This window comes from Actinobaculum massiliense, from assembly GCF_001457435.1.
Lineage (GTDB): Bacteria > Actinomycetota > Actinomycetes > Actinomycetales > Actinomycetaceae > Actinobaculum > Actinobaculum massiliense.
This window is the reverse complement of the sequence record NZ_LN881717.1, coordinates 173,015-288,357: the sequence shown is the minus strand read 5'-3', so window position 1 is coordinate 288,357 and position 115,343 is coordinate 173,015. Positions and strand designations below refer to the sequence as shown.

Here is a 115,343-nt window from a genome sequence, read left to right as displayed (position 1 = left end):
ACGAGTCATTCTCGACGCCGGAGGAGGTGCGCCAGCGCCATATCGACCGGGGCGAAAACCCCGAGCTCGGCTACGACGGCTTCGATCGTGACCTCACCGAAGAGCAGAAGGAAGCCTTCCGGGCCGAGGGGCGCAAGCCGTCCCTGCGAATTCGCATGCCCGATGAAGATCTGACCTTCGACGATTTGGTGCGAGGAGAAATCACCTACAAGGCCGGCACCGTCCCGGACTACGTGATTGTGCGCGGCAATGGCGATCCGCTTTACACGCTCACTAACCCGGTCGATGACGCGATGATGGGAATTACCCACGTACTTCGCGGCGAGGACATTCTTTCCTCCACCCCGCGCCAGCTGGTGCTCTACCGCGCGCTTGAGGAACTGGGCATCGCCAAGTTCACCCCGCGCTTCGGGCACCTGCCGTACGTGATGGGGGAGGGCAATAAGAAGCTTTCGAAGCGCGATCCGGAATCGAACCTGTTCCTGCATCGTGACCGCGGCATTATTCCCGAGGGCATGATCAATTACCTGGCGTTGCTGGGCTGGTCGCTTTCGGCCGACCGTGACGTGTTCAGCCGCGAGGAGCTGGTTGAGAACTTCGATATTGCCGATGTGAACGGCAACCCGGCGCGTTTCGACAATAAGAAGTGCACCGCGATCAACGCCGACCACATCCGCATGCTCGAGGTGGGGGATTTCACTCGGCGCATTGTTTCCTACGTGGACGCGCTCTCGGCGGATTCCTACGATGAGCTTTCCGATTCTGAGCGGGAGGTGCTGGCGGCGGCCGCTCCCTTGGCGCAGACCCGCATCCAGGTGCTCAGCGAGGCGAATGATCTGCTCCGCTTCCTCTTCATTGATGGCGAGCAAATTGAGTACGACGATAAGGCCGTCCGTAAGCTCAAGGACTCTGCGCCCGAGGTGCTACGCGGCGCGCGTGAGGTTCTTTCTTCGCTCGACGACGTCGCCTTCACGCCCGAGGAACTCAAGCCGGCGCTTGACGCCAAGCTGGTTGACGAGATGGAGATCAAGCCGCGGCTTGCCTACGGCCCGCTGTTTGTGGCCATGACCGGCACAAACGTTTCGATCCCGGTGATTGACTCGATTGGCATTCTGGGCAAGAGCGAGGCGCTGGCCCGCATTGACCAGTTGCTCGCCAAGCTGGAGGCATGCGCCGAGGCGTAGCCAGGGCAGGGCACGGCTCGAAGCATTGCTGGGCGAGTCGAAACTGAAATATCGCGGGGCGCTTCCTCTGGGAGGCGCCCCGCGGTGCAATGCCCGCATGGCGGACTGTCGTAACGTGCGCTCGGCCTTCCGGCAACGTGAGGTGTTCCACCTGCTCCGGGTTTGCGGGCAAGCCGGATTCGTACTAATATAGATGTTCGTCGCCGAGACAAGCATGCAAACGGCTTGATAGAGCGGCAAACCCATTGGGGTATGGTGTAATTGGCAACACAGGTGATTCTGGTTCATCCGTTCTAGGTTCGAGTCCTGGTACCCCAGCGAAGTATGACGAAAGCTTACGGCTTTGTCTGCTTGAGGCCCCGTTCGTCTAGCGGCCTAGGACGTCGCCCTCTCACGGCGGTAACACCGGTTCAAATCCGGTACGGGGTACAAACTCTTGACTCCTCAAGAGCGGAACAATATCGCAAGATTGCGTTCCATCCCGATTTTTCGCGCTTGCCGCGGCGGATCGGACCAATATAGGCCCCGTTCGTCTAGCGGCCTAGGACGTCGCCCTCTCACGGCGGTAACACCGGTTCAAATCCGGTACGGGGTACAAAAGCGGATCGCAAGATCCGCTTTTTTTCATGCTCGCGCAGTGCCGCCCGCCCGGCTGGCTGACGGGAGTTCCAAATATGCGATACTTCGAGGGTGCGTATCGCTTTAGTGTCAGATTGTTTCTTGCCGCGCCTGGGAGGCATCGAGGCGCAGGTGCATGACATCGCGCAGGTACTCCAGGGCCGAGGGCACTCCGTCGTCGTCGTAACGGCGACCCCCACGGAAACCGAGACGGGTTTCTCAAAATCGCGGGTCGGCGGCATTCCGGTGCTGCGGCTCGCCACGAGTTTCCTAGGGAATATCCCGGTCAATCCGCTCGCCGGGCCGCGCCTGCTGGCGGCGATGCGCGGCGCGGACGTGGTACATATCCATACCGGCCTGGTCTCGCCCTTCGCCTGGCATGGGCTGATGCTCGCGCGCCGGCACCGCCTGCCCACGGTTGTCACCTGGCATAGCGTGGTTCGCCCCACCGAGGCCGCCTTTATCCCATTTATTCGCCCGCTGACCAGCCCGGGCATCCGTCACAGCGCGCCGTCCACGCTGGTGGCCGGGCAGGTGCAAAAAATTATCGGCGATCACGGCTCGGTGGCCGTGATTCCCAATGGCGTGGAGCTATCGCAGTGGCGGCGCGTTGCGCGGTATCGCTCCGAGCATCCGCGCGCCAGCCGGCCAGCGGAAGAGCCGTTTCACATTGTGGCCGCCCGCCGCCTGGCTCCGCGCAAACGTACCCTGGAGATGCTGGAAGTAACCCGGCTCGCGCGCGAAATGTCCGGCGTTGAGGCGCGGTTGACCATCTACGGCGAAGGGCCGCAACGGGCGAAACTCGAGTCGTGGATCCGCGCTCACGATGCCGCGAGCTGGGCTTTCCTGCCCGGGCGTGCCAACCGCGAAGAGCTGATGGCCGCCTACGCCCACGCGGATATTTACCTCAGCACCTCGCGCTTGGAGTCCTTCGGCATCGCCACCCTCGAGGCGCGCGCCGCCGGCCTGCCGGTGGTCACCCCGCGCGGCACCGGCGCCGATGACTTCCTAGTAAACGGTGTTTCCGGGCTACTTGGAGAAACCGACCACGACGTCGCCGCCCAGCTAGCGCTGATTTTGGCTGACGACGGCCTGCGCGGGTATATATCTGAGCACAACGAGCAAGTTGAGCCGGCCGAAACTTGGGAGCGGGTGGCGCATCTGACGGAGAATGAGTATGCCGCCGCGATAAGCGAGGTGCGGTGCTAAGCCTGCTCCAGGCTTTCGGTAGTTTGTAGAACGTCCGTCAGGCGCTTGGCGCCGGCCACCACGGCATTGGCGTGCAGGCGGCCGGGCTGGCGGCTCATGCGTTCGATTGGGCCGGAGATGGAAACCGCGGCGATTACGCGCCCGCTCGGGCCGCGTACGGGCGCCGAAACCGAGGCGACGCCAGCTTCCCGCTCGCCGACGGATTGTGCCCAGCCACGGCGTCGTACCGCGGAAAGATTAGTGGCGGTAAAGGACGCGCCATGCAGGCCGCGGTGGAGGCGATCCGGCTCCTCCCAGGCCAGCAGAACCTGCGCCGCAGAGCCGGCCTTCATGGAAAGCACCGCGCCCACCGGAATCGAATCGCGCAGGCCCATCTCGCGTTCGGCCGCGGCAACGCAGACGCGCTGCTCGCCCTGGCGGCGGTAAAGCTGAACGGATTCGCCGGTATGGTCGCGTAGGGCAACCAGCACGGGGTGTGCCGCGGTGAGCAGGCGATCCTCGCCGGCGGCGGAGGAAAGCTCGGAGAGACGCGGGCCAAGTACGAACCGGCCCTGGCCATCGCGGGCCACAAAACGATGGAACTCCAAGGCCACGGCGAGGCGGTGCGCCGTCGGGCGAGCCAGGTGCGTCTGCGTGACGAGGTTGGCCAGCGTCTGCGGCCCGGCCTCTAGCGCATCGAGGACGGCGGTGACTTTGTCGAGTACCCCGACCCCGCTTCCTTCATGCTCGCGCGAATTTGAATCTTTCTTGGCGTCCATGCTGTGATATTTCCATCTCAAAGCTTGGGAAGCAAGGCAATGTGAGTAGATCGTGCCCCCGCGCAGTGCGTTGCCTCTCACTGTGGAATACGGCAGGGGCGGGGATAGTTTTCCCGAATATTGGTTATTGCGCGGGTGAGGTGGCGCGGTGCTCGGCCTGGGCGGCGCAGTGCCCGGCCGAGCGACGCGCCGGCGCAAGCCCCAGAGCGCTCAGCCTTCGCCCGGTAGACTAACGATTCGTAAGCTTCGCGCTGGCATTTGCCTTGCGATAGCAATTGCGGTGCGCTCAGCGCCTGAAGGGATGGTTATGGTTTCTCAGCTTCTTGTCCGCGGTGGTCAGCCCCTCAAGGGGGAGATCCACGTCCGTGGAGCGAAGAATTTTGTGTCGAAAGCGATGGTCGCGGCCCTCCTCACCAAGGAAACGTCCGTGTTGCGGAACGTGCCGCAAATTCGCGACGTCGAAGTGGTTTCAAACCTGCTGCGTTTGCACGGAGTGGACGTCGATTACAAAGCCGAAGAAGGCACCGTCACCATTACCCCGGGCCGCATTCACCTTCCCGAGGACCCGCTCGAGGTCAACGCCTTGGCCGGATCCTCGCGTATCCCCATCCTTTTCGCCGGTCCGCTCCTGCACGCGCTAGGGGAAGCCTTCATTCCCGACCTGGGCGGATGCCATATTGGCGCGCGCCCGGTGGATTTTCATCTCCACGTGCTAGAGGATTTCGGGGCCAAGCGCGTCCAGGAGCCGGCGGGCATGCACCTGGTGGCCCCGAAGGGACTCACTGCTAAGCCCGTCACCTTGCCCTACCCGTCGGTTGGCGCCACAGAGCAGACGCTACTGACGGCGGTAATGGCGGACGGCATCACGGTTCTTTCCAATGCGGCGGTGGAGCCGGAGATCGAGGACCTCATTAACGTCCTGCAGAAAATGGGCGCGGTGATTTCGCTCGATACGGACCGCACCATCCGGATTGAAGGCGTGAAGGAACTCCACGGCTTTCATCACACCGCTTTGCCCGACCGCATTGAGGCCGGTTCGTGGGCGTCGGCGGCGTTGGCCACCGGGGGCGATATTTTCGTGCGTGGTGCCCAGCAGCAGCCGATGGTTTCCTTCCTCAACACTTTCCGTAAGGCCGGCGGGCAGTTTGATGTGCTCGACGACGGAATTCGCTTCTGGCATGCGGGCGGGGAGCTCAATGCAATCGTGGTTGAGACCGATGTGCACCCCGGCTTTATGACGGACTGGCAACAACCGCTCGTCGTCGCCCTCACTCAGGCAACCGGGCTCTCGATTATCCACGAAACCGTGTACGAGAACCGCTTCGGCTTCACCCAGGCGCTACGCGAAATGGGCGCGAATATCCAGACTTATCGCGAATGCCTGGGCGGGCACGAATGCCGCTTTGGGCAGCGAAACTTCTATCACTCTGCGGTGATCCAGGGCCCCACCCAGCTCACCGGCGCGGATATTCACGTCCCGGATCTGCGCGGAGGGTTCTCCCATCTCATCGCGGCGCTGGCCGCGGAAGGGGAGTCCCGCGTGTCCGGCGTCGACGTGATTGACCGCGGCTACGAAAACTTTGTGGGCAAGCTCCAGGCCCTCGGTGCGAATATTGAGGTGCTCGAAGACTAGCTACTCGTTGGCGATATCGACCACCAACCGGGTGGGGTTCTGCAAAACCTGCACGCGGAAGGGGCGGTCTTTATCCGCGCCAATGTGTAGCATGTGCATCCCCTCAAAGGGGAAATCGACCTGCACCCCGGCCACGGCCTTCGCGCCTCCCAGGTTCGCGGGCTGAATCTCCGGCAGATCGGTGAGGTCCGTAGGAATATTGACGTTCGCAACGGTCACTTCGAGGAAGCGTTTGCCCGGCATGTCCACGGCCTCGCCGCGCCCGTCGGTGATCGCCTGGGCGTCCCACCCGGCGTGCCAGCCGAGGTTCCCGGCGCCCTTGTATTCCACAACCACCCGGTCAAAACCGTCGTGGGCGGCAACCCGGCTGGAGGCAATCTCCACCATCGTTCCGTCGAGCGCCGGGAAGCCCTCCGATTGACGCTCAGAAATATCGAAACCTTCCAGCTTTGCTTCGGCCGTAGGGGTAGCGGAAGTTGGTGTCGGCGCGGCCGTGGTGGGCGACGCCGTCGTCGCAGAAACGGTGGAGGGAGATTCCGAAGCGCTCTGCTGGGGTGACGGCGAGGAGCAACCGGCTAACCCGGCGGCGAGGATAACAACTGCGATGCGGCTTACATTCTTCATGAAGCTACTCTACCGGCGCCTCGCTGGTGTGCGCGCAAGGCCGCGCTACTGTGCGCGCAAGGCTACGCCCCGCAGTTGCGTAGAAAACACGCGTTAATGTAGCGGGGAGCTAGGCCTCGCGGGGTACTGTTAGAGGCAACTCAACCAGGGAAAGGTATCACTGTGGAAAAAATCCGTGTTGCTCTCGTCTACGGGGGAATGTCCGGGGAGCATTCGGTTTCGTGCCTCACGGCGGCGTCGGTTATGCGAGCGATTGACCGCGACTTATACGAGGTGGTGCCGATCGCGATTGCGAAGGACGGCACCTGGGTTCCGGGGATCGACGATCCGGAGGGGCTCGAGGCGAACGGGCCACACGGCGAAGTGCAGGTTGGCGAAGAAAAAATCATCGCTGGTTTCGGTCCGGGGGCGGAGTTCTGCGTGGTCAATGAGCGCAAGGAAATGCGCTCGCTGGGCCGCATTGATATCGTCTTTCCGCTTTTGCACGGGCCTTTCGGTGAAGACGGCACTATTCAGGGACTTTTCGAAATGATGGGGATCCCGTACGTCGGCTGCGGCGTGTTCGCCAGCGCCGCCGGAATGGACAAGCACTTCACGAAGGTCGTTTTGGAGGAGGCGGGCATCCCGTTCACCCCCTATGTTTTGGCCGACGCCCCCCGCTGGGCCAATGAGCCCGACGCCGTGCGGGAAGAAGCCTCGCGGCTGAAGTTCCCGCTCTACGTGAAGCCGGCTCGCGCCGGATCTAGCCTGGGAATCTCGCGCGTGGCGAACATGGAGGATTTGGATGCGGCCATAGAAGTGGCCCACAAGGTGGATTCCAAGGTGCTCATTGAGCAGGGCATTCCTGGTCGGGAAATTGAATGCGCGGTACTTGGCGGGCGCGAGGGGCGCGGGCCGCGCGCCTCGGTTTTGGGTGAAATTGTGCTGACATCTCAGTGGTACGACTTTGAGACAAAGTACGAGGATAACGGTGGGTTCCGCATGCAAATCCCGGCCAAGCTGCCGGAGGATTTGGCGGCGGAAATGCAGGAAATGGCCTGCCGGGTCTTCACGGCCTTTGATTGCGAAGGCCTGACCCGAGTCGATTTCTTCCTGACCGAAGAAGGGCCGAGCCGCGTCGTCGTCAACGAAATCAACACAATGCCCGGATTTACGAATGTTTCCATGTATCCGGCGCTGTGGGAGGCGACGGGCTTGCCTTACGCGGAGCTGATTAACGAGCTCTGCGCGCAGGCGGCTTCCCGGCCGGCCGGGCGGAGGTAATGCCTAGCCGGCCCGGCTGAGATTGCTTGTGCCTGGGCATGTGGTCCGATCAGCCCGGCGAAAAGCAAATGAATGTGGCCAGCCCGCCCGTAGTTGCATATTCAACTACATTTGATGTAAGCTGACGATGGAAGCGCAAATTACCCTCGAGGAGAATTCTTATGAAGATTGCGTACATGGTCGGTTCGGCCGCGAAGGACTCTATTAACCGCGGCTTGGTGAAGTTCTGGGAAAAGAACGCGCCGGAGGGCGTGGAGCTGGTTGACCTGAACGTCAACCACTTCGAGCTTTACAACCGCGACGTCGACTCCGAATACCCGGAGTGGGCCAAGGAATACAAGAAGGCGATCGAGGAGGCCGACGGCCTTCTCATCGTTACCCCGGAGCACAACCGCATGCCGGCGGCGTCGATTATGAACGCCATCGAGTGGGGCTCGCGCCCCTACGGCGAGGGTGTTTTCGGCGGCAAGCCGGTTTACGTGGCCGGTGTTTCCCCGTCGGGGATCGGCACCGCGGTGGCGCAGAATCACCTGCGCGCCTCGCTCGGCTTCTTCAACGCCAAGTTGCTTGGCCAGCCTGAGGCCTACATCAACAATAACCAGGCGGGAATCCAGCCGGACGGCACGGTTGACGCCGGCTCGGAAGAATTCCTCAAGAGCCTGTTGCAGGCTTTCGTCGACTTCATCAAGGCTTCGAAGTAACTCAATCTGACGCGGGGTGGCGAGCTTTATGCTCGCGCCTTCCGCGATAGGCGGGGCGGTGATGCGCGCAGGCGCTTGCCGCCCCGCTTTTTTGCTTTTAAATTCCGGCGGGCGTGCGGGGCCTGTCTCTTATACACATCGAGATGTGTATAAGAGACAGCGACAGGGCGGGCGGGAGGGGCGGGGCCACGCCGCCGCGCCGTCGAGCTGCCGCCTGCACGGCAGTAGCTCCGCGCGCGAAGCGCGGCACAAAATGGAATGATGAACTACGTGTTTGTAGAAGAAATGTCCGAAGATGAGCTTTTGGCCCGCTTTTTGCCGCTCCTCCCGCAAGCTTCTGGCGCGGTGGTGCCCAGCGGCGACGACTGCGCGGTGCTACCGATGAGCGATGGTCGGGTGGCCATTTCCACCGACATGCTGGTCGAGGGCGTTCACTTTCGACGCGACTGGTCCACCGGGCGCGACGTCGGCTGGCGCGCGGCCATGCAAAACATCGCCGACGCGGTGGCTATGGGAGCGCGCCCGGTGAGCCTGGTGATCGGCCTGGAGCTACCGGGCCGGCTCCCGGTGAGCTGGGTGGAGGACTTCGCGCGGGGCCTTGCCGATGCCTGCGCGCCGCTTGGTTGCGGGGTCGACGGCGGAGATCTCGTCTCGGGGGATCGCGTCACTATTGGGGTGACCGTCCTGGGAGACCTCGAGGGACGCGATCCGCTCCTGCGGCGATCGGCGCAACCGGGGGAGGCCCTCATCCACGTGGGTAATCTGGGGCGCTCGGCGGCGGGATATGAGCTTTTGCGCCGCGGATTTTCACCGCAAGTTGGCAATTACGCGAACCAAGAAACCCTGCTCATCGATGATTTTCGCCGCCCCAAGCCGCCGGTAATCCAAGCCCTTGGCGCGGCCCGTGCGGGTGAGCTCAGCGCCTTCATAGACGTTTCGGACGGCCTGGTGCGTGACGCAACCCGGCTGGCCAAGGCTTCAAAGGTATGGGTCGATATTGATACCGCGGTGCTCGAACCCGCCATGCACGCGCTATTGCCGGTGGCGCGCCATCTGGGAAGAAGCGATCCGGTGGACTGGGCCTATCGCTGCGTCCTCACCGGCGGAGAAGACCATGGCTTCCTCGGCACCCTCAATCGCCCGCACGTGCGGGCGTGGGGGATGCGCACCCCGGTTCTGCCCGAAGGCTTTACCCGTATTGGCACTATTCGGGAAGCGCATGCGGCCGGCCGCGTGACGCTCGATGGGAAAGACGTCGTAGGCTTGGGCGGCTGGGATCACTTCGCTCCGTCGGCCGGCGCGGATTAGCTTCGCCGCGGCGCCGACTTTCGGCTAGGTGAGAACGATTCTTATAGTGAGTGAGGCAACAGTGCTATGCGAAGATCGGGCCGTTTAGCCACTTCAAATTTCCGCAAATTTCGGAAAGATGGTGAGATGACGGCACCGCGTGGAGATCGCGTGGTGGCCGCGAGAGCCGATTCGCTAGAGCTCTTGCAGGTACGAAGACGTCACTATACGCAACCAAGGAGGCAATATGCGTGCAGCAGTAGTTCGTGAAAACAGTGATGGACACGTAGATTTCAAGGATGATTTCGAGCTTCGCCCGATCAAGGCCAATGAGGCAAAGGTCAAGGTTGAGTACTCTGGCCTGTGCCACACCGATATCCACGTCGCATCTGGCGACTTCGGCGAGGTCCCTGGCCGCGTTCTTGGTCACGAGGGCATCGGCATCGTCGAGGAAATTGGTGAGGACGTCACCTCCCTCAAGGTTGGCGACCGTGTTTCGATTGCCTGGTTCTTCGCTGGTTGCGGCCACTGTGAGTACTGCGTGACCGGCAATGAGACCCTGTGTCGCAACGTGGAGAACGCCGGCTATAACGTCGACGGCGCGATGGCCGAGTACTGCATCGTCAAGGCTGACTACGCGGTGAAGGTTCCGGAAGGCCTGGATCCGGTGGAAGCCTCGTCGATTACCTGCGCTGGCGTGACCACCTACAAGGCTCTCAAGGTTGGTGAGACCAAGCCGGGCCAGTGGGTTGCGATTTACGGTGCTGGCGGGCTTGGAAACCTGGCCATCCAGTACGCCAAGAACGTTTTCAAGGCGAAGGTCATCGCCGTCGATATCAACGACGAGAAGCTTGAGTCCGCCAAGAAGATTGGCGCGGACCTCGTGGTCAACTCCGGCAAGGTTGATTCCGGGGAGTGGATTCAGGAGAAGGTCGGCGGCGCTCACGTGGCCGTCGTAACCGCCGTGAACCCGGCAGCCTTCAACCAGGCCGTTGGTTGCGTTCGCGCCAACGGCAACGTGGTGTGCGTGGGCCTGCCCAACGGCGCCATCGATCTGCCGATCGTCAAGACCGTACTCGACGGCATCAAGGTGAAGGGCTCGCTGGTGGGCACCCGCCAGGATTTGGCCGAGGCGTTCCAGTTCGGTGCCGATGGCCTGGTCAAGCCGATCGTCAAGACCCGTCCGCTTTCCGATCTGAATGACATGATCGACGAAATGCTTGACGGCAAGATCGAAGGCCGCATGGTCGTCGACTTCTCGCTCTAAAGCGATAGCGGCTTAAACACTTGTGGCCGCTCCCTTCGGGGAGCGGCCACAAACGTAATGCTTAGATTCTAAGCGGCGCGCTGCACCTTTCCAGCCTTGAGGCAGGACGTACAAACATTAAGGCGCTTCGGGGCACCCTTGACCAGGGCGCGCACACGCTGGATGTTCGGGTTCCAGCGGCGGTTCGTCCGCACGTGAGAGTGCGAGACGCTCTTGCCGAAGCCCGGGCGCTTGCCACAGATATCGCAAACAGAAGCCACGGTTATCTCCTTCGGGTTTCCGGAGCCTCGTGCTCCAGATAAGAATTGCAACCCGTCTAGTGTAGCCTGTTGAGCCTGGCCGAACAAATAGCGGTGTCGTGGGATTGGGCACCTTCTGCGTCACAATCTCGGGTAACCTTGGTGGGGCAGGAGGCGGCGATGAAAGATGCAAAAGCGCAGGCAGATGTGCGCAATTCCGCCGTCGTCTCGGATAGTTGGACCGCACTAAGCACTCCGCTGTGGCGTTCCTTGGGCAAACGAACCGCCCAGCAATTGGAAAAAATCGGCTTGGAAACCGTGGCGGACCTCATCTATCACTTCCCGTTTAGGTACGCCACGCGCGGGCAATTGCTCCCTATTCGCGCCCTGCGTGACGGCGAGGCCGTCACCGTTATCGCTCGCGTTCTCGATACCAACTTGCGCCCCATGAATGCCCGCCGCGGCTTCATCTTGAATGTTCGCATTTCCGACGGCGAGCAAATCCTCGAACTCACCTTCTTCGGAAAGTCCGCACGCCCCCTGAAATACCACGAAAGTCGCCTTTTGCCTGGGACTGTGGCGATTTTTTCGGGCACGGTTTCTTCCTACCGCGGTCAGCTTCAGCTCACCCATCCCGATTACGAATTGACCGACGGCTACGTCGACCCTGAACGCATTACCCGGCCAATTCCCATTTACCATGCCTCGGTGAAAATGCCGTCCTGGAAAATTCAGCGCGCCGTGGCCACCGTGCTTCCTAGCCTCAGTGCCGGCGATCTTCTCGATCCGCTACCGCCGGCCTACCGCGCAGCGCACGGCCTTCCGGAGCTGTACGCCGCCATTCACCAGCTCCACGAACCTGCGAATGCGGGAGAGTGGGCACGCGCCCGCGAGCGCATGAAGCACGAGGAGGCTTTTGTGTTGCAGGCCGCGCTGGCTCAGCGAGCGGCGCGCATGCACCGGCAGGAAACCCGTCGATACCCGAAGATTTCGGGCGGAATTCTCGACGCCTTCGACGCGCGCCTGCCCTTTACGTTAACCGCCGGGCAACGCCAGGTGGGCGAAGAAATCGCTCGCGACCTCGCGGCTCCCAGCCCCATGCAACGCCTGCTTGAAGGAGACGTGGGGTCGGGAAAAACAATTGTGGCCCTGCGCGCGATGCTGCAGGTGATCGACGGCGGTGGCCAAGCCGCCTTGCTGGCGCCGACGGAAGTTTTAGCCCAGCAACATCTGCGTTCGATTCAATCTCTGCTGGGGGATTTAGATGCGGGCGGCCAGCTCGGGGCGCCCGAGCACGCAACGCGAGTGGAGCTGCTGACGGGGTCGATGACGGCTGGGGAACGGCGCAAAGCGTTGGCCCGGCTCGCCTCCGGCCAGGCGGGAATTGTGGTGGGCACCCACGCTCTGCTGTCCGACGATGTGCAGTTGCCGTTCCTCGGCCTGGCGGTGGTGGACGAACAGCACCGCTTTGGCGTGGATCAGCGCGAGCGACTAGCGCGGGGAATACATACGCTGGTGATGACGGCTACCCCAATCCCGCGCACGCTGGCCATGACGATCTTTGGCGACCTGGAGATTTCGACTTTGCGCGAATCGCCCGGCGGAAGAGCGGGGATTTCCACCACCCTGGTTCCGTCGCAAAACGGACCGTGGATGGCCCGGGCCTGGCAGCGTGCCCGCGAGGAAATCGATGCCGGCGGGCGAGTGTACGTTGTTTGCCCGCGCATTGGTGATGAGGCTGAAGGCCCGGCGCCCAGCGCGGAGCAAAGCACGGCGCCAAGCCCAGCGGACGGCGAGGCCTCCGAACTCGCCTCGGTGGAGGAGACTGCCGAGCGGCTGGCCGCGCTCCCGCAACTGGCCGGAGTGCAGATTGGCACCCTGCACGGGCGAATGGGAGCCGATGAAAAGCTGGAGCGAATGCGAGAGTTTGCTTCCGGAGCGGCGCCTCTTCTCGTCGCAACCACGGTGATTGAGGTGGGAGTGGACGTGCCGGAGGCGACCATGATGATTATTTTGGATGCCGATCGCTTCGGCCTATCCCAGCTCCACCAGCTTCGCGGGCGCATTGGGCGCGGCACGAAGCCGGGCGTGTGCTTAGCCGTTTCTGACGCGCCGGCCGGCTCGCTCGCCGCTCGCCGCTTGGAAGCCTTTGCGTCAACGACCGACGGTTTCGCGCTGGCCGAAAAAGATATGGAACTGCGCGATGAGGGTGATGTGCTGGGATCGCAGCAGGCCGGCGGGCATAGCCACCTGCGTTTCCTCTCGGTGGTGCGCGACTCCGATATAGCCACTCAGGCGCGCTTGGGTGCGCAGGCGGTTATCGCCGCGGACCCCGAGCTCTCCGAGCATGGCGCGCTGGCTCAGGCCATTGCGCGCCTTGATACCGAGCGAGCCGAGTACTTGGAAAGGGGATAGAGATGACGCGAATTGTAGCGGGATCCGCCAAGGGAAAAACCTTGCGAGTGCCAAAGTTCGGTACCCGGCCCACTTCCGAAAAGGTGCGTGAAGCAATGTTTTCGAGTCTGGAAAACCGCGGGTTTATTCGCGGATGCCAGATCGTTGATCTATTCAGTGGCTCGGGAGCGCTTGGCCTAGAGGCGAAGAGCCGCGGCGCTGAAAGCGTAGTGTGCGTGGAGGCCGCCCGCCCGGCGGCGGAGATTATTCGCGAAAACGCCCTCGCCGCGCGCCTGGATGTGAGCGTAGTGGCTATGAAAGCCGAAACCTGGGTGGCCCAGGAACGCGAGCGGATAGCAACAGCGCCCGGAGCGGGAACAAACACCGAGCCCGAGCAGGAGCAGATGGGCTACGACGTCGTCTTTATGGACCCGCCCTACATCTACGGCGAACCCAAACTCGCTCAGCTTTTAGTCGCGGTGGCGGAGATTCTAGCGCCGGACGGAATCGCCGTCGTCGAACGTGACCACAAATCACCCCAACCACTTTGGCCGGAGGGCTGGGAGCTCATTGGAAACAAAACATACGGCGATACCCGCGTGTGGACCGCGGGTCCGACCCTGGAAAACAGCTAGGCTAAAGCCATGAGTCTTGCCGTCTGTCCCGGTTCTTTCGATCCGGTCACCTACGGGCACCTCGATATTTTCGAGCGCGCCGCGCAAATGTTTGATCGCGTGATTATCGCGGTGGCCCATAACGCCAGCAAGAAGGCGCTATTTACCGCCGAAGAACGCATTGAATTCATTCGCCAATCCGTAGGAGCAGATCCGCGCATTGAGGTGCGCGGGGTCGAGGGGCTACTGGTCGATTTTTGTGCCGACGCCGGCGCCTCGGCGATTGTTAAGGGCCTGCGCAGTGGGATAGATTTGGATGCCGAGTACCCGATGGCCCTCATGAACAGGGAGCTATCGGGGATCGAAACGATTTTTGTGCTCGGCGATCCGGCCAAGGGTCATATAGCCTCATCATTGGTTAAAGACGTCGCCCTGCACGGCGGCGACGTCAGCAGTTTTGTTCCGGGATGCGTCGCCCGGGCATTGGAGGAGAGATACGCATGAGCGATAACACCCGCGCACGGTCCGTGATGGAGATTTTGGATGAACTCATCGCTATCGTCGACGAAGCCCGGTCCATTCCGATGTCCGCGTCGGTGATGGTCAACCGTTCGGAAATGCTTGATCTACTCACCGCGGCGCGCGATACCGTACCCGACCAAATGGTTCAGGCGGACGACGTCCTGGCCGATGTGGATCGGGTGCAGGCCCAGGCCCGTAGCGACGCGCAGAGCATCGTCGATTCGGCGCAAGAAGAAGGGGCGCGAATCGTTACCGAGGCACGCGCTCGCGCCGAGCGCCTGGTTTCCGAAGATGCCATCACGGTTGCCGCGCGGAGCGAGGCCCAGCGCATTGAAGACGAAGCCAAGATTAAGGCGGAACGGCTGAAGGAAGGCGCCAATAGCTATGCCGATTCCACTCTGGCGGAGCTGGAGGGCCGGGTAGCTGAGGTGGCGCGCTCGGTGGAAGAAATTGCGGCGACGGCGAACTCCGAAATTGATCACGCACTCTCCCAAATCTATGCGGGCCGCCAGGTGATCGCCTCGCGTAAGCAGGATTCCGAGCAGGCCTTTGCGGTCGCGGATTCGCGCGAGTACACCGAGGAGAGCGTTTTCAGCTCCCGCCAGGCCGATGCGGGTGCGCCATCCGGTGCCCACGCGCGCGAGGACGTCAGCGGAGACGAGTACCGCGAAGACTATCGCGAAGACGACTAACGTTCTTGGCGGGGGCGTCGCTCAGCAGTGCTTCACCGGCAAGGCTCACTGGCAGAGACAAGAACAACACCGACGAGAGTAAGAAAATCGAGGGCAAAGCTAGAAAGAATAATTGCGGCGAGAGCAATCGAACTGAAGACCGGGCATCGCGGTGACGCATAGCCAAGACCGAACGAGCAAGGACCTAAATAGCATGTCTGAACGGAATCAATTCGTCATCTCACTCGTTGACCTTCCGCATCAGGAGGGCAGCATTATTCATAGCGAGGAGACGTACACGGCTCCCGCTGATATGGGCCTAGAGCTAATAGCGGTGCCGGAAGGCTCGCCGCTCGAGACCTCGCTAGACATCACCTCCGTTTCAGAGGGCGTCTTTATTGGCGGAACCGTGAATTTTGAGGTGCGCGGTCAGTGCGCACGATGCCTGCGCGATATTTCCGATGAGCGCGAGCAGAAAATTGCCGATCTGGCCTACTATCCGGAGCGGCGCGACGCACTGATGGCGGAGGGTGACGAGGACGCCGAGGAGCACGCCGTCGTCGATCACGACGCCGTTGATATTGAATCGATTTTGCGGGATGCAATCGTCCTCAATCTTCCTTTCAAACCTCTCTGCTCGCCGGATTGCCGCGGGCTATGTTCGGGTTGCGGGCAGCGTTTGGACGATTTGCCCGCCGATCATCACCACCAGGCTCCGCCAATTCGCTCGGCGGCGCTCGACGCACTGGAGGCCCAGTTGCGTGCGGGAGGCGCCACGGACGAGAATTCGGCCGCATAGCGTAGTTTGGGCTGCCGCGCTGAGGTATAGCGCGGAGTGGCGGCCCGCAAAATCGCTTCGACTGGCGGCGCCCGGCATACCTCGCTTAGTGTGGCCGTGGTTAGCAAGGCGACGCAATAGGTAAAGGAGACAACCACGGGTTACAAAGAATTGATCGCGCAATGGGGTGTGGATATCTCGCGCCCGCTACTGCGGCGCGCGCTGACGCATCGTAGCTTCGCTTTTGAGAGGGATGAACCCCATAACGAGCGCCTGGAGTTCCTCGGCGATTCGGTGCTCGGCCTAATTATCGCTGAGCGCGTGTATCGGGAGTTCCCCGATGCCAGCGAAGGTGATATGTCGCGGATTAAGACCAACGCGGTTTCCGAGCGGGCCTTGGCCGACGTAGCGCGGCAAATTAATCTCGGCGAGCATCTGCGCCTCGGCGTCGGCGAAAACCGCTCCGGCGGGCGCGATAAGGATTCCATTCTCTCTGACACCGTCGAAGCGCTTATCGCGGCAACATATTTGGAACACGGCATGGAGACCACCCGAGGTATCGTGGAAAAGCTTCTCGAAGGCAAGGTGGAAGAAGCCTCCGCTTTGCCGCCCAACCTCGATTGGCAGACCAGCTTTGAAGAAGTCGCGCACGCCCAAGGGCTTGAGGGAACCATGAGCTTCGAGATTTCCTCCACCGGCCCCGACCACGCGCGAGTTTTCACGGCGGTGGCCTTTATGGGCGGAAAACGCTGGGGGACGGGCGAGGGCACCTCGCAGAAGGCGGCCCGCCACGCTGCGGCGGAAGCAAGCTATCGCCTCATTACTAAGGCGAGCAAGTAGCCCGGCGCGGCGGAGCAAAATGCCTGAACTACCCGAAGTCGAATCGGTGCGCAGGGGACTCGTCCAGCACGCGGCCGGCCAGCGAATCCACAGCGTTCAGACCTTCGGAAATCGAGTAATCCGTTACGCGCCGGCGGGTCTGCAATCGGTCATTGGTGCGCGTATCCGCGCGGTCGCGCGCCGCGGAAAGTTTCTCTGGTTTGAGCTCGATGACGCCGCTGGTAGCTGGGCGGGAAATGCGAGTAGCGCCGCCGGCGCGGCGGACGGGTGCGGCGGGCCTAGCCTCGCTCTCGTTGCTCATCTGGGAATGTCTGGGCAGTTTCGCGTGGACTCGGAACCGGAGCGCCACCTGCGGGCACGCTTGCTCTTCGAGAACGGGACGCGGCTGGATTTCATTGACCAGCGCACCTTTGGCTATTTGGCGCCGGCAGCCTTGGTGCCCACGCCGGATGGAGACCGGGGCGGCGAGGGGAGTACTGGTCCATACATTCCTGCGAACATCGTTCACATTGCTCGTGATGTGCTCGATCCGGCCCTCAATGTGCCGGAATTTGAGCGGGCATTGGGCGCAAAATGCACCGCCGTGAAGACCGCGCTACTGGATCAGACCTTGATTTCTGGAGTTGGAAATATCTACGCCGACGAGGCCTTGTTCCGAGCCGGTATCCATCCGCGTCAGCCCGCGTCCACTCTGAAAATGGTGGAAATAACCCGTCTTCTGGACGCGCTCGGGGAGGTGTTGCGGGAGGCACTGCGGGCCGGCGGTACTAGCTTCGATGCGCTATACGTCCACGTTAACGGCGAGTCGGGGTATTTCGAGCGCAGTCTTCGCGTCTACGGACGAGCTGGCAAACAGTGTTTACAATGCGGGGGCGTGGTAAAGCGGATTATGCAAGGTGGCCGCTCGGCGAGCTTTTGCCCGTGTTGCCAGCCCCTGCGCCGCCGCAAGTTGCGGTAACGCCGCCCGGCCGCGCCGCACGCGACACCTTGAATACCGCAGTGAGAGCGCCGCCACGTTCGAGGTGAGGAGGACGAAGTTTGCTCCGCTTCTCGATAGAATTTGGGCAGAGTAAGACGAGAAGAAGCACAGGAGGAAGAGTCACCGTGGCAGAAAATATTCGGGTCATGATCATTGACGATCACGAGGTGGTTCGGCGCGGAATCGCCGAGGTGGTCGATCGCTCCGACGGCCTGGAAGTTGTTGCCGAAGCGGGGAGCGTGCAGGAGGCGGTTCGCCGCGGCGAGCTGGTGCGCCCGGACGTTGCGCTGGTTGATTTGCGCCTGGCTGACGGCACCGGAATCGACATTATGGACCAGTTCCGCGAGGTCTCCCCGGATACCAAGTGCATTGTTCTCACTTCGTTCGACGATGACGATGCGCTGGCGGAGTCACTTGAGGCCGGGGCACGTGCCTACCTGCTGAAGTCTGTTCGCGGCGCGGAGATTTCTGACAATATCCGCGCGGTTGCCGCCGGGCGGGTGCTTTTGGATGAACGAACCGTCTCGCGCCGGCGCGCTGATCATGACGATCCGACCGCCGATTTGACTCCCTCGGAGCGCAATGTATTGGAGCTGATTGGCGACGGCCTTTCGAACCGCGAGATTGGCGAGAAGCTCGGGGTGGCGGAAAAGACGGTGAAGAACCACATCACCAGCTTGCTTTCCAAGATGGGATTGCAGCGGCGCACCCAGGTAGCGGCTTGGGTTGCTGGCCAGCGCGCCACCGGCTGGCGAAACCAGTAGCACCTACGAGATCGCGGCCGTCCAGCGTAGTCGCGTGCCCGAATCCGCGCGCGGACTAATCGAGAATGTGCCGTGATGGCGCTGAGCTCGGGCGGCCAAATTCGACAGCCCGCTTCGCCGCCCGGTTTCTTTAACGCCGACGCCGTCGTCCTCCACCGTGACGATGGCGCGGTGATTCGCTACCTCGACCCGCACCCAAATTGAATTGGGCTGCGCGTGACGAACGGCGTTGGAAAGCCCCTCGCGGACCACGGCCACAATATCGTCGGAAAGGTCGGCGCCGAGGGCATCGTCTAGCTCAGTGCTGAGGGAATCGGTGATGTTCTCGCCAAGGAGGAGAACCTCGAACGCCGGATCAAAGCCGAGTTGAGAGGTGACGGCAGATACCTCACGGCGCAGACGGTTCAGAATAGGCACGGTGGCGTCGGGGTCGCGTAGCGAGTAGATGATTTGGCGGATTTGCCCCACCGATTCGTCAATGGACGAGATGGCGTGGTCGAGGGTCTGCAAAACCTTGGGTGGCACCGTGGCTTCGCCGGAAAGATCCGCTTTGGCGGCAGAAAGCGCCATACCGGAGGCGAAAAGCTGCTGAATTGCGAAATCGTGCAAATCGCGGGAGATGCGCGAGCGGTCTTCTAATTGCGCAGCTTGCGCCTGTACGTGGCGGGCGGAGGCAAGCTCGAGGGCGAGGGTGGCCTGGCTTGCCACGTTCTCGGCCATTGACAAATCGGCTAAATCAAATTCCTGCGAGCCGGGAGTTCGGCCCAGCACAATTACGCCTTTTGATTCGCCGCGTGCAGCCATGGGCGCGTAGAGGACCGGTGCGAAACGCTTGAGCTTTTCGGAGATATGTTCAATGGCGGAGATATCTCCAATGACTCGCCCGCGTCCTTCGCGCGCCACCCGCAGAGCAAGGCCTTCGGGTGCGGCGAGGGTGCCGACCAAATCTTCGGTGCCCCGCCCATCGGCAATCTCGCACATCCACATATCGCCGACCGAGGGAAGAATAATCAGCGCGGCATCCGCCTGCGCCACCTTCCGCATCTCATTAGCAATGAGCCGCAGGGCGTCTTCTTCGTCGCTGCCCTTGAGGAGCTCGGAGGTGATGGCTCGGGAAGCCGCAATCCATCGGGCGCGCGAGTTTGACTCCTCGTAGAGTCGGGCGTTTTCGACCGCGATGGCCGCCGCGGAGACCAGTAGCTCAATGTTTTGGGTGTCGATTGCATCGAAGGCTGCTGGTTTATTGAAAATAAAGAGGTAGCCCACGGTTTTCCCCACCGAGGAAATGGCCGCGATGAGTTGCCGGTGGAGCCAGTCTTCTTCCGCTCCCGCCGCAGCGGTCACGCCCGCGCCTCTGCTGACACCTGGGGTGCTGGCGCTTGGGCTGGGCACGCTACCGCCTCGTCCGCAAGTTTCGGCCAACTGCTGGCGCAGGGCGGAGATACCATCATTGCCAATGACGATTCCCTGCGCTGGAAGAAGGTGAATAATGCTGGAAACAAAGCGGCGGGCGGCGGCTTCACTCGGGCCCTCTCCGGGCTTGCCGGCCAGAAGAATATTTGTTGGCTCACCGAGTGAGCTCACCAGGACGATCATGGCTGATTTGGCGCCGGTGGTGGCCAGTGCGCCTTCGGCGAGATTTTGTAAGACGGCGGTTTGATCGAGGCGGGACGTCAGTTGCAAAGCCCGCGAAATCATCGCCGTCAAATCTCTAGCCATTTACGCCTCCTGTGCACACGACCAAGCATATTGCGGAACTGAGGCAAGCAGTTCCTCATGGGTTCCCGAATGCGCCACCCGTACCTGTCCGTCGCCATCGCGCTCCAAGAGGAGAACGCGATCGGCCGCATCGAGGGGAGTGAGGCGGTGGGTTGCCAGGATAATCGTACGCGGATGGTCAGCCCGTTTACCGGCCCGCAGGAGATCACGAATGAGCGGATCAGCGGTTTCCGGATCCAGGTGTTCGCCGGGTTCATCGAGCAATAGGTAGTCCGCCGGCGATGCCAAGGCGCGGGCGAGCAAGAGTCGGCGTCGTTCACCACCGGAAATGGTGGCAGCGTCCTCACCCATAACGGTGTGGATACCCTCGGGTAACTGGCTCAGCCACTCACCCAGGCCAACCTCGATAAGCAACAGCACGGCTTCGCGCTCGGTCACCGAGGGGCGCGCCACGCGCAGATTCTCCAGCACGGTGGTCTCAAAAATATGCGCGTCTTCCGCGGTCAACGAGAGTTTTTCGGAAACTTCGGAGCGTTCCAGAGCGGAAACTTCGGCGCCGTCAAGCCGCATGCTACCGGCGTGGGGGCGAAGCATTCCCGCAATGGTGTAGAGGGTGGTCGATTTGCCAATTCCGGAAGGCCCCACGATTGCGATTGCTTCGTTTTGCTCGACGTGGAAATTGAACGGGCCGGCCACATCGGGGCCGCCCGGCCAACCCACCACCAAATCCTCAGCCATCAGGCCGTGCTCATTTTCGCGCGGGGTGGGGGCGTTGGTGGCCGTCTCGGTAGTTTCGGCGCGGTCCAGAAGATCCAGAATGCGCTCCGCCGCCTTGGCCGAACGGACAAGCTGAATTGCCGCCTCGCCCAGGCCGTTGGTTACCTCGAATGCGGCCAGCGGGGTCAAAACGCACACCGCGAGGGCAGTTTCGGAAAGCATTCCGTGCGCGAGCTGCCACGAACCAATAACAATGGCGAGCACAACCGTCAGACCCATCGCCAGGGTGTCAATTGCGATGGCCAGGGCCTGCGGGCGGGCCGCGGCGTCGCGATTACGGAAAATTTTGTGCTCGGTTTCCTCCTGCGCCGCCTCCATCGTGCGTAGCTGGCCGGAAATGCGCAGCTCATCGGCGGAGTCCATCATGGTCAGTGCCTGCGAGGAGATTTCACTCCGGTCGCGGACCTGGGTTTCCTCGGCGATTCGCCCGCCTTTGAGCGCGAAGTAGGGCGCGATGATTCCTGAACAGAGCAGTCCCAAAAGAAGCACCACCGCGATCGGCCAGGAGAGCACGCCAATAATAATGATGGAAAGAAGGGAGACGAGAACCGCCACACAAGCGGGTTGCACGGCCTTCACAATGACGTCGCCGATGGAGTCGACGTCGGTGTTCATTCGCGCCAGCAAGTCGCCGCGCCGCACCGAGGTGACGACGTCGGTGGAGGATTTGGCCAGCGTGCTATAAACCCGGGTGCGCAACGATGACATTCCATACAGGGCCACGCGGTGGGAGAAAAATCGATTGAAATAGCGCAGTACGGCTTTGGAGACGCCAAGGGCGCGCACCGCGGTGGCCGAAACGGCCAGCGCCATAACGGGCGGCATTTGCGAGGCGCGCGTAATCATCCATGCGGATACCGCCGAAAGACCAACGGATGAGCCGATACCTACCGAACCAGCAAGCACGGAAAGCAAGAAGTCGCGGCGGTTTACGCCGAGCAGCTCGATGCTTCGCTTGAGCGCAATTCTTTCGCTACGTGGTAGTGCCTTCACTTTGCGGCCTCCTGCTTTCCGGCGCGCTGTGCCTTCGCCTTTGTCCTTTTCTTTTTGGAGCCGCCCGAGCGTTCCATCGCGGCAATTGCGTTATCATTTCGACCGCCGGCCACCCGAATCTCATCCTCAGCCGGAGCGTGCGCGGCGAGAAATTCCGGGGTAGCGGTAGCGGAAACGACGTCGATAACGTGATCGGCGATTTGCACCAGCGCTTGCCGATGCGCAATGACCACCACGGTTCGGCCCTGCGCGCGAATAGCCTGTACCGCCCGGACCACGTGGTTTTCCGAGCGAGCATCCAAATGCGCCGAGGGCTCATCGAGGAGCACCAGCGGGGAATCTTCCAGCAGGGCGCGGGTGAGGGCGAGGCGCTGGCGCTGGCCCACCGAAAGTCCTACGCCGCCTTGGCCAATAACGGTTTGCCAGCCGTCAGGGAGGCTGTCAATTACCTCAATGAATCCGGCCAGCTCCGCCGCCTCACGCAGTTCCGGACTCAGCTCGGTGCCGAGATTCTCCAGGACGGTTCCGGGAGTGAGGACGGGCCGCTGCGGTACCCAGGTAATTTGCTGCCACAAACTTTCCCGCTCAATATCAGTAATCGGAACGCCGTCGACCTTCACCGTTCCCTCGGTGGGATTGACGAAGCGGGTCAGTACCGAGATCGAGGTGGATTTACCAGAGCCGGATTTGCCACGCAGGGCGGTGATCTCACCCGGCTCAATTCGGGCGCTGAGGCGATGCGGCGCAACCGTTTCGCGGCCCGGTGCGAGCACCGAAAGATTTTCAAAAACAATGGGGCTATCGGTCAGGGAGGGCGCGGGCAGGTCGCCGTCGGCGAGCGGTGCTTCAAGAATGTCGAGCGCCTGCTGGGAGGCGGCCACGCCGTTGGAGGAGGCGTGGAATTGCGTGCCGACCTCGCGAATCGGGTTGAAGACTTCCGGGGTGAGCATAATAATCGTCAGGCCCGCGAAAAGCCCGAGGTTGCCGGCGACCATGCGCAGACCGACCTCAACCGCTACCAGGGCAGTGGAGAGGGTGGTGAGAAACTCCAGCACGCCGCCGGAAAGGAAGGCGACGACGAGGGTCTGCATGGTCTTGCGCGCGTAATCATCACCGAGTTGCTTGACGCGCGCGGCCGGCTGCTTTTCGCGCCCCAGGCCCTTGAGCGTGGAAAGGCCACCCAACAGGTCGAGGAGTTGCTGGCCAAGGCGCTGCATGGAGGCAAGCCGCTCGCTGGCAAAAGCCGCCGTCATGCGCCCCACCAAGATCATAAAAGTCGGTACCAGGGGAATGCACAGCACAATAATCATGGCGCTTACCCAGTCGAGCACCAGCACGGTAATCAGCGCCACCGGCGTGGCGAGCACACACAGCACAAGTTGGGGGAGGAACTTGACGAAGTAAGGTTCCAAATCGTCGAGTCCCGAGGTGACGAGGGTGGTGGTCGACGACGAACGGCCTTCCGACAGCCAGCGCGGGCCCAAGTCACCCGCTTTGCGCAATACCCGAGCCCGCAACGCGGCAATGGTGCGCAGAGCCGCGCGGTGGCCGTAGGCTTCCCGGCCGTAGCGCAAGGCGGCCCGCAGGGCGAAGACCAGCGCGAGGGCAATGACCATCCCGTAAATTTCGTTGTAGGCCCGCACCCCGTCGATTACGGGGGAGATGGCGCCGGCGATCAGGAAGCACTGCGCCAAAATAAGGCAGGTTTCGATGGCTCCTAAACCGCCCAGGCCGATGATGTAACGGCGAGCGTGGCTCACATGGGCCATGAGCCGCGGATCAAAAGGTTTCACGTTGAGACTCTCCAAACATGTAATGCTCAACTAAGTTTAGCGAGGAAGTGGTGTAGGCCAGGAAAGGCCTACCCGCGCGCCCGCTTGTCATAGCGGGTGGGTGGCACCGGCCAAAGCGTGCCTGTCGCCTGCGAGCGAAAGTTTGGGGTGCGTATCGAACTGATACGCACCCCAAACGTGCTTTATGCAAGCTCAGCTAGTGCATGCAACCAAGCAGGCGACTAGGCGAGCGTTTCAAATTCGCGGATCTTCTTGGGATCCAAACCAACCGGCTCTTCGGGAATTTGGCCCGCGTCAATGCGCTTGCGGAACACCCAGTAAGCCCAGATGGTGTAGGCCAAGACCACCGGCACGAACAGGCACGCGGCGATCGTCATAACGATCTGCGTGGGGCCGGTTGCGGCGGCTTGGGCCAAGGTGAGCGAGTAGCCCTCGGCAATCGAAGACTTCATCGCGTAGGGGAAGAACATCGCGAAGATCATCACCACGGCCATTGCGATTCCGGCGAAGTGGAGGCCGAAGGCAACCGTCTCGCGACCCGCGTAGATCATCGCAACCGCGGCCAAGAGGAGCACGGCGCAGATAGCGAGCGGGATAATCGCGAGGGTCTGAGAGCTGTAAGCGAAGAAGCCCCACAGCGCCCACACCGCGGCCAAGCCGGTGGAAACCAGCGAGGACTTCTTGGTGATGTTCAGGTACTTTTCACGCAGATCGCCCGCGAGCTTGATGGAAAGCCAGAGCGCTCCGTGGGTGAAGAAGAGAGCCAGAACCACCAGCCCGGCCACCAGGGTGAACGGGGTGAAGAGCGAAAGGAATCCGCCCGTCAGGTAGTGGTGGTTATCGGCGAGGGCTTCCACGCCTACCGCATCAGCGGGGATTGCGTGGAAAGTGCCGCCGGCTTCGTCATAGCGGCCCACTTCAATTTGCATACCCTGCACGAAGTTTCCGAAAGCAACACCGAAGACAACCGGGGTCACCCAGCACACCACGGTATGCCCGATATCCCAGAAGTTACGCCAGGCGTAGGTGTTGATCATCTTGCGCCACTCCAGCGCGCAGATGCGGATGATCAGGCAGAGGAGGATGAGGACGAGGGCGATAAACATTCCCGAGAACCAGGTGGCATACCATTCGGGGAACGCCGCGAAGGTGGCGCCACCGGCGGTAAGAAGCCAAACTTCGTTGCCGTCCCAGTGCGGACCAATCGAGTTGATGAGCGCGCGGCGCTCACGTTCGTCCTTGGCCACCGTCTTGAGCATCATGCCGGTACCAAAGCCAAATCCCTCCAGGGATACGTAGCCGATCCAGCACACGGCAATAATGACGAACCAAAGGACCGTTAGCGGTGTCAATGTAAATTCCACTGGAGATCCTCCTTAGTACACGAACTGCGGAGTATCCACAGCGTCGTATTCGATGACCTTCTTATGCGTGTTGATGCCTTCCTTCAGGTAGCGACCAAGCAGCCAGATCCACACGCAACCCAGAGCGCTGTAGAGCACGGTGAAGGCGGTGAGGGAGAACGCAACCGAGGCGGCGGTGACGCCGTGGGAGACACCCATATTCGTCAAGAGCAAGACGCCGTCGATCTGGGAAGGATAAACAACCCAGGGCTGACGGCCCATTTCGGTAAGCATCCAGCCCGCCGAGTTGGCGAGGAAGGGAAGCGGAACCATCCAGAGCCAGAAGGTGCCCCACTTTTCGGAGCGGATCAGCTTGTCGCCGCGCAGAGCAAAGAGCGCTCCGCCGCAGATGAGGATGCTGAGCATTCCGATACCAACCATGACGCGGAAGGCATAGTAGGAAACTAGTACGTTCGGCGTTGCGGCGTCTGCGCCGTAAAGCTCGGTGTACTTGGCAACCAGCTCGTCATTGACATTTTCCATTTGCTGAACGCCTTCGAGGACCTGCGCGTTCGCTTCGTCAATCGACTGCAAACGCGACTCGGGGCCGGTGAAGTGGTTGGTCATCATGAACGATTCCAGACCCGGGATCGGGATGTAGATCTCGGTGGCGTTCTCGCAGTCGCTACCCCACATCACCAAGGAAAGCTTGGCGTTTTCTTCACCCTGGCATACGCCCATCATCGCGGCGGCCTTGGTGGGCTGAATCTGACCCAGGTGCTGGCCCATGAAGTGGCCCGAAAGAGCAGCCACAATCGCGGCGACCAGACCGACCCAAGCACCAATCTTGGCGGAGGGCTTCCAGTAGTCACGCGCTTCGACGTCGTTGCCGGTAAGCCGAATCGAGCGGGCCATCCACCAGATGGAGAAGCCTGCCACCAGGACACCGGCCAGCATCAGCGCTGCCGAAAGCATGTGAAGGTAGGTCAACTGCCAGGTGGTGCCAAACAGCTTAAGGAAGCCGCTGACGCCGTCGAGCTCGGCGCGCCCGGTCACCGGGTTGAACACCGCGCCCTGCGGGTTCTGCATGAAGGAGTTAGCGGCCAGAATGAAGGCCGCGGAAAGAACGGTGCCGATCGAGAAGCACCAAATCGCCAGGTTGTGCATCTTGGGGGAGAGACGTCCCTTGCCGAAGATCCACAGGCCCAGGAAGGTGGACTCCAGGAAGAATGCCAGCAGGGCCTCGAAGGCCAGCGGCGCACCGAAAATATCACCCACGAAACGTGAGTACTCGGACCAGTTCAAACCGAACTGGAACTCTTGCACGATGCCGGTGGCAACACCCAATGCAAAATTAATGAGAAGAATCTTGCCGAAGAAGTCGGTGATGCGCTGCCACTTGGGGTCGCCCGTTTTGCGGGCCTTGGTTTGCATATACGCGACAAGCAAGGACAGTCCGACCGTCAGGGGTACCTGCAAGAAGTGGTACACCGTGGTGACGCCAAACTGCCATCGCGCTAGGGTGAGAGGATCCACCTTTTCACCTTTCTGATGTTTTCACTACGTGGTTTGAATGCCGAAGAGGCGAGTAGGAAACTCACTATTCCGACAATTCTTAGGTTCAAACATTCGCGGGCCCGAAAGTCTGCGCACGATTCAACCTTTCGATTTGAGCTTAGTCTGGAACAGGTCAGATGAAGGTATTAACGCGTCAAAGGCTTCATGTTAATGGCGTGAAGTAATGGCGGGCTTGGAAGTTTTAGCGACACCTTTTCGAAATCCGGGACTAAAGTCCTTGCGCGGCATTTTTGCTGGCCGTGTCTCCGGTTTTGCGCCTGGGGAGAGAATCCCATCATGTTCCCTCCCGGTTTTGCGCCTCACTGTGTAATCTTTTGTCTGGATTTTCGGGTGGTGCCGCATCATCCCGAAACTCGACTTGCGTCGCAGTGCTGTTCCACCGCCAAACAGGCGAGATGTTGATCAAGGATTCTTGGCGCGCAATCGAGGTGAGAGCTTTTTCGCGAAGGATTTCGCGATATAGATCGGTAAGCGCGAATGCGGGGCGCGAGCCGTTAGGGAAGTGCAGGCGCATGGGTCTCAATGGCAAGGTCTCGGCCCCCGAAGGGGAGTCGAGCGCGGAAAATAATAATGAATCGGTGGTTACAACTTTCAGTAACCCCTTTGCCTCCGGCCTCCTTTTCCAGGAGCCGGACGAATCGAATGCCATTCGAGTTACTCGGGTGGTCGAGGACGATGAACTCGAAGACGAAGTAGACGAGCCGGCCCCCAAGCCGGCGAGGCGTAGCTCTAAAAAAGAGGAGTCGGGCAAGAATCGCCAATCGAAGAATTCTTCTGGTTCCGATAAGAATAAAGGCCGGAAGTCTAGCTCTGATTCTGCCGGAGACGACGAGGCGGACGGAAGCGATTCCCGGCCGCGGCGGCGGCGTCGTTCGCTCAGCAGCGACAACGAGGTAAGCGCCCCGCGCGGTTCCACTCGACTCGCCGCCAAGCGCCAGCGTCGCAAGGATTCGCGCGACGCCGGACGTCGCCGCCACGTGGTCACCGAAGTGGAATACCTCGCCCGCCGCGAAGCCGTCAAGCGCGAGATGCTGGTGCGCGAGGAAGATGGCCTCAACCAGATCGCCGTGCTTGAGGACGGCGTGCTGGTGGAACACTACGTGGCTCGGCATACGCAAGTTTCGATGGTTGGCAACGTTTACCTCGGGCGGGTGCAAAACGTCCTGCCCTCAATGGAAGCGGCCTTCGTGGATATCGGCAAGGGACGCAATGCAGTTCTGTACGCCGGCGAAGTGGATTGGGCCGCCGCCGGAGTGACCGGCAAGAACAAGCGTATCGAGCAGGCGCTCAAGAGTGGGGACACGGTTCTGGTGCAGGTCACCAAGAATCCGATAGGCCACAAGGGCGCGCGCCTGACCTCCCAGGTGACCCTCGCCGGGCGCCACCTGGTGTTGGTTCCGGGTGGGCAAATGACGGGTATTTCCCGCAAGCTTCCCGAGAAGGAGCGGCGGCGTCTGAAGAAGCTTCTGCGCGAGATTGTTCCCGAGGAGCACGGCGTCATTGTTCGCACGGCGGCCGAAGGCGCGACGGCGGAGCAACTGGCGGCGGATGTGGAGCGCCTTAGCGCAACCTGGAAAGAAATCAGCGAAAAGTCAAAGAACACAAAGGGTGCGCCGAAGGTTCTTAAGGAAGAACCCGAGCTGGCCGTTCGCGTAGTTCGCGATATCTTCAACGAGGATTTTGAGAGCCTGCGGGTGCAGGGAGACGATGCCTTCAACACCATCTCGCGTTACGTTAAAGAGATGTCTCCGGAGCTGACGGACCGGGTTTCGAAGTGGACCGAGCGTGGTGATATTTTTGCCGAAAACCGGGTAGACGAGCAGCTCGCCAAAGCATTTGACCGCAAGGTATGGCTCCCCAGCGGCGGCACGCTGATCATTGACCGTACCGAGGCAATGACGGTCATTGACGTCAACACGGGCAAGTTCACCGGTTCTGGCGGCTCGCTGGAAGAGACCGTGACCCGCAATAACCTCGAAGCGGCCGAGGAAATCGTGCGCCAGCTACGCCTGCGCGATATTGGTGGAATCATCGTTATTGACTTCATCGATATGGTGCTTGAATCTAATCAGGATCTGGTGCAACGCCGACTAGTGGAATGCCTGGGACGGGATCGCACTCGCCACCAGGTCTCCGAGGTGACGAGCTTGGGTCTGATTCAAATGACGCGTAAGCGCGTGGGCCAGGGGCTGGTCGAGGCATTCTCCACCCCGTGCGAGGCCTGCGATGGGCGCGGCTATATCATTCATGACCACGCCGTTGAGAAGGGTGAGCCCAGCGGTGGTTCCGCCAAGCGTAAGAAGCGGCGCGAGTCGCAGAATACGAAGGCAGCCAAGCGCAGATCGGAGGCGCAGCGTTCGGCTGCGGGAGCGGCTATGAACTCGATTGCCCAGGCGGGTCACGGCGAAAAGGATCCCGAGGGCGAGGCGCAGGCTGAGCACTCTGGCGCGGTTTCTAGCGGCGAAACGAGCGGCAACGGGCACGACCGGGGTGGCAACCGTAATGACCGGAGTGGTAACGGGCGCAACGGCGTCGACCGCAAGGACGTCGACCGCAAGGACGTCGACCGGGAGAGTAACAACGGGCGAGGCCCCGAAGAAGTGGGAACGGATTCGCCGTCGCGCGACCAAGCGGGCGAGGAAAAGGCGTCCGGTAGAAAGCAGCGCGGTGATTCGCGCCGCGAGCGAGGTGAGCGTTCCAAGCGTGCGGCCAGGACCGGCCGCAAACCGCTGGCAACATCCGGGCAGCAGTCCGAAGGAGCCGAGGCGCCGGCGGCAAAGTCCGCGAGCGGCGCGGCGAAGCATTCGGGACAAGCAGCAAAGCCTGCGGGAAGCTCGGCGAAGGCCGGCGCAGCGGATAAGCCTCGCGCTAAGCGGCGTGGGGTACTCTCCAGCGGGGTGGTGACGCCAAAGAAGACGAAGGCGGAAAGCGGCGGCGCCCAGCGCTTGATTACCGCGGCTCCCTCGGGTGGCTTGCAGATCACCTCCGGTGCATCGGCGCCGGTGCGCGGGGTACTCTCGAGCGGAACCATTTCTACCGGCACCAAGCAGCGGGGAACCATTACCCTGCGGCGCGGCGCGGAAGAAAATAAGTAGAAAATAAGTAAGTGTCGAAGACCATAGGGTTTTAGGTGGTTTTTTGGCCTCTGCGACTTGTGGTCAGGCCCTAAAAAACAGTAACCTAGATGGTCGGTGCTACGGCACTTAATCGTGAGGCTGGCTCATACGGGTCGGCGAAAGTAAGTATTTCAGGAGCAGAACGTGGTGTACGCGATCGTTAAGGCCGGCGGCCGTCAGGAGAAGGTGTCTGTCGGCTCCGTCGTCGTAATCGACAAGTTGGAAGGCGAGGCCGGGGATTCGGTCGAGCTCGAGCCCATCATGCTCGTTGACGGGGACAAGATCACCACGGCTGCCGATGGCATCAGCGCCAAGGTCAAGGCCGAGATTGTCCGCGCCGAGAAGGGCCCGAAGATTTCCATCGTGAAGTACAAGAACAAGACTGGCTACCGCAAGCGCATGGGTCACCGTCAGAAGCTGACCCGCGTGAAGGTTACCGAGATCGCCTAGGGCGATCCCGCAATAGCAAAGGGAAGGTGTAGAGATGGCTCATAAGAAGGGTGCGAGTTCTTCGACCAACGGCCGCGACTCCAACGCCAAGCGTCTCGGTGTGAAGCGCTTTGGCGGTCAGCTCGTCAACGCCGGTGAGATCCTCGTCCGCCAGCGCGGTACGAAGTACCACCCCGGCGACAACGTCGGGCGCGGCAAGGACGATACGCTTTTTGCCACCGCGGCCGGAACCGTTGAGTTCCGCACGCGTCGTGACCGCAAGACGGTCAACGTCGTCGCGGCTTAGGTTTTAGTAAGCAACGATTGGGGTGGAGGGCTTGGCCTTCCACCCTTTCGTGTGCTCAGGCAAGTTTGCTTGCTCGGGCAAAATCGTTTGCTCGGGCAGGTTCGTTAGCTTGGGCAAAATTGAGGAGGGCCTTCGTGGCATCATTCATCGATAAAGTAACGCTCCACCTTTCCGCGGGGAACGGTGGCAACGGCTGCGCGTCGGTGCGCCGCGAAAAGTTTAAGCCGCTGGGTGGGCCGGACGGCGCAAACGGTGGCCACGGCGGCTCGATTGTATTCGAAGCCGATTCACAAGAGTCCACCCTCATTGATTTCCACCATGCGCCCCATCAGAAGGCGGCCAATGGTCAGCCGGGCGGGGGAGACCTGCAACGCGGTAAGAACGGCGAGGACCTAGTGCTTTCGGTTCCGGCTGGAACCGTGATTCGCACCCCGGAAGGCGAGATTCTCGCGGACCTCGCCATTCCCGGCGATCGCTATGTAGCGGCGCGCGGCGGAGTGGGCGGCCTGGGAAACGCTGCCCTGGCTTCCCCCAAGCGCAAGGCTCCCGGCTTTGCGTTGCTGGGCGAAGAAGGCGAAGAGTGCGATGTAGTGCTTGAGCTAAAGTCCATTGCGGACGTGGCTCTGGTCGGATTCCCCAGCGCCGGCAAATCTTCCCTGATTTCGGTGCTTTCGGCGGCCCGGCCGAAAATTGCTGACTACCCCTTCACCACCCTGGTTCCTCATCTCGGGGTGGTGACCGCGGGGGAGATGCGCTACACCATCGCGGACGTTCCGGGTTTGATTCCGGGCGCCTCCGAGGGCAAGGGTCTGGGGCTGGAGTTTTTGCGCCATATTGAGCGTTGCTCGGTAATCGCGCACGTGATTGACTGCGCCACCCTGGAGCCCGGGCGCGATCCGCTCTCCGATCTGCACACGATTGAAGAAGAGCTTTCCGCCTTCGCTCAAGACATTGAGACCCTGGATGGTCAGGTGCCCCTAATGGAGCGGCCGCGCGTGGTGATCCTCAATAAAATTGATGTGCCCGAGGCCCACGAGCTAGCGGAATTCGTTACCCCAGATCTTGAAGCCGAGGGTTACCAGGTCTTCCATGTTTCTACCTCCGCCCATACCGGACTCGATGCTCTGAGCTACGCGCTGGGCACCATGGTGGAGGAAGCGCGCCGCAACGCGCCTGAGCCGGAGCTGCAGCGCCCGGTGCTTCGGCCGGTGGGCCCCGAATCTGACTCCAGCTTTACCATCGAAGCCGCCCACCGCGACGGCGAGGATTTCTGGGTCATTCGCGGGCGCAAGCCCGAGCGCTGGATTGCGCAAACTGATTTTGGCAACGACGAAGCGGTGGGCTTCCTCGCCGATCGCCTGGCCCGCCTGGGGATCGAAGAACGCCTGGCCAAACAGGGCGCGCTCCCGGGCGATACCGTGGTGATTGGCCCGGCAGAATCGGGTTACGTTTTCGATTGGGAGCCCACCATGGCAACCGGCGCGGAAATGCTTGGCCCGCGCGGAACCGATCAGCGCTTCGACGAGCCCTCGCGTCCTTCGCGTAAGGAACGTAAGGAAGCCTTCCACGATCGCATGGACGCGAAGGAAGAAGCTCGCCAGGAGCTACGGGAGGAACGTCAGTCCGGAGTGTGGACTGATCCGAGCGATAACTAGGAAATGGGAACAGTGGAAAACCGCGAGCCCGCGATCAAGAACGCGCAGAAGATCGTCGTCAAAATTGGCTCTTCCTCTCTAACGAGGCCAGACGGAACGCTCGACACCCAGATGCTGGACCGGCTAGTCAGCGTGCTAGCCGCGAAGCACGAAGAAGGTGCACAAGTTGTGCTCGTTTCTTCGGGCGCGGTAGCGGCTGGAGCCCCCGCGCTAAATATCGAACGGCCCAAGCTTCTGCGCGAAAAGCAGGCCGCGGCGATGATCGGGCAGTCCCGCCTGATGTCCGCTTACGAAAACGCCTTTGACGAGTTTGGAATAACCATCGGGCAGGTTCTGCTGACGGTCACCGACGTAATTAACCGCCGCCATTACGCGAACGTGCAAAACGCGTTAAGCACCCTGCTCTCCTTGGGAATCATCCCGATTGTTAACGAGAACGACGCCGTGGTTACCGACGAGTTGCGCTTTGGCGATAACGATCGTATAGCGGCGCTGGCCTCCCACCTGATTGGCGCCGATGCGCTGGTGCTTTTAACCGATGTGGACGGGCTCTATTCGGCTCCGCCTTCGCAACCCGATGCGCGCCTGATCGAGCGTGTTGACGGCCCGCAAGACGTGCAAGATTTCCTGATTACCGATCGGGGCAGCGTCGTCGGCACCGGTGGAATGCGCTCGAAAGTCGCGGCCGCGGAACTCGCCGCCTCCGGTGGGGTGGGCGTTTTGCTCACCTCAGCGGCGAAAGTGGGGGAGGCTTTGGCCGGCGAGATCACGGGAACGTGGTTCTCGCCGACGGGCAAGCGCGGTTCGGCGCGTAGCCTCTGGTTGGCGAATGCCGCGCAGGCGAAGGGCCGAGTTATTGTGGATGACGGTGCACGCGAAGCCGTTGTGCGCCATCGCGCCTCCCTGTTGGCGGTCGGAGTTATTGGCGTGGCCGGGCGTTTTGCGCGCGGTGACTTGGTGGAGGTTGCCGGCTCTGACGGAGTGGTTTTCGCCCGCGGGCTTTCCGGGTGGAGTTCAGATTCTCTAACGGCGATTGTTGGCGACGACGCCGTCCATGGCGCTCGTCCCGTCGTGCATGCAAACGACATCGTTCGCACCCGTCGCTCCTAACCGTCAAGGTGTCGTGAAACTTTCTTGACCATTCCTAGAGTGACCCTGGGCACTATTGGACACTGTCGTCTTGATTATTGGACTCATGGGCCCTACTTTGAATGAAACACATCGAGCGGGTAACTGCCACAAGCAGAAATAGCCGCTTTCGGTGCGGAACGGAGGAGGACACGCGGCGAGTCCACGCCCTATCCGGGTCGCCTCGCCTTAGGTGAGTCAGCGAAGTCTGCTCGCCGGTCTTCCACGGTTTTGTTGTGACCGAAAGTGAAGGTGAGCGCTATGACCATTCAGCTCCAGAGCCCAAGTGACGTGAACGAAGATATGCACGTATCGCGCGATGCGCGCCTGGGAATTGATCTCTCACGCCTCGGTGCGCCACGATGCGCCGAGCTTCCCGCGCTTCACGTCGATATGCGAAAGCTAGCGGGCTATATTCAAGCCGCTCGCCGCGGTGGGCTGGACTTTATTTCGCTTGGTAAATCGTTCCGCATCCGTTCCGATGAGGTAGAGGCAGGCCTCGACGCCGCGAAAACGGTAGCGACCTTTGGTAAGGCCGGCATGCAGGGTATGACGGCCGAGGTTCCGGCGCGGTCCCTCATGAATGCGGGAGATTTTGATCCGGGCAATACCGGAAACTCGGCAATTGAGATTGAAATCTCGCCCGCTACTGACCTGGCAGAGATCGCCGCTCAAGCTTCCGCGCTCGAAGAGGTGGGATTTGCGGTTATTCCGCGTGTTTGTGCCAGCGATGTGCAGAGCCTTGATTTGGAAAAGCTATGCGGATTTGCCTCGCTTATTCGTTTGCGTGCCGAAACTCCGCACGTGGCACGCGAGGCCCGCTATGCCCTTCGCTCGGCCGCGCGAGAGCAGGGAATCGACCTTCCGGTGCTGGTGGAAATGGGGATCGTGATTTCATCCACGCTCATGTGTGCCAAGGAGCGCGTGGCGCTTCTCCACGATATCCACGGCTACTGCGATTTTTCCGGAGTTTCCTGCGTGGTCGGCACCGTCTACGACGTGGCGGATGCCACCGAAAAGTGGATTGGCATGGGTGCGGCAGACGGAATTGTTTTCCTTCCCGCCTCGGTGGCAACCGATTTCGCTTCGGTTATAAAAGGCGTGGTACCGCTCCTTAACGGCCGCGCCGTTTAGGTAACGCGCGCCCGGCGCAAATCTGCAAATGCTCACGAAAGTTCCATAGACACTAAAACGCTTCCGCACCCTCGCAAAGTCTGCAAGGGTGCGGAAGCACTTAATTCCTAAAATCCGCGAGAGGTAACTTCTACTTCTCCTGCGGAGCGTCCTTTTCTGCCTCGTCGATCCGGGCGCGAACCTCATCCATATCTAAGCCTTCGACCTGCTTAATGAGGTCCTCCAGATGGGACTTGGGCAGCGCGCCGGCCTGAGAGAACACGCGAATACCATCGCGGAAAACCATAACCGTAGGAATGGCCTGAATACCGAAAGCCGCCGCCAGATCCTGGCTGGCCTCGGTATCAACCTTGCCGAAGGTCACATCGGGGTGATCCTCGGAGACGGCTTCGTAAATGGGGCCGAACTGGCGGCACGGGCCGCACCACGAAGCCCAGAAATCGAGGAGGGTAATCCCATCCTTAATGGTTTCGTTGAAGTTATCCGCAGTAATGCTGACGGTTGCCATACCTGTACCTTCCTGTAGTCCTGCGTAACCATTCGAACAAACGAGGGGGCGCGGCTCTTTATTCCAGCCAATGGCTTAGGCTTATCTCCATGCAAGAATCCGAAATTCGAAACGGCGTGGTGGCGGTAGCCCAGCGCGCCCGAGTGGCAGCGCGAGCGATGCGCCATGTGACGACGGCGCAGAAAGACGCTCTGCTCAACGCCATCGCTGCAATTTTGCGAGAAAACACGCCGGCGATTATCGCTGCCAATGAAATTGATATCGCGGCGGGCCGTGAGCGGGGTCTCGACGCGGGGCTTATTGACCGGCTAATGCTCGATCCGCAGCGAATTGACGGAATTGCCACCGCCACCGAAAAAGTGGCGAGCCTTCCCGATCCTATCGGGGAGGTGGTGCGTGGGCGGCGCCTGCCTAACGGGCTCACGCTTCGCCAAGTGCGAGTTCCCATGGGCGTGATTGGCATGATTTACGAGGCGCGGCCAAATGTGACCGTGGATGCCGCGGCCCTCACGCTCAAGGCCGGAAGCGCGGTGATCTTGCGCGGAGGTAGCGCGGCGTTTGAATCAAACCGGGTGATTGTTGAGCTTATGCGCAAGGCGGCCGAGCAGGTGGGCCTGCCCGCGGATGCTATTCAGAGCATCGATGAATTCGGTCGCGCCGGCGGGGTCGAACTCATGAAATTGCGCGGCCTGGTGGATGTGGTGATCCCGCGCGGAGGCGCCGGTTTGATCCAGACCGTCGTGCGCGAATCCGTGGTTCCGGTCATCGAAACCGGTACCGGAAACTGCCACGTCTACGTCGATCGCGCGGCGGATCTGGAAAAGGCCCTGGCAATCGCGGTCAACTCGAAAGTATCGCGCCCGTCGGTATGCAACGCCGCCGAGTCGATTCTGGTTCACGCGGACGTTGCCGAGCGGTTCGTGCCCCGGCTCCTGCGTGAACTAGCAAGTAAAGATGTGCGGCTACACGTAGATGAATCCGTACGGGGTCTGGCGGGAGACATCCAGGTGGAGCTCGCAACCGAAGAGGATTGGGCCACCGAGTACCTGGCTCTCGAGGTAGCTATTCGCGTGGTTCCAAGTCTTCAAGCGGCCATCGAGCACATTGAGAAGTACTCGACCGGGCACACCGAAGCCATTGTTTCGCAGGATCTGGAGGCAATTGAGACCTTCAAGGCGGGGATCGATAGCGCGGTGATTATGGTCAATGCCTCAACGCGTTTTACCGACGGCGGTGAGTTTGGTCTGGGAGCCGAAATTGGCATCTCTACCCAGAAGCTTCACGCTCGTGGCCCCATGGGCCTGGCGGAAATTACCACCACCACCTGGATTGCTGAAGGGCAAGGACACGTCCGCTAGGGCGCGGCGTAGAGTGCCCGAGGAGTAAAGAAAAATGGCACAAACCCTGAGCGAAGAGGGCAATATTCAGATTCCTTTCGATGCCGAGCGCAAGGGAAGGCGGCGTCGTATAGGGATTATGGGTGGAACTTTTGACCCCATACACCACGGCCACTTGGTGGCGGCCTCGGAGGTGCAACACCGCTACGGCCTGGACGAGGTGGTATTCGTTCCCACCGGAAACCCGGCCTTCAAGCAGGACAGGAACGTGACGCTGGCTGAGCATCGCTATTTGATGGCGGTTATTGCCACCGCCTCGAATACCCGTTTTACGGTGTCGCGAGTGGATATCGAGCGCGGCGGCCTGACCTATACCATCGATACCCTGCGTGATTTGCACAAGATCTACCCTGATGCAGACCTTTACTTTATTACCGGCGCCGACATCCTCCCGGAGATCCTCACCTGGAAGGACGCCGACGAACTCTGGAGCCTGGCGCGCTTCATTGGCGTGACGCGCCCTGGTCACCAGATTCGTAAGTCGACTCTGGAAAACACGAATTTTGAGGTGGTGGAAGTTCCCGCCCTGGCGATTTCTTCCACCGATGTGCGCGAGCGGGTGAAGTGTGGCGCGCCTATTTGGTATCTGGTGCCCGACGACGTTGTTCAGCACATTAGGAAATACGGCCTTTATGTGCAAGATAGCGGCCGAGCCGGGGGCGGACGGCAAAGCGACGCGCCGGAAAAATAGCCGCTTTGATACAGCTACACGGACGAATCACGGTAAGGTGGTGCGTGATGAAGATCGGGATGAAGGAGAACTAATGGGCGACGGTACACCTCGGCTGACACGCCGGCAGATGCGCGAACGAGGATTACTGGACGCAATCCCGCAAGAAGCAACTTCCCCGATTGAGCGGATTTCCCAAACGCAGGAGATTCCGCTTCATCGCCGCTCGCGCAAGGATATTTTAGCGGCCGAGCGCCAAAGCGAAGAGGCGCAACAGCGTGAGGCTGAAGCAAAGCAATGCGAGGCCGAGGCGCAGCGCCAAGCTGAAGAGCAACAGCGCCAGGCCGAGGAGCGGCAGCGCCAGACCGAAGCTGAAACCCGCGCGCAAGAGCCTGTTGTCGCCGATGAAGAGGCGGCGGAGAGCGGCGTCGTCGTCGAACCTGATCCCCCTGTGCCCGCCGTGGAAGCTGAACCTGAAACGGAAGCGAGCGACGAAATTTCGCGCGTATCGGTTTTTGATCGCTTTGAGTCGGATGAAGAGGCACAGTCGCCGCGCTACATTCACAGCGACGAATCAGTTGTGGTGCGCGAGGCGTTGCGGGCCCCCGAGACTTCCGCGCAGGCGGAGGAAGAGCTGACCGATGAGGCGAATCTGAGCCTCAGCGAGCAGTTGCGTAGCCGTACCATGGCGGACTCGCGTCTAAGCTCTCAGCCGAGCGAGGAGAGCGAGGTCGAGGAGGTCGGCGTCGAAGAGCCTGAGGAGAAGCGACGCGGAGGGGCGTCGTGGATTGTCACCATGCTTATTTTGGTGATTATCGGGCTCGTGCTGGGCGTGCTGATCGGCACGCTCTGGCTCAAATATGTGTCGATGGGAGCAGATCCCTCGACTTTGGGGAACGTCCCCAACGTTCTTATCGCTGATGCGAAGGAGATTTTGTGACGGCATCCGAACGTGCAGTTTCACTTGCCCGGGCTGGAGCGGCTGCGGCCGCCGAAGTCAAAGCCACCTCAATTGAAGCAATCGACGTTTCCGAGCGGCTTGTTATCTCAGATGTTTTCCTTATTATTTCCGCCGACTCGGAGCCACAAATGAACGCGGTTGTCAGCCGCGTGGAGAAGGCATTGCACGAGCGCGGAGCCAAGCCGAAGCGACGCGAAGGCCTGGGGTTTGATCCGCGGTGGGTGCTTTTGGACTACGGCGAGCTGATCGTCCATATTCAGCGTGAAGAGGACCTCGATGAATACGCGCTAGGTCGGCTCTGGGCGGATGCTCCAAAGATTGAGCTAAGGCTTGAAGATGCGCTAGCCGGCCCGCGGGCTGGCGTTGGCGCGGCAGCGGAGGAAATGTGAGCGCGGACGCGGTTGTCTTTTGGCGGCACGGCCAGACGAGCTACAACCTAGAGTGGCGAATCCAGGGCTCAACTGATATTCCTCTCAATGAGACCGGGCTGGGCCAAGCGAAGCTGGCGGCTACGCATATCGCTTCTTTCCGGCCCCGGCGCATTGTTGCCTCTCCGCTTACCCGGGCGTATCAGACCGCGCAGGCGGCGGCGGAGTTGCTGGGGATTGAGATTCAGACCGACCCGCGTTTGGTGGAGCGCCACTACGGGCTCTGGGAGGGTCTGAATCGCCGCGAGATTCAAGAACAGTACCCCGAGCAGGCCGCGGTGTGGATGAGCGGCGGGCAGCCGGAAGGGCTTCAGATTGAGTCGAAAACCGAGGTGGGGGAGCGCGTAGCCAGTGTGGTGCGCGAAAATTCCGCCGAAATGGGCGGCGGGACCCTCCTTATTGTGGCCCACGGTGCCGCGATTAGCTGCGGAGTGGCCGAACTGCTGGATATGGGTGGCGCCTGGGGTGGAATCGGCGGCCTTGATAACTGCCACTGGACCCTGCTTCGGCGCCAAACTAACCGCGAGCACGAGTGGCGGGTTGCGGCCCATAACCAGATTGTGGCGGAGGGGGAGGACCCCGTCCGCAACTTCAAGGCATAGGACGCACTCGGTGTAGAACGCATTCGCGCCCGATAGGTCAAACGGTTACAACGTGAAACCGTAGACGCTGGAAATGCTTGAGTACGGGCGGAAAAACCCTCGGGATCAGGACAACGTGACGTGATTCTCAGAAAAAGCGGCCGTTTGGATTTGCGCTCACCCTGGTTTTCGGACTAATGTTTATCAGGTCGCTCGGGGCTATGGCGCAGTTGGTAGCGCGCTTCCATGGCATGGAAGAGGTCAGGGGTTCGAATCCCCTTAGCTCCACGATTGGACGCTCACGTTGAAATAACGTGAGCGTTTTTCGCTTAAGTTTCGCTCGTGTGGGTCGGCCTGTGGAACGGTCCGCCGCCGGAACGGAGGTTCGCGGCTGGGTTGCGGGAGGAGCGGTGATTTCACGCCCGCCGGGTGGTGTAGCGAGCGTTGGGCGCTATGTCGGAAAAGTGGTTAGGCTGGTGGCGTGGCCGAAGAACTTGATTTTGAGAATCTTCCATTCGATGAAAAGCCGGAATGCTTTGTGTTTGACGTCGACGGGACGCTCACCGACGAAGAATCGAGGGTGGGGCCCGAAACTCTCGCCGCGTTGAAGAACGCCGATGATGCGGGGTTCCCTATTATTCTGGCAACCGGCCGCTTGCTCTTCGGCGGGACCAATATTTTGCGCCGCGCCGGTGTAAAGGGCTGGGTCATTGCGGGTGCTGGTGCAATCGTCTGGAACGGCGAGGAGGTAGTTCGCACCTACCCAATCGGTGAGGAGACCTTCCATCGCGTTGTTGATTTCGCTAAGAAATACCAACTAGTTCTCACCGGAACCACGGTCAACGATTTGCTGGTGCAAGCCTTCAACCCTTTGGCGGTCGAGCACGCGCCGCGAGGCATTATGGAGAACGCAAATGAGGGGCATCCCCTGCAAGAGGTTGATTTCGACGCCGTCGACCCCATGAGCATTGAAAAAATGGGTGTGGCGGCACCGGGGAAGGTGCTCGATGCCCTCGGGTCGCAGATTGAGGAGATGTTCCCGGGTGCGGTGCGCGGCCATGAAATGTTCTATGACATTCAGGCCCCCGGCGTCGATAAATGGAAGGGAATCAAGGAAGCCCTGGATGCACAAGGCTTAGATCCTGCTCGGGCACTCGGTGTGGGAGATTCCGATAATGACGTGCCGTGGATTTCCCGTGTGGGTTTTTCGGTCTCGGTTGCGGGCGGAAGCGTGGCTCTCAAGCAGGCGGTACGGTGGACCTTACCTCCTGCCGCCACGCCGGTGGCGAAACTAATAGACGCGGTTATTTCTGACTAAGGATTACCGAGCCCGCTCTCGCCCCCGTGGGGGCGGTGCTTGAGGATTAATAACCCCAACATTAACGCTATTAGCGAGAATGGTTTTGATATTGGAGTGAACTCTAGCTTTGGACTAAGTTAGGACACATGACTGATACATTCCGAAGCACCTCTTTGCCACACGTTGTGATCGTGGGCGGTGGGTTCGGCGGCGTTGCGGCAGCGAGGGCGTTGCGCAAGGCTCCCGTTCGCGTCACGCTTATCGATCGGAACGCATACCAAACCTTTAAGCCGCTGCTGTACCAGGTCGCGGCTGGCGCCCTGAATGCGGGCGATATTACCTTCTACTTGCGCTCCCTGCGTGCCAAGCAGAAGAATCTACGCTTTGTTTTGGGCGAATTCCAGCGGGTGGATACCCGGGAGAAGGTCATCTACCTCGATGACGACCGTACGATGAAGTACGACTACCTGATTATGGCCACCGGCGTCGGTGCGAATTACTTCGGCACCCCGGGCGCCGAGGAGCACACCCTCCCGATTTACGCGCGTGACGAGGCCCTGACTCTTCGCGACCGCCTGTTCGGATTGCTTGACGGACATGACTTCAACGAGGACGGGCGTCCCTTCCGTATTGTTGTGTGTGGCGGTGGCCCTACCGGCGTCGAAACCGCGGGCGCCTTCGCCGAGCTTCGCAAGTACGATTTCGGGGATCTCTTCCCGGCGGTTTCGCCTGATGCCCTCGAGATTACGCTGGTGGACATGGCTCCGACGATTCTCGGGCCGTTTGACGAGGATAGCCAGAAGGCCGCAAAGCGTGCGCTGGAAGACCGCGGCGTGAAGGTAATGCTGGGCGAAGCGGTGCGCGAAGTGGAAGCGGAGCGTATCAAGCTCGAGAACATGGACACCAAGGAAGAACACTGGATCGACGCCAACCTGATCGTGTGGTCTTCCGGTGTGGGCGTCCCGAAGGTCGCCAGCGAATGGGGCCTGCCGCAGGGCGCGCGCGGACGCCTTCAGGTTGATGAGAACCTGCGCGTTGAGGGCGCCGACGGCGTCTTTGCAATTGGCGACGTTGCCGTGATCGGGGAGAAGGGGTTGCCGCAGCTCGCGCAACCGGCCATCCAGGGCGGCAAGCACGTAGCGAAGGTTATTACCAATAGCCTGCAGGGCAAGAGCACCGAGAATTTCGAGTACAAGGATCTTGGCTCGATGGCAACGGTCGGGGCCGGGTTTGCGGTTGCGGAAATCGCGAAGTTGCCGAACCTTTCCGGTTTGCCGGCATGGCTCATTTGGAATTTGATTCACGTTATGCAACTGGAATCCGGGCGCGAACGCCTTGCCTCTGCGGTGAACCTGATGTCGAAGTACATCCTCTTCCCGCGCCGCCACGATCTGATTACGGGCGATATCAATCCGTTCTCGAAGCGTGCACGAGACGGACTTCTCTCCGCCTCCCAGGCGCTCGATGAAGGAAAGTTTGAAGAGGCCGAATAGGGACGGCCGCGTTGCGGTAAAAAGAATTGAATGAAGCGGGGCGGGCCCAACGGGCTTGCCCCGCTTTTGTGAATGCGCGAGTAGTGAGCTCTGCTTTTGCACGGATGGTGGGGCCCTGCGTTTGGTCCGGCGTTGGGCTCTGCGTCTGCGCGGACGGTGGGCTTCCTGCCGGCGCGGATGCAGATGGGAGTTTTCGTGTCGGACGGGTGCGCGATCGTGGTTCCATCGAGTCCAAGAGAGCGGAGGGCATGATGGACGGATATGAAGAGCAAAGGGTTGATATTGCCGCGGGAAAGAACTATCGAATCTCGGTGGTTCCGGGGCAGTATGTGCAGATCGCAATCGATATGCCAAACACCCCACCCGGGGTTATGCGCGCGACGGACGTCTACTGGGGGCGATTATTTCAGTTCGCCGTCGGTGGTTGCCCGAACAATAATTGATTGAGCCGCCGCGGCCGAGATGGTGAGAGTGCCGTTTGCGGTGCGAACCTCAAGCACTCCAGCTCCCGGAATTTGCTTGATATCGGTGAGAAGCGAGCCCACCGAAATACCGAAAGTTGCCAGGTATTTAAGAAGATCCGGGTTTTCATCCGAAACCCGTTCCACTCGCGCTGCAGACCCGGAGTGCACCTGGTCGAGCGTGAGCTGGACGGCGCGGGTTCGGCCAAGCGATGTGCCATCCTCGCGGGGGATGGGGTCCCCGTGGGGATCATGGTCGGGGTGGCCCAGAAGGCCATCGAGGCGCTCAATGAGGCGCTCCGAGACGGCGTGCTCGAGTTGCTCGGCCTCCTCGTGCACCTCATCCCAGGTGTAACCGAGGAAATCGACGAGCGCTGTCTCAATAATGCGATGCCCACGAACTAGCCGTTCAGCGTGCGCACGGCCGCTTTCGGTGAGGGAAACCGAACCGTAGGGCGCGTGAGTGACAAAACCGAGGTTCGCTAGGCGCGATACTCCCTCAGACACGCTGGAAGCGGAAAGATGTAGTTTTTTTGCCAGTTCGCTGGTGGAGGGAGCTTTGCCGTTCCATTCCTCTAATTTCCAAATGGCGGCGAGGTAATCCTCATTGGAGGTCGATAACTCCACGGTTCCTCCCGGTTAATCGCGTGCGCACGGGTGCTTTGGGTGACTGGCTACTCGGGGTGCCAAAGTGCACGTTGCCTAGGTTACCGAGAAATGTTTGCGTCCGTGCCATGAAAAAGACTGGAAAGAAGCAAGAATTTTGCTGCGATATGGGAAAAATATCCTTAGTTAGCTTTTAATTGGTATCTTGTACAGCGAAAGGCATGCCCGGGCGTTGCTCGGGAACGTTTCGAAAGGAATTGAAATGAGCGAAACGCAGAACGGCGAGCAGAACTTCCAGAACAACTTTTCGCAACCCGCGGGCGGGCAGGCGGTCGATCCGAACGCCGCGCAGTATCAGCAGGGCTTCCAGGAGCAGCAGGGCTACGGCCAGCAGTGGGCTCCTTCGGCATACTCGGCTCCGGCGCCGGGCCAGGGCCAGGCGCCCTACGGCTACCAGCAGCCGCCGGTGAACCCTTCGGCTTTTGGTTACCTCTTCAATCTTGACTTCAACAAGCGGGGCGGAAAGGGGCTGGCGAAGATTGCACAGATTCTTGCCATCGTTGCCGCCGGTATCCTCCTCATCTACGCTCTGTTCGCACTCATCGCGGTGCTGAGCTCGGGTTATAGCCTAACCGCGATGGACGTCATTTCGGCGCTCTTCGCATTCGCTCTGCAGGTTTCGATTGCGCTCCTCATTCCCGCGGCCACCCGGCTCTTGGGTGAAGCGGCCACAAAGAGCGACAGCGAGGCATAAATCCATCCGTGACGTCACAAATTCAGCTTTCTAACTACCAGTTGGTCGCTTTTGACCTGGATGACACGCTGGCACCGTCAAAGTCCCCGTTACCAGGGCGAATGGCAGTAGCTCTCTCGCGGCTCCTTGATCGCGTCGAGGTCTGTGTGATTTCCGGAGGTCAATTCGGACAATTTGAATCCCAGCTTTTAGCAGGGCTCGATGCCTCCGAACCAGAATTGGAGCGGCTCCACCTGATGCCGACCTGCGGCACGCGCTATATGGTGCGCAAAAGCGGAGAGTGGGAGAACGTCTACGTTCGCAACCTCACTGACGCCGAACGCGCTGAAGCGCTGGCAATCCTGGAAGAGGAGGCTCGCAGACTCGGCCTGTGGGAGGCTGAAACGTGGGGCGAGATTCTGGAAGATCGCGGATCACAAATTACGTTTTCCGCGCTCGGCCAGCAGGCTCCCTTGGAGGCAAAACGCGCCTGGGATCCCAACGGCGAAAAGAAGGAGACTCTACGGGCGGCGGTCGCCAAGCGTCTGCCAACGCTGGAGGTTCGTTCCGGTGGGTCGACGTCGGTGGACATCACCCGAAAGGGTGTGGATAAGGCGTACGGAATCGCCGAGCTTTCCAAGCAAACCGGCATCCCGATCAGCGCGATGCTCTTCGTTGGTGATCGTCTCGATCCGGGCGGGAACGACTTCCCGGTCACGTGCCTAGGGATCGATACCTTCGCGGTTCGCGATTGGGAACATACCGCGAGCTTCATTGAAGAGCTGGTGAGCAAGGCAAACTAAAGACGCAGAAAACGAGGCTTCGGCAAACTCTTGCCGAAGTCAAGTGAGGGGACGTGGCAATCGCCGCGTCCCCTCACTTCTTTTCGGCCGGCAAGGCCCATAAACCAGCCGAATCCGCCAACTGGCGAAAGCCGAGTGCTAACTCAAGGAATGCAAATCCTTAGGGACGAACTCGCCCCAGCCGCCAGCGATGAGCGCCTGGCGCAGCTTCTCGGCGTTCACGTCGAGCTCTTCGCCGGGCACATCCTTCTGGGCGTAGTCGAAGGAAATTAGTTTCTCATCCTCCGAGGGAATCACGTGCAGGTGGACGTGTGGAACGCCCAGGCCGGCAATCACCAGCATGGCGCGGTCCGGCTCAAACGCCTCAATTTGTGCCTGGCCGATGCGCTTGGCAACGACGAACAGATGCGCCGCGAGGTCATCGGGCACATCTGTGAACTTCTCGTAGGGCTCGCGCGGGATCACCAGCGTATGCCCTGGAGCGTGCGGTTCAATGTCCGCAATCGCTACAGTCGACTCATCTGCCCAAATAAAACGTCCGGGAATTTCGCCGTCGATAATTTTTGTGTAAACCGTCATAGCCCAATTGTACGTGCATAGGGTGGGACGATTCACGACGACGAGGTCGGGGGCGATAGACTGGCCCGCAGTGGAAATCTCGCAGTGGAATACTCGATAGAGGAGAAGAGAATTGAGCGTTGAACCCGGCACGTCGTATCGCTACACGGCGGAACTGGCAAACAATATCGAAGACCGCTGGCAAGAATATTGGAAGCAAGAAGGCACGTTCTACGCGGACAACCCGATAGGGGAGCTCGCCGGAGACGCGGCGAACAACCCGAAGTTCTATATCGCCGATATGTTCCCGTACCCGTCGGGGAAGGGCCTGCACGTGGGCCACCCGCTCGGATATATCGCAACTGATACCGTGGCTCGTTATCACCGCATGAAGGGTGAAAACGTCCTGTACACCATGGGTTATGACGCTTTCGGCCTTCCCGCCGAGCAGTATGCGGTGCAAACCGGGCAGCACCCGCGCATTACCACGGAGGAAAATATTGCGAATATGCACCGCCAGCTCGCCAAGCTCGGCCTCTCGCATGATTCGCGCCGTAGCTTTGCCACTACTGACATTGACTACGTGAAGTGGACGCAGTGGATTTTCCTGCAGGTTTTCAACTCGTGGTTCGATCCGCAGGCCGAGCGCCGCGATGGGCGCGGCAAGGGCGCGGCGCGGCCGATTAGCGAACTGGTTGCCAAGTTTGAAAACGGCGCACTGGCAACGGCGTCGGGAAAGAAGTGGACGCAACTGAGCGCCTCCGAACAGGAGAAGGAGATTTCCCGCTATCGCCTCGCCTATGTGGCGGAGGCGCCGGTGAACTGGTGCCCGGGCCTGGGGACCGTGCTCGCCAATGAAGAGGTGACCGCGGACGGTCGCTCCGAGCGTGGCAACTTCCCGGTGTTCAAGCGCAACCTAAGCCAATGGATGATGCGGATTACCGCCTATGCGGATCGGCTCCTCGATGATCTGGAGACCATCGACTGGCCGGAGAAAGTCCGCGCAATGCAGACCAACTGGATTGGGCGCTCGGAAGGCGCGACGGTTCGCTTCGAGGTTTCCGGCGGCGGCACGCTCAACATCCTCGATGTTTACACCACTCGCCCCGACACACTTTTCGGTTCCACCTTTATGGCCGTCGCTCCCGAACACGAACTGCTGGGCGGAACCTATCCCGGCGAGGCGGGCGATGGCGACGCACTGGCGGTCCCCGATGCCTGGCCGGAAGGGACTCGCGAGGATTGGACCGGAGGCTATGCCAGCCCGCGAGAAGCGGTGGCGCGCTACCGGGCGCAGGCGGCGGCGAAATCCGATACCGAACGAACCGCCGATGAACACGAGAAAACCGGTGTATTCTCCGGAATCTTTGGTATCAATCCCGTCACCGGCGGCAAGGTTCCGATTTTCGTGGCGGACTACGTTTTGACCGGATACGGCACCGGCGCAATTATGGCCGTGCCGGCGCACGATGATCGCGATTGGGAGTTCGCCCAGAAGTACAACCTGGACGTTATTCGCACGATCGGCCCGGCTGAGGATCCCTACGGGCCGGATCTGGAAGCGGGCGCCTACACCGGTGACGGTGTGGCGGTCGATTCTGCCAATGAGCAGATTTCCCTCAACGGCCTCGGCAAGGACGAGGCAAAGGCGAAGATGACGGCATGGCTAGAAGAGCGCGGAGCAGGCCGGGCAACCGTCAACTATCGCCTGCGCGATTGGCTGTTCTCGCGCCAGCGCTACTGGGGCGAGCCGTTCCCGATCCTGTGGGATGAAGAAGGCAATCCGCACGCGGTGCCGGAAGACCAGCTTCCGGTGGAGCTTCCGGAGATCTCGGACTACTCTCCGATCTCCTATGATCCGGAGGACGCCAACTCCAGCCCCACTCCGCCCTTGGAAAAGGACCAAGAATGGGTCAACGTTGAGCTCGACCTCGGCGACGGGCCGAGGAAGTACCGCCGCGAAACGAATACCATGCCGCAGTGGGCTGGCTCGTGCTGGTACGAGTTGCGCTATACCGATCCCACGAACAATGACGCTTTCAGCGCGCCGGAAAACGAGGCGTACTGGATGGGTCCGCGCCCGGAGCAGGGGAATACCGCCGGTGGCGTGGATCTGTATGTGGGCGGCGTCGAACACGCGGTCCTGCACCTGCTCTACGCCCGTTTCTGGCACAAGGTGCTGTTTGACCTCGGTTACGTCAGCTCCTCCGAGCCCTTCCACAAGCTCTTCAACCAGGGCTACATCCAGGCCTACGCCTACACCGATTCGCGCGGCCAGTACGTTCCGGCCGATGAGGTCGAGGAGCGCGAGGATGGCGCGGGCGGTACCGAGTACTTCTACAACGGAGCGAAGGTAAATCGCGAATACGGAAAGATGGGCAAATCCCTGAAGAACATCGTGACCCCGGACGCGATTTCCGAGCAGTACGGCACGGACACTTTCCGCGTGTACGAAATGTCGATGGGCCCGCTCGATGAGTCCCGGCCTTGGGAAACCCGCGCGATTATTGGCTCGCAGCGTTTCTTGCAGCGTTTGTGGCGCAATATCGTCAACGAGGAGGACGGGGCTGTGACGGTAACCGAGGAGGCCCCCGATACGACGACGGCGACTCTCTTGGCCCGCACCATCGCTGGCGTGACCGCTGACTACGAGACGATGCACACCAATACGGCCATCTCGAAGCTCATCGTGCTCAATAACCACCTCACTAGCCTGGAGCGGGTGTCCCGAGCGGCCGCTGAAGCGCTTGTGTTAATGGTTTCCCCGGTGGCACCGCATATTGCTGAAGAGCTGTGGAATCGCCTGGGCCATGAGCAGTCGTTGGCGCGTGAGCCGTTCCCGGTGGTTGAGGATGAATCCTTGCTCCAGGATGATTTGGTGACGTGCGTGGTGCAGGTGCGCGGAAAGGTGCGTGACCGCTTGGAGGTCCCGGCCGATATTTCGGAATCTGATCTGCAGGCGCTTGCGCTGAAGAGCGATCGAGTGCAAAAGTACCTGGAAGGCGAACCGCGCAAGGTGATCGTGCGTGCACCCAAGCTGGTGAACGTGGTTCCTTAATGTGTTATGAGGGGCGGGGCCGGCGCTAGGGCGTCGGCCTCCCAAAAAAGCAACCCGAGAACGTGAAGCGAACCTAAAACGGATACGCAACCTGGGACGAAGAGGAGTTGGAACGCGGAAGATGGTGAGGCTGTGGCTAGCAAACTGACGAGAATTTCGGCGGAGGAATTTGACGGGCTACCCGCCTGGAGGCTCACGGCGGCGGATGGTGCGAGCGCTCTGATTGCACAGCGCGGCGCCACGCTTATTTCGTGGCAACCCGCGCCGGGCGCGCCGAGCGTGATCGACGGCTACCAGAGCGCGGAGGAACTGCTTAACCGCACCGGAAATCGCAGCCTGGTGGAGGGGCCGTGGGTGGGCCCGATTGGCGCGGGCACCTATCGTTTCGCGGGTAAGGACCGGAAGGTCAAGGGCGACGGCGAGGGCGCGCTTATCGGTGACCTAGATTTCAAGCGCGTGCGCGCCGGAGATGCGCTGATGCTTTCCACCCGTTTTAAGGGCATCACGGCTTATCCCTGGAAACTCGAGATTGGCGTGGTGTTTGCTCTGGAGCAGGGAGCGGATTCTGGCCGGCATCTGTCGGTGACGATTCAGGCCGAAAATATTTCCGGAGCCAGCGTTCCGCTCGCCCTGGGATGGCGCCCGTATGTGCGTTTCCCAGGCATGGAGGGGATTTCCAACCTTTCGCTGTCCGTGCAGGCGCGTACCCGTATCGCCACGAATCAGCAGGGGATTCCGATCGCGGGTGATGCGGCGCTGACCGGGGTGGCCAGCCCAATTTTGCGTGAATACATTGGGAAAGAGTCTCTGGATGCGGTTTTCGGGGATCTCGTCCCGAATTCCGGTGGGGTGGTCGTCACCCAGCTTCGCGATCCGGTGCGCGGTAGCCTTTTGCAACTGACCCAAGAGCCGGCTGAATCGCCGTATGTTCGGGTTTCGACGGCGGACGACCTTTCGCGAGGCTCGCGCGGATCGTTGCTGCTTTCCCCGCGCACCGCCCTGGTGAATTCCTTCAACCGGCCCGATCAGGCTTCGTTGGTGCAACTCGCGGAAGGGGACGTTCGTTCGCTTACCGCGACGCTGAGTTACTGGCAGTAGGCGCGGCTGGCGGCAGGCGTTGCCGGCAGCGTTCCACAGAATGATTCGTGGGGGTATCTATCCACAGGATTGGTACCCCCACTTTTTTGATACCTCAACTCGCGCCAGCATGGCCGTATGACTCAGCCACCACCTCGATCAGGCCCGCCGCCGCGCACTATTAATCGGCACGAGATTGCCCGTGCCGCGGTAGATGCATCTCGCGCTGCGGACGACGCATTGCGCGGCGCAGAAGAAACATCTCGCGCCGCCCGTCGTGCCTTGAAAGCCGAACCCGCACCGGTAGCTACCCGAGCTTTCGACCCGCTGGCGGATTTAGGTGATGGCGAGGATTTCGGCACGCGGGATTTTGGTGCGCGGGAGGAACGCCGCGGGCGAAAAAACCGTGGAGGCGTAAAAGGCTCGCCGCGGCGCTTTGCCTCCTTGGCTCTGGCCTCAGGGACGGGTGAAGACGTTGCCGCGCTGGCCCCCGTGGCACCGCGCGGGCGCTGGGTCTGGGATAGCCGATCGCTTCGCGCATTCGCCGTGGCGGTTTTGTGCGGGGTATTTGCGGTCTTCTTGTGGTCACTTTCCCGGCCGGGCTCATCGGCCCACGGTGAGCCGGAGGTAGCACCGAGTGGTGAATACGCGGGCCTTGCCGCAACCGATGGCGATGAGGAGCCCGCGGCGGGGGATTCGCCAAGCCCGGAGTCAGGCGCTTCATCCCCCGCACAAGGAGGAGCTCCCACTCCGTCAGACAACGCCGCGGCTTCGCCGGGCGGCACGGTCACGGTTTATATATCAGGCGCGGTCAAAACCCCCGGGGTGTACACACTTGCCGGCTCTGCCCGGGTCGTTGATGCCGTGGCGGCGGCGGGAGGAACCACACCCGATGCGGATGGGGCCGCAATCAATCTTGCTGCGCCGCTAGAAGACGCTCAGCACATCCATATCCCGCGTCCCGGTGAGGCGCCGCCGAGCTCTGCCAATGCCTCCGGTGGGCAGGGCGCTGGTGGGAAGAGCGCCGCTGGTCAGGGCGGCGCTGGCGGGAGCAGCGCGACCTCGGGAACCGTAGGGAGTAGCGCGAGCGGGCTGATTAACCTCAATACGGCCAGCGCGCAGGAGCTTGACACGCTACCCGGGGTGGGCCCGGCCACCGCTAGCGACATTGTGGAATGGCGGGAGGCAAACGGCGGCTTTCGCGCGGTTGATGATCTACTAGCGGTACCGGGGATCGGGCCCAGCAAATTCGAAAAACTCGCGGATAAGGTTACGGTCTAGAGGCCCGAACCGTGACTTTACGTGTCGATCTGCGGCTATCCTTTCCCGCGCTTGCCGCTCTGGGGATGGCATGGGTAAACGTGTCGGGGCGAGCTCTGCTCGGACTCGGGCTCTTAGCCGGCGCGGGAGCCTTAGGCGCGGGGTACGCGGCGGTGCGCAAAGCGATATTCTGCCCACTACTGGCGGCGACGCTTCTTGCGGGGGCAGCAAGCCTGGCCTGCGGTTCTTTAGCGGTACACCAGGCGCGGCTAGAAATTACTGATGTTTCTCTTTCTGGTCGGCCGGCGGCGGCGACCTACAGCCCCGAGGTGCAGGTGGAGGCAACTGTGGTGAGCCGGCCCAAAATGCGCACCGCACCCTGGGGTGAAAGCTACTGCGAAGCACTACTGGCGCCACAGTCGGTCAATGAAGCCCGCGCGGCGAAGCAGGCGCGTGGAACCGATTCACACAGAAATATCGTTATCGGCCCAAGGGCCCGAATCCGAGTTGAGTTCGATTGCTCGGCACTTCCCGGCCAACACTTCAGCGCCCGTGGGCGCCTGGAGCCACAAACAGGAAGGCGCGAAGCGGCATTCTTGCGCGCCAGGCAGAGCCAGATTTCCGGTGAGGGAAGCGGCGTGACACGAATCGTCGCCCGCATTGGTGCGTCTCTCGATGCGGTTTTGGCCGATTTTTCGCCCCCAGCGCGCGGGCTCATACCCGGCGTCGCCCTGGGTAACGATTCCCAGGTACCGGATGAGCTCAACGCGGCAATGAAAATGACCAGCCTCACTCACCTGACCGCGGTTTCCGGCGGCCATGTGTCGATTATGACGGTGTTGGTGCTCCTCGTCGTTGGCAGGCGGAACAGGTACCTATCCGGCCTCGCGTGCTCGGTTGCACTCTTTGCGCTGGTTGCACTGGTGGGAACCGAGGCCTCAGTGCTCCGCGCGGTGCTTATGGGATCAGTCGTTCTCCTAGCTATGTTCCTGGGAAAGAACGCACACGCGTTTTCTGCCCTCGCCACCGCCTGCCTGCTCGCGAGCATTATCGATCCGTGGCTGGCCACCAGTTACGGATTCCTCCTCTCGGTGAGCGCGACGGCGGGAATTATTATTGCGGGCCGGCCGCTCGCCGACCATTTGAGCATGATCCTCCCGCCGGGCCTCGCCGATGCGTGCGCGGTGCCGTTGGTGGCACAAATTTCTTGCGCGCCCGTCCTCGCGTTGTTCTCAGATACGGGATCGGTGTGGGGCGTGCTCGCCAATGCTCTTGTTGCCCCGGTGGTTGCGCCGCTCACCCTGTTAGGGCTCGGCGCGGCCGTAGCCGCACCGCTGTGCACACCGCTCGCGACGCTCCTTGCCGGCGGGGCAAGCCTTTGTACGTGGTGGCTGGCGGCGGTCGCGCGTCATCTCGCCGCGTGGCCCGGTTCTGGAATCCCCCTCCTACTGGCAACCCTGGTGCAACTAGGTATGCTCGGGGCGGCAGCCCTACCTTGGCGGCGCTACTTTCCTCCCGGGGTGGTTGCCCGCATGCCCGCGCATCGCCGAGTTCTCAACTATCTGCGCGGCATCGGGGTTGCGGGCTGGTTGCTGTTGGCGTGCACCGTCGTAGCGGGCGGGGGAGCGCTCTGGTGGTACTTTTCTCCTGTCGCGTCAGCAATCCCGGAGGATTGGGAAGCGGTGCAGTGCGACGTCGGACAAGGGTCCGCCCTCATTGCCCGCAAGAACGGGAAAACGCTAATGATTGACCTGGGCCCACCGGGCGGCGGAGCCGCGCAATGCCTACGCGAGGCCGGCGTGACGCATCTAGACGTCCTTGTGCTTTCGCATTTCCACATGGATCACGTGGGTGATCTTCCCGCGGTTCTGGAAGCTGTGAGCGTTGGCGAAACCTGGATTTCCCCAAATTACGCACCGTTAGAAAACAGCGCCTGGGCGCTCGCGAAACTTGCTGCCGCGGGGATAAGGGTGCGAGAGGTAACTGCCGGTACGGAATTTACGGCCGGCGGGGCCGATTTCGCAAAAGTGGTGTGGCCGCGTGGGGCCGTGGATAGCGATAAGCGGGCCAACGCCGATTCGATCGTGGTGGAGATTGATGTGGCCGGGGGAGTGACGGTTCTCGCGGATACGGACCGCGAATCCCAGGAGCGGATGGCGCAAAGCCTTTCACCGGCTCGCACGGTCATCGTCGGTCACCACGGGAGCGCGGATCATTCGGTGCGCATCCCGCAACTCTTACGGCCCCGGTATGCCCTCGTTTCGGTAGGAGAAAACGACTACGGGCATCCCGCTCCGAGTATTTACCAATCGTTTGCGGGCTCAGAAATTTTCGAAACCCAGCGTTGCGGTGCGATCACGCTACGGGGAAGTGAGGCTCTATCGAGGTGCTCTCCGTAGCGGACCACGCTAGCCGGCTGTGGTAGCCAAGTGCGAAAACTCGACGCGATGGCTCGCCGCGCTGACCGTGCGCTAGCCGGCGGCGGTGGGGAGAGCGGAGGCGAGGGCGGTAGTGAACGTGGAATACTTAGCGCATGGCTCGATCGACGAAAAAACGCGGGGCGAAAGACTCGGCACTTAGCTTGGACCGGCTAAAGCTCGGGCCGATTGTTGTGGTGATCAGCGCGGAGCCGGTGCTGGCGGAGCGAACCGTGGAACGCCTGAGGCGGGCCGCGGTGGCAAACAATCCCACCACCGAGGTTGTAAAACTCGATGCCAGCTCCTACCAACCGGGTCACTTGGCGGTAGCTACCAGTCCCTCGCTTTTTGCTCAATCCCGGCTCGTCGTGGCCGAGAACGCCGAAAAGATGACGGATGCCTTCCTGGCAGAAACTCTCGATTATGTTGCGCATCCCCAGCCCGAAATCGCGCTAATTATCTGCCACGCTGGCGGTAACCGCGGCAAACGGCTTCTCGACGCCGTCGAAAAAGCCGGATTCCAAGTCGGCAAGCAGGAGAAAGTCAAGTACGACGACGATAAGGCGCGGCTCGTGCGAGTTGATGTGGCGGGCGCACGCCGGGAAATCACCGATGGGGCGGTGGCGGCTCTGGTCGATGCCCTCGGCTCAGATTTGCGCGAACTGCTTTCGGCAACCGCTCAGTTGTTAGAAGATTCCACAGGAACGATTGATGAAGCCGATGTGCGCGCAACCTATGCCGGGCGTAACGAGGTCACACCCTTTGAGGTGGCCGATGCGGCGATTGCCGGGCAAACCGGCCGGGCTCTGAGCCTGGCGCGCCACGCCTTTGCCACCCGAGTGAGCCCGGTCCCCATCGTTGCTGCGCTCGCCAGCAAACTACGCCAGCTAGCCCTGGTGCAGGTGGGCGGAAAACTTACGCGCAGCGAAGACAATATGGCGTCCTGGCAAAAGGACCGGGCGCGCCGCGAGCTACGGCATTGGACCGGCGACGGGCTCGCGCGCGCCATCCTCGCCACCGCCCAAGCCGATGCGCAGGTCAAGGGTGCCTCGCGAGATCCCGAATACGCGCTAGAGCGCGCCATTGTGGTGATCGGTCAGGCCCGCGGGCGCACACGCTAAGGCGCCCGCGTCGGCGGGGCGGGCGCGGGCGCACCGGCTAAAGCGGCAGGCATGGGCACGCGCTAGGCGGCGCCGCGCTTTAGATTCTGGGTGGCAAGTGGGAAACTAGGAGCATTGATAGAAATATCAAAGCGTTTGTGCACTTGCTTCTCGCTGGGAAGGCACCAAGGAGAAAAATATGCGAATAGGTATACCCAAGAATACGGGGGCCGATGACCCGCTGGTTGCGGGAACTCCCGAAACGGTTGCCCGGCTTACCGCGCTTGGCTACGGCGTCGTCGTCGAACGCGGTGCGGGGCTTGGATCCGCCATTCCCGATGCGGCTTACGAAGAAAAGGGCGCCACGCTCGGCTCTGTGGAAGAAGCCTGGGGCGCGGATGTGGTTTTGCAAACCGACTACCCGCCGACTCAGTACCTGGATCTTATGCACGAGGGAGCGGTTTTGCTCGCGCGCATGAATCCGGGCGGAAACGAGGAACGGATCCGGGAGCTCGCAAACCGGCGTATCACCGGCCTTGCCCTTGACGCTATTCCGCGCACCTCGCGAGCCCAGTCCATGGACGTGAAATCCTCCATGCAGAATATTTCCGGGTACCGCGCGGTTATCGAGGCGGCTGCCCGCTTCGGTCGCCAATTCACCGGGCAGGTCACCGCTGCTGGAAAGATGCCACCGGCCACCGTCTACGTGATTGGTGCGGGTGTAGCGGGCCTGGCGGCGATCGGCACCGCGAACTCAATGGGCGCAATTGTTAAGGCCACCGATGTGCGGCGCGAAGCCGCTGAGCAAGTGCAATCCATGGGCGCAGAATTCGTGGAGATTCCCGTCCAGCAAGAATCCACCACCGGCTATGCCAAGGCAATGAGCGATTCGGAAGCGCAGGCAGCCGGAGAGGTCTACGCGCGGGAAGCCTCGCGGGCCGATATCGTCATCACCACCGCGCAAATCCCCGGTAAACAGGCCCCGATTCTGCTCGACGACGCCGCGCTGGCTGCAATGCAACCGGGCAGGGTCGTCGTCGACCTGGCCGCCTCCACCGGTGGAAACACCACGCAGACGGTTGCCGGCAAGGCGATCACCACGGATAACGGCGTGACCATCATTGGCTACGAAGATCTGGCGCGGCGCCTGCCCGGGCAGGCCAGCCAACTTTTCGGTCAGAACCTGGTGAACTTCTTCAAGCTCGCCACCCCGAATAAAGACGGCGAGCTCACGCTCAATATGGATGATGAAATCGTCCGCACGATTACCGTCAACCTCGGCGAGCAGATCATGTGGCCGCCGCCGCCCATCCAGGTTTCGGCACAACCCGCGCGGCCCGCTCCGGCGCCCGCCGCGCAAGGTGCTCCCGGCCAGCCCGAAGCAGCCCAAGCCCCGGAACAGCAAGGCCGTTCCTGGAAGTTCTGGCTTTTCAGCGGCCTGGCCGCCGCGGTGGTGCTGTGGATTATGTTCACCGCGCCGGTCTCAATGCGCGGGCATTTCACGGTCTTTATGCTCGCTTGCGTGGTGGGCTTCTACGTGATTACCGCGGTAACCCACGCTCTGCATACCCCGCTGATGTCCGTAACCAACGCAATTTCAGGAATTATTGTGGTCGGGGCACTCGCGCAGATCGCCTACGGACCCGTACTGGTCATGATCCTTGCGTTTATCGCCATCGCGGTTGCCTCGATCAATATCTTCGGCGGGTTCCTGGTTACTGATCGTATGCTTTCGATGTTCAGGAGGAGCTAGCGATGCAAGAAGCAATTCTAGAAATCATGAGCACACCCTCGCTGGTTTTCCAGGGCGTCGCCTACCTGATTGCGGCCATCCTCTTCATTCTGGCCCTCGCCGGCCTATCCAAGCAGGAAACCGCCTCGCGCGGTAACCGGCTTGGCGTGATCGGCATGGCGGTTGCCCTCGTCGCCACGATCTGGGTATCCATCGACTTCTCCGCCCGCTTCGGAAGCGCCGGGAAAGGCTACGTGACCGGCATACTCATTTTGCTCGCGCTTGCGGTTGGCGCGGGAATTGGAATCTGGCGGGCGCGCACGGTCGAAATGACGCAGATGCCCGAGCTGATCGCCATGCTTCACTCGTTCGTGGGCCTAGCGGCGGTGATCGTAGGTTACAACTCGTTCTTCCTTCAGCCCGGTAGCGAAAGCTCCGAAAACGCTTTCCACATGGGCGAGGTAGGCCTGGCAGTCTTTATTGGTGCCGTCACCTTCACCGGCTCGATCGTCGCCTACCTCAAGCTCTCCGGGAAGATCTCCGGAAGCCCGCTTATACTCCCGGGGCGCAACCTTATCAACCTGGGTGCGATCATCGTTTCGGTGGTCCTTATTATCTGGTTCGCCTGGACGCGGAGCGTAGGAATTGGCCTCATCCCGCTTCTGTTGCTCACGCTCATCGCCCTTGCCCTTGGCGCGCACCTCGTGTTGGCGATCGGCGGCGGAGACATGCCGGTGGTCGTCTCCATGCTTAACTCATACTCCGGTTGGGCGGCCGCCGCGGCCGGCTTCACCCTCGGCAACGACCTCCTCATTATCACTGGCGCGCTGGTCGGCTCTTCGGGTGCCTACCTTTCCTACATCATGTGCAAGGCGATGAACCGCTCCTTCATTTCGGTGATTTTGGGTGGTTTCGGGTCCGACGGCGCAGCTCCGAGCGGTGCGGCCCCCGAGTACGGGGAGCACACCGAGGTGAGTACCGACGACGTCGCGAAAATGCTCACCTCCGCACAGTCGGTTGTGATTGTTCCGGGCTACGGAATGGCCGTGGCGCAGGCACAGTATCCGGTAGCGGCCCTGACCAAGAAACTGCGCGACCGCGGTATTAGGGTGCGGTTCGCCATTCACCCGGTTGCCGGGCGTCTGCCGGGGCATATGAATGTGCTGCTGGCCGAGGCGAAGGTTCCCTACGACATCGTGCTGGAGATGGACGAGATTAATGACGACCTGGCGAATGTGGACGTGTGCCTCGTCATCGGGGCGAACGACGTCGTAAATCCGTCGTCGGCGGAGCCGGGATCTCCAATTGCCGGAATGCCCGTGATCCACGTGTGGGACGCGAAGAAGGTTGTGGTCTTCAAGCGCTCTATGGGCAATGTGGGTTACGCCGGGGTGCAAAACCCGCTGTTCTTCAATGAGAACACGGATATGTGCCTGGGAGATGCGAAGGCATCTGTGGACGCAATCAACGCGGCTATTGAATAGCGAGCGGCTAAGTCCAAATAAGGTTTGGGGGCCAGGCAATGAGCCTGGCCCCCAAACCTTGAATATTGCGCTGACAAGCGTCGCGCGTTAGGCATCGCGCCGGATTTACTCGCCGAGCGCGTTGATCTGCTTCGCCAACTTCGACTTGCGGTTCGCAGCCTGGTTCTTGTGGATAACACCCTTCGAAACGGCCTTGTCGAGCTTGCGGCCCGCCGCGTTGAGCGCGGCCTGAGCGGTTTCGCGGTCACCCTCGGCAATCGCCTCGCGCGTCTTGCGCACGTAGGTACGGATCTCCGACTTGTAAGCCTGGTTGCGAAGACGACGCTTCTCGTTGGTCAGCACGCGCTTCTTCTGCTGCTTAATGTTTGCCACTGAAAATCTCTTTCAATCAATCGCTTTTTGGTCGGTGAGGGAAGCGTTTTCCGCTGGACTGTGGGCGTGGGGCACCCGTGGTTTTCCGGAAAACTAGGACCTACCACCCGACCGGTGAAAGTCCAACAAGAAACCCTACCAGATCACCGACTGTGGGTGGGAGGCTAAGCTGTGATCTTCCCCGTGATTTGGCGGCAAAAGCATTCCGCGCGGCGATGGGCTAGGCGCGGCGTAGCCCGGCTGGGCAAAGTGAAGCCCACTTTGCGCGTCGGCCAGTGCGGCGCGCTTTAGCGGAAGCGCTCCTGATTCTCCTCAATCTGCCGAGTGGCGAGCGCGGCGAATTCCTTCGCCCGCAAGATCCCCGGGAATTGAACCTCGCGCCCATCGCCGGTGACTAGGGCGAGCGTACCCGAGCCACTGCCGCTACCAGCAGCTTCGAGGGCGCGGACCGTGTGGATATTACTCAATGGAACATCGTGCCCGGTCTTCTTCACTAGCCCGTGGCGAGCGACGAAACGACGATCCGTGAGCGTATATGTTGTTTCCTTCCAACGCAGGAATGGAATGAGGATTACCGCGGCGAGGATCGCCAAGAGGACGATGCTAACGATCCATAGGGAGAGCGGCCGCCAGGAGGCGGGAAGGAAAATCAACATGGCCAGGCCGGTTATAAAAAACAGTACGGCCGCAAAGATATTTGGTAACAGGATGGTGGCAGAAGGGTGGATATCCAGAATCACCTTTTCGCCTGGTCCTAAAAGCCGCTTCGGAAAACTCATGGACTCTATCGTGCCACAGCCGGCGTTACCTAAAAACAACCCTGAAATTTCCTGAAAACTAGTGAAAATATTTCCAGGCAAGTTTAGAATGCTGTTACTCATATCTCAATGACGAGGTTAGGAAACACATGACTCAATTCAGATTCAGGAATAAGAATCGGGCGATGGTGGGGCTTTTCGCCGTTTTCGCATTGGTTATTTCCATCTGTGTGGCTGGCGTTTCCCCGCTGGCGCAGGCAGATTCCGCGGCGAAACTGGCTCAGGAATCCGCTAGTGCAACTACCCGAGTAGTTATTCACTACGCCCCGAAAGGCGAGGCGGATCAATCCCGCGGAGTCTATCTGTGGGGAACGGACCAGGACGGGAAGGATTTAGCAGGGAAGCACTACGCCTTTACCGGCGAAGATGCTTTCGGGAAGGTCCTCGATCTGAAGGTTCCCGGCGCCTACGCTCCCGGTAAGCTCGGGGCAATTATTACCACCGAGCAGTGGAATAAGGACGGCGGAGACCGGATGCTTGATGCATCCTCGGGAACGGCAGAGGTCTGGATCCAGGCCGGTAGCGAAGAGACGGCAACCCGGCCGCCCGAGCAGTTCGCGAAAATTCCGAAGGTCCTTGACGTAACGGTCCATTACCTGCGCCCGGCCGGCGATTATGAGGGCTGGGATCTATGGACCTGGGTCGACGACGGTCAGGGGAGCGCGGTTGCGTTTACAGGCCAGGATAGCTTCGGAAAGGTGGCAACTTACCAGCTGAAGTCGGAGAGCGGTATTCACACCCCGAAGTTCATCGTGCGTCAAGGCGGAGATGCCTGGAGCGCGAAGGATCCTGGAGATGGAGATCGGGTGATTCCGCAGTCGGCAATCACCATGAAAGACGATTCCGCGGCAAGCACGGAGATTTGGATTATGGCAAAGGACGCGCAGGTGTACACAAATCCGACCGTGGTTCCCACCAAGACGGGAATTATTGGCGCGGAGATTTCCGAGCTTTCTGCAATTACGGCAACGGTGCGGGGCAACGTCCCAGCTACTGCCTTCTCCAAGGAGTCCGTGAAGGTTGAGGGCGCCGAAGTAACCAGCGTTAAATTCACTGAGGGCAAACTGCGCATCGAGGTAGCCCAGCCACTCGATCTCAGCCGTGCCTACCAGGTAAAAGCGGGCGAATACGGCGGGGCAGTGGCGAGCGCGGGGAGCGTTGTGCGCACACCCGAGTTCGACGCCGCCTACGCCTACGAGGGGGAACTGGGCGCAAAGTATGCTCCGGAACAGACCGAACTGAAGCTGTGGGCGCCTACCGCCAGCGAGGTAAAGGTCAACGTTTACTCCAATGCCAACCCCACCGCCCCGCTTGACTCGAGCGTTGCTATGGAACGCGGCGAAAAGGGCGTTTGGAGCGCGGTTTTGCCCGGTGAACGGAACCTGACCGCTTACGATTTCAGCGTCAGCTTCGCCAACGGCACCACGAATGAATCTCCTGATCCTTACGCCAAGGCCGCGGTAGCCAACGGCAAACGGTCGGTTATTCTTTCGCCCGAAAGTTCGGCGTCGGGCGCTGCCGGCGAGCGTATGCCAGCCTTCGGCCCGGCCACGAATGCATCGATCGCGGAAATGAACGTGCGTGATTTTTCCATTGATCCCCACTCCGGCATCTCCCCGGAAAAGCGCGGAAAGTTTCTCGGCGTCGTCGAAGAAGGAACTCGCACCGAAAAAGGCGCGGTCTCCGGGCTTGAATATTTGAAGCAACTTGGCGTCACGCACGTGCAAATCATGCCGATGTACGACTACGGCTCGGTCGACGAGACCGCCAGCCTGGCCTACGGTGCCCAGCAAAACTGGGGCTACGATCCGGTGAACTACAACGTGCCGGAGGGCTCGTATTCCTCCGACCCGTATGATCCGGCGGCGCGCGTGGCGGAAGCCAAGCAGATGGTGGCCGGCCTGCACGGCGCAAACCTGCGCGTGATTATGGACGTCGTCTACAACCACGTGTACGACGCCGCCTCGCACGCCTTCAACCAGACGGTCCCAGGTTACTTCTTCCGTTACAACAGCGAAGGAAGCCTGGTCAATAACTCCGGAGTCGGCAATGATACCGCCTCGGAGCGGGCGATGATGCGCAAGTACGTCGTCGATTCGGTGACCTACTGGGCCAGCGAGTACAACCTCGACGGTTTCCGTTTTGACCTCATGGGTCTGCACGACATCGAAACGATGCGCCAGGTGCGTACCGCCCTCAACAAGATCGATCCGTCGATTATCTTGCTGGGCGAGGGTTGGGATATGAATACCACCCTTCCGAAGCGCGACATGATGATCCAGCCGAACGCCTACCGCGTGGCACCCCGCCTGGGAGACAATGGCCTGGCATTCTTCAATGACTCGATTCGTGACGGACTGAAGGGTTCGGTTTTCAACGAGTCGGATACCGGATTTGTTTCGGGCAAGCCGGGGCTGGAAACCTTGATCGCCAATAACCTGCTGGCCTGCCAGAACTCCGAGGGTTTGGCGCCGTGCACCAATGGTAATGACCAGACGCATTACGCCGGTCCGGGGCAAATCGTCAATTACGTGGAAATCCACGACAATCTGACGCTGTACGACAAGCTAAAGGCCTCCCGTCCAGAGGACTCTGAAGCCACGCGCTTGGCGCGGGCAAAGCTGGCTACCTCAGCCGTTTACCTGGCGCAGGGCATTCCGGCCCAGCAAATGGGCCAAGAATTCTTGCGCACCAAGGGTGGCGACGAAAATTCGTATCGTTCCGGCGACGCGGTCAACGCGATTGATTGGGATCGAACCGTGGAACAGGCGGATGCGGTGGCCTACACGCGCGGCCTTATCGAGCTTCGTAAGGCCACCCCGGCTTTGCGCAAGCCGACCAATGAAGCGATTTTCCGGACTGCTTCGGTTGTTCAGGCTCGCGACGGCGTCGTCGCCTACCGGGTGACCGACGGCGAAGATACCTACGTGGTGATTCTCAATGCCAACGAAGCGCCCGCAAAGGTCGCGGATATCGCCGCGGGTGACTACGAGGTGCTCGTTGCTGACGGCAAGGTCAGCGCGGAAAAGCCCGCGCGGGTAAGTGTTGGCACAGAGGGCTACGAGGCTTCCGCTCTTTCGGCAACGGTGTTGCGAACGGCCAAGGCCGAGCAGCCTGGCGGCGATCCGAGCGAGGAGCCCAGCCAAGAGCCGCAACCGAACCGCGGCATCTTCTACGCCGATGCGTGGGGTCAGCCGGCCGCTAACCGAGTGATCAACTACGGTAACCCGAGCGATGAGCTCCTCTTTGGTGATTGGAACGGCGACGGCGTCTCCACCCCAATGGTGCGCCGCGGCAACCACTTCCTCGGTACAAACGCCTTCACCGGCGTAGCCCGGTTTGAGTTCTGCTACGGCAACGCGGGCGACGAGGTGCTGGTTGGTGATTGGGACGGCGACGGAGTCGATACCCTCGCGGTTGTCCGCGGCAATCGGGTGCTAATGCGGCAGTCGCTGAGTAGCGGCGTCGCCGACCGGGAGATTAGCTACGGCAATCCCCCCGACCAGCTTATCGCCGGCAACTTCGACGCCGATGCGGCTTCTGAGCTCGCGGCGGTACGCGGAAACACTGTTTACCTGCAGGCTGACCTCTCCCAGACCAAGGCGCCCACCGTCTTACAGTACGGTACGACGGGAGATCGCGTGGTCGCCGGAGACTGGAATGGAGACGGCATCGACGGCATTGCGGTGATTCGCGGCAACGCCTTCCATTTGCGCAATGCGCTGGAGACGGGCGTGGCGCAAAGCGTTGTCTACTATGGTGATAGCACCGATTCGTCCTACGTGGGGGATTGGAACGGCGACGGCGTGGACACGCCGGCCGTTGATCGCCGCTGAGGCGGCTCGCTAGCCGAAGAGCGCATGCTCTAAGGTTTTGAAGCGGAGATTAGCCGCTCCCTGAAAGTTGGTTTAGCGCCTTCTTTCGGGGAGCGGTTCTATTTTCAATCGGAGCGTTTCTATATTATATAATCGCTATCTAAGCATTATTTAAGCTCCCGAAGACTCCTGTAGCCCAACTTCCGCGGGTCCGGCGGGTGCTGCAATGTGCGGATATGGGTGGGTGCAGGTGTGGAGCTGTGGGTTTAGCCTCGCGCGGATGTGAAGCCAAGCAAGGCCAGGGTGAAGGCCTGCGGAACAGACTACAATGGTGACGAAATTTGTCTGAAGGAGAACTGTGCCCACTTCGTCCCCGAAAGAAATCGCGGCTATTCAGCCCGGCCACACGCCGCCCGAGCTTATCCGGAATTTTTCCATCATCGCGCATATCGATCATGGAAAGTCCACCCTGGCTGACCGGATGCTCCAGCTCACCGGCGTCGTCGAGCAACGAGAAATGCGCGCGCAGTACTTGGACCGTATGGACATCGAGCGCGAACGCGGCATTACGATCAAAAGCCAGGCCGTGCGTATGCCCTGGACGGTTGATGGTCAGGCTTACGCGCTCAATATGATCGATACCCCCGGTCACGTCGACTTTTCTTATGAAGTCAATCGTTCCTTGGCGGCCTGCGAGGGCGCCCTTCTACTCGTCGATGCAACGCAGGGAATTGAAGCCCAGACCCTGGCGAATTTGTATATGGCTCTAGAAGCCGATCTCACGATTATTCCGGTGCTCAATAAGATCGACCTGCCTTCCGCCGACCCGGAGAAGTACGCCGGAGAAATCGCGAACTTGCTGGGCGTGGATACTAATGAATGCATTGCCGTCTCGGGCAAGACCGGCGAGGGCGTGGAGGCGTTGCTGGATCGGATCGTGGCGGAGGTGCCCGCTCCCGAGGGAGATCCGGCGGCTCCCGGGCGCGCGCTGATTTTCGATTCGGTGTATGACACGTACCGCGGCGTCGTCACCTACCTGAGGGTGGTCGACGGCGACTTTGACCCCAACGAAAAAGTAAAAACAATGGCGACCAACGCCATTCACGACGTGAGCGAAATAGGCGTTATTTCGCCGGAACCGGTGGCCACGAAGGGCCTGGGAGTGGGCGAGGTTGGCTACGTTATTACCGGCGTGAAAGAGGTGGGGCAGACCCGCGTGGGCGATACGCTCACCAGCGCGACCGCTCCGGCCACGGTGCCGCTGGCCGGCTACGAAGATCCGAAGTCTATGGTCTACTCCGGGCTGTATCCGGTGGATGGCTCAGACTTCCCGGTTTTGCGCGATGCGCTGGATAAACTCAAGCTCAACGACGCCTCGCTTTCGTATGTTCCGGAGACATCGGTGGCGCTGGGATTCGGATTCCGTTGCGGTTTCCTGGGTCTTTTGCACTTGGAGATTATCCGCGAGCGCCTGGAACGCGAATTCGATCTCGACATTATTGCGACCTCGCCCTCGGTGGTTTACCACGTGGTAGCCGAGGATGGAACGGAGCTCGAGGTAACTAACCCGAGCGAGTTCCCGGACGGGAAGATTCGCCAAATTCGCGAGCCGGTGGTAGCGGCAACGATTCTGACGCCCGCGGATTACGTGGGAACGATTATGGAGCTGTGCCAGGAGCGGCGCGGAACCATGAAGGGCATGGACTACCTATCGCCTGAGCGCGTGGAACTGCACTATCAACTCCCGCTGGCTGAAGTGGTGACCGATTTCTTCGATCAGCTCAAGTCGCGCACTAAGGGATACGCTTCGCTCGACTACAACATGGACGGTGAGCAAGAAGCCGATCTGGTAAAGGTTGATGTGCTGCTTAACCACGAAAAGGTAGACGCGTTCTCCTCAATTGTTCATCGCGATAAGGCCTACAACTACGGGAATTCCATGGCGCGTAAGCTCAAGGAGCTAATTCCGCGTCAGCAATTTGAGATTCCGGTGCAGGCTGCGGTGGGCAGCCGGGTGATTGCCCGCGAAACCATTAAGGCGTTGCGTAAGGATGTGCTTTCCAAGTGCTATGGCGGTGACGTTTCGCGTAAACGAAAGCTGCTCGAAAAGCAGAAGGAAGGTAAGAAGCGCATGAAGTCGATTGGCCGGGTGGAAGTTCCTAACGAAGCCTTTATCGCCGCGCTTACTTCCGATGCGCCCACCGGAAAGTAGAGGCTAGATTCATGCCTAATACTCCTACATCCGCCGAGATGGGCGGCGAGGTGGCCCCGCGCCGGCATTGGCGGATTCGCTCCTTTTCGATGCGTGGTTCCCGTTTGGGACGCGATAAGGAAAAGCTTTTCGCGGAGCATTCTGAGCTACTTCTCAAAATGGTTCCGGGCCCCCTGGAAACCACGGTTGATCCGGCCGCGCCGTGCAATATCTCCGAGCAGTTTGGCCGGGAGGCTCCGCTCGTAGTGGAGATTGGCCCCGGTTCGGGGGAACAAGGGGTTGGCTACGCGGTGCGAAATCCGCAGGTAAATATGCTTTTAGTGGAAGCCTGGGAGCCGGGTGCGGCGCGGTGCATTGCTACCGCGGTGCGCGAGAAGGTGAGCAATGTGCGCATTTTATGCGCCGATGCCGCGCAGGCACTGCCGGTGCTTTTCGGCCTTGAGGCGGCGGGGATTGACGATTCGGAAGCGATTATCCGTTGCGCCGATAGAATCAATCCCGATCATCCGAATGCCTCTAATCCGCGCGCGGCGGAGGTGTGGACGTTTTTCCCCGATCCGTGGCGCAAGAAGCGGCACCACAAGCGGCGCCTGGTAGCGCCACTTTTTGCCGGAATCGCGGCGGGAATGCTTGAAGATGAGGGCGTGTGGCGTATGGCAACGGACTGGGATAATTACGCCTGGCAGATGCGCGACGTCGTTGAAGAAAGCGAATTCTTCACCAACCCGCATCGGGGAGAAAACCCGGACCCGAACGACCCGGAGCCGGAGCGCGGGGGATTTGCGCCGCGCTGGGATAAGCGCGTGCTCACCCGTTTTGAGCAACGCGGAATCGATGCGGGGCGAACCGTGCATGACGTGGTGGCGCAGCGTCGGAATCGAGCCTAGGGTTTGCGCGCGCAATGTGCTGCAGAAGCCCTGAGCGCACAGGTAGTTGGCCTGCGCGACCCCGATGTGAGCTCGGGTTTTTCTGCCTACGTTCATATTCCGTTTTGCCGGGTGCGTTGCGGATACTGCGATTTCAACACCTACACGAAACTTGATTTCGGCGAAGGTGCCTCGGCGGCGAGGTTCCCGGAGGCGCTGGAAAAAGAGATCCGCCTGTCGCGCCGGGCGCTGGTTGGCAAGCAGGCGAATCTGCGGACGGTGTTCTTTGGCGGTGGAACGCCGACGATGCTCAATCCGGGCCAGCTCATCTCAGTGCTAGAGAACCTCGATCGCGAGTTCGGCTTGGCGCCGGAAGCCGAGGTCACGACCGAAGCGAACCCAGAAACCGTGACCGAGGAAATCCTTGATGAGCTCAGGGCCGGCGGGATTACACGTTTTTCCTTCGGGATGCAAAGCGCGGTGCCGGAAGTTCTGAAAGTCCTCGAGCGGCTCCACACCCCGGGCCAAGTGCGCCGCGTGGCGCGATGGGCGCGTGAGACGGGCGCGGAATTTTCGCTTGATCTGATTTATGGGGCGCCTTTCGAAACCCTTGAGCAGTGGGAACGCTCGCTTGACGCGGCGCTCGAACTCGAACCTGACCATATTTCGGCCTACGGTTTGATCGTTGAGCGCGGAACCAAAATGGGGCAGGCGATAAGGCGGGGAAAACTTCCCGCTCCTGACCCTGATCTGCAGGCCGATAAATACGAGTTAGCCGATGAAAAGCTCCGCGCGGCTGGCTACCGCTGGTACGAAATCTCCAATTGGGCCAAACCCGGAAAGGAATGCCGGCACAATATCCACTATTGGCGCAACGACAATTGGTGGGGATACGGACCGGGCGCACACAGCCATATCAACGGTGAGCGGTTCTGGAACGTCAAGCATCCCCTCGCCTACGTAAAGCGCCTAAATGAGGGGCTTTCGCCGGTGCAAGATAGTGAGAAGCTCAGCGCGGTTGAACGCGAGGAAGAGCATATTATGCTCGGAATTCGCACCCGCTGGGGGATTGATACACCGCCCGAGGTCGATCCGCTGGTAGTGGAGCAACTGCGAGCCGATGGGCTCATCGACGCCGCCGCGGCGGCCCGCAATCGCTTGATTCTTACCCGAAAAGGAAGGCTTTTGGGAGATGCGGTAACCCGGGAGCTGTGGGCTTAGCGAACGGTGTTTCGCACCAGGCGGCGGCGTTGCCGTACCGGGTGCAGGAGCCAACCGTAGCGTCGGTTGAGTTGGGCGGCGCGCTGGGGGATAACGTTCATGAGAACGACGGCGCTGAGCACGCAGGCAATACCCACCCACTGGTCGAGTCCAATGGATTCACCGACTACCAGGGTTCCGCCCGCGATTCCTACCAGCGGTTGGAAGAGCACCAAGGTGGCACCCACGCACGGAGAGATGAGCGGAAGCGCGGCTTGGATTCCCAACCAACCAACCACCTGGGTGGTGATCGCAATGGCGATCATCCAGCCCCATCCGGCCAGGTCGAGGTGGAAATTGGGGGCGCCGCCCGCGAGCGACGCCACCGGGGTTCCGGCCGCGCAGGTCACGGCGCAGACAATGACCATTTCGGTGGCGGTGTGCCCGGTCGGAGTGGCGCGGGTGAGGGTGACCATGTAGCAGGAGTAGAAAATCGAAGCGCCCGCCGCGAGGGTGATCCCAAGCAGGAAGGTGCTGGAGAACATTGCGCCGCTGGAGAGGCCAGAAATCAGGAAGATGCCCAGGATGGCTATGGGAGCCGCGAGGAAGAAAATCTTCGGGATGCGATTCCTAAACAAGAGCAGGCACATAACCGGGACGATAACTACCTGCATATTAGAAATAACGCTTGCCACGGCCGATCCGGCGTAAATTACCGCGGGGGTCCACATCCCGATGTCGACGGCGAAGAATAATCCAGCGAGAGCGTAGACCCCGGCTTGCCGAAGCGGGATAGCCCCAGCCCGGCGCCACTCGAAAATCGCAATCGGTATGAGGAGCACGCCGCCGATAACAAACCGATAGAACACAGCGGTCGAGGCATTTTCCCCGGAAAGGCTGATGAGCGGCGAGACCATGCCCACCATAATCGACGACACGATCAGTGTGACGCGCGGATTGACGGCGGTGACCTTCTCGATCAGGCTTTGTTGGCCAGCGTGGCTAGTGGTTTGCACGAGGCCTAGATTAGTTTCTTTCAGTTGAAGTTTTTGGCTTAAATTCGCCGTTTTCTGGCAGGTCTGGAAAGGGTAAACCGGGTTTGAAGACCCCGGGGTGAAGGCGTCACTGTTAAGAGAATTAATTAGATGAAAATTGCCCTTTGCGTTGAACAACCATGACGGTATTTACTTGAATGTTACCGATGTGCGGTTGAGCACAGTGCGCCGGTTCGGCGCGGCGAGCGAAGCGCTACCTTAGCGCCTACGCTTCGGTAACGAAATCGATAAGCTCTTCCATTCGTCCCAGCAAACTCGGCTCAATATCTTTGTAGCTTTTGACGCAGGAGAGGATACGGGACCAGCCGATTCCAATATCCGCGGGGGACTGTGCGGGCCAACCCAGGCGCCGCAGAGTTCCGGTTTTTATATCCTCTCCGCGCGGTACCTCCGGCCACCTCGGGATTCCCAGCGCTTTCGGCTTGATTGCCTGCCATACATCAATATAGGGGTGGCCGAGGATAAGAACTCCCGGGCGGGCCGCGCGCTGAGCTATACGCGATTCCTTTGAGTTGGCCACCAGGTGATCCACGAGCACGCCCGCGCGGCGGGTGTTCGACGGCGCAAAGTCGTCCAAGATCTGCTCCAGATTGTCCACCCCGAGCAGCTCCTCAACCACCACGCCCTCCAGCGCGAGGTCTTCTCCCCAGACCTTCTGAATTAGTTCGGCGTCGTGCTTGCCTTCCACCCAAATGCGCGATTCGCGCGCCGTGCGGGCGCGGGCCTTGACGTGAAATGAGCCCGAAGCGGTCACCGCGCGTTTCGCGGGCCGCTTAGCGGGAGTGGGCAGGCGCAGTTCAACCGGCTTGCCATCGATCCACCAGCCTCGCCCGAGGGGAAAATAGCGGCGCAGCCCGCGCGCGTCCTCGACCTCCATTTGCCAGATGCCACCGCGTTTTGCCACGCTCATGATTTCACCCACGAAGCCCGATTCCACGTCTTCGATGACTAGGCCGGGCCTGGCCTCAACCGGAACCGAGGCGGGTGTGATGGCGAAGTCGCCGTAGCGGTGCGGGTCGGAGGAGAGGACGTCACGCCCGTAGCGATCGGGCCATTGGTTGGAGAAGCTCACCGACATAGCGTATGGCCGAATCCTCCCGAGGGCGTAGAATTAGCACTCGGGCGCGTCGAGTGCTGGCGTGAGCGTGCCGGATATTGGCGCGGGCCCGAGGGAGCGAAGGAGGAATATGGCTACGAAAGATCGGCGCGAGCGCGTGCTCGAAGCAATCGTTCGCGACTACGTGACCAACCGCGAACCCATTGGCTCCAAAACGTTGGTCGAACGCTATCAGCTAGGGGTTTCGCCGGCGACCGTGCGCAATGATATGGCCGCTCTGGAAGAAGAGGGCCTGATCGCTCAACCGCATACCTCGGCGGGGCGAATTCCCACTGATGCCGGGTACCGGCATTTCGTTGATTCCATCGATAAACTCAAGCCGCTTTCCGCCGGCGAACGGCGTGCAATTGAGAAGCTCCTGGACGGCGCGGTGGATTTGGACGATGTTCTCAGCCGGGCCGCGCGCCTCCTTTCGCAAATCACGCGCCAGGTAGCGGTGGTGCAGTATCCTTCGCTCGAACGCGTGACCTTGCGCCACCTGGAGCTTGTGCCCAGCGGCCCCAACCTCGTTGTCCTCATTTTGATTACCAGCGCAGGCAGAGTCGAACAGCGGGTGCTACATCTGCCCGAGCCGGTTGAGGGCCAGGTCGTTGAGGATCTTTCGCGCGAACTGAACGCTATCGTGGTTGATCACCAGCTACAGCAAGCCGCGCAACTGATTGTGGACCAGGCGGCCAAGCTACAACATCCGCAGGCAAGCATAAGCTCGGCGGTGGCCGAAGCAATTGGGAGCGCATCCTTGGCGGATACCGAAGAGCGCCTGGCCTTGGCGGGAACGGCCAACCTTTCCCGGCACGCGGTGGATTTCGCTCATTCGATTACTCCGGTTCTCGACGCATTGGAAGAACAGGTGGTGATGCTACGGCTTTTGGCCGCGATGGACGCGGGCGTGGCGGTCTCGATTGGAATGGAAAACGAGCATCGCGACCTGGCGGAAGCCGCCGTCGTCGCCTCCACCTACGACGTTCGTGGAAGGGCGGTGGCGCGAGTGGGCGTGCTGGGCCCAACGCGCATGGATTACCCGGGGAATATGGTCGCGGTGCGAGCTGTTGCCAAGTACCTTTCGGATATTTTGAGCGATCAGTAAGCTTTTGCGCCGGTACCCGCCCGCCGCGCGAGGCGGATGAGAAACAAACGAAGAAAGTGCACGGAAACTAAGCAGTGGATTATTACGAAACTTTGGGCGTGAAGCGCGATGCAACGCAAGCGGAGATCCGCAAGGCGTACCTGCGGCTTTCCAAGGAATTGCATCCGGACCATGCCGGGCCGGAAAAGGCTGAGGAGTATAAGGCCGTCAATGAGGCCTACACGGTTCTCTCAAACGAAAAGTCGCGGCGCGAGTACGATGCTGGCGGCGCGCAGGGCGGATTTGGTTTCGACGTCGGCGATATTTTCAGCACCTTCTTCGGTGCTGGAATGGGCGGCGCAGCCAGTTCGCGTGGTCCAATTCCCCGCGGGGAGCGCGGCCAGGATTCGCTCTTGCAACTCTCGGTCGAGCTGAAAGACGTTGTTTTCGGTGCCGAACGCGATCTGCACTCGTCATTCTTCGTGCGTTGCCACAGCTGTGAGGGAGACGCCTGCGCTCCCGGCACCTCTCCGGTGCCCTGCTCGAGTTGCGGAGGAAGCGGAACGATCCAGCGGGTGGCAAACTCGCTTTTTGGGCAGATGGTAACCCAGGCTCCCTGCCCCGATTGCCAGGGTCACGGCACGATTATCACGACTCCGTGCCCGCAGTGCCACGGGGAAGGGCGCCTGCGCGAAGACAAAACGGTTCACGTGAAAATTCCGGCGGGAATGGAATCCGGGATGCAGTTGCGTTTCTCCAATGAGGGCGACGCCGGCCGCCAAGGTGGCGGTTATGGCGATCTTTACGTGGAAGTGACCGTCAAGCCGGATCCTATCTATCAGCGCTCCGGCTCGGATTTGCTGGCCGAGGTGCAAATTCCTATGACCAGCGCCGCCCTTGGCGCAACTATTACGATCCCCACCTTCGACGGCGAAAAAGAACTCGAAATCCCGGCCGGCACGGATTCGGGCACGGTTTTGACCATGAAGGGACTGGGCGTGGGGCGGATGCGCGGGAGCGGACGCGGAAACATCCGCATGACGATCGCCGTGAAAACCCCCACCGACCTGGATAAAGAGCAGCGCGAAGTGCTGGAGAACCTTGCCACGCTTCGCGGCGAGAGCTTCGCGGATGCGGAGCTGAGCTCGGAGGGTCAGTCCTTCTTCTCGAAACTCAAGGAAAGGCTTGCGGGACGGTGACGCTTCCTCTCTTCCTTTCTGCCGCGGTGACGCAGGCGAATGTAGGCCAGGCTATTTCGCTCGACGGCGAAGAAGGCCGCCACGCCGTGCAGGTGCGCCGAATCCGCGCGGGGGAGCGCATCTATATTTCGGACGGCGCCGGCAAGCGTGCCACCTGCCTGGTGACCGAGGTGCAAAAGCGCGAGCTGACGGGGCGGCTCGAGGCGCTGATCGAGATCCCTGAGCCGCCGTGCAAGGTGCGGCTCATTCAAGCGCTGGCCAAAGGCGGGCGCGATGATCAGGCCATCGAAACGGCTACAGAGTTCGGAGCCTGGGAGTTCGTGCCGTGGCAATCTGACCGCTCGGTAGTCAACTGGCGCGGCAAGGAAGCCAAAGGCCGCGAGCGCTGGGAAGCGGTGACCCGAGCCGCCTGTAAGCAATCCCGGCGCAGTTTCCTCCCGCGCGTTGCGCAGGTAATGACGAGTGCGCAATTGGCGCGGTGGCTAGCGGAGCAGAGCGAGACGCTCACGCTGATCTGCCACGAGTCAGCGCAAACGGGGCTGGAGTCTGTGCCGGCCAAAGCGCTTTCCGGAGTGGTGAACGTCGTCGTCGGACCCGAAGGGGGAATCAGCGCGGACGAGCTCGAGGCGCTCACCGCGGCCGGCGGCAGGGCGGTGCGGCTCACGGAGGATGTGCTACGCGCGGCGACGGCGGGTCCGTACGCGATTGCGGCTATTCGTGCGATTCGGCAGTACGCGGGGTTACGATAGGAGATAATGACAGACTCTGCAAAAATAAAGATTCGCCATATCGCCGTTCCCGAGCGAGTATCGATGATCAATTTGCTTGGCCATCGTGACGAAGTATTGCGTGTACTCGAAAAAGGCCTTGCGCCTACCGAAATCTATGCTTTGGGTCAGCGCATCGTTTTGCGCGGTGAGGATCCGGATCTGGATTTCGCTCAGTCCCTTATTGAAGAGCTTATTGGCGTGGTGGAGGACGGGGAGGTTCTTGCGCGCGACGCCGTTGAGCGGGCGGTGAGTATCGCCAAGGCCGGGGTGGAGAATCCCACCGCGCTTATTCAGACCGATATTCTTTCGGTGCGCGGGAAAACCATTCGTCCCAAGACGCTGGGTCAGAAAGCGTATGTGGATGCCATTGATGAAAACTCGATCACCTTTGGGATCGGGCCGGCCGGTACGGGAAAAACGTATTTGGCGATGGCGAAGGCCGTGGTGGCGCTAACCGAGAATCGGGTGAAGCGAATTATTCTTACCCGCCCGGCGGTAGAGGCGGGGGAGTCGTTGGGGTATCTGCCGGGATCGCTCAACGATAAAATTGATCCCTATCTGCGCCCGCTCTACGATGCCATGTACGAGATGCTTGATCCGGAGTCAATTCCCAAACTCATGGCTGCGGGCACCATTGAGGTGGCGCCGCTGGCCTATATGCGCGGGCGAACGCTCAATGACGCTTTCGTTATTCTCGATGAGGCGCAAAATACCACCCCGGAGCAGATGAAGATGTTCCTCACCCGGCTTGGATTCAACTCGAAGATGGTGGTGACCGGCGATATTACCCAGATCGATTTGGGTGGTTCGCATAAATCGGGCTTGTTGCAGGTGCGGCGGATTTTGCGTGATGTGCCCGGAATTCACTTTTCCGAGCTTTCCAGCGCGGATGTGGTGCGCCACCGACTGGTCGCTGAAATTATTGATGCCTACTCTCGCTGGGAGGCGCGCGACGCCGAGGGGGCGCGGCCGGCGCGGGACCGCTACAGGTATGAGCGTGACGGCGGCGGTGCTTGGCGGGAGCGCGACGGCGCGGAGGCTCGGCCCGCGCGCGACGACGATGCCGAGGCCAACCCGGCGTAGCACTAAACGCGAGCTACGCGTAGAAAGTAGATCTTGAGGATAACGACGAATGATTGATGTGAATGACGAATCGGGATTTGGCCCGGTGATGGACTTGGAGGAAATCTCCGAGCTGGCGCGCTTCGTATTTGACGAAATGCGCGTCCATCCGCTGGCCGACCTCAATGTGCTCCTGGTGGATGAAGAGACCATGGCGGAGGCGCATGTGCGCTGGATGGGCCTGGAGGGGCCCACGGACGTTATGAGCTTCCCGATGGATGAGCTTCGGCCGGCTCCTCCCGGGCAGGCTCCGCGCCCCGGAATGCTGGGCGATATCCTGGTCTGCCCACACGTTGCCAAGCAGCAGGCCATGCGTATGGGGCACTCCACCGCGGAGGAGATTCTGCTTTTGGTAACCCACGGGATTTTGCATTTGCTGGGTTATGACCACGCCACCCCGGAAACCAAGGAGCGGATGTTTGGCCTGCAGCGCCATCTCCTGCTCGTTTTCCTCGCCGAGCGCGGCGGGGGCGATCCGAAACCGACGGAGGTTTAGCGTGGTCGCTCTTCCTTCTGCTCCGTTCTATGTGGGAGCGGTCATTTGCCTCTTCTTGGGAATGTGGGCCACCGTGGTCAGCGCGGCGCTGGGCCGCATGACGCGCACCGAGGCAACTAACGCCTACGCGGATTCGCGCGAGAGCGCGGAAAAGGTTACTAAGATCCTTACCCTACGCCCGGCCGCATCCATGGGATTGGCGACTTTGCGGGCGCTGAGCATGAGCGGCTACGGCATTCTTTTCACCCTCGCGCTACTGTCTGATTTTGCCGAGCTCTGGCCGGTTCCGGTGATTTTCTTCGGGGTGACCCTGCTTGTCCTCTTTGGCTTTGCTTTCGTCAACCCGCTTGATTTCGGGGCGAGCCGGCACGTGAAAATCATTGCCCGCGCCCAGGGTTGGCTTTATGCTCTGGCCCGGCTGTTCTCGCTGGTGGTGCGCGAGAAGGAATTCACTCCGGAAGAATTCGAACAGCGCCAGGAAGACCAGCTTGCCATGATGGTGGAGCGAGTTTCCGAGTCCGCCGCGATTGAGGATTCGGAACGCGATATTTTGGAATCGCTGTTCGATATGTCGAACACGATGGTGCGCGATGTTATGGTGCCCCGTCCCGATATGATCACCATCAGCGCTGATCAATCTTTGGATAAAGCGGTCTCGCTCTTTACGCGTTCCGGCTTCTCCCGCGTTCCGGTTTACGACAAAACCATCGACAATATTGTGGGCGTGGCCTACATGAAAGACGTGGTTCGCCGCACCCACCACCGTCACGATGCCGAAGGCGTGACGATTGGAGATATTTGCCGCGATGCATTCTTCGTGCCAGAGATGAAAATTATCGATGCTCTGCTGCGCGAAATGCAGAACAACCAAGTGCATATTGCCCTGGTGGTCGACGAGTATGGGGGCATCGCCGGTCTGGTGACAATTGAGGATTTGGTGGAAGAGCTGGTGGGCGAGATTGAGGACGAACACGATCGCTCCACCCCGGATATCGAAGACCTCGGTGACGGTAGCTACCGAGTAGCCGCCCGCGCCTCAATTGATGATTTGGGTGATGTGTTCGACGTCGAGCTTTCCGATGACGATGTGAGCACGGTGGGCGGCCTCCTCACCAAGATTCTTGGCCGCGTGCCCATTCGCGAGTCCAGCGGCGAGATTGACGGCATCCACGTGTCCGCTGATCGGTTTGAGGGCCGACGCCGTCGCCTGTCTACGGTGATCGCTCGCCGAGTGGATGAGGAGCCGGAATCGGAGGAATCTTAGGCGAGCGGCACGCCCGCCTGAGGCGGGTATGAGTGCGACGTGCCAGCTAGACTGTGGAAAGTCTAAGCGGGCGGACGCGGGAAGTATGCTTTTTCGCGTTACAAAAGAAACGGAGAAGTTGAGATGCGGGAAATTCCGGCGGATTTCAGGGCGGGGTTTGTGGCAATTATTGGGCGGCCTAACGCCGGTAAGTCCACGCTCACCAACGCCCTCGTGGGCCGGAAAGTGGCGATTACCAGCGATCGGCCGGAAACAACCCGGCGCGTTATCCGCGCCATCGTTACGCGAGAAGACGGTCAAGCGATCCTGGTTGATACCCCGGGAATGCATCGGCCGCGTACGCTCCTCGGTGAGCGCCTGGGGGATATGGTGCGCGACTCCCTGGAGGATGTTGACGCCGTGGTCATGTGCCTGCCCGCGAACGAAAAGATTGGCCCGGGAGATCGCTATATTTTCGAGATGGCGAAGAAAACAAAGGCACCCGTGGTTGCGGCAATTACCAAAACCGATTTGGTAGCGCCCACCGAGGTAGCAACCAAAATTGCTGAGGTTTCCGAGGCCTATGACTTTGCGGAAATTGTTCCGGTGAGCGCCGTGGCCGGCAACCAAGTGGAGGACTTGGCCGGCGTCGTCGTCGCGCAACTTCCGCCTTCACCACCGCTCTACCCGCTGGACGCGGTCACCGATCAATCCGAGGAAGTGATGATCTCCGAGCTCATTCGCGAGGCCGGATTGGCTGATTTGCGCGAGGAGCTACCGCATTCCCTGGCGGTGACGATTGACGAAATGCAGGAAACCACCACCCGCGCCGGCGAGCCGCTTTTGCGCATTCACGCTTCCCTCCACGTGGAGCGAAACTCGCAAAAGGGCATTATTATCGGTAAAAAAGGCGCGCGCTTGAGCCAAATCGGCCGCGCGGCGCGCCAGAGCATTCAGCAACTGTTTGGATCGAAGGTATACCTGGACCTGCACGTGCGGGTGTCGAAGGATTGGCAACGCGATCCCAAGATGCTCAACCGGCTGGGATTCTAATGGCGGGTGCGGATCCGGTTACCGCGAAGGTCGCCCCCGCGGAGAAGGAAGAAACCCCACGGTCGCGCGGTCTGCGCGTGTGGCTACCGAAGCATCGGCGTTTTATTACGTGGATTGTGGTGGTATTGCTCCTCTCTTTGATTGGCACCATGCTGGGGCCGGGGTGGAATCCACAACCAATGGACGCGGTGATCCAGCCGGAAACTGCCGATACTCAGATCACCACCGCGGCTCCCACCGCGCAGGTGGGCACCTACGAGGTGACCACCAAGGTTCTCACCTTTACGCTCAGCGATGGTTCAACAAACGTTGCCAAGGTGATGCGGCCGGTGGGCTTAGAGGGCGAGCTTCCGGGCATGGTGTTTGTACACGGCACTGGAACTGACAGCATTGATTCCTTTAACGAGGAGGCGGAGCGAATTGCCTCCACCGGAATCGTCACCATGGTTCCGCAAAAGCGCGTCGCCAACTACACCACCACCCACCGCGATTATGTGGCTCTGGCGATCGACTATGAAGACGCGCTGGAGAAACTACGCCAGCAGCCGGGGGTAGCGCCCAACCAGGTGGGGCTGTACGCGGTCTCCGAAGGTTGCTTCGTGGCGCCCATTATCGCGGCGCGAAACCCTAACGTGGCCTACGTTGCTTTCGTCTCCGCGCCGGTACTTCCCATTCGCCAACAGGGCGGCTTTGCCGCCGATGCCTACCTGCGCGAAATTGGGGCACCCATTCAGGTCATCAACGCGATTCCGAAGCTACTCGGCAACGATTTTGGCGAGGAAGATTTCCGTTATATCGATTTTGACCCCGGTCCCTACGAAGCCCAAATCACCGCTCCGGTAATGATGCTGTACGGCACCGGCGATAACTCGATGCCGATTATCCAAGGTCCGCTTATTATGGCCGAGCATTTGCGCGAGGCGGGGAACCGGAACCTCACCCTGCGCTACTACCGGGACGCCGACCACGGGCTGCGAGTCGGTCCGCTGGGCGAGCGCCAACTGGTCCTCACCGCGATGCAGGATGTGGCTGACTGGGTGAACGGCATGCCCTACACCGCGAATTCGCTTCCCCAGGTGGCGGGGGCGCAACCGGTGCAGCAGTACCAGGCCGGAGCCGTCCACGCGGTTCCGAATTTCCTCAACGGAAACGTCATTCTCGGGGCCATGGGCCTGGCGGTGGCGCTGGCGCTCCTGGTGCTGATCTTGGAACTGGTGGGCCTGATTCGCATTCGCGGGCGGGCATTGGCGCAGTACGCCGGGTCGGGCAAGGCGCTGAATCTGTCCCTGCTGTGGATTATCGCCACCTGGATTCTCTATCTCTGGTACCTGCTGGTCATCGCGCGCATTGCCTTGAACTACGGGCAGGATCGCCTGGTGGTGCAGGGCGGGTATTTGGGCATCCAAATTTGCGCGCTGCTTGCTGCCTGGTGGTTTGTGCGCTGGATTTATCGGTGGTTCTACGGTCGACGCCGCGGCGCGCGAAGCGCGCCGGAGCCGGCGGCTACCCTAGCCGCGGACGGTGCGCCGGAGTGTCCAGCACGGATGAATGCGTACGGGCATGTGGTGAGCATTGTGGCGCTGGTGAGCCAGGTACTCTTCTTCGTGACCCTGGGATATTGGAACGCGTTCCCGGCGATTTTGTAGATTGGCACTAGATTGGCAACGGCAGAAAGAAGAGAAGTTCAGCGCCATGAAGACTGAAGGATGCGCGAATCGACAGCAACCCTCCGGAATGCCCTACCAGAAGTACCGGCATTTCTTGGATGCGCATCGGATCGCGCTCCCGGACCGCCAGTGGCCGAATAATCGCCTCACCCGCGCCCCGCGCTGGCTTTCTACCGACCTGCGCGATGGCAACCAGGCCCTGACCGAACCAATGAGCCCCTCGCGCAAGCGAAAAATGTTTGAGCAGCTGGTGCGCATTGGTTTTAAGGAAATCGAAATTGGCTTCCCCGCCGCCTCACACACGGAATGGGAATTCGTGCGCTCCTTGGCGCAAACAGGCGCGGTGCCCGAGGATGTGACGGTTTCCGTCCTCACCCAGGCCCGGCCGGATATGATCCACCGAACTATCGATGCGATCGCCGGCTTGCCGCGTGCCACCGTGCATCTGTACACTGCCACCGCACCGGCTTTCCGCCAGCTGGTGTTCAATACTGACCGGGCGGGCGTCAAAGCTCTGGCCGTGCAGGGAGCCCACGAGGTCACTTCCTATCTGGAGAAAACGGCGCTGGAGGGCGGCGTCGTCGGCTTTGAATACTCCCCGGAAATTTTCGTGGACACGGAACTGGACTACGCGCTGGAAATCTGCGAAGCGGTAATGGACGCGTGGCAACCCGGCCCCGAACGCGAAATGATTATCAACCTTCCCACCACGGTCGAGCGGTCAACCCCGAATGTCTACGCTGACCAGGTGGAATGGATGAGCCGAAACCTTTCGCGGCGAGAGTATATTTGCCTTTCTGCCCATAACCACAATGATCGAGGAACCGCGGTTGCCACCGCGGAACTAGCGATGCTCGCGGGCATCGAGCGGGTGGAAGGTTGCCTTTTTGGGCAGGGAGAGCGCACCGGCAACGTCGACCTCGTCACCCTCGCCATGAATCTTTACTCGCAGGGTATTGATCCGCAGCTGGATCTATCGAATATTGATCAGATTATTCGCACCTCGGAGTACTGCAATCAAATGGAGGTGCCTCCGCGCACGCCCTACGCCGGTGCGCTCGTGTACACCTCGTTCTCGGGGTCCCATCAGGACGCCATCAAAAAGGGTATGGAGGCGCGGGCGCTCAGGGTGGCGCAAGGCGGCGAAGCGGCCACCGTCTGGAATGTCCCCTACCTTCCAATTGATCCGCGCGATGTGGGCCGTACCTATGACGCCGTGGTGCGCGTGAATTCTCAATCCGGCAAGGGCGGGGTGGCGTATTTGCTCAAGACCTCCCACCGTATGGAATTGCCGCGGCGAATGCAGATGGAGTTCTCGCGTATCGTCAAAACCTTTACCGACCGGGCGGGAACCGCGATCTCTGCCAATCAGCTGTGGAGCATCTTCCAGGATGAGTATTTGCCTTCGGATGAAGCTGAACGGCGCTGGGGGCGTTACGCGCTGCGCGATATGAAATTCGTGCACCGCCAGGCCGGGGCTTCCGAGCTCAGCGCGGTCCTCGAGATCCAGGCGAGCGGGGAGCAACTGCGTTTAGATGCTGAGGGTAATGGCCCTATCGCCGCTTTCGTAACCGCGATGAACGGTATAGGCGAAGACGTCCATATCCTCGACTACCAGGAACACGCGCTGGGTGAGGGCAAGGACGCACCGGCGGCGGCCTACGTGGAATGCGATGTGAATGGCCAGGTCCTTTGGGGCTGCGGCATACATACCTCGACCACTCGGGCGGCGCTCAAAGCAATCGTCTCGGCGATGAACCGGGCGCATCGGGCGTAGCCGCGGGTTGTGCTAAGAGGGCGCGTTCGGCGCCGGCTCGCCGTGGGCGGGCTTACGGCAGGTAGCGCGCCGCGGTGAGATAATCACCGAGTGAGGCTTTACCGGGATAAGGCAGTTGTACTGCGCACGCAGGACCTGGGCGAGGCCGACCGCATTGTTACCCTCATGTCGAAAATGCACGGAATTATCCGCGCGGTGGCCAAGGGGGTGCGTCGCACCAAATCTCGTTTCGGTGCCAGGGTCGAGCCCTTCGCCGTCGTCGACGCGCAGTTTTACCGCGGCCGCGGGCTTCATACCGTTACTGAGGTGGCGACGATCGCCCCATTTGGGCGCGATGTCTCGCGCGACTACGAGCGCTACACGGCCGCCTGCACGATGGCGGAAATCGTCGAGAAAGTATGCGTGGAACAAGAGCGTGATACCGAGCAATATCTGCTGCTTTTCGGGGCGCTGAATTCGCTGGCGAGCGGCGCACATCGCCCGGAGGCGGTGCTTACCTCCTATATTCTGCGGGCTATGAGCATCGCGGGTTGGCGCCTGGCAACCCGCCAATGCGCGGTATGCGGGCGGCGCGGTGAGCTCGAAGCCTTCAACGTGCAATCCGGCGGCGTGGTGTGCGCGACGTGCGCCCCGCCCGGCTCGGCGCGCCCAGGGGAACACACCCGCCTGCTTTTGAGCGCTTTGCTCGACGGCGAATGGTCGGCGATTGATGCGGCCGCGCCGGGGAGTTTACGGCTGGCGGGCAAGTACGCCAGCGCCTACGCGCAGTGGCATCTGGAGCGGAAAATTCGTTCGCTCGATATGGTGCGCCCCGCTTAGCGCTGGAGCCGCGAGCATTGCCGCTAGCGCTACCTACGAAACGTCGTCGAGCGCCTGGACCACCAGCTCGGGAAGATCTTCCACCGCGGCCAGCGTTGCCACCAGTTGCGAGGCGGTGCGAGCTCCAATAATCGCCGCGGAAATCGGTTTGGAAAGAATCCAGCCGAGGGCCACATCGGTGGGCGTGCGTCCCAGCCCATCGGCTGCCTTCGCCACCGCTTCGACGATACGGCGCGGATGTTCTTCCAGGTAGGGATCCACAAATGAGGCCAAATGCTCCGACGCGGCGCGCGAGGTCGGGGGAATCGAATGGCGATACTTCCCGGTGAGCACACCGCGTCCGAGGGCCGAGGTGGCAAAGAATCCCAAGTCGAGGGCGCTGGCCATTGGGAAGAGCTCGGTTTCGGCTCCGCGCGCCAAAAGCGAATACTCGCCCTCCAGCGCGGTGAGAATCGGGAGTTTGCGTTCGCGCAGGATCTGGTAGATCCGGGCCGAGCGCCAGGCCGGGTAATCGGCCAGGCCAATGTATCGAGTGGCGCCGGAACTCACCAGCGAGGCCAGTGCGCAGGCGGTTTCTTCGTCGTCGGTCACGGCATCCGGGCCGCCGACGATTAGGACGTCAAAGTAATCCGTTCCCAGCCGCTGCAAAGAGCGCGTCACGGATTCGAATAACGGCCCGCGCCCGGAGCCGTACAGCTGGGTTTCGCCGCGCTGAATAAAGCCGCCACGGCCGCAGATCACCAGGTCAGAACGTTGCACGTCGGTGGCCATGAGCTCACCCAGCACCCGCTCGGCCGCCCCGGCGCCAAAACCGGGGGAGATGTCCACGAAGTTGCCGCCGGCGTCGACGAACGCGCGCAATTGGCCGCGCGCCTCCTCGGCGTCGGTATCGCGACCCCAGGTGAGAGTACCCAAACCGAGGGCCGAAACGGTGAGTCCCGAGCGCCCAACATAGCGAAGTTCCATGCGCACCAGCGTAGCGCAAGCGTGCGGTATACCTCGCCCGAGCCAGCCGTCCGGCGGGTTCCGCGGGGGCTATGCTGTGCCAGTGGGTTACTTCGAAGCTATTGTGCTGGGCCTAGTTCAGGGCCTCACTGAATTCCTTCCGATCTCTTCCTCGGCGCATCTGCGAATCGTGGGTGATTTGTTCGGCTGGGGTGATCCGGGCGCGGCCTTCACCGCCGTCGTACAACTCGGCACCGAATCAGCCGTGATCTTGTACTTCTGGAAAGACATCGTGCGAATCATCTCTAAATGGATGCGCGCCCTGCCGTTCAAAATTTGGAAGCAACCGGTAGCCCAAAGCGACCCCGATGTGCGAATGGGCTGGGTAGTTATCGTCGGTACCCTGCCAATTGGCATCCTTGGCCTGGTGTTCCAAGACTTCATTGAGACCCATTTGCGGAACCTCTATATCACCGCAACCGTGCTGATTATTTTCGCCCTTTTGTTGGCGGCCGCAGATAAGTACGGTCGGCGCGTCAAGGATCTCGACAGCATTAATTTGCGCGACGGCGTCTTGCTGGGCTTTGGCCAGGCCATGGCGCTGATCCCGGGAGTTTCGCGCTCCGGCGGCACCATTACCGTGGGCCGCGCGCTCGGCTACACCCGCGAGGCTGCCGCGCGGGTGTCCTTCCTGCTCGCCATTCCGGCGGTCGTGCTTTCCGGATTCTTTGAGCTGTTCAAGCACCTGGGCACCGACGCGATTGTGCTCGGCCCCACCATCGTGGGCACCCTCGTCGCCTTCGTTTCAGGCTTCGCTGTGATTGTGTGGTTCTTGCGCCTCATTTCCACTCACACCTATCTACCCTTCGTGGTGTACCGCGTGATTCTGGGTGTGCTCGTTTTCGCCGGCCTGGGGATGGGCACGCTGTCTGTTTTCTAGGGCTAGCCCTAGCGCTCGCGTTTTCTGGCGCGGGTGTTTCCTAACGCGCGCCGGTAGTTTTTTCACGACGCCGTCGCTCGAAAATACCAGTAAGCTGGCAAGTGATGAAAACTTGGACTGAACCTGATATTCCGTGTTTGGGCGAGCTTCCCGAACTCCGCCTTTTTGACTCCTCTACCGGCGAGATGGTGCGCATAGGCTCCGAGGTTCGGGCGAGCGGCGCCAACGCGGTTCCGCGCTTGTACACCTGCGGTATCACCCCATACGACGCGACGCACCTCGGCCACGCCTTTACCTACGTCTGCGCCGATACCCTCATGCGGTACTGGATTGCGGGCGGGAAGGCGCCACTTTATGCGCAAAACATCACCGATATCGACGATCCGCTGTTCGAGCGGGCCCGGGATACCGAAGTGAACTGGCGCGAGCTCGCCGATTCGCAAATCGAGCTGTTCCGCTCGGATATGGAGTTGCTGGAAGTTCAGCCTCCGCGCCACTGGGTGGCCGTCTCCGAGATCGTGGATGAGCTGGAAGCGGAGGTGCGCCAGCTGGAGGCGCGTGGAATGACGTATCGGCTTGGTAGCGCGGGCGGCTCGGAGGATATCTACCTGGATCTTGCCGGCGACCCGAAGTTTGCCTCGGCGCCGGTATTTGGAAAGCTTGACCTCGCGCGAGAATTCGACGAGCACGGCGGAGACTCAACTCGCCCCGGCAAGCGCCACCCGCTCGATCCAATGATTTGGAAGGGCGTGCGCGGCAATGATTTCCAGCCGGCGGGTCTTGAGCCGGGCGCCTGGCGCCCGGGATGGCATATCGAATGCGCCGTGATTGCCCGCGATCACCTCGGCGCGGACATTACCGTACAGGCCGGCGGCAGGGATCTACTTTTCCCACACCATGAAATGAGCGAATCACATTTGCGCGAGCTCACCGACGGCAAGGGGCGCGTTCAGCTCCACTTCCACGTGGGAATGGTGGCGTACGACGGCGAAAAGATGTCGAAATCTCTGGGTAATCTGGTGCGAGTCTCGCAACTGGTCGAGCGGGGAGTGGATCCGCAAGTGGTGCGCCTGGTACTTTTGGCTCACCACTACCGGGCGGATTGGGAATACACGGAGGCCGAGCTGAACGCGGCCGGCGAGCGCCTCGAGCTGTGGCGTGGTGCGGCAGCGGCTTTGCGTCAGCAAGAGCAAGCGCAGAGCGAGGCGGAGAGCCAGCCAGCGGAACCGCTGAGCGAGGCACAGAGCCAGCCAGCGCAGACGCGCGGCGGCGTGCAAGCGCTTGCGGAGCGGCTGGCTGATGATCTCGATACCCCCGGCACACTAAAGCTGGTCGACGAAATTGCTCGCGCCGGACGGCTCGATGCCGGACTTTTGCGGGCAATCAAGGCGTTGCTGGGTATCGACCTGCTTCGCTAGGGCTAGCCGGCGGTGCCTGCCGGCGCTAGCGCGCCGCGGCTGGGGACCTTCATTCGTTCATGTCGGAGCGGAGCATTACGGTAGAAATATGAGTCGAAACGCAGCACTATCTCCATCTCGCGCCAAGGATTTCAAGCAGTGCCCTCTGCTATTCCGCTTTCGTAGCGTCGATAGGCTTCCCGAGCAGCCTTCGACCGCTGCTTTACGGGGGACCCTGGTGCATTCGGTACTCGAGCATCTTTACGATGTGCCGGCCAAGCAACGCACCCGGGACTACGCGATCTCTCGCGTGGATCCGGAGTGGGCGGCGCTACTGGGCAAAGAACCAGAAAAGGCGGAGCTTTTTGCATCCGCCGAGGAGCTTGCGGATTGGCTCGACTCGGCGCGAAAGCTGGTGGGCAATTACTTCCAGATGGAAAACCCGCAGTTCCTTCAACCCAGCGGTCGGGAAATGTTCGTCAATGCTCGCCTGAATTCGGGCCTGGCGATTCGCGGCATTATCGATCGGCTCGATACGGCTCCCAATGGCGCTACGCGGGTGGTGGATTATAAAACCGGGAAATCTCCGCACCCGCGCTACCAGGACGGTGCGCTCTACCAAATGAGGTTTTACGCCCTGGCCTTGGTAGCGACGGGCGAAGCTATGCCCGCGCGAACGCAGCTCATTTACTTACGTGACGGCCGCACCCTTACGTATGATCCGGTCCCGGCGGATCTAGCGCGTATGGAAGATGACCTCAATGGCACCTGGGAAGCCATTGAGCGGCGCTTGGATTCGGGGGAGTTCGAGCCCACCACCTCTCGGCTGTGCGACTGGTGCTATTTCAAATCGATTTGCCCCGCCTTCGGTGGGAGCGCACCGGCGATTAGTGAAGAAGGAATTGCGCAGATGCGCACCGCTAAGGCGGCGTAAGGCGGACCGCCAAAGCTCCGGCTGAGCGCTAGGCCGCACCGCTGGCTGGGTGCGGGCGCGGCACATAAACTGTCCCTTATGCATAGAAGAGGTCCCTTTCGCCCCGGTGAGCGGGTGCAATTAACCGACTACAAAGGCCGCCACTACACAATTTCTCTTACGCGCGACGGATATTTCCAGTCCACTCGCGGCAATATTCGCCATGATGAGCTGATAGGTCTCCCCGAAGGGAGCACGATTGCATCCGAGTCGGGTCACAGGTTCCTAGCGCTGCGCCCGTTACTTTCCGATTACGTTCTTTCTATGCCTCGCGGAGCAACGGTGGTCTACCCCAAAGACGCCGGGCAGATTATCGAGGAAGCGGATATTTTCCCCGGCGCGCGGGTATTTGAAGCCGGCGCCGGCTCGGGGGCGCTCTCCATTTCGCTTCTGCAGGCGGCCGGCGCGCAAGGGCAGCTAATCTCCGCCGAACAGCGCGCCGATTTTGCGGAGATTGCCTGGGGCAATGTCACCTCCTGGTGGGGCGAGGAGCCGCCGAACTGGGATCTGCGCGTCGGAGACGCCAGCGAAGTACTCAATAGCTTCGAGCCGGGATGGTTCGACGTCGTAGTGCTCGATATGCTCGCGCCCTGGGATCACGTTGAGGCCATTGGCCGCGCGTTGCGCTCGGGCGGCGTCGTCGTCGTGTACGTCACCACCACCACTCAGCTCTCGCGGTACGCGGAAACCGTGAAAGATACCGGCGGCTTCACCGAGCCGATAAGCTCCGAAACCATGCGGCGAACCTGGCATACGGAGGGTCTGGCGGTGCGTCCGGATCACCGGATGATTGGGCACACCGGATTTCTCTGCCGGGCGCGGCGCTTGGCTCCGGGAACAGAGCCGCTGCGCGAATCGCGCCGGCCCGCCAAGGGGGCGTATGCCGAGCCGGTTCCGGGAGCGAGCTGGACATCTGAAGACTTTGGGGAGCGCGATATTGCGCCCAAAAAGCTCCGGAAAGTGCGTCGCGACGTCGCCCATCGGGCGGACGTGGAGGCAACGGGCAGCGATCTGCCCGGGCCGCGCGGCCGGAAAATTGCCGAGCGGCTGGAGGCCGAGGCCAACGAGCGGCTAGCTCGCCGCGACGCGGAGGCCAGCGAGCGGCAACGCGAACGCTAAGCGCCAGCGCAGCCGCAGGGCGGCTAGCGCGCCGCGGCGAAGCAAAACTGGAATAGGTAAAGATTGCCTTACCACAGCTCGCGGCAACTGCCCTACAATTGTCGGAGATTGAAAGAGGAAAGGCTTCCATGTCCGAAATTGACTCGCAAAAAGCGGCTGAGCTTGAGAGCGAATTGGCGTCGCTACGCGAAAAGAATGAGCGGCTGTCGCGCTCGCTGGTGGGGGCGCGTCAGCGTATTCAAGAGCTTGGCGATCAACTCGATTCGCTGTCCAAACCGCCGGCAAATTTTGCGACTTTCATTGGTGGGCACAGCGCGGACCATTCCGTCGATGTACTCATGGGATCGCGCAAAATGAACGTTGCCGCCTCGCCCTACGTGGCGATTGAGCAGCTTCGACCCGGTCAGGAGGTTCGCCTCAACCAGGAAATGGTGGTCATGGGCATTGGCGGGTACGAGGATACAGGCCAGATCGTCCATATTGAGCTGGTGCTGGATACGCAGCGCGTGCTGGCGAAAATCCACTCGGATGAAACGCGAATTTTGCGCGTGGGCGGGCGCGTCATGGGTACCGATATCCGGGTGGGGGATACCTACTTGGCCGATTTGCGTTCCGGGTTCATCCTTGAACGGGTGGAGCGCCCCGACGTCGAACACCTCATGCTGGAAGAAGTTCCGGACGTCAGCTACGAAGACATTGGCGGGCTGGGCCGGCAGATCGAAGAAATCCGCGACTCGGTGGAGCTGCCTTTCCAGCAACCCGAGCTTTACCGCGAACACGGACTGAAACCGCCCAAGGGAGTACTGCTCTACGGGCCTCCCGGAAACGGCAAAACCCTTATCGCGAAGGCGGTGGCAACCTCACTTTCGCATTTGGCCGGCGAACGTAATGGGGAGGGGGCCACGCGCTCGTACTTCCTCAATATCAAAGGCCCCCAACTGCTCGATAAGTACGTGGGTGAAACCGAGCGGCAAATTCGCGAGATTTTCTCACGCGCCCGCGACCGTGCCAGTCAGGGCATTCCGGTCATTATTTTCTTTGATGAGATGGAAGCGCTGTTCCGCACCCGCGGATCGGGAATTTCTTCTGACGTCGAAACCACGATTGTGCCCCAGCTTTTGGCGGAAATTGACGGTGTGGAGCAACTGGACAATGTGATCGTTATCGGCGCCTCCAACCGCGAAGACATGATTGATCCTGCGCTACTGCGCCCCGGACGCCTGGACGTGAAAATCCTGATTGACCGGCCTGATTACGCCGGATCGCTGGAGATCCTCTCGAAGTACCTCACCGCGGATCTGCCCTTTAGCGCGGCGGAAATTGCTGCCCACGGGACCGCCGACCAGGCGGCTCGGGCACTTCGCGCGCAACTGGCCGATGAGCTTTTCGCGCGCACGGATGAACTGCGCTACGTGGAGCTCACTTACAACTCGGGGCAGCGCGAAACGCTCTATATTAGCGATTTCGTTTCCGGCGCCATGCTGGCTGGGATCGTGGACCGGGTAAAGAAGCTGGCTATTAAGACGTTCCTGCAAAGCGGGGAGCGGGGGATCTCACGGGCGAATATTTCGGCTGCGGTGAGGGCCGAGGCACGCGAAAACTCGCAACTCGATCAGATCTCGGATCCGGAAGAATGGGCCAAGGTCAACGGGCGTACTCGCGGCGAAAAGATCGTCGCTATTCGGCCGCTGTAAGGCGAGAGCTACTCAGGGAGGAAGCTAAATGACCACTCGTAGGATCGTGGGTTTGGAAACCGAATTCGGGATTCTCGAACCTGCCGATACCGCCGCCAGCCCAATCGAACTCTCGGAGGCAATCGTCACCGCTTACGGGCGAGAGGGTAAAGCCTCTGGCGCTGGGCCGGCCGTACGCTGGGATTACACGGGGGAAGATCCGCTCAATGATGCACGCGGTTTTCGGCTAGACCGGGCCACGGCCGATCCGTCCATGCTCACCGATGATCCGGACCATCTGGCCCCGTCGGGCGGGCTCGATTTGCAGGCCATTCGGCGCCCGAGCACCGAGGAGCTGGCGGCGCCGCACGCCTCCAACGCGGTGCTGTCCAATGGAGGGCGGCTCTACGTGGATCATGCTCACCCGGAGTACTCCTCGCCGGAGGTTTCGAATCCGCGCGAGGCGGTGCTCTGGGATCGCGCCGGTGAGGAGATCGCGCGCGAAGCAATGGAGATTATGGCGCGCCAGGGCCGGGACGTGGTCGTATATAAGAACAATGTGGACGGGAAAGGCGCCGCCTACGGCTCCCACGAGAACTACCTGGTGGAGCGGAGTGTAGAGTTTTCCGAGATTATTCGCTACCTCACCCCTTTCTTCGTCACCCGCCCGATTTTGTGCGGGACCGGACGTGTGGGCCTGGGGCCAACCTCCAGCGCGCCGGGATTCCAGATCTCGCAGCGCGCTGACTATGTCGAAAACGATGTGGGGTTGGAGACGACGTTTAACCGGCCAATTATCAACACCCGCGACGAACCACACGCGCAGCCGAGCCGCTATCGCCGATTCCACGTGATCGGTGGCGACGCAAACCAATTCGACGTGTCGATTCTGCTGAAGGTGGGAACCACCGCGCTGGTCTTGTGGATGCTGGAACAAGACGAGGTCCCCCTCGAATTGGAAACCGCGCTGATTAACCAGCCGGTTCCCGCCAGCTGGGCGGTCTCCCGGGACCTGAGCCTGAAGCAAAAGATCGAAATGTTCTCCGGCCCGGATCGCACCGCCATCGACATTCAGCAGCAGTACCTGGATGTGATTGGCGATTTGGTGAACGCGCACGGCGGCCCGGATTGGGATACCGCGGAAATTCTCGACCTGTGGCAGGGCACGCTCGATAAGATCCGCACGGATATGTTCTCCGCCGCCGCCGAGGTGGAATGGATCGGCAAATATCAGTTGCTGCAACAAATGCGCGAGCGGCGCAACCTGGACTGGAGTAGCGATACGATCCGCGCCCTCGACCTGCAATGGCACGACCTGCGCCGCGAGCGCTCGATTGTGGGAATGCTTTCCGCCCGGGGCCAGGTGAGGCGTTTGTTTGACGACGCCGAAGTGAGCTGGGCCGCATACAACCCGCCGGAAGATACTCGGGCATATATGCGCGGGCAACTTATCCGGAAATTTACCGATCGGGTGATCTCCGCGAGCTGGACCTCCGCCGTCGTCGACCCGGGCGGTGAAGAGCTAATTCGCATACCGCTCCGCGATCCGCGTGGCGGGACCCGGGAAAAGGTGGAGGATTTGATTGCACGGTCTGAGACCATGAGCGACGTCATTGCGGGTCTCAAAGCCGAGTAGGGCTACCCGCCCGCGCGTAGCCCCGGTTATAGCCGGGGGATCACAAAACGGTTAGAACTGAAGAAGAGCAAAATCAAAGGAGAAGGCTATGTCGCAGCAAGAATTCGCGCAGCCGCGCCGCCACGCTGAGCAAACGCAAAGCGAAACGGAGACGGTGGAGCCCAAGGCGCAGGATTTTCAGATCGATGCGCTGCTGGACGATATTGACAGCGTGCTGGAAACGAACGCGTCCTCGTTCGTGCAGGGCTTCGTGCAGAAGGGCGGCCAGTGAGCGATTCGAGCGCCGCGCGCGGGACTAGCGCCACGAGCATGCTCCCGCGGCGGGTGATGGGGATCGAAACCGAGTACGGCCTCACGTGCGCTTCGACGCGGGGTGGGAACCCGCCTCTGGACCCGGAAGATGCAGCCCAGCTTTTATTTGAGCCGGTAATGCAGCGTAGCCGCTCCACTAATACATTTTTGGAAAACGGTGCGCGGCTTTACCTCGACGTCGGGGCACACCCCGAGTACGCCACCGCCGAATGCGATTCGATTTACGACCTGCTAGCCAATGACCGCGCCGGCGAGGCCTATTTTGCGCGCCTCATGGAAACGGCCAATAAAAAGCTGGCGAAGGCTGGCACCCCGGGCGTGATCCACTTGTTCAAGAACAATGTGGATGCGGCCGGCAACTCTTTCGGTTGCCACGAGAACTACATGCTCCATCGCCGCGCCGATTTCCGGGATCGGATCGCGCGGCTGGTGCCGTTCTTCGTCACCCGCCAGATCGTGACCGGCGCGGGCCTCCTTTTCCGCGGCGAAGACGGCCATGTTCGCTACGAGTTTTCCCAGCGTAGCCACCAAATGTGGGACGCTATCTCCTCTGCATCCACGCGGTCGCGGCCCATGATTAACACCCGCGATGAACCGCACGGCAATTCCGAGGAGTACCGCCGTATGCACGTTATCGTGGGGGATTCGAATGTGGCCGAACCAACCACCGGCCTGAAAGTTGCGATTACCGAAGCCTTGCTGGTGATGCTCGAAGAAGGCGCAATTTTGCCATCTCTAGAGCTCGCCGATCCCATGCATGCCATCCGCATCACCGCCTCGGATCTTTCCGGCCGCGCCAACCTGGAGCTGGCGGCAGGCGGTTATTCCGATCCGATCGCGATCCAAGAGCGTTTCCGGGACGCCGTCCTCAACCATTACGAGAAGAAGGGCTACACGCAGGCGCTCGACCCGGTGCGCCGCTACCTCTTCGAGCTATGGACTCGCGCTCTAGAAGCGGTGAAGGCCGGTGCGCCGGAGGCAATTAGCCAGGAAATCGACTGGGCCGCAAAGCTTATGCTGCTTCGCCGCTACGTGGAGCGCTCGGGGATCAAGATGGAAGATTCCCGCTTGGCGCGCCTGGACCTGGCCTATCACGATATTGGGCCGGAAGGATTGCGCCACCGCATGGAAGAAAGCGGCATGCTTAAACGCATTGTGGCTCCCGAAGATGTTAACGAGGCACTTCGCCGGCCCCCGCAAACCACCCGGGCGAAGATTCGCGGGGAATTTGTTGCCAAAGCCCACAAGGCGCGCCGGGATGTGGCGGTGGACTGGAGCACTCTGCGTTTGATGGAATCAGAAAGTAACTCCACCGTGGTGCTCGATGAGCCGCTGCAAACCGAAAGTGAAGTGGCGGCGCGGCTGATGGCGGAGCTCGGATGAGGCCTGGGCGCAAACTCGCCACGGCGTACTTCGCGTTGGCGGGGATACTTGCCGGTCTGCTGCCGCTAGCCGGTTGCTCTGCCGCGGGTGAGGAGTGGTCGCTCAAAATCGAGGGAGGATTCGGCGCTCCGGTTTCAATTACGACTACCGGCCAGGCCCGCCTTTCCGATACTCGGGTGAGCATTGAGTCATCCGGCGACGGGGTGGAAATTTCCTCGGGGAGCCCGATTCTATTCCGCGCCACCTCCTTCGATTCGCGCACTGACGCCCCTGTGCATGAATATGACACTGGGCAGGTACGGCTGGGCAAGGCTACCGCGGATTCGATTGGGGATATAGCCCAGTTCGTCACCGGCATGCGCGAGGGCACTCGCCTCATTATTGAGCGGCCGGGGCTTATCGCGGGTGACGCCAGCGCGGTTGAGATCGCGGTGGTGGACATTTTGTATACCAATGCCCGCGGGGAGCGCCTTCCCGTTCCCGAACCGGGCAACGGCATGCCGGGAATTGGTGAAGGCGAGGGTGCCGGCCCGGTGTTGACCCAGGGCGGCGGCCCGATTTCTGAGTTGCGGGTGGTACCGCTGGTAGCCGGTGAAGGAATCCAAGTAGGGGGCGACGACGCCGTTGCCCTGCAGTATGTACTCGCCAACACGGAAGGCCAGATCTACGAATCCACCTGGATGGACGGCGGGCCACGCGGGGTAGCGATGAGCGAGTTAATGGAGGGTTTACGCACCTCGATCCGCGACCAAAAAGTGGGGAGCCGGTTAGCGATTTTGATTCCCGCAGCCAAAGCCAACGGGGATCATGATCTAGTTGCGATTGTGGATGTGCTCGGCGTCTTGGGCAGTAGCTAGCTCTGCGCTAGGAAGTACAAAATCCGCCTGGGCGGGCGAATGATGCTGGGCTAGGAGTGCTTCTTCCTGGCGAGCCCACAGCTCCCACCATTCGCCCGGATCGCCTTCGCGCGCGGTCACCCGGGCCCGGCGCACAGCTTTCGGAGCTTCGATCCACACGCTTTCGCGCAGGTAGGGCGCGCAAGCCAACGAGGTGGATCCGCACCCAACGAGTAGCAGGATTTCGGCGCGGCCGCGGGCGGGATGACGGCGGGGAGGATTCCACCGCGAGGTGTACCAGTTCCAGCCGCGAGCGCTAAAGTAGCCGTTCGCTAGAAACGGCTCCAGAATGTCATCCGCGATGTTTTGAACGCCGTCCACCAGGCCGCTCCAGCCCGGGATATGGTTCTCGACCTCGATCAGAATCACTCGAACAGAAGGATTCGCCGCTTTTATCTGCTCGCGAATCTTGCGGGCGAGGGTTGACTTGCCGGCCCCCGAGCGTCCGTCAATGGCATAAATACGCGTCCCGCTGCCGTTGGCCCAGCGGCGAGCGATGGCCTCGCTGGAATCAAAAGTCACCCGTTGAGCTTAGCGGGTAGTCTGGGCGCACGTCTCGGTAAAGGTGGCGAAGGAGGCTAACCATGGTAGCGATACGAATCATTCCGTGCCTGGATGTGGCTGGTGGCCGAGTGGTCAAGGGCGTGAATTTCGAGGAGCAGCGCGACGCCGGCGATCCGGTGGAGCTAGCGCGCAAATACAGTGATGAAGGCGCCGATGAAATCGCTTTCCTCGATATCTCAGCAACCAATGAGGATCGCGGCACCATGTACGACGTCGTCGCTGCTACCGCCGATGAAGTGTTTGTACCGCTTACCGTGGGCGGGGGAGTGCGCAGCGTGGAGGACGCGCGCAGGTTGCTGGCTGCCGGTGCTGATAAGGTGGGCGTGAACTCGGCAGCTGTTGCCCGGCCCGAGCTTATTAGCGAGATCACCGCGGAATTTGGCAACCAGGTGCTGGTGGTGAGCATTGACGCGCGGCGCTCACAGGGCGCGCAGATGCGGTGGGAGATCACCACCCACGGCGGGAAAAAGCGGACCGGGATCGACGCGGTCGCCTGGGCGAAGGAGGTCACCGAGCGCGGGGCGGGGGAAATCCTGCTCACCTCCATGGACGCGGACGGAACCACCGACGGCTTCGATACAGCGCTGATTAGCGCGGTGCGCGAGGCGGTGGATATACCAATTATCGCCTCCGGTGGAGCCGGGAAGCTTGAGCATTTCAGCCAGGCGCTGGCGGCCGGTGCGAATGCGGTGCTGGCGGCCTCAGTTTTCCATTTTGGCACCTTCAGTATCGCCGAAGTGAAGCGGTTCCTCGCGCAGGAAGGCTACGAGGTTCATGGAGCCTGAAACCACAAGCGAAACGGAACTCGCGCAGCAACTGGAAGAGCGCCTGAAGTTCGATGCGCGCGGGCTTATACCGGCGATTATCCAAGACGCCTCCTCCCGCAAGGTTCTTATGCTGGGCTATATGGACGCGCTGGCACTTGCCCGCACCCTGAGCAGCGGCCGCGTTTGGTTTTGGTCGCGATCTAGGCAGGAATACTGGCGCAAAGGCGATACTTCCGGTCATATCCAGATTCCGCGCCGGGTGCGTTTTGACTGCGACGCCGATGCGCTTTTGATGGAAGTTGAACAGGTGGGGCCCGCCTGCCACACCGGCACCAGGTCGTGTTTCGAGGCGGGCGAGGAGTTGCGGCTCGCTCATCGGTGCTAAGTTTGCAGGGTTGAGAAAAGCTAACCGGGAGGGCCATGAACCCGCTATCTATTCCGTCGCCAAGCGATAACTCGCTGATTAGCATCGGAGCGTTCGATATTAAGTGGTACGCGATCTGCATCGTTACCGGCATTCTTGCCGCCTGGCTCATTGCTGACCGGCGTTACCGAGCCAAGGGCGGATCTTCGGATTCCTTCACCGTCATCGCCTTCTGGGCGGTTATTTTCGGAATTATCGGCGGGCGTCTCTACCACGTCATAACCGATTACCAGCTGTATTTCGGGCCCGGACGCAACCCCTGGGAGGCGTTCAACCTACGCGCGGGCGGCCTGGGGATCTGGGGTGCCATTGCCCTCGGGGCGGTCGGTGCCTGGATCGGGACCCGCCGCGAAGGCGTACGGCTTCTGCCGGTAGGGGACGCGCTGGCTCCCGCGCTTTTGGTAGCGCAGGCAATTGGGCGATTCGGTAACTGGTTCAACCAGGAGCTTTTTGGTGGCCCCACGGATTTGCCCTGGGGTCTAGAAATTGATGCCGCACATATGCCCGCGGGCTACGCTCCCGGCACCACCTTCCATCCCACCTTTGCCTATGAGGCGCTGTGGTGCCTGGCTGGTGCTGTGCTTCTGCTGTGGCTCGAGCGCCGCTTCAATCTGGTCGCGGGTCAGTGCTTCGCCGCCTACATTATGGTTTACACCGCCGGGCGCTTCTGGATTGAAATGCTCCGTATCGATCCGGCCAATACCATTTTGGGCCTGCGCCTGAACGTGTGGACGGCCATGCTCACCTTTGCGCTGGGGGCCACGCTCCTGGTGGCCTTGCGGCAGCGCTATCAAAAAGACCCAGAAGTGAATTCCATTTCACTACCCGGTGCCGTGGATGCCTCGACGGCGGAGAGCGGCGACGCCGTCGAAAATGACGAAGAAGAACAAAACCCCGAAGGTGGCGCGGAAAGCCTCGCCACGCTCAGCGCGAATAGCGCCGATACCGTAAATGAAAGTAACCTGTAAACGGGCTTGCAACAATCGTCACACAGGACGTATGTTGCACGGCCCAGCGCCACAGCTTCGATAGGATAAAAGCATGCGTAGAGCGAAAATTGTGTGTACTCTCGGCCCCGCCACTGATTCGGCGGAGCAAATTCTAGAACTAGCCAAGGCGGGTATGAATGTTGCCCGCATCAACGCCTCTCACGGCGTTTACAAGGAGCACGAGGCGCGGATTGATCGCGTGCGTGCGGCGGCCAAGCAGCTTGATCACCCGATTGCGGTGCTCGTGGACCTGCAGGGCCCGAAGATTCGACTTGAAACCTTCGAAGAAGGTCCCGTTCAGCTGAACGTTGGCGATATTTTCACTATCACCACCCGTGATGTGCCGGGTACCAAGGAAATCTGTGGTACGACTTTTAAGGGCCTGGCGGGCGACTGCCACCCCGGCGATATCCTCCTCATCGATGACGGCAAGGTCGCGATTCGAGTCAAGGAAGTCAAGGACGGCACCGACGTGGTGACCGAGGTTGTGGTTCCGGGTCCGGTTTCCGATCACAAGGGCATTAACCTCCCGGGCGTGGCGGTTTCGATTCCAGCCATGACCGAAAAGGACGAGGCGGACCTGCGATGGGGCCTGCGCTACGGCGCGGACCTGATCGCGCTCTCCTTCGTGCGTGACGCCAAGGACATCGATCGCGTCCACGAGATTATGGAAGAGGAAGGCATCTTCCTCCCGGTTATCGCCAAGATCGAAAAGCCGCAGGCGGTTGAGAACCTCGACGCCATTGTGCAGGCCTTCGACGGCATTATGGTTGCCCGTGGCGATCTGGGCGTGGAGCTCCCGCTCGAGCAGGTGCCGGTGGTGCAGAAGATGGCGATTTCGCTTGCCCGCAAGCGCGCCAAGCCGGTTATCCTCGCCACCCAGGTGCTTGAGTCCATGATTCAGAACCCGCGCCCCACCCGTGCGGAAGCCTCTGACTGCGCTAACGCGGTGCTCGACGGCGCCGACGCCGTGATGCTTTCTGGCGAGACTTCGGTTGGTCTGTATCCGATTGAGTGCGTGCGCACCATGGCCTCGATTATTTCCTACACCGAGGAGAACGGGCTGGATCAGATTCCGGAGCTTTCCTCGCTTCATCGCACCCGCAATGGCGTGATGACCCGCGCCGCGCTGGATATCGGCGAGGCCCTGGGTGTGCGGGCGGTCGTGGTCTTCACCGAGACCTCGCATACCGCACGCCGCGTCACCCGCAACCGCTCGCGCGTTCCCGTCATCTGCTTTACGCCTTCGGAAAAGGTGCGCAACCAGATGGCTCTGCTGTGGGGCGCCGAAACCTACATTGTGGACACGGTTTACTCCACTGACGGCATGGTTCAGCAGGTGGAAGATCGCCTGCAGGAGCTCGGTCTGGCTCAGCAGGGTGACCGCGTGGTGATTGTGGCCGGCATGCCCGCGGGCGTGGCTGGCTCCACCAACACCCTGCGTGTTCACAAGCTTGGTGAGGCAACCGGCGCGTAAGCGCGATCACTTTGGCGCTTAGCGTGCCCAATGGTACGCTATAGCGTCACCGGCCGTAATTCGGCCGGGTTCGCTTCGGTGGTGGAATTGGCAGACACACTGCACTCAAAATGCAGCGCCGAAAGGCATGAGGGTTCGAGTCCCTCCCGAAGCACCGTGGCCCCGCGCCGTATCGTCTAAGCTTAAATCATGCGTGAGAGGTAGCCGGTGTGTTGCCGCAGTTCTTAAAGCTTAAGGAGAGAAAATGGCGCACGAAGCCGAGAGCTCGAGCGAAGCTGGAGCACGTGTTCTGGTCGTTGAGGACGAATCGCTGATTCGCCTCGATATTGTTGAAACGCTTGAGGACGCCGGGTACGACGTCGTCGGTGAGGCGGACAACGGCGATGACGCCGTGCAGCTCGCTGATGAACTTGAGCCCGATCTCATTGTTATGGACGTGAAGATGCCGGGCAAAGACGGCATTACCGCGGCCACCGAAATCATGGAAAAGCGCCGCGTGGCGGTTGTGATGCTTACCGCATTTTCCCAGCGTGATCTGGTGGAACGCGCGCGCGATGCCGGTGCGATGGCGTACGTGGTCAAGCCCTTTACTCCGGCCGATCTGATTCCGGCGGTGGAGATTGCCGTATCGCGCAATGAGGAGATGCTGGCGCTGGAAAGCGAAGTTTCTTCGCTGGCCGAGCAGTTCGAAACCCGTAAGCGTGTTGACCGTGCCAAGGGTCTGCTGGAATCGCATATGGGCCTGACGGAGCCTGAGGCTTTCCGCTGGATCCAGAAGACGTCAATGGATCGGCGCCTAACCATGCGTGAAGTGGCAGACGCGGTTATTGAACAGGTGGGGAAATAGCCCTCGCTCGCATAGGTGGCGCGTTGCGACCGTCGCGTAGGCTAGGAGCGTGACTAATTCTCAACGCTTCCTTCTGATCGATGGCAACTCTATGGCATTTCGCGCGTTCTACGCGCTGAGAGCCGAGAATTTTCTGACCCGCGGCGGGCAGTACACGAACGCCGTTTACGGCTTTGTGTCGACGTTGCTCAAGGTCTGCTCCGATCATCAGCCGACGCATATTGCGGTGGCCTTTGACCTGCCGGGCGGTACTTTCCGCACCCGCGAATACGCCGACTATAAGGGCGGGCGCAAACCGACGCCGGAGGAATTCAAAGGTCAGATCGACGTCATCAAGAAGGTGCTGGACGTCCTGGGCATTGCCTGGCTGACGTATGAGGATTACGAAGCCGACGATATTGTGGCCACGCTTTCCCAGCGCGGCGAAGACGCCGGCATGCATAACTATATTGCCTCGGGAGACAAGGACGCCTTCCAGCTGGTCAGCGAACAAACCACGGTTCTTTATCCCATGCCGCGATCGGCTATGCAGGTGCTCGATCCGGCGGGCGTGGAGGAAAAAACCGGCGTGCCGCCCGAGCGCTATTCGGATATGGCGGCGCTGGTAGGCGAGGGCGCCGATAATATCCCCGGGGTGCCGGGAGTGGGTGCCAAAACCGCCCAAAAGTGGATTGCGAAATACGGCGATTTGGCGGGGATCCTCGATCACGCCGAGGAAATTAAGGGCAAAGTTGGGCAAGCTCTCCGCGATAACCTTGCGCAAGTGCGGCTAAATCGCCAGCTCAATCGGCTGGTGCGCGACCTGCCGATTGGCGAGGATCTCAGCGAGTTCCTACCGCGCGGCGTAGACAGGGAGGGCCTTCACGAGCTTTTCGACGCCCTGGAGTTCTCTCGTCTGCGCACCCGCGTGCTCGAAGAATTCAGCGTGCGCGGCGAAGGAAATGGCGCCCCGGAAGCCAGCGTGGGCGCAAGCGGCGAAGCGGCCCCGGAGTTCTCACTTTCGCGCCTCGCCGTGGCAACATCCGGCCTGGCGCAGTGGCTGGAGGGCCACACGGATGCCGAGAGGTTCGGTCTGTGGGTCACCGGCGCGACCAAGCCCGGCTACGGTGAGGCAGATTCCATTGCCGTGGCAGCGGGTGAAGATGCGGTGGTCATATCGCTGGCTGATTTAGACGAAGAAGAGTCGCGCGCCTTCGCCGCCTGGGCATCCGACGCCGAGGCTCAAAAAGCGGTGCACGGGGCAAAAGAGATATGGCATGCCCTGCACGGCTCCGGATACGAGCTGGCGGGTGTGGCTCAGGACACCCTTCTTTCGGCATATCTGCTTTACCCCGACCAGCGCACCTACGCGCTGGAAGACCTCGTGATGCGACATTTGGCGTTAGACCTGGCTGGAGCCGCGCCGGAGGGAACAATTCCGGGACTCGATGTTGACGGTAACGAGCAGGCAAACGCGCTGGCTTCGCGCGCGGCTGTGCTGGTTCCACTCGGCAAGGCCCTCTCGGCGCAGCTTGCCCAACGCGGGGAAGACGGCGCGCTTTTGGTGCTAGAGCTAGCGGTATCGCAAACTTTGGAGCGGATGGAAAGCGCGGGCATCGCCGTCGACGCTGATTACCTCGAAGAGCTTCGAAGTGCCTTCGACACTCGCGTGGAGGCGGCGGCGCGCTCGGCCTACGACGCAATTGGCCGGGAAGTGAACCTCTCTAGCCCGAAGCAGTTGCAGGGCGTGTTGTTTGAGGACCTTAATCTGCCGAAAACCCGCAAAACTAGCTCGGGCGGCTACACCACCAATGCGGAGGCGCTTTCGGAGTTGGCGGCAAAGATTGCGACGCGGGAAGATGCCGCGGCACTTGCCGGTCAGCAGTTCCTCGGCGCGCTACTCGAGCATCGTGACGCGATTAAGCTGCGCCAGTCGGTTGAGGGGCTGCAGCGTTCGGTACAGGCTGATGGGCGCGTACGCACGACTTATCAGCAGGCGGTGGCGGCAACCGGGCGGCTGTCGTCCACCGACCCGAATCTGCAGAATATTCACGCTCGTACTGAGGAGGGCCTGCAAATTCGGGCGGCTTTTGTAGCCGGCGAGGGCTACGAAGGCCTGCTCACCGCGGACTATTCGCAAATTGAAATGCGAATCATGGCCTCGCTTTCGGGCGACGAAGCGCTTATCGAGGCGTTCAACGAGGGCGAGGATCTGCACAGCTACGTAGCATCCCTGGTGTTCGGGATTCCGGAAAGCGTTGTCACGAGCCAGCAGCGTTCTCGAATTAAGGCGATGAGCTACGGCTTGGCTTACGGGCTTTCGGCTTACGGCTTGGCCAAGCAGTTGCGGATTGGGCCCGATGAAGCCAAAGCGCTTATGGAATCGTACTTCGCGCGTTTTGGGAAGGTGCGCCACTACCTGGATTCGCTGGTGGAGCGGGCCCGGCGGGACGGCTATACGGAGACGATTCTCGGGCGGCGGCGTTATTTGCCTGAGCTCCTCTCCACGAACCGACAACTGCGCGAGAGTGCGGAGCGCATGGCCCTCAACGCGCCAATCCAAGGCAGTGCGGCCGATATCATCAAAATCGCGATGGTCGCCGTCGACCGTGCTCTCCGCGAGGCAAAGCTGGGAAGCCGCGTGCTACTGCAGGTTCACGACGAACTGGTGCTGGAAATTGCGCCGGGGGAGCGGGAAGCGGCAGAAGAAATCGTGCGCCGCGAGATGGGTGGCGCCTACCATCTGCAGGTGCCGCTTTCGGTCGGCGTCGGCTACGGGGTGAACTGGCGATTGGCGGCTCATTAATACCACTGGCGTCGCAAATAAAAAACCCGTATGATTACTAGCTGGTGTGGCCGCCGGCCGCACTGCGTCCAGCCTAGGTGGGCGCTTGATACAACTATTAACCATCCGGAAGTTTTCTATTCACATGACAACAAACACCCCCGAGTCCTCGACTCTTTCCGAAATTGCCGTCAACGATATCGGCGATGAGGAAGCCCTGCTCGCCGCAGTAGACAAGACGATCAAGTACTTCAATGACGGCGACATCGTCGAAGGAACTATCGTCAAGGTCGACCACGATGAAGTTCTTCTTGACATTGGCTACAAGACCGAGGGTGTCATTCCCTCCAAGGAACTCTCGATTAAGCACGACGTCGATCCTGATGACGTCGTCGAGGTCGGCGACACCATCGAAGCCCTCGTTCTTCAGAAGGAAGATAAGGAAGGGCGCCTCCTGCTTTCCAAGAAGCGTGCACAGTACGAGCGCGCCTGGAAGCAGATCGAGAAGATCAAGGAAGAGGACGGCGTCGTCACCGGCTCCGTAATCGAGGTCGTCAAGGGTGGCCTCATCCTCGATATTGGTCTGCGTGGATTCTTGCCCGCTTCGCTCGTCGAGATGCGCCGCGTGCGCGATCTGCAGCCGTATGTCGGCCGCGAGCTTGAGGCGAAGGTTATCGAACTCGACAAGAACCGCAACAACGTTGTTCTTTCCCGCCGCGCTTGGCTGGAAGAGACCCAGTCGCAGGTGCGCGCGGACTTCCTCGCCGGCCTGCACAAGGGCCAGATCCGCGAGGGTGTTGTTTCCTCGATCGTCAACTTCGGTGCGTTCGTGGACCTGGGCGGCGTGGACGGCCTCGTTCACGTGTCCGAGCTTTCCTGGAAGCACATCGACCACCCATCCGAGGTTGTTACGGTTGGCCAGAAGGTCAACGTCGAGGTGCTGGATGTGGACCTGGACCGCGAGCGTGTTTCGCTCTCGCTCAAGGCCACCCAGGAAGATCCGTGGCAGTCCTTCGCTCGCACCCACGCCATTGGCCAGGTTGTGCCGGGCAAGGTCACCAAGATCGTTCCGTTCGGTGCGTTCGTCCGCGTTGAGGATGGCATCGAGGGCCTCGTTCACATTTCTGAGCTTGCCTCGCACCACGTTGACACCCCGGATGAGGTCGTCAAGGTTGGCGAAGACATTTTCGTGAAGGTCATCGATATCGATCTCGATCGTCGTCGTATCTCCCTCTCACTCAAGCAGGCGAACGAGGGCGTGGACCCGAACTCCGAGGACTTCGATCCGTCGCTCTACGGCATGGCCGCGGATTACGACGAAGAGGGCAACTACAAGTACCCCGAAGGCTTCGATCCGGAATCGAACGAGTGGCTCGAGGGCTACGAGGAGCAGCGCGAGGCTTGGGAGAACGACTACGCCCAGGCGCAGGCTCGTTGGGAAGCCCACAAGGCTCAGGCCGCCAAGGCGCAGGAGCGCGAGGCCGAACTCGCCGCTTCGCGTGGCGCTCAGGCCCCGCACTCGGCCGCCGAAGATGAGGCGCCGGCTTCCTATAGCTCCGCTACCGAAGCGCCGACCGCGCTCGACTCGGACGCTGACGAAGCGCTTGCCGCTCTCCGCGAGAAGCTGACAAACAACTAAGCATTTCGCTTTAACCGCCGCCGCTGGTCCGCCCGCGGCGGCGGTTTTGTATGCCGGGTAATCTTGTCCCATGCATGAAAAAATCCAGGTTGGGGGAGCCAGCGCGGTTTTGCTCCGGCCCTTCGCGCGTGCCGCCAGCGCCGCGAGCAAGGCTGGCGCTACGCTACGGCTGGCAGTTTCGGGCGGAATCGGCTCTGGCAAATCGACCGTGACCGCCGTTCTCGCCCGCCGCGGCGCCGTCGTGGCGGATGCGGACCAAATAGCGCGTGATCTGCAGGCTCCGGGCTCGCCGCTTCTCGGCGCTATCGCGAAGCGCTTTGGTCCGAGCGTGCTTACCCCGAGCCCTGCGCCGGCTGGCGCCGCGCTAGATGCGCCCGCCGCGCCAGATGCCGCCACGCTTGATCGCGCCGCTCTAGCGAGAATTGTTTTTAGCGATTCGGCGGCCAAAGCAGACCTCGACGCCATCATGCACCCAGCTATCTGGGAGCGCGCAGAAGCGATTCTCGCAAGCGCCCACCCTGGCCAGCTTGCGGTTTACGACGTTCCACTCCTCATCGAAACCCGCGCCGACCGACACGTCGACGCCGTGTTGATTGTCTCCGCCCCGCTCGAAGCGCGGCTCGATCGCCTCGAGCGCCGGGGTATTAGCCGCGCAGACGCCACAGCGCGCATCCAAGCTCAAACCACCGACGCCGCACGACGCGAGCTCGCGCATATCTGGCTCGATAACGCCGGCGCGAAAGCGGATCTCGAGCAGCTCACCGCGGCTGTGGCAGACGCGTGGCTTTAGCCGGCTCTCGCTAGCCGTGCCTAGCGAGAGCCGCGCTCATCCCGCTAGCCGTGCCTAGCGAGTGCGGTGCTCACCGCGGCAGCGCTGGCCACTTGCGCTCGCTCTAGCCGCTCTAGCTTTTCCAACGGTGCGTGCCGATTACGCCGAGCGCGTCATTTACGAAGAGCAGGCCGTTCTCATGTACGTGAATTCGGACGCGCTCCATATGAACGTAGCGGTGGTGGCGCCAGCAAAGGCACACGGCATTGTTTAGATCGCTTCTGCCTCCTTCACTCCATTCTTGGGCGTGATGGACATCGCAGGTTTGATAGGTATCTGTGCAACCTGGAAAAGCGCAGCCTCCGTCGCGGGCGATCACGGCGTGTTTTTGCGACTCAGAGTACAGCCGGGTCGCTCTTCCGGTGTCGAGGACAGTGCTGGGCCCGGAGAAAACCGTTCGGATAATCGCGGAATTGCAAAGGAGCGTCGCTAGCTCGGACGGCAACAGGGCAATGCCATCCCCAAGGACTGCAGGTTCACCTCCCGCATACGCTTCGGGAGGTGGGTCTTCAGGAATCGTGGCTACAGGCGCGCCCAATTCCGCGCTTGGAGGCGAGGTTTCACACGTCCCGGCCCGTGCCGCGGCGCCCACGAGATCTCCGCCGGTTCCGTCGCGTGCCGCCGGGCCGCCGGTATTTCCGCCGGTTCCGTCGTGTGCGTCCGTGCCTACCTGAGGTTTGCTCGCGTTCCCGCGCGTTGCATCACGTACGGAAGCAACGAGCCGAGCAGCTCGCTGTTGTTCTGGGGTGAAACCGGACGTCGTGCACTGACCATGCCAGCCGAGGCTTTAACCAGTGATGCGGCACTCGGAGCCCTCCGTCGCATTGAAACCAACAGTGCCGCCGGCCTCGCCCGCATTCGGAGTGCCAGCATCACAGAGTTCCGCGCAGATGTACTTGGCATCCAGCTCTTGGGCACGCTTTGCTTCGGCGTCGCGCCGGCGACTTGCGTTCGCGGCAGCTTGCACACAATAGGAGCATTGCGGTGACATGGCGAGCGGGTGCGAATCCCCGCAAGGCACGACCAGCTCGGATGCACCGCCACCTGCATCTTCCACTTTGCGGTAACCGGCTTCCAGGGAGCACATTTGCCGCTTGACGAAACTATTCCCTTTCAGGTTGCCTACCTGCGTTCCGCCAGATTGCGCGCCGCCCGCTTGCTCGGCCGAAATCCTCGCATAGCATTCGAGGGTAGCCATCGGTACTTTGACCATGATCACCGTAGTGAGGCGATTTCTCTCACGTACGCCTTCGTATGCCTCGTAACCTCCGCCGTCTCGAACCGCGCCGATGAAAGCCGCCGCCCGCCGCACCTCCAAGAAACGAGAGTTTCGCTATAGGGCGGGCGGACTCGTTGGCGCGCCAGGCACGGGTAGGATAGTGCCGTACGCCATATTTATTTGAGTCAAAGGAGAGATGAATGGCTGAACTTCCTTGGAAAGGCACGCCGGGCACGGGTGCACGCGCGGTTGAAAAGAACGGTCTGAAGGCAATTGAAATCCAGACGGACTACGCCACGGGTTTGGTTTACCTCATGGGTGCGCACGTCACTGACTGGGCGCCAGTGGGGGAGGAACCGGTGCTCTTCACCTCTGCGGCGTCGAATTTCGAGCTGGGCACGCCGATTCGCGGCGGCATCCCGGTGGTTGCGCCTTGGTTCGGTCCGTCGGATGAGGGCCTGCATGGCTGGGCCCGCACCCGCGAGTGGAACCTCGACGCGGTTTCGCAGGATGGTGGCGCGGTTGAGGTCGACCTCTCCCTCAAGGGTGAAGCGGAGTTTGGCACCGACGGCGCAGCGCTCGAACTGGCGGCGCATATTTACTTCGGCGAAACCTTCACTTTCGAGCTCACGGCAAAGAATGTTTCCGATGAGGACGTTACGCCCGAGCTCGCGTTGCATGCCTACTGGGCGGCGAACGCTGAGCAGCTCGAGGTCGGAGGCATTGAGGATGGCGGCGTCGATCGCCTCGCCGACAATGCGGAGATTGAAGGGCCGATGGAGAAGCTTGAGGGCCAGACGGTCGATCGCTTCTACACCTTCCCCGGCACGATCACGATTCACGATAACGGCGGCGGGCGCGACATCCTCGTCAGCTCGCCCGAGTCGGCGCAGGCAGTGGTTTGGAATCCCGGCACTTCCGGCTCCGAATCGAACGCGGACTTCGAGAACGACGATTGGAAGAAGTTCGTGTGCGTGGAGGCCACCCGCGTGCGTGATTTCGCGCCGATCATTAGGCCTGGTGAGGAGGCCAAGCTGACGTTGCAGGCGAAAGTGAAGAAGGCGTAGTAGCGCCGACTTTGCAAGCCGAAAAAGCAGAGAGAAAGGCGAGTGCGGGGTAGCCCGTGCTCGCCTTTCTGCGGGGCGCCTTTCTCCGCGTTTGCACGACGGCGGAGCGCGCGCCGAGTGCAAACCGGCCAGAGATGCGCCAGGCGTTACGCGGCCGCGCGAAGCGCACTCGGCTACGATGGGGCACATGGCTCTTGATGCTCAGATTGATCGCGCGGAAAAACCTTTTGAAGTCATTTCGGAATACACGCCCTCGGGCGACCAGCCGCAGGCGATCAAGGAACTCGCGGAGCGCATCAATAACGGGGAAAAAGACGTGGTGCTCCTGGGCGCCACCGGCACCGGTAAATCCGCCACCACCGCCTGGCTAGTCGAACAGGTGCAACGGCCCACCCTCATCATGGAGCCGAATAAGACCTTGGCCGCCCAAATGGCGGCCGAATTCCGCGAACTGCTACCAAATAACGCCGTCGAATATTTCGTTTCGTATTACGACTACTACCAGCCCGAAGCCTACGTGCCACAAACCGATACTTTTATAGAAAAAGATTCCTCCATTAACGATGAGGTGGAGCGGTTGCGCCATTCAGCCACCAATTCCCTGCTCACCCGGCGCGATACCGTCGTCGTTGCCTCCGTTTCTTGTATTTACGGACTCGGTACCCCGCAAGAATACGTGGATCGCATGGTGCAGTTGCGGGTGGGGGACCGCATTGACCGCGACGAACTGCTACGAGTGTTCGTCGGGATGCAATATGCCCGCAACGACATTGATTTTTCGCGGGGCACCTTCCGCGTGCGCGGGGACACGGTGGAGATCATTCCGGTGTACGAAGAGCTGGCGATTCGCATTGAGTTTTTCGGCGACGAGGTCGATTCGATCTCCACGCTCCACCCGCTCACCGGAAACGTTATCGGCCACACCGACACCGCGCATATTTTCCCTGCCTCGCACTACGTGGCTGGCCCGGAGCGCATGGAACGCGCCATTAAATCAATCGAGGCGGAGCTGGCGGAGCGCCTGGAGGAGCTCCGCTCGCAGAACAAGCTTTTGGAGGCGCAGCGCCTGGAAATGCGCACCTCCTACGACGTTGAAATGATGCGCAATATCGGCACCTGCTCCGGCATTGAAAACTATTCGCGCCATATTGATGGGCGCGGGCCGGGCACCCCGCCAAATACGCTTCTCGATTATTTCCCGGACGATTTCCTCCTCATCATTGACGAGTCGCACGTGACGGTCCCGCAAATTGGCGCCATGTACGAGGGCGATATGTCCCGCAAGCGCACCCTGGTCGAATACGGTTTCCGCCTGCCCTCCGCAATGGATAATCGCCCGCTGAAGTGGGAGGAATTCCAGGAGAGAATCGGCCAAACCGTGTATCTTTCCGCCACCCCGGGTAAGTACGAGCTGGAGCGCTCAGACGGTTTCGTGGAGCAGATTATTCGCCCCACCGGCCTGGTCGATCCGCTGATTCGGGTCAAGCCAACCGAGGGGCAAATCGATGATCTGCTGGAGGAAATTCGCGTGCGCGCCGATCGCGACGAGCGGGTGCTGGTAACCACTCTGACCAAGAAAATGGCCGAGGATCTCACCGATTACCTGGCCGAACGCGATGTGCGGGTGGAGTATCTGCATTCCGATGTGGATACCTTGCGCCGCGTGGAGCTGCTTCGCGAATTACGCATGGGCAAGTTCGATGTGCTGGTGGGTATCAACCTCTTGCGCGAGGGGCTCGACTTACCGGAGGTCTCCCTAGTGGCGATTCTCGACGCCGATAAGCAGGGCTTCCTTCGTTCGACGACGGCGCTCATTCAGACAATTGGCCGCGCCGCCCGAAACGTATCCGGCGAGGTGCACATGTACGCCGACTCCATTACCCCGAATATGCGTGAAGCAATTGATGAAACGAATCGCCGTCGGGAAAAGCAAATTGCCTACAACAAGGAAAACGGTATCGACCCGCAACCGCTCCGCAAGAAGATCGCGGACGTGACGGATATGCTGGCCCGCGAGGACGTGGACACGCAGGCGCTCCTGGAGGGCGGCTACCGCAGCGAACCCGAATACGCCAAGCGGCGCGCCTCCGAACGGGAAATTGCCCGCGCCGAGGGTGCCGGCGAACTGCGCAAGATGATTGACGAGCTCACCATGCAAATGCACGCCGCCGCCGAGCAACTGCAGTTCGAACTGGCCGGGCGCTACCGCGACGAAATTAAGGATCTCAAGTCCGAGCTGTGGCACGCCGAGCAAGCCCAGCGTTAGGCGCCACAAAAAGTGACCGAATAAAAGCGGTGACCCACGCCCGGTAGCTAGGACTTTCGGGTATATTTGAGCGCCGGGAGGGGAGTATTTCCACCGAACATCGGTTCGTCACCACGGCACACGCCCGGACCGAGGCCCGTAGCGCCAAGCGATTCTGCGGGTGGAAAGAGACCTCCGGTTTCTAACGCTCTACCGGAGGAATCATTGTGAATTCGTCTGTCCTAACCTTGACTTCGGCGCAAGCTGCACAAATGTCTGTTCACCCCTGGGAGTGGATTGTGCTCAGCGTCGTGGTGCTGGGGTTGCTGGCATTTGACCTCATTAGCCATATTCGCACCCCGCACGAACCGACCATGAAGGAAGCCGCCTTCTGGTTCTTCTTCTACGTCACGATGTCGCTCATTTTCGGCAGCTACCTGTGGTGGCAGCACGGCGGGCTATTCGGTCTTGAATACTTCTCTACTTACGCCCTCGAAGAGTCGCTTTCCATCGACAATATTTTCGTCTTCATTATTATTATGTCTTCCTTCGCGGTGCCCAGAATCCTGCAGCAAAAGGTACTGTTCTGGGGAATTATTATCGCGATGGTCCTGCGCCTGACCTTCATTCTTCTCGGCGCGGCAATCGTCTCGCGTTTCGCGTGGGTCTTCTTCCTCTTCGGTGCGTTCCTCATTTACACGGCCATCGGCCAAATCCGCGAGGGCGTGGAAACCGGCGAAGAAAAGGAATACAAGGAGAACGGCGTGGTGCGTTTCGCCCGCAAGCTGTTCCCCGTCGCCGACACCTATCACCGCGATCACTCCTTCGTAAAAATCGACGGCAAGCGCCATATGACGCCGTACTTCCTGTGCATTGTGGCCATTGGCGCCGCGGACTTCATGTTCGCCCTGGATTCAATCCCCGCCTCCTTCGGAATTACCAAGGAGCCCTACATTATTTTCGCGGCCAATGCCTTCTCGCTTATGGGCCTGCGGCAGATCTTCTTCCTGATCGACGGCTTGCTGGAGCGGCTCGCGTATCTGCATTACGGCCTAGCGGTAATCCTCGGCTTCATTGGCCTCAAGCTCTTTGTGGAAGCCTTCCACGCCTACGGCCTGCTCACCGCGATCCCCGCGGTGGGCCCGGCCACCTCGCTGATTGTCATTCTCGCGGTGCTTTTGGTCACCGTGGTCGCCTCGCTTCTGCGGGCGCGGCGGGTTGGTAACGACGACGCCGCAGCTGGCGAGGCCTAAGCTTCTCCACTCTGTGCGAGCCGGCGGGCGATAATCGCGCAAACGAAAATCTGCAACTGGTGGAAAACCACGATTGGCACCGAAAGCGGTGCCACGGTTGCGGGAGGAAAGAGCGCTTTGGCCATCGGGAGACCGGTGGCCAAAGACTTTTTTGAGCCACACATCAGCACCACGATGCGGTCCTCGCGATTCAAGCCGGCGAGTCCGGCCACCCACCAGGTGATACCCAACATCGCCGCGAGCATCATCGCGCACAGCCCAAGCAACGCAAAAATTGTGCCGAGGGTGACGGCGGCCCAGGCGCCTTCGGCGGTGGCGTTGAGAACTGAGGAAAAGACGATGAGGATAATCGAGGTGTTGTCCACGGTTCGCACCAGGCGAGGATGAGCGCGCCACCAGTTTCCCACCCAGGGCTGCAGACACTGGCCGAGAATAAAAGGAAGCAGGAGCTTGAGAAGCACCGAGGTAAAGCCGCCCCCCGAGGCGCCTTCGACGTGCAGGAATCCCAAAACCAATAGTGGGGTGAGGAACATTCCGAGCGTGTTGGAAATCGTGGCGGAAGTGACCGCGGCGGCCACGTTTCCGCGCGCGATGGACACCATGGTGACGGAGGATTGAATCGTGGACGGCAATAGCGAGAGATAAAGGAAACCGAGCGCAAAATCGCTCCCCAGGAGCGACGCGGTGATCTTTCCGAGTGCGAAGCCAACTACCGGGAATACGATGTAGGTAGCGGCTAAAACCAAGCCCTGTAGCTTCACATTGCGTAGCCCGCGAAGCACATCGGTGGTGCGCAGGCGCATTCCGTAAACAAAGAAGACCGTGGCGACGGCCAAATCCGCGCCGACCTCGAGAACCCGGCGGGGAGCCTCCGGGGCGTGAATTAGTAGCCCTGCAACCAGCGCCAGAAAAATTCCCGTCACCAGCGGGTCCGGGCGCCATGAAATTTTATTCCTCATAACGCAGGGAACACTACCAGCGATAGTCCCGCCGCGCGCTAGCTGGCGGCGAAAGTCCTTTCGAACACCTGTTCAAAACAGTAAACTTGCCCGAGTGAGTGACATTATCCAGGTGCGAGGCGCCCGCGAAAATAACCTAAAAAATATCTCTCTCGATATTCCTCGAGACAAGATGGTTGTATTCACCGGTCTTTCCGGGTCGGGCAAATCATCGCTCGCTTTCGATACGATTTTTGCCGAGGGCCAGCGCCGCTACGTGGAATCTCTGAGCTCATACGCCCGTATGTTCTTGGGCCAGATGGATAAGCCAGACGTCGATATGATCGAGGGCCTTTCGCCAGCCGTCGCGATCGACCAAAAATCCACTAATCGTAATCCGCGCTCCACCGTCGGCACGGTCACCGAGGTTTACGATTATTTGCGCTTGCTCTTTGCCCGCGCTGGGGTGCAACATTGCCCGGAGTGCGGAGCGCGGATCCAAGCGCAGAGCGCCGAGCAAATCGTCGATACCCTGCTCGAGTACGAGGAAGGCACCCGTTTTATGGTGCTGGCGCCGGTAGTGCGCGGGCGCAAGGGAGAATACTCGGATGTTTTCGCCGAGCTCGCCCAGGCCGGCTATACCCGCGCGCGGGTTGATTCGGAGGATATTCGCCTTGATAATCCCCCCAAGCTGGATAAAAAACTGCGCCACGACGTCGACGTCGTCGTCGATCGCCTGGTGGTGCGCGAAGGAATTCGCACCCGCCTCACGGACTCGGTAGAGCAGGCACTCGGCCTCGCGAAGGGAATCCTTCTGGTGGTGTTCGTGGACCTGGAGGATAGCGACCCGCACAAAACCCGCCGTTTTTCCGAAAAGCGCTCCTGCCCGAACGGCCACGAACTGGCACTGGAGGAAATCGAGCCGCGGACGTTTTCGTTCAACGCGCCCTACGGAGCCTGCCCCGAATGCGACGGCATCGGCTCGAAACTCCAGGTGGCGGAAGACCTCGTGGTGCCGGATACGGAAAAAACCCTCCGCGAGGGCGCCATTGCGCCGTGGACCAGCCACCAGGATTTCTTCACCCGGCAAATGGAGGCGCTGGGTGAGGACCTCGGCTTCGACGTCGATACGCCCTGGAAGGATTTGCTCAAAAAGGCGCGCAACGCGCTCCTCGACGGGGCGAACTTCAAGGTCCAGGTGCGCTACCGCAATCGCTGGGGTCGCATGCGCGAATACTCCACCGGCTTTGAAGGCGTGCGCCGCTACGTGATGCGTAAGCACGATGAAACCGAATCGGATTGGACCCGTAACCGTTACGAGGGATATATGCGGGAGGTGGCCTGCTCGGTTTGCCATGGCGCGCGCCTCAAGCCGGAAGTGCTGGCAGTGCGCATTGGCGAGCTAAATATTCACGAGCTCTGCTCGCTGGCAATTGACGATGCCAAGAACTACCTCGACCACGTGGAGCTTGATTCCTTCCAGGCCCAGATCGCCGCGCAGGTGTTACGCGAGGTTCAGTTGCGGCTGGGATTCCTGGTGGATGTGGGGCTTTCGTATCTCACCTTGGCGCGCGGGGCCTCTACGCTCTCGGGCGGCGAGGCGCAACGCATCCGGCTCGCCACGCAAATTGGTTCCGGGCTGGTGGGCGTGCTTTACGTGCTCGACGAGCCGTCAATTGGTCTGCATCAGAAGGATAACGATCGCCTGCTGGCAACGCTTAAAAAGCTGCGGGACCTCGGCAATACGCTGCTGGTGGTAGAACACGACGAAGATACAATCCGCGCCGCGGACTGGGTGGTGGATGTAGGGCCGGGTGCCGGAGAAAAGGGCGGAGAGATCGTTTATTCCGGTCCGGTGGCCGGGTTGCTGGAGGCAAAGAACTCCGTAACCGGCGATTACCTGGCCGGCCGGCGCGCCATTGCGGTGCCGGAAAAGCGCCGCAAGGTGCTCAAGAAAAACCAGATCGTCGTTAAGGGTGCGCGGGAGAACAACCTCAAGAACATTGAGGCTAAGTTCCCTATTGGCGTTCTTACCGCGGTGACCGGGGTTTCCGGCTCCGGAAAGTCCACCTTGGTCAATCAGATTCTCTACCAGTCGCTAGCGAACCAGCTCAATCGCGCGCATACCGTGGTGGGCCGGCACAGCTCGGTAACCGGCGCGGAGGAGCTGGAAAAAGTGGTGCACGTGGATCAGTCGCCAATTGGCCGCAGCCCGCGCTCCAATCCCGCTACCTATACCGGGGTGTGGGATAAGGTGCGTGAGCTTTTTGCCCAGACCCAGGAAGCCAAAGTGCGCGGATACACCGCGGGGCGCTTCTCCTTCAACGTCAAGGGCGGGCGTTGCGAAGCCTGCAAGGGCGACGGCACAATCAAGATTGAGATGAACTTCCTGCCCGATGTGTATGTGCCCTGCGAGGTCTGCCACGGAGCTCGCTATAACCGCGAAACCCTCGAGGTTCACTACAAGGGTAAAAATGTTTCGCAGGTCCTCGATATGACGATTAGCGAGGCGCTGGAGTTCTTCGATCCGATCCAGAAGATCACCCGCTACCTGGCAACTTTGGAGCGCGTGGGGCTGGGTTACGTGCGCCTGGGGCAAAGCGCTACCACGCTTTCGGGCGGGGAAGCCCAACGTGTGAAGCTCGCCTCGGAACTGCATCGACGCAATCGCGGTAAAAGCGTGTATATCCTTGACGAACCGACCACCGGACTGCATTTCGAAGATATTCGCAAACTGCTCCTGGTGCTGGAAGGCCTGGTGGATCAGGGCAATACCGTGATCGTGATTGAGCACAACCTCGACGTCATTAAGAGCGCGGATTGGGTGATTGACCTCGGGCCGGAGGGCGGTGCCGGAGGCGGTACCATCGTTGCCGAGGGCACGCCGGAGGACGTGGCTAAGGTGAAGGAATCGTATACCGGGCAATATTTAGCGCCCATTTTGCGTTCAGATTCTTAGGCTCGTGATGCACGACGGTGTCGCGCAACGGCGTCGTGCATCGCGCCGGCGGGGCGCCCCGCAATAACGCGCACAACGGAAAAGTGAGGAAGGAGACGCGTGGCTGATCCGCAAAGTTACCGGCCCAAAACGTCGGATATCCCCACCGACCCGGGGGTGTATAGATTCCTCGACCCGGAGGGGCGAGTGCTCTACGTGGGGAAGGCGAAGAACCTGCGAAACCGGCTACAGAACTATTTCCAGCCACCGGAAACGCTGATTCCGCGCATCCGGAAAATGGTGTTCACCGCGAACCGCGTGGTGTGGGTGGTGGTCGGCTCCGAAGTCGAGGCGCTGACGCTTGAATACACCTGGATTAAGCAGCTCGAGCCGCCTTTTAACGTGATGTTTCGGGATAATAAGTCTTATCCCTACCTCGCGGTTTCCATGCGCGAAGAATATCCGCGCGCATATATCACCCGCGAAAAGCATCGCAAAGGCAATGTGTACTTCGGGCCGTATACGAAGGTCTGGGCGATTCGTAAAACCCTCGATTCCTTGCTACCGATTTTCGGGATGCGCTCCTGCACGGATGCCGATTTTCGGCGCGGGCAACGCACCGGCAAGCCCTGTTTTAATACCCATATCGGTTTGTGCAACGGCGCCTGCGCAAATCTCGTGACGAAAAAAGAAAACCGCGCTGCGGCCGAAGAATTCATCCGCTTTATGGACTCGGATGGAAGTGCGCTAGTGCGGCAAAAAACCGCAGAAATGAAGCAGGCCTCCGCCGAGTTGGAATTTGAACGGGCGGCGCGCCTGCGCGATGAAATCAGTGCCCTGAAAACCGCGACCGAACGCAATGTGGTGGTTTTTGACGGCAATCTCAATGCGGACGTTATTGGCTTGGAAGCCGACGAAATCGACGCTTCGGTGCAGGTCTTTTATATCCGTGGCGGGCGCATTCGCGGTCAGCGAGGATGGGTTACCGAAACCGACGGCACCAATCCTTCCGACGTTATTAACCAGCTACTTTTGCAGGTATACGGCGACGCTGAATATGACGCCTACCGGGGCGTGGGGACCTTCGGTGATCGCCGGGTGGAGGCGCCGCACGCGGTAGACGACCGTGCGCACGTTCCGGCCGGAGCCATTCCCTCCGAAATCTGGGTGCCGGTGTTCCCCTCAGATCGAGCCGGTATTGAGCGCTGGCTAGCTGAGCGCCGGGGCGGGCCAGTACATCTGAAGAAACCGCAGCGGGGCCCGAAAGCCCAGCTTGCCGCTACCGTGCACGCCAACGCCAAACAGGCCTTTGACCGCAATAAGTTGGCGCGAGCGGCGGATATTACCGTGCGCTCGCAGGCGCTGGAGGAACTGCGCGAAGGTTTGGATCTGGAGCGCGCCCCGCTCCGCATTGAGGGCTACGACATTTCGCATACCCAGGGCAACCAGCAGGTTGGCTCCATGGTGGTTTTCGAAGATGGACTGAAGAAAACCTCCGATTACCGCCACTTTATTGTGCGCGGGCCGGATGGACACGGGGTTCCGGACGATACCGCGGCGATGGACGAGGTGCTGAGCCGCCGCTTGCGCCGCCTGGGAGAAGGCGCGCACGGAAACGATGCCGGAGGCGAGGAAGACGCGCAGATCGCGGCCGCGCGGGCGGTGGATGAAGACCTGACCGGCTCCGCGGCGCCGCAAAAGTTTGCTTATCGGCCAGATTTGCTGGTGGTGGATGGCGGCCTGCCGCAGGTCAATGCCGCCCAGCGCGTGGTCGACGAATCGGGCGCTAATGTGCAGGTGATTGGACTGGCGAAGCGCCTCGAAGAAGTGTGGGTGCCGGGGGAGGAGTACCCGGTTATTTTCCCGCGAAGCTCCGCCGCTCTGCGTTTGCTACAGCAGGTGCGCGATGAGTCCCACCGCTTCGCTATTACTTTCCACCGCAAGAAGCGCGGCCAGGCGATGACCCGCTCGGTGCTCGACAAAATCCCCGGACTGGGGCCGGCTAAACAAAAGATCCTGCTCAAGCAGATGGGTTCTGTGAGGCGGATCCGCGCCGCTAGCCTCGAGGAGCTACAGGAGGTCCCCGGCATTGGGCCGAAACTCGCGCAAGAGATTTTCAGCTTTTTGGCGCCAGCCGAGCGCGGCTCTAGCGCGGACCCGGCGCTGGCCGCGCAGGAGACTGGCGCGGGCGCGGCTCCCGCGGAGCGCTAACGGCGTCGGACCCGTGTGGCATGATGAATCTATGAGCGATATCAACGACACCTCGCGGATCCCCAAGGTCGTGCCGCAGGCGGATATAGAGGCCCAATTACCCCCGGCGAAAGTTCCGGAAATCATTGTGGTAACCGGTATGTCTGGCGCGGGTCGAACTCGGGCGGCCAATACGCTCGAGGATCTCGGGTGGTACGTGGTGGACAATCTTCCCCCGCGCCTGCTCAAACCCATGGTTGGGTTAATGTCGCCCGACGGCGGAGTGCAGCGCCTCGCCGTCGTCGTCGACGTGCGTTCCCGGGAGTTCTTCAAGGAACTCGTGGGCCAGCTAGATACGGTCCGCCAGGCGGGTATTGACTATCGCATTATTTTCCTCGATGCCTCTGATGATGAGCTCGTGCAGCGATTCGAGACCGTGCGTCGTCCACATCCCCTCGAACCACACGGACGCCTTATGGATGGCATTAGCAAGGAGCGCCAGCTACTGGCAGATCTGCGTAATCGCGCCGATTCGGTTATTGAAACCACCGGCCTTTCGGTGCATGACTTGGCGCGAAAAGTCCGGCGCCTGGTGGGCGATGGTACCCAGGATGACGTCCGCGTTACCGTCATGTCCTTCGGTTTTAAATACGGCCTGCCGCTGGATGCCGACAATGTGGCAGATGTTCGCTTCCTTCCCAATCCCTACTGGGTCTCCGAGCTACGCCACCTCACCGGCCACGATAAGCCGGTCTCCGACTTCGTGTTGGAGCAGGAGGGAGCGCGGGAATTCGTGAATAAATACTCGGAACTTATGGCGAGTATTCTCAGCGGGTATTCGCGTGAGCTCAAGCCTTTCACCACCATCGCAATTGGGTGCACCGGGGGTAAACACCGATCGGTGGCGATTGCGGAAGCTATTTCCGAGCGTCTGCGCCAGGCGGGGCAGTCGGTGCGCACAATACATAGAGATTTGGGGCGAGAATAATGAGTCTTCATCGCGGAAGCCGTGGGCCGCACGTCGCGGCTCTGGGCGGCGGTCACGGGCTTTTCGCAACCCTCTCCGCGCTACGCCTCATAACTCAGAACATCACCGCGATCGTCACCGTTGCCGACGACGGCGGTAGTTCGGGCCGCCTGCGGCAGGAATTCAATACCATTCCGCCCGGTGACTTGCGCATGGCCCTCTCCGCGCTGTGCGATGACGGGGAGTGGGGCCAAACCTGGCGTGATGTGCTGCAACATCGTTTTACCAGCGACGGGCCAATGAATGGGCACGCGCTGGGTAATCTCCTCATTGTCACTATGTGGGAGCAATTGGGAGACGTGGTCGCCGGCCTGGATTGGGTGGGCGATTTGCTACGAATTAAGGGCCGGGTAGTGCCAATGTCCCCAATTCCGCTGGAAATTGAAGCGGATGTGGAAGAAGATGGCACCCTGCGGAAGTACCGAGGGCAGGTGGCGGTGGCTACCGCGCGTGGCCGCGTCAAGCACGTGGAGCTCATTCCGGAAAATCCTCCTGCTCAACCCGAGGCGGTGGAGGCCATTCGCGATGCCGAATGGGTAGTTTTTGGCCCGGGCTCCTGGTATACCTCGGTGATCCCGCATCTTATGGTTCCGCAGTTGCACGAGGCTCTGGTGCAAACCAAGGCACGTAAAGTTATGGCGCTGAATCTTGGCACGGAGTGGGAAACCAAGGGGATGAGCCCGGCAGACCATGTTCGCTCTTTCCACGAGCACGCACCGGACGTAAGCCTGGACGTGATTATTGCCGATCCGGGTTCCATTGATGACCTGGACGGGATGGACTCTATTGCCAATGAGCTGGGAGCTGCCCTCATGCTCCGCCAGGTTAGAATGACCGAGAATCACGCGCTGCATGACGCTTTGCGGCTGGCCGCAGCCTATCGCGATGCTTTCGAAGGAACCGTCGGAGACGTTGAGTAAGCACGGCGTGTAAGTGCCGAGAGTACGCACTGTGCTCACGCGCCATATCGCGTGAGCACAGGAGAAAGTGAAGGTTGGAATTGCCCGCTCTGAGTTTGCCGGTTAAAGATGAACTTGCCAAAGTGAACCCGGCGTCCCGCTCCGCCGCTATCGCGGAACTGTCCGCGCTCTTCCGCTTTGGCGGGGGATTTGTGGCCCAGCATGGACAGCTCGGTATTTTATGCGAGCTCAGCCACGAGCCAACGGCGCGTCGGCTGTGCGCCCTGGCGGAGCAGCTTTTGGGGGCGGAGCCCGAGGTAACGCAGGTGTCATCGCAAATGAAGCAGGGCACCCACTACCGAATTATGATCGCTGATCCGCG

Annotated in this window: 96 protein-coding genes, 5 tRNA genes and 1 pseudogene (2 of these 102 running past the window's edge); 82 read left to right on the top strand and 20 right to left on the bottom strand. The window is 60.8% G+C overall.

Annotation, left to right across the window (positions count from 1 at the left end; genetic code table 11):
* From gltX to BN2664_RS03215, 5 genes are all read left to right on the top strand, one after another.
* A protein-coding gene (gltX, locus tag BN2664_RS03235) for a glutamate--tRNA ligase (protein WP_007001650.1) crosses the window boundary here: on the top strand, positions 1-1,184 show its 3' portion. It extends 334 nt beyond the left edge of the window; 1,184 of the gene's 1,518 nt are visible here — the last part of the coding sequence; its start codon lies beyond the left edge, outside the window; the stop codon is at positions 1,182-1,184.
* A 246-nt stretch (positions 1,185-1,430) separates the two neighbouring features.
* Positions 1,431-1,502: transfer RNA gene (locus BN2664_RS03230), tRNA-Gln, on the top strand.
* 38 nt (positions 1,503-1,540) lie between these two features.
* Positions 1,541-1,613 (top strand) — tRNA-Glu (locus BN2664_RS03225).
* 93 nt (positions 1,614-1,706) lie between these two features.
* Positions 1,707-1,779, top strand: a tRNA-Glu gene (locus BN2664_RS03220).
* Positions 1,780-1,889: 110 nt separating this feature from the next.
* Positions 1,890-3,011, top strand: a complete 1,122-nt coding sequence (locus BN2664_RS03215; protein WP_007001651.1) for a glycosyltransferase — start codon at positions 1,890-1,892, stop codon at positions 3,009-3,011.
* Here BN2664_RS03215 and BN2664_RS03210 read toward each other — a convergent pair.
* Positions 3,008-3,769, bottom strand: coding sequence for an IclR family transcriptional regulator (locus tag BN2664_RS03210; protein WP_007001652.1), 762 nt, complete (start codon positions 3,767-3,769; stop codon positions 3,008-3,010). The two genes, BN2664_RS03215 and BN2664_RS03210, sit on opposite strands and share 4 nt — an antisense overlap.
* 307 nt (positions 3,770-4,076) lie before the next feature.
* On the opposite strand from BN2664_RS03210, the gene murA reads away from it, so the two are divergent.
* Positions 4,077-5,402 (top strand): UDP-N-acetylglucosamine 1-carboxyvinyltransferase, encoded by a 1,326-nt coding sequence (gene murA / locus BN2664_RS03205; protein ID WP_040317389.1) that lies wholly within the window; start codon positions 4,077-4,079, stop codon positions 5,400-5,402.
* On the opposite strand, the gene BN2664_RS03200 is transcribed toward murA, so the two are convergent.
* The gene (locus BN2664_RS03200; protein WP_007001654.1) at positions 5,403-6,026 is read right to left on the bottom strand and encodes an AMIN-like domain-containing (lipo)protein; all 624 of its coding nucleotides are present in this window, start codon (positions 6,024-6,026) and stop codon (positions 5,403-5,405) included.
* A gap of 162 nt (positions 6,027-6,188) precedes the next feature.
* Here BN2664_RS03200 and BN2664_RS03195 point away from each other — a divergent pair, with 162 nt between their 5' ends.
* The 4 genes from BN2664_RS03195 (at position 6,189) to adhP (ending at position 10,544) form a co-directional block, all read left to right on the top strand.
* Positions 6,189-7,289 (top strand): D-alanine--D-alanine ligase family protein, encoded by a 1,101-nt coding sequence (locus tag BN2664_RS03195; protein ID WP_007001655.1) that lies wholly within the window; start codon positions 6,189-6,191, stop codon positions 7,287-7,289.
* A gap of 161 nt (positions 7,290-7,450) precedes the next feature.
* Complete coding sequence (locus tag BN2664_RS03190; RefSeq protein WP_007001656.1) at positions 7,451-7,990, top strand: NADPH-dependent FMN reductase; 540 nt, start codon at positions 7,451-7,453, stop codon at positions 7,988-7,990.
* Between the two features lie 261 nt (positions 7,991-8,251).
* Entirely contained in the window at positions 8,252-9,298 is a 1,047-nt protein-coding gene (thiL, locus tag BN2664_RS03185; protein ID WP_231723439.1) for a thiamine-phosphate kinase, read from the top strand.
* A 226-nt stretch (positions 9,299-9,524) separates the two neighbouring features.
* Positions 9,525-10,544 (top strand): alcohol dehydrogenase AdhP, encoded by a 1,020-nt coding sequence (adhP, locus tag BN2664_RS03180; RefSeq protein ID WP_007001658.1) that lies wholly within the window; start codon positions 9,525-9,527, stop codon positions 10,542-10,544.
* A 68-nt stretch (positions 10,545-10,612) separates the two neighbouring features.
* On the opposite strand, the gene rpmB is transcribed toward adhP, so the two are convergent.
* Positions 10,613-10,804, bottom strand: a complete 192-nt coding sequence (rpmB, locus tag BN2664_RS03175) for a 50S ribosomal protein L28 (protein ID WP_007001659.1) — start codon at positions 10,802-10,804, stop codon at positions 10,613-10,615.
* A 159-nt stretch (positions 10,805-10,963) separates the two neighbouring features.
* Here rpmB and BN2664_RS03170 point away from each other — a divergent pair, with 159 nt between their 5' ends.
* The 8 genes from BN2664_RS03170 to BN2664_RS03135 all read left to right on the top strand — a co-directional run bounded on the left by BN2664_RS03170 (position 10,964) and on the right by BN2664_RS03135 (position 18,345).
* Complete coding sequence (locus BN2664_RS03170) at positions 10,964-13,198, top strand: ATP-dependent DNA helicase RecG (protein ID WP_007001660.1); 2,235 nt, start codon at positions 10,964-10,966, stop codon at positions 13,196-13,198.
* Positions 13,199-13,200: 2 nt separating this feature from the next.
* Positions 13,201-13,812 carry a 16S rRNA (guanine(966)-N(2))-methyltransferase RsmD gene (rsmD, locus tag BN2664_RS03165; RefSeq protein WP_007001661.1) on the top strand — a complete coding sequence of 204 codons (612 nt, stop codon included), beginning with the start codon at positions 13,201-13,203 and terminating at the stop codon, positions 13,810-13,812.
* Positions 13,813-13,821: 9 nt separating this feature from the next.
* Entirely contained in the window at positions 13,822-14,295 is a 474-nt protein-coding gene (gene coaD / locus BN2664_RS03160; RefSeq protein ID WP_007001662.1) for a pantetheine-phosphate adenylyltransferase, read from the top strand.
* Positions 14,292-15,005 (top strand): hypothetical protein, encoded by a 714-nt coding sequence (locus BN2664_RS03155; protein ID WP_007001663.1) that lies wholly within the window; start codon positions 14,292-14,294, stop codon positions 15,003-15,005. The genes coaD and BN2664_RS03155 overlap by 4 nt, the downstream gene beginning before the upstream one ends.
* Positions 15,006-15,198: 193 nt before the next feature.
* A complete protein-coding gene (locus BN2664_RS03150) occupies positions 15,199-15,783 on the top strand; it encodes a YceD family protein (protein WP_007001664.1) in 585 nt (194 codons plus the stop codon).
* A gap of 150 nt (positions 15,784-15,933) precedes the next feature.
* On the top strand, positions 15,934-16,602 hold the full coding sequence (gene rnc / locus BN2664_RS03145) for a ribonuclease III (RefSeq protein WP_155856638.1): 669 nt from the start codon (positions 15,934-15,936) through the stop codon (positions 16,600-16,602).
* Between the two features lie 19 nt (positions 16,603-16,621).
* Complete coding sequence (gene mutM, locus BN2664_RS03140; protein ID WP_007001666.1) at positions 16,622-17,560, top strand: bifunctional DNA-formamidopyrimidine glycosylase/DNA-(apurinic or apyrimidinic site) lyase; 939 nt, start codon at positions 16,622-16,624, stop codon at positions 17,558-17,560.
* Between the two features lie 167 nt (positions 17,561-17,727).
* Entirely contained in the window at positions 17,728-18,345 is a 618-nt protein-coding gene (locus BN2664_RS03135; RefSeq protein ID WP_051014188.1) for a response regulator, read from the top strand.
* Positions 18,346-18,348: 3 nt separating this feature from the next.
* Here the strand turns inward: BN2664_RS03135 and BN2664_RS03130 are convergent, their stop codons facing one another.
* From BN2664_RS03130 to BN2664_RS03110, 5 genes are all read right to left on the bottom strand, one after another.
* Complete coding sequence (locus BN2664_RS03130) at positions 18,349-20,064, bottom strand: GAF domain-containing sensor histidine kinase (RefSeq protein WP_007001668.1); 1,716 nt, start codon at positions 20,062-20,064, stop codon at positions 18,349-18,351.
* Positions 20,065-21,834: a thiol reductant ABC exporter subunit CydC gene (cydC, locus tag BN2664_RS03125; RefSeq protein ID WP_007001669.1), complete on the bottom strand. Its 1,770-nt coding sequence runs from the start codon at positions 21,832-21,834 to the stop codon at positions 20,065-20,067.
* The gene (cydD, locus tag BN2664_RS03120; RefSeq protein ID WP_007001670.1) at positions 21,831-23,627 is read right to left on the bottom strand and encodes a thiol reductant ABC exporter subunit CydD; all 1,797 of its coding nucleotides are present in this window, start codon (positions 23,625-23,627) and stop codon (positions 21,831-21,833) included. Before cydD ends, cydC begins: the two co-directional genes overlap by 4 nt.
* Before the next feature lie 221 nt (positions 23,628-23,848).
* Positions 23,849-24,991 (bottom strand): cytochrome d ubiquinol oxidase subunit II, encoded by a 1,143-nt coding sequence (gene cydB / locus BN2664_RS03115; protein ID WP_007001671.1) that lies wholly within the window; start codon positions 24,989-24,991, stop codon positions 23,849-23,851.
* Between the two features lie 12 nt (positions 24,992-25,003).
* Positions 25,004-26,506: a cytochrome ubiquinol oxidase subunit I gene (locus tag BN2664_RS03110; RefSeq protein WP_007001672.1), complete on the bottom strand. Its 1,503-nt coding sequence runs from the start codon at positions 26,504-26,506 to the stop codon at positions 25,004-25,006.
* A 554-nt stretch (positions 26,507-27,060) separates the two neighbouring features.
* Here BN2664_RS03110 and BN2664_RS03105 point away from each other — a divergent pair.
* From BN2664_RS03105 to BN2664_RS03080, 6 genes are all read left to right on the top strand, one after another.
* Positions 27,061-29,643, top strand: coding sequence for an Rne/Rng family ribonuclease (locus tag BN2664_RS03105; protein WP_007001674.1), 2,583 nt, complete (start codon positions 27,061-27,063; stop codon positions 29,641-29,643).
* 165 nt (positions 29,644-29,808) lie between these two features.
* Positions 29,809-30,114: a 50S ribosomal protein L21 gene (rplU, locus tag BN2664_RS03100; protein ID WP_007001675.1), complete on the top strand. Its 306-nt coding sequence runs from the start codon at positions 29,809-29,811 to the stop codon at positions 30,112-30,114.
* Between the two features lie 34 nt (positions 30,115-30,148).
* Entirely contained in the window at positions 30,149-30,400 is a 252-nt protein-coding gene (gene rpmA, locus BN2664_RS03095; protein ID WP_007001676.1) for a 50S ribosomal protein L27, read from the top strand.
* 134 nt (positions 30,401-30,534) lie between these two features.
* Entirely contained in the window at positions 30,535-32,055 is a 1,521-nt protein-coding gene (gene obgE, locus BN2664_RS03090; RefSeq protein ID WP_007001677.1) for a GTPase ObgE, read from the top strand.
* 12 nt (positions 32,056-32,067) lie between these two features.
* Entirely contained in the window at positions 32,068-33,165 is a 1,098-nt protein-coding gene (gene proB / locus BN2664_RS03085; RefSeq protein WP_007001678.1) for a glutamate 5-kinase, read from the top strand.
* Between the two features lie 279 nt (positions 33,166-33,444).
* Complete coding sequence (locus BN2664_RS03080; protein ID WP_007001679.1) at positions 33,445-34,317, top strand: hypothetical protein; 873 nt, start codon at positions 33,445-33,447, stop codon at positions 34,315-34,317.
* 130 nt (positions 34,318-34,447) lie between these two features.
* Here BN2664_RS03080 and trxA read toward each other — a convergent pair whose 3' ends face one another.
* Positions 34,448-34,825: a thioredoxin gene (gene trxA, locus BN2664_RS03075; RefSeq protein ID WP_007001680.1), complete on the bottom strand. Its 378-nt coding sequence runs from the start codon at positions 34,823-34,825 to the stop codon at positions 34,448-34,450.
* Positions 34,826-34,914: 89 nt separating this feature from the next.
* Between trxA and BN2664_RS03070 the strand changes: the two genes are divergently transcribed.
* The 8 genes from BN2664_RS03070 to BN2664_RS03035 all read left to right on the top strand — a co-directional run bounded on the left by BN2664_RS03070 (position 34,915) and on the right by BN2664_RS03035 (position 41,655).
* Positions 34,915-36,183 carry a glutamate-5-semialdehyde dehydrogenase gene (locus BN2664_RS03070; RefSeq protein ID WP_007001681.1) on the top strand — a complete coding sequence of 423 codons (1,269 nt, stop codon included), beginning with the start codon at positions 34,915-34,917 and terminating at the stop codon, positions 36,181-36,183.
* A 34-nt stretch (positions 36,184-36,217) separates the two neighbouring features.
* Positions 36,218-36,913, top strand: coding sequence for a nicotinate-nucleotide adenylyltransferase (gene nadD / locus BN2664_RS03065; RefSeq protein ID WP_007001682.1), 696 nt, complete (start codon positions 36,218-36,220; stop codon positions 36,911-36,913).
* 73 nt (positions 36,914-36,986) lie between these two features.
* The gene (locus BN2664_RS03060) at positions 36,987-37,832 is read left to right on the top strand and encodes a hypothetical protein (protein ID WP_007001683.1); all 846 of its coding nucleotides are present in this window, start codon (positions 36,987-36,989) and stop codon (positions 37,830-37,832) included.
* Complete coding sequence (gene rsfS / locus BN2664_RS03055) at positions 37,829-38,242, top strand: ribosome silencing factor (protein WP_007001684.1); 414 nt, start codon at positions 37,829-37,831, stop codon at positions 38,240-38,242. Before BN2664_RS03060 ends, rsfS begins: the two co-directional genes overlap by 4 nt.
* Entirely contained in the window at positions 38,239-38,883 is a 645-nt protein-coding gene (locus BN2664_RS03050; protein WP_007001685.1) for a histidine phosphatase family protein, read from the top strand. The genes rsfS and BN2664_RS03050 overlap by 4 nt, the downstream gene beginning before the upstream one ends.
* A gap of 194 nt (positions 38,884-39,077) precedes the next feature.
* A tRNA-Ala gene (locus BN2664_RS03045) sits at positions 39,078-39,150 on the top strand.
* A 193-nt stretch (positions 39,151-39,343) separates the two neighbouring features.
* Complete coding sequence (locus tag BN2664_RS03040; protein ID WP_007001686.1) at positions 39,344-40,180, top strand: HAD-IIB family hydrolase; 837 nt, start codon at positions 39,344-39,346, stop codon at positions 40,178-40,180.
* Positions 40,181-40,308: 128 nt separating this feature from the next.
* Positions 40,309-41,655 carry an NAD(P)/FAD-dependent oxidoreductase gene (locus BN2664_RS03035; RefSeq protein WP_007001687.1) on the top strand — a complete coding sequence of 449 codons (1,347 nt, stop codon included), beginning with the start codon at positions 40,309-40,311 and terminating at the stop codon, positions 41,653-41,655.
* A gap of 401 nt (positions 41,656-42,056) precedes the next feature.
* Here the strand turns inward: BN2664_RS03035 and BN2664_RS03030 are convergent, their stop codons facing one another.
* A complete protein-coding gene (locus BN2664_RS03030) occupies positions 42,057-42,743 on the bottom strand; it encodes a metal-dependent transcriptional regulator (protein ID WP_007001689.1) in 687 nt (228 codons plus the stop codon).
* Between the two features lie 241 nt (positions 42,744-42,984).
* On the opposite strand from BN2664_RS03030, the gene BN2664_RS03025 reads away from it, so the two are divergent.
* Both BN2664_RS03025 and BN2664_RS03020 read left to right on the top strand, forming a co-directional pair.
* Positions 42,985-43,476, top strand: a complete 492-nt coding sequence (locus tag BN2664_RS03025) for a hypothetical protein (RefSeq protein ID WP_007001690.1) — start codon at positions 42,985-42,987, stop codon at positions 43,474-43,476.
* 8 nt (positions 43,477-43,484) lie between these two features.
* Positions 43,485-44,258, top strand: coding sequence for an HAD-IIB family hydrolase (locus BN2664_RS03020; RefSeq protein WP_007001691.1), 774 nt, complete (start codon positions 43,485-43,487; stop codon positions 44,256-44,258).
* Positions 44,259-44,396: 138 nt separating this feature from the next.
* On the opposite strand, the gene BN2664_RS03015 is transcribed toward BN2664_RS03020, so the two are convergent.
* Positions 44,397-44,837, bottom strand: a complete 441-nt coding sequence (locus BN2664_RS03015; protein ID WP_007001692.1) for an HIT family protein — start codon at positions 44,835-44,837, stop codon at positions 44,397-44,399.
* Between the two features lie 112 nt (positions 44,838-44,949).
* Between BN2664_RS03015 and leuS the strand changes: the two genes are divergently transcribed.
* From leuS to pntB, 7 genes are all read left to right on the top strand, one after another.
* Entirely contained in the window at positions 44,950-47,874 is a 2,925-nt protein-coding gene (leuS, locus tag BN2664_RS03010; RefSeq protein WP_007001693.1) for a leucine--tRNA ligase, read from the top strand.
* Between the two features lie 132 nt (positions 47,875-48,006).
* Positions 48,007-48,972, top strand: a complete 966-nt coding sequence (locus tag BN2664_RS03005) for an aldose 1-epimerase (RefSeq protein ID WP_007001694.1) — start codon at positions 48,007-48,009, stop codon at positions 48,970-48,972.
* Positions 48,973-49,089: 117 nt separating this feature from the next.
* A complete protein-coding gene (locus BN2664_RS03000) occupies positions 49,090-50,232 on the top strand; it encodes a ComEA family DNA-binding protein (protein ID WP_081586582.1) in 1,143 nt (380 codons plus the stop codon).
* An 11-nt stretch (positions 50,233-50,243) separates the two neighbouring features.
* Complete coding sequence (locus BN2664_RS02995; RefSeq protein ID WP_007001696.1) at positions 50,244-52,610, top strand: ComEC/Rec2 family competence protein; 2,367 nt, start codon at positions 50,244-50,246, stop codon at positions 52,608-52,610.
* Between the two features lie 134 nt (positions 52,611-52,744).
* A complete protein-coding gene (gene holA, locus BN2664_RS02990) occupies positions 52,745-53,749 on the top strand; it encodes a DNA polymerase III subunit delta (protein WP_007001697.1) in 1,005 nt (334 codons plus the stop codon).
* A 178-nt stretch (positions 53,750-53,927) separates the two neighbouring features.
* The gene (locus BN2664_RS02985) at positions 53,928-55,481 is read left to right on the top strand and encodes a Re/Si-specific NAD(P)(+) transhydrogenase subunit alpha (RefSeq protein ID WP_007001698.1); all 1,554 of its coding nucleotides are present in this window, start codon (positions 53,928-53,930) and stop codon (positions 55,479-55,481) included.
* Between the two features lie 2 nt (positions 55,482-55,483).
* Positions 55,484-56,944 (top strand): Re/Si-specific NAD(P)(+) transhydrogenase subunit beta, encoded by a 1,461-nt coding sequence (gene pntB, locus BN2664_RS02980; RefSeq protein ID WP_007001699.1) that lies wholly within the window; start codon positions 55,484-55,486, stop codon positions 56,942-56,944.
* A 105-nt stretch (positions 56,945-57,049) separates the two neighbouring features.
* On the opposite strand, the gene rpsT is transcribed toward pntB, so the two are convergent.
* Complete coding sequence (gene rpsT / locus BN2664_RS02975; protein ID WP_007001700.1) at positions 57,050-57,316, bottom strand: 30S ribosomal protein S20; 267 nt, start codon at positions 57,314-57,316, stop codon at positions 57,050-57,052.
* Positions 57,317-57,603: 287 nt separating this feature from the next.
* Positions 57,604-58,095, bottom strand: coding sequence for a PH domain-containing protein (locus tag BN2664_RS02970; protein WP_162137581.1), 492 nt, complete (start codon positions 58,093-58,095; stop codon positions 57,604-57,606).
* Positions 58,096-58,223: 128 nt separating this feature from the next.
* Here BN2664_RS02970 and pulA point away from each other — a divergent pair, with 128 nt between their 5' ends.
* The 4 genes from pulA to hemW all read left to right on the top strand — a co-directional run bounded on the left by pulA (position 58,224) and on the right by hemW (position 66,248).
* Positions 58,224-61,970, top strand: coding sequence for a type I pullulanase (pulA, locus tag BN2664_RS02965; protein ID WP_007001702.1), 3,747 nt, complete (start codon positions 58,224-58,226; stop codon positions 61,968-61,970).
* A gap of 337 nt (positions 61,971-62,307) precedes the next feature.
* Positions 62,308-64,161 carry a translation elongation factor 4 gene (gene lepA, locus BN2664_RS02960; RefSeq protein ID WP_007001703.1) on the top strand — a complete coding sequence of 618 codons (1,854 nt, stop codon included), beginning with the start codon at positions 62,308-62,310 and terminating at the stop codon, positions 64,159-64,161.
* An 11-nt stretch (positions 64,162-64,172) separates the two neighbouring features.
* Positions 64,173-65,048, top strand: coding sequence for a tRNA (guanine(46)-N(7))-methyltransferase TrmB (gene trmB / locus BN2664_RS02955; RefSeq protein WP_007001704.1), 876 nt, complete (start codon positions 64,173-64,175; stop codon positions 65,046-65,048).
* 3 nt (positions 65,049-65,051) lie between these two features.
* Positions 65,052-66,248: a radical SAM family heme chaperone HemW gene (gene hemW / locus BN2664_RS02950; protein ID WP_007001705.1), complete on the top strand. Its 1,197-nt coding sequence runs from the start codon at positions 65,052-65,054 to the stop codon at positions 66,246-66,248.
* Here hemW and BN2664_RS02945 read toward each other — a convergent pair.
* Entirely contained in the window at positions 66,245-67,243 is a 999-nt protein-coding gene (locus BN2664_RS02945) for a DMT family transporter (protein WP_040317371.1), read from the bottom strand. The genes hemW and BN2664_RS02945 overlap by 4 nt on opposite strands.
* Before the next feature lie 244 nt (positions 67,244-67,487).
* Entirely contained in the window at positions 67,488-68,360 is an 873-nt protein-coding gene (locus tag BN2664_RS02940; RefSeq protein ID WP_007001707.1) for a DUF3097 family protein, read from the bottom strand.
* A 109-nt stretch (positions 68,361-68,469) separates the two neighbouring features.
* Between BN2664_RS02940 and hrcA the strand changes: the two genes are divergently transcribed.
* The 10 genes from hrcA to recO all read left to right on the top strand — a co-directional run bounded on the left by hrcA (position 68,470) and on the right by recO (position 79,611).
* Positions 68,470-69,486: a heat-inducible transcriptional repressor HrcA gene (gene hrcA, locus BN2664_RS02935; protein ID WP_007001708.1), complete on the top strand. Its 1,017-nt coding sequence runs from the start codon at positions 68,470-68,472 to the stop codon at positions 69,484-69,486.
* Positions 69,487-69,560: 74 nt separating this feature from the next.
* Entirely contained in the window at positions 69,561-70,664 is a 1,104-nt protein-coding gene (dnaJ, locus tag BN2664_RS02930; RefSeq protein ID WP_007001709.1) for a molecular chaperone DnaJ, read from the top strand.
* A complete protein-coding gene (locus tag BN2664_RS02925) occupies positions 70,661-71,413 on the top strand; it encodes a 16S rRNA (uracil(1498)-N(3))-methyltransferase (protein WP_007001710.1) in 753 nt (250 codons plus the stop codon). Before dnaJ ends, BN2664_RS02925 begins: the two co-directional genes overlap by 4 nt.
* Positions 71,414-71,419: 6 nt before the next feature.
* Positions 71,420-72,517: a PhoH family protein gene (locus BN2664_RS02920; RefSeq protein WP_007001711.1), complete on the top strand. Its 1,098-nt coding sequence runs from the start codon at positions 71,420-71,422 to the stop codon at positions 72,515-72,517.
* A gap of 49 nt (positions 72,518-72,566) precedes the next feature.
* The gene (gene ybeY, locus BN2664_RS02915; RefSeq protein ID WP_007001712.1) at positions 72,567-73,052 is read left to right on the top strand and encodes an rRNA maturation RNase YbeY; all 486 of its coding nucleotides are present in this window, start codon (positions 72,567-72,569) and stop codon (positions 73,050-73,052) included.
* A gap of 1 nt (position 73,053) precedes the next feature.
* On the top strand, positions 73,054-74,316 hold the full coding sequence (locus tag BN2664_RS02910; protein WP_007001713.1) for a hemolysin family protein: 1,263 nt from the start codon (positions 73,054-73,056) through the stop codon (positions 74,314-74,316).
* 123 nt (positions 74,317-74,439) lie between these two features.
* Positions 74,440-75,348, top strand: coding sequence for a GTPase Era (gene era, locus BN2664_RS02905; RefSeq protein WP_007001714.1), 909 nt, complete (start codon positions 74,440-74,442; stop codon positions 75,346-75,348).
* A complete protein-coding gene (locus BN2664_RS02900) occupies positions 75,306-76,994 on the top strand; it encodes an alpha/beta hydrolase family protein (protein WP_155856644.1) in 1,689 nt (562 codons plus the stop codon). Before era ends, BN2664_RS02900 begins: the two co-directional genes overlap by 43 nt.
* A gap of 46 nt (positions 76,995-77,040) precedes the next feature.
* A complete protein-coding gene (gene leuA, locus BN2664_RS02895; RefSeq protein WP_007001716.1) occupies positions 77,041-78,792 on the top strand; it encodes a 2-isopropylmalate synthase in 1,752 nt (583 codons plus the stop codon).
* Positions 78,793-78,882: 90 nt separating this feature from the next.
* Positions 78,883-79,611 (top strand): DNA repair protein RecO, encoded by a 729-nt coding sequence (gene recO / locus BN2664_RS02890; RefSeq protein WP_007001717.1) that lies wholly within the window; start codon positions 78,883-78,885, stop codon positions 79,609-79,611.
* A 33-nt stretch (positions 79,612-79,644) separates the two neighbouring features.
* Here the strand turns inward: recO and BN2664_RS02885 are convergent, their stop codons facing one another.
* On the bottom strand, positions 79,645-80,577 hold the full coding sequence (locus BN2664_RS02885) for an aldo/keto reductase (RefSeq protein WP_007001718.1): 933 nt from the start codon (positions 80,575-80,577) through the stop codon (positions 79,645-79,647).
* A gap of 82 nt (positions 80,578-80,659) precedes the next feature.
* On the opposite strand from BN2664_RS02885, the gene BN2664_RS02880 reads away from it, so the two are divergent.
* From BN2664_RS02880 to BN2664_RS02840, 9 genes are all read left to right on the top strand, one after another.
* On the top strand, positions 80,660-81,496 hold the full coding sequence (locus BN2664_RS02880) for an undecaprenyl-diphosphate phosphatase (protein ID WP_040317372.1): 837 nt from the start codon (positions 80,660-80,662) through the stop codon (positions 81,494-81,496).
* Between the two features lie 104 nt (positions 81,497-81,600).
* Positions 81,601-82,914, top strand: coding sequence for a class I tRNA ligase family protein (locus tag BN2664_RS02875; RefSeq protein WP_007001720.1), 1,314 nt, complete (start codon positions 81,601-81,603; stop codon positions 82,912-82,914).
* Between the two features lie 88 nt (positions 82,915-83,002).
* On the top strand, positions 83,003-83,827 hold the full coding sequence (locus BN2664_RS02870; protein WP_007001721.1) for a RecB family exonuclease: 825 nt from the start codon (positions 83,003-83,005) through the stop codon (positions 83,825-83,827).
* A 78-nt stretch (positions 83,828-83,905) separates the two neighbouring features.
* A complete protein-coding gene (locus tag BN2664_RS02865; RefSeq protein WP_007001722.1) occupies positions 83,906-84,985 on the top strand; it encodes a tRNA (adenine-N1)-methyltransferase in 1,080 nt (359 codons plus the stop codon).
* 128 nt (positions 84,986-85,113) lie between these two features.
* Positions 85,114-86,679, top strand: coding sequence for a proteasome ATPase (gene arc / locus BN2664_RS02860; protein ID WP_007001723.1), 1,566 nt, complete (start codon positions 85,114-85,116; stop codon positions 86,677-86,679).
* A 28-nt stretch (positions 86,680-86,707) separates the two neighbouring features.
* Positions 86,708-88,294, top strand: a complete 1,587-nt coding sequence (gene dop, locus BN2664_RS02855) for a depupylase/deamidase Dop (RefSeq protein WP_007001724.1) — start codon at positions 86,708-86,710, stop codon at positions 88,292-88,294.
* An 88-nt stretch (positions 88,295-88,382) separates the two neighbouring features.
* Positions 88,383-88,565, top strand: coding sequence for a ubiquitin-like protein Pup (locus BN2664_RS02850; RefSeq protein WP_007001725.1), 183 nt, complete (start codon positions 88,383-88,385; stop codon positions 88,563-88,565).
* Positions 88,562-89,989 carry a Pup--protein ligase gene (gene pafA, locus BN2664_RS02845; RefSeq protein WP_007001726.1) on the top strand — a complete coding sequence of 476 codons (1,428 nt, stop codon included), beginning with the start codon at positions 88,562-88,564 and terminating at the stop codon, positions 89,987-89,989. The genes BN2664_RS02850 and pafA overlap by 4 nt, the downstream gene beginning before the upstream one ends.
* Positions 89,986-90,846, top strand: coding sequence for an FKBP-type peptidyl-prolyl cis-trans isomerase (locus BN2664_RS02840; protein ID WP_007001727.1), 861 nt, complete (start codon positions 89,986-89,988; stop codon positions 90,844-90,846). Before pafA ends, BN2664_RS02840 begins: the two co-directional genes overlap by 4 nt.
* Here the strand turns inward: BN2664_RS02840 and BN2664_RS02835 are convergent.
* Complete coding sequence (locus BN2664_RS02835; protein WP_007001728.1) at positions 90,802-91,407, bottom strand: nucleoside/nucleotide kinase family protein; 606 nt, start codon at positions 91,405-91,407, stop codon at positions 90,802-90,804. The genes BN2664_RS02840 and BN2664_RS02835 overlap by 45 nt on opposite strands.
* A gap of 62 nt (positions 91,408-91,469) precedes the next feature.
* Between BN2664_RS02835 and hisF the strand changes: the two genes are divergently transcribed.
* The 10 genes from hisF (at position 91,470) to BN2664_RS09425 (ending at position 101,399) form a co-directional block, all read left to right on the top strand.
* The gene (gene hisF, locus BN2664_RS02830) at positions 91,470-92,234 is read left to right on the top strand and encodes an imidazole glycerol phosphate synthase subunit HisF (protein ID WP_007001729.1); all 765 of its coding nucleotides are present in this window, start codon (positions 91,470-91,472) and stop codon (positions 92,232-92,234) included.
* The gene (gene hisI, locus BN2664_RS02825) at positions 92,224-92,601 is read left to right on the top strand and encodes a phosphoribosyl-AMP cyclohydrolase (protein WP_007001730.1); all 378 of its coding nucleotides are present in this window, start codon (positions 92,224-92,226) and stop codon (positions 92,599-92,601) included. Before hisF ends, hisI begins: the two co-directional genes overlap by 11 nt.
* Positions 92,602-92,636: 35 nt before the next feature.
* A complete protein-coding gene (lgt, locus tag BN2664_RS02820) occupies positions 92,637-93,608 on the top strand; it encodes a prolipoprotein diacylglyceryl transferase (RefSeq protein ID WP_007001731.1) in 972 nt (323 codons plus the stop codon).
* A 73-nt stretch (positions 93,609-93,681) separates the two neighbouring features.
* On the top strand, positions 93,682-95,106 hold the full coding sequence (gene pyk, locus BN2664_RS02815; protein WP_007001732.1) for a pyruvate kinase: 1,425 nt from the start codon (positions 93,682-93,684) through the stop codon (positions 95,104-95,106).
* Between the two features lie 72 nt (positions 95,107-95,178).
* A tRNA-Leu gene (locus BN2664_RS02810) sits at positions 95,179-95,260 on the top strand.
* A 90-nt stretch (positions 95,261-95,350) separates the two neighbouring features.
* Complete coding sequence (locus BN2664_RS02805; protein WP_007001733.1) at positions 95,351-95,953, top strand: ANTAR domain-containing response regulator; 603 nt, start codon at positions 95,351-95,353, stop codon at positions 95,951-95,953.
* A 49-nt stretch (positions 95,954-96,002) separates the two neighbouring features.
* Positions 96,003-98,738 carry a DNA polymerase I gene (polA, locus tag BN2664_RS02800; RefSeq protein WP_007001734.1) on the top strand — a complete coding sequence of 912 codons (2,736 nt, stop codon included), beginning with the start codon at positions 96,003-96,005 and terminating at the stop codon, positions 98,736-98,738.
* Between the two features lie 124 nt (positions 98,739-98,862).
* Positions 98,863-100,356 (top strand): 30S ribosomal protein S1, encoded by a 1,494-nt coding sequence (gene rpsA, locus BN2664_RS02795; RefSeq protein WP_007001735.1) that lies wholly within the window; start codon positions 98,863-98,865, stop codon positions 100,354-100,356.
* A 70-nt stretch (positions 100,357-100,426) separates the two neighbouring features.
* Positions 100,427-101,146 (top strand): dephospho-CoA kinase, encoded by a 720-nt coding sequence (coaE, locus tag BN2664_RS02790; protein ID WP_007001736.1) that lies wholly within the window; start codon positions 100,427-100,429, stop codon positions 101,144-101,146.
* 127 nt (positions 101,147-101,273) lie between these two features.
* Positions 101,274-101,399, top strand: a complete 126-nt coding sequence (locus BN2664_RS09425) for a hypothetical protein (protein WP_269431464.1) — start codon at positions 101,274-101,276, stop codon at positions 101,397-101,399.
* 6 nt (positions 101,400-101,405) lie between these two features.
* Here BN2664_RS09425 and BN2664_RS09460 read toward each other — a convergent pair.
* Together BN2664_RS09460 and BN2664_RS02780 are read right to left on the bottom strand one after the other, a co-directional pair.
* A pseudogene (locus tag BN2664_RS09460) lies at positions 101,406-101,504 on the bottom strand (HNH endonuclease signature motif containing protein); the annotation flags it as partial.
* A 468-nt stretch (positions 101,505-101,972) separates the two neighbouring features.
* Entirely contained in the window at positions 101,973-102,503 is a 531-nt protein-coding gene (locus BN2664_RS02780; protein WP_040317374.1) for a hypothetical protein, read from the bottom strand.
* 101 nt (positions 102,504-102,604) lie between these two features.
* Between BN2664_RS02780 and BN2664_RS02775 the strand changes: the two genes are divergently transcribed.
* The 3 genes from BN2664_RS02775 to BN2664_RS02765 all read left to right on the top strand — a co-directional run bounded on the left by BN2664_RS02775 (position 102,605) and on the right by BN2664_RS02765 (position 106,969).
* Positions 102,605-103,471 carry an aldose epimerase family protein gene (locus tag BN2664_RS02775; RefSeq protein WP_007001739.1) on the top strand — a complete coding sequence of 289 codons (867 nt, stop codon included), beginning with the start codon at positions 102,605-102,607 and terminating at the stop codon, positions 103,469-103,471.
* 187 nt (positions 103,472-103,658) lie between these two features.
* Complete coding sequence (gene uvrB, locus BN2664_RS02770; RefSeq protein ID WP_040317375.1) at positions 103,659-105,737, top strand: excinuclease ABC subunit UvrB; 2,079 nt, start codon at positions 103,659-103,661, stop codon at positions 105,735-105,737.
* Positions 105,738-105,943: 206 nt separating this feature from the next.
* Positions 105,944-106,969, top strand: a complete 1,026-nt coding sequence (locus BN2664_RS02765) for a TerC family protein (RefSeq protein ID WP_007001741.1) — start codon at positions 105,944-105,946, stop codon at positions 106,967-106,969.
* Here the strand turns inward: BN2664_RS02765 and BN2664_RS02760 are convergent.
* Positions 106,966-107,928 (bottom strand): bile acid:sodium symporter family protein, encoded by a 963-nt coding sequence (locus BN2664_RS02760; protein ID WP_007001742.1) that lies wholly within the window; start codon positions 107,926-107,928, stop codon positions 106,966-106,968. The two genes, BN2664_RS02765 and BN2664_RS02760, sit on opposite strands and share 4 nt — an antisense overlap.
* Before the next feature lie 94 nt (positions 107,929-108,022).
* Here BN2664_RS02760 and uvrA point away from each other — a divergent pair, with 94 nt between their 5' ends.
* The 5 genes from uvrA to whiA form a co-directional block, all read left to right on the top strand.
* Complete coding sequence (gene uvrA / locus BN2664_RS02755; protein WP_007001743.1) at positions 108,023-110,866, top strand: excinuclease ABC subunit UvrA; 2,844 nt, start codon at positions 108,023-108,025, stop codon at positions 110,864-110,866.
* A 99-nt stretch (positions 110,867-110,965) separates the two neighbouring features.
* Complete coding sequence (uvrC, locus tag BN2664_RS02750) at positions 110,966-113,056, top strand: excinuclease ABC subunit UvrC (protein WP_007001744.1); 2,091 nt, start codon at positions 110,966-110,968, stop codon at positions 113,054-113,056.
* A 31-nt stretch (positions 113,057-113,087) separates the two neighbouring features.
* A complete protein-coding gene (rapZ, locus tag BN2664_RS02745) occupies positions 113,088-114,023 on the top strand; it encodes an RNase adapter RapZ (RefSeq protein WP_007001745.1) in 936 nt (311 codons plus the stop codon).
* Positions 114,023-114,982: a gluconeogenesis factor YvcK family protein gene (locus tag BN2664_RS02740; RefSeq protein ID WP_007001746.1), complete on the top strand. Its 960-nt coding sequence runs from the start codon at positions 114,023-114,025 to the stop codon at positions 114,980-114,982. Before rapZ ends, BN2664_RS02740 begins: the two co-directional genes overlap by 1 nt.
* A 74-nt stretch (positions 114,983-115,056) precedes the next feature.
* Positions 115,057-115,343 carry the 5' portion of a DNA-binding protein WhiA gene (gene whiA, locus BN2664_RS02735; protein ID WP_007001747.1) on the top strand. The gene runs 694 nt beyond the window's last position, so the window shows 287 of its 981 coding nt (coding positions 1-287); it begins with the start codon at positions 115,057-115,059; its stop codon lies beyond the right edge, outside the window.

Coding starts and splice junctions, on each gene's coding strand:
- BN2664_RS02940 (WP_007001707.1), bottom strand. CDS start 68,360: ATGTCGGTGAGCTTCTCCAACCAATGGCCCGATCGCTACGGGCGTGAC.
- coaE (WP_007001736.1), top strand. CDS start 100,427: ATGCATGAAAAAATCCAGGTTGGGGGAGCCAGCGCGGTTTTGCTCCGG.
- lgt (WP_007001731.1), top strand. CDS start 92,637: ATGAACCCGCTATCTATTCCGTCGCCAAGCGATAACTCGCTGATTAGC.
- ybeY (WP_007001712.1), top strand. CDS start 72,567: ATGATTGATGTGAATGACGAATCGGGATTTGGCCCGGTGATGGACTTG.
- BN2664_RS03170 (WP_007001660.1), top strand. CDS start 10,964: ATGAAAGATGCAAAAGCGCAGGCAGATGTGCGCAATTCCGCCGTCGTC.
- mutM (WP_007001666.1), top strand. CDS start 16,622: ATGCCTGAACTACCCGAAGTCGAATCGGTGCGCAGGGGACTCGTCCAG.
- BN2664_RS03200 (WP_007001654.1), bottom strand. CDS start 6,026: ATGAAGAATGTAAGCCGCATCGCAGTTGTTATCCTCGCCGCCGGGTTA.
- BN2664_RS02985 (WP_007001698.1), top strand. CDS start 53,928: ATGCGAATAGGTATACCCAAGAATACGGGGGCCGATGACCCGCTGGTT.
- rpsA (WP_007001735.1), top strand. CDS start 98,863: ATGACAACAAACACCCCCGAGTCCTCGACTCTTTCCGAAATTGCCGTC.
- BN2664_RS03105 (WP_007001674.1), top strand. CDS start 27,061: ATGGGTCTCAATGGCAAGGTCTCGGCCCCCGAAGGGGAGTCGAGCGCG.
- BN2664_RS03035 (WP_007001687.1), top strand. CDS start 40,309: ATGACTGATACATTCCGAAGCACCTCTTTGCCACACGTTGTGATCGTG.
- BN2664_RS03000 (WP_081586582.1), top strand. CDS start 49,090: ATGACTCAGCCACCACCTCGATCAGGCCCGCCGCCGCGCACTATTAAT.
- BN2664_RS02920 (WP_007001711.1), top strand. CDS start 71,420: ATGACAGACTCTGCAAAAATAAAGATTCGCCATATCGCCGTTCCCGAG.
- hisF (WP_007001729.1), top strand. CDS start 91,470: ATGGTAGCGATACGAATCATTCCGTGCCTGGATGTGGCTGGTGGCCGA.
- BN2664_RS02805 (WP_007001733.1), top strand. CDS start 95,351: ATGGCGCACGAAGCCGAGAGCTCGAGCGAAGCTGGAGCACGTGTTCTG.
- BN2664_RS03150 (WP_007001664.1), top strand. CDS start 15,199: ATGTCTGAACGGAATCAATTCGTCATCTCACTCGTTGACCTTCCGCAT.
- trxA (WP_007001680.1), bottom strand. CDS start 34,825: ATGGCAACCGTCAGCATTACTGCGGATAACTTCAACGAAACCATTAAG.
- murA (WP_040317389.1), top strand. CDS start 4,077: ATGGTTTCTCAGCTTCTTGTCCGCGGTGGTCAGCCCCTCAAGGGGGAG.
- hisI (WP_007001730.1), top strand. CDS start 92,224: ATGGAGCCTGAAACCACAAGCGAAACGGAACTCGCGCAGCAACTGGAA.
- BN2664_RS02970 (WP_162137581.1), bottom strand. CDS start 58,095: ATGAGTTTTCCGAAGCGGCTTTTAGGACCAGGCGAAAAGGTGATTCTG.
- BN2664_RS03210 (WP_007001652.1), bottom strand. CDS start 3,769: ATGGACGCCAAGAAAGATTCAAATTCGCGCGAGCATGAAGGAAGCGGG.
- BN2664_RS03190 (WP_007001656.1), top strand. CDS start 7,451: ATGAAGATTGCGTACATGGTCGGTTCGGCCGCGAAGGACTCTATTAAC.
- BN2664_RS02775 (WP_007001739.1), top strand. CDS start 102,605: ATGGCTGAACTTCCTTGGAAAGGCACGCCGGGCACGGGTGCACGCGCG.
- BN2664_RS03025 (WP_007001690.1), top strand. CDS start 42,985: ATGAGCGAAACGCAGAACGGCGAGCAGAACTTCCAGAACAACTTTTCG.
- BN2664_RS03060 (WP_007001683.1), top strand. CDS start 36,987: ATGGGCGACGGTACACCTCGGCTGACACGCCGGCAGATGCGCGAACGA.
- BN2664_RS02840 (WP_007001727.1), top strand. CDS start 89,986: ATGAGGCCTGGGCGCAAACTCGCCACGGCGTACTTCGCGTTGGCGGGG.
- era (WP_007001714.1), top strand. CDS start 74,440: ATGCGGGAAATTCCGGCGGATTTCAGGGCGGGGTTTGTGGCAATTATT.
- rsmD (WP_007001661.1), top strand. CDS start 13,201: ATGACGCGAATTGTAGCGGGATCCGCCAAGGGAAAAACCTTGCGAGTG.
- arc (WP_007001723.1), top strand. CDS start 85,114: ATGTCCGAAATTGACTCGCAAAAAGCGGCTGAGCTTGAGAGCGAATTG.
- BN2664_RS02865 (WP_007001722.1), top strand. CDS start 83,906: ATGCATAGAAGAGGTCCCTTTCGCCCCGGTGAGCGGGTGCAATTAACC.
- BN2664_RS03080 (WP_007001679.1), top strand. CDS start 33,445: ATGACCATTCAGCTCCAGAGCCCAAGTGACGTGAACGAAGATATGCAC.
- hrcA (WP_007001708.1), top strand. CDS start 68,470: ATGGCTACGAAAGATCGGCGCGAGCGCGTGCTCGAAGCAATCGTTCGC.
- adhP (WP_007001658.1), top strand. CDS start 9,525: ATGCGTGCAGCAGTAGTTCGTGAAAACAGTGATGGACACGTAGATTTC.
- BN2664_RS03155 (WP_007001663.1), top strand. CDS start 14,292: ATGAGCGATAACACCCGCGCACGGTCCGTGATGGAGATTTTGGATGAA.
- leuA (WP_007001716.1), top strand. CDS start 77,041: ATGAAGACTGAAGGATGCGCGAATCGACAGCAACCCTCCGGAATGCCC.
- BN2664_RS02875 (WP_007001720.1), top strand. CDS start 81,601: ATGAAAACTTGGACTGAACCTGATATTCCGTGTTTGGGCGAGCTTCCC.
- BN2664_RS03015 (WP_007001692.1), bottom strand. CDS start 44,837: ATGACGGTTTACACAAAAATTATCGACGGCGAAATTCCCGGACGTTTT.
- pulA (WP_007001702.1), top strand. CDS start 58,224: ATGACTCAATTCAGATTCAGGAATAAGAATCGGGCGATGGTGGGGCTT.
- BN2664_RS02870 (WP_007001721.1), top strand. CDS start 83,003: ATGAGTCGAAACGCAGCACTATCTCCATCTCGCGCCAAGGATTTCAAG.
- BN2664_RS03130 (WP_007001668.1), bottom strand. CDS start 20,064: ATGGCTAGAGATTTGACGGCGATGATTTCGCGGGCTTTGCAACTGACG.
- nadD (WP_007001682.1), top strand. CDS start 36,218: ATGGCACAAACCCTGAGCGAAGAGGGCAATATTCAGATTCCTTTCGAT.
- BN2664_RS02760 (WP_007001742.1), bottom strand. CDS start 107,928: ATGAGGAATAAAATTTCATGGCGCCCGGACCCGCTGGTGACGGGAATT.
- dop (WP_007001724.1), top strand. CDS start 86,708: ATGACCACTCGTAGGATCGTGGGTTTGGAAACCGAATTCGGGATTCTC.
- BN2664_RS02740 (WP_007001746.1), top strand. CDS start 114,023: ATGAGTCTTCATCGCGGAAGCCGTGGGCCGCACGTCGCGGCTCTGGGC.
- BN2664_RS03135 (WP_051014188.1), top strand. CDS start 17,728: ATGATCATTGACGATCACGAGGTGGTTCGGCGCGGAATCGCCGAGGTG.
- coaD (WP_007001662.1), top strand. CDS start 13,822: ATGAGTCTTGCCGTCTGTCCCGGTTCTTTCGATCCGGTCACCTACGGG.
- pntB (WP_007001699.1), top strand. CDS start 55,484: ATGCAAGAAGCAATTCTAGAAATCATGAGCACACCCTCGCTGGTTTTC.
- pyk (WP_007001732.1), top strand. CDS start 93,682: ATGCGTAGAGCGAAAATTGTGTGTACTCTCGGCCCCGCCACTGATTCG.
- rapZ (WP_007001745.1), top strand. CDS start 113,088: ATGAGCGATATCAACGACACCTCGCGGATCCCCAAGGTCGTGCCGCAG.
- BN2664_RS02885 (WP_007001718.1), bottom strand. CDS start 80,577: ATGGAACTTCGCTATGTTGGGCGCTCGGGACTCACCGTTTCGGCCCTC.
- trmB (WP_007001704.1), top strand. CDS start 64,173: ATGCCTAATACTCCTACATCCGCCGAGATGGGCGGCGAGGTGGCCCCG.
- uvrB (WP_040317375.1), top strand. CDS start 103,659: ATGGCTCTTGATGCTCAGATTGATCGCGCGGAAAAACCTTTTGAAGTC.
- BN2664_RS02850 (WP_007001725.1), top strand. CDS start 88,383: ATGTCGCAGCAAGAATTCGCGCAGCCGCGCCGCCACGCTGAGCAAACG.
- holA (WP_007001697.1), top strand. CDS start 52,745: ATGGCTCGATCGACGAAAAAACGCGGGGCGAAAGACTCGGCACTTAGC.
- BN2664_RS03070 (WP_007001681.1), top strand. CDS start 34,915: ATGCAAGAATCCGAAATTCGAAACGGCGTGGTGGCGGTAGCCCAGCGC.
- thiL (WP_231723439.1), top strand. CDS start 8,252: ATGAACTACGTGTTTGTAGAAGAAATGTCCGAAGATGAGCTTTTGGCC.
- rpmA (WP_007001676.1), top strand. CDS start 30,149: ATGGCTCATAAGAAGGGTGCGAGTTCTTCGACCAACGGCCGCGACTCC.